General features: G+C 68.5%; 112 protein-coding genes and 3 pseudogenes (2 of these 115 running past the window's edge). 49 read left to right on the top strand and 66 right to left on the bottom strand.

All coding sequences use genetic code 11. The features are described from left to right. The 3 genes in view from MMSR116_RS14220 to MMSR116_RS14210 are tightly spaced (at most 3 nt apart) and all read right to left on the bottom strand, a layout consistent with a single transcriptional unit that may run on beyond the window. On the bottom strand, positions 1 to 74 hold the start of the coding sequence (locus MMSR116_RS14220; RefSeq protein ID WP_010682465.1) for a sulfite exporter TauE/SafE family protein. 736 nt of this gene lie to the left of the window's left edge; only the first 74 of its 810 coding nucleotides appear in the window; the start codon lies at positions 72 to 74; the stop codon falls past the left edge of the window. Further along, the gene (locus MMSR116_RS14215) at positions 71 to 520 is read right to left on the bottom strand and encodes a DUF6691 family protein (protein WP_010682466.1); all 450 of its coding nucleotides are present in this window, start codon (positions 518 to 520) and stop codon (positions 71 to 73) included. The genes MMSR116_RS14220 and MMSR116_RS14215 overlap by 4 nt, the downstream gene beginning before the upstream one ends. A 3-nt stretch (positions 521 to 523) precedes the next feature. After that, on the bottom strand, positions 524 to 949 hold the full coding sequence (locus tag MMSR116_RS14210; RefSeq protein ID WP_010682467.1) for a YeeE/YedE family protein: 426 nt from the start codon (positions 947 to 949) through the stop codon (positions 524 to 526). 164 nt (positions 950 to 1,113) lie between these two features. On the opposite strand from MMSR116_RS14210, the pseudogene MMSR116_RS14205 reads away from it, so the two are divergent. Beyond that, positions 1,114 to 1,577: pseudogene (locus MMSR116_RS14205) on the top strand (hypothetical protein). Between the two features lie 191 nt (positions 1,578 to 1,768). On the opposite strand, the gene MMSR116_RS31885 reads toward MMSR116_RS14205, so the two are convergent. Next, a complete protein-coding gene (locus tag MMSR116_RS31885; RefSeq protein ID WP_083920177.1) occupies positions 1,769 to 1,996 on the bottom strand; it encodes a GDCCVxC domain-containing (seleno)protein in 228 nt (75 codons plus the stop codon). 5 nt (positions 1,997 to 2,001) lie between these two features. Further along, positions 2,002 to 2,436, bottom strand: coding sequence for a mercuric transporter MerT family protein (locus MMSR116_RS32540; RefSeq protein WP_083920195.1), 435 nt, complete (start codon positions 2,434 to 2,436; stop codon positions 2,002 to 2,004). 47 nt (positions 2,437 to 2,483) lie between these two features. Between MMSR116_RS32540 and MMSR116_RS14190 the strand changes: the two are divergent. From MMSR116_RS14190 to MMSR116_RS14165, 6 genes and pseudogenes are all read left to right on the top strand, one after another. After that, a pseudogene (locus MMSR116_RS14190) lies at positions 2,484 to 2,896 on the top strand (MerR family transcriptional regulator). A gap of 404 nt (positions 2,897 to 3,300) precedes the next feature. Further along, complete coding sequence (locus MMSR116_RS14185) at positions 3,301 to 3,684, top strand: COG4315 family predicted lipoprotein (RefSeq protein WP_010682471.1); 384 nt, start codon at positions 3,301 to 3,303, stop codon at positions 3,682 to 3,684. Positions 3,685 to 3,727: 43 nt separating this feature from the next. Beyond that, positions 3,728 to 4,237 (top strand): RNA polymerase sigma factor, encoded by a 510-nt coding sequence (locus tag MMSR116_RS14180; RefSeq protein WP_010682472.1) that lies wholly within the window; start codon positions 3,728 to 3,730, stop codon positions 4,235 to 4,237. After that, positions 4,234 to 5,043: an anti-sigma factor family protein gene (locus MMSR116_RS14175; protein WP_010682473.1), complete on the top strand. Its 810-nt coding sequence runs from the start codon at positions 4,234 to 4,236 to the stop codon at positions 5,041 to 5,043. The genes MMSR116_RS14180 and MMSR116_RS14175 overlap by 4 nt, the downstream gene beginning before the upstream one ends. Next, the gene (locus MMSR116_RS14170; RefSeq protein ID WP_010682474.1) at positions 5,040 to 5,930 is read left to right on the top strand and encodes a LysR family transcriptional regulator; all 891 of its coding nucleotides are present in this window, start codon (positions 5,040 to 5,042) and stop codon (positions 5,928 to 5,930) included. The genes MMSR116_RS14175 and MMSR116_RS14170 overlap by 4 nt, the downstream gene beginning before the upstream one ends. Positions 5,931 to 5,947: 17 nt before the next feature. After that, positions 5,948 to 6,298 (top strand): YidH family protein, encoded by a 351-nt coding sequence (locus tag MMSR116_RS14165; protein WP_010682475.1) that lies wholly within the window; start codon positions 5,948 to 5,950, stop codon positions 6,296 to 6,298. A gap of 3 nt (positions 6,299 to 6,301) precedes the next feature. On the opposite strand, the gene MMSR116_RS14160 is transcribed toward MMSR116_RS14165, so the two are convergent. From MMSR116_RS14160 to dsbD, 12 genes are all read right to left on the bottom strand, one after another. After that, positions 6,302 to 7,387, bottom strand: a complete 1,086-nt coding sequence (locus MMSR116_RS14160; protein WP_010682476.1) for a molybdopterin-dependent oxidoreductase — start codon at positions 7,385 to 7,387, stop codon at positions 6,302 to 6,304. 79 nt (positions 7,388 to 7,466) lie between these two features. Further along, entirely contained in the window at positions 7,467 to 8,450 is a 984-nt protein-coding gene (locus MMSR116_RS14155) for a beta-propeller fold lactonase family protein (protein WP_010682477.1), read from the bottom strand. Between the two features lie 183 nt (positions 8,451 to 8,633). After that, complete coding sequence (locus tag MMSR116_RS14150) at positions 8,634 to 8,972, bottom strand: c-type cytochrome (protein ID WP_010682478.1); 339 nt, start codon at positions 8,970 to 8,972, stop codon at positions 8,634 to 8,636. 11 nt (positions 8,973 to 8,983) lie between these two features. Further along, positions 8,984 to 10,207, bottom strand: coding sequence for a molybdopterin-dependent oxidoreductase (locus MMSR116_RS14145; RefSeq protein WP_010682479.1), 1,224 nt, complete (start codon positions 10,205 to 10,207; stop codon positions 8,984 to 8,986). Between the two features lie 192 nt (positions 10,208 to 10,399). After that, positions 10,400 to 11,602 carry an adenylate/guanylate cyclase domain-containing protein gene (locus tag MMSR116_RS14140; RefSeq protein ID WP_244625664.1) on the bottom strand — a complete coding sequence of 401 codons (1,203 nt, stop codon included), beginning with the start codon at positions 11,600 to 11,602 and terminating at the stop codon, positions 10,400 to 10,402. A gap of 44 nt (positions 11,603 to 11,646) precedes the next feature. Beyond that, complete coding sequence (locus MMSR116_RS14135; RefSeq protein WP_010682481.1) at positions 11,647 to 12,708, bottom strand: YeiH family protein; 1,062 nt, start codon at positions 12,706 to 12,708, stop codon at positions 11,647 to 11,649. A 181-nt stretch (positions 12,709 to 12,889) separates the two neighbouring features. Next, entirely contained in the window at positions 12,890 to 13,474 is a 585-nt protein-coding gene (locus MMSR116_RS14130) for a histidine phosphatase family protein (protein WP_085988006.1), read from the bottom strand. A gap of 289 nt (positions 13,475 to 13,763) precedes the next feature. Continuing rightward, positions 13,764 to 15,200, bottom strand: a complete 1,437-nt coding sequence (locus MMSR116_RS14125; RefSeq protein WP_010682483.1) for an IS1182 family transposase — start codon at positions 15,198 to 15,200, stop codon at positions 13,764 to 13,766. A gap of 107 nt (positions 15,201 to 15,307) precedes the next feature. Next, positions 15,308 to 15,751: a DsrE family protein gene (locus MMSR116_RS14120; RefSeq protein ID WP_010682484.1), complete on the bottom strand. Its 444-nt coding sequence runs from the start codon at positions 15,749 to 15,751 to the stop codon at positions 15,308 to 15,310. Between the two features lie 7 nt (positions 15,752 to 15,758). Continuing rightward, entirely contained in the window at positions 15,759 to 16,565 is an 807-nt protein-coding gene (locus MMSR116_RS14115) for a L,D-transpeptidase (RefSeq protein WP_010682485.1), read from the bottom strand. Then, the gene (locus MMSR116_RS14110; protein ID WP_010682486.1) at positions 16,565 to 17,182 is read right to left on the bottom strand and encodes a DsbA family protein; all 618 of its coding nucleotides are present in this window, start codon (positions 17,180 to 17,182) and stop codon (positions 16,565 to 16,567) included. The genes MMSR116_RS14115 and MMSR116_RS14110 overlap by 1 nt, the downstream gene beginning before the upstream one ends. Before the next feature lie 35 nt (positions 17,183 to 17,217). Then, entirely contained in the window at positions 17,218 to 18,999 is a 1,782-nt protein-coding gene (gene dsbD / locus MMSR116_RS14105) for a protein-disulfide reductase DsbD (protein ID WP_010682487.1), read from the bottom strand. Between the two features lie 99 nt (positions 19,000 to 19,098). Here dsbD and MMSR116_RS14100 point away from each other — a divergent pair, with 99 nt between their 5' ends. Beyond that, the gene (locus MMSR116_RS14100) at positions 19,099 to 19,761 is read left to right on the top strand and encodes a response regulator (RefSeq protein ID WP_010682488.1); all 663 of its coding nucleotides are present in this window, start codon (positions 19,099 to 19,101) and stop codon (positions 19,759 to 19,761) included. Beyond that, positions 19,758 to 21,074 (top strand): ATP-binding protein, encoded by a 1,317-nt coding sequence (locus MMSR116_RS14095; protein WP_010682489.1) that lies wholly within the window; start codon positions 19,758 to 19,760, stop codon positions 21,072 to 21,074. Before MMSR116_RS14100 ends, MMSR116_RS14095 begins: the two co-directional genes overlap by 4 nt. A 5-nt stretch (positions 21,075 to 21,079) precedes the next feature. Here MMSR116_RS14095 and MMSR116_RS14090 read toward each other — a convergent pair whose 3' ends face one another. Next, complete coding sequence (locus MMSR116_RS14090; protein WP_010682490.1) at positions 21,080 to 21,403, bottom strand: ArsR/SmtB family transcription factor; 324 nt, start codon at positions 21,401 to 21,403, stop codon at positions 21,080 to 21,082. A gap of 404 nt (positions 21,404 to 21,807) precedes the next feature. On the opposite strand from MMSR116_RS14090, the pseudogene MMSR116_RS14085 reads away from it, so the two are divergent. The 11 genes and pseudogenes from MMSR116_RS14085 (at position 21,808) to MMSR116_RS14035 (ending at position 33,579) form a co-directional block, all read left to right on the top strand. After that, positions 21,808 to 22,208, top strand: a pseudogene (locus tag MMSR116_RS14085) (EamA family transporter). A 67-nt stretch (positions 22,209 to 22,275) separates the two neighbouring features. Then, a complete protein-coding gene (locus tag MMSR116_RS14080) occupies positions 22,276 to 22,935 on the top strand; it encodes a response regulator transcription factor (RefSeq protein WP_010682491.1) in 660 nt (219 codons plus the stop codon). Then, entirely contained in the window at positions 22,932 to 24,215 is a 1,284-nt protein-coding gene (locus tag MMSR116_RS14075; protein WP_024827717.1) for a sensor histidine kinase, read from the top strand. Before MMSR116_RS14080 ends, MMSR116_RS14075 begins: the two co-directional genes overlap by 4 nt. Positions 24,216 to 24,307: 92 nt before the next feature. Beyond that, on the top strand, positions 24,308 to 25,084 hold the full coding sequence (locus tag MMSR116_RS14070) for a COG4705 family protein (RefSeq protein ID WP_010682493.1): 777 nt from the start codon (positions 24,308 to 24,310) through the stop codon (positions 25,082 to 25,084). Between the two features lie 61 nt (positions 25,085 to 25,145). Further along, on the top strand, positions 25,146 to 25,553 hold the full coding sequence (locus tag MMSR116_RS14065) for a hypothetical protein (protein ID WP_010682494.1): 408 nt from the start codon (positions 25,146 to 25,148) through the stop codon (positions 25,551 to 25,553). Positions 25,554 to 25,582: 29 nt separating this feature from the next. After that, complete coding sequence (locus tag MMSR116_RS14060) at positions 25,583 to 26,365, top strand: COG4705 family protein (RefSeq protein ID WP_010682495.1); 783 nt, start codon at positions 25,583 to 25,585, stop codon at positions 26,363 to 26,365. A gap of 29 nt (positions 26,366 to 26,394) precedes the next feature. After that, the gene (locus tag MMSR116_RS14055; RefSeq protein ID WP_010682496.1) at positions 26,395 to 27,174 is read left to right on the top strand and encodes a COG4705 family protein; all 780 of its coding nucleotides are present in this window, start codon (positions 26,395 to 26,397) and stop codon (positions 27,172 to 27,174) included. Positions 27,175 to 27,456: 282 nt separating this feature from the next. Then, a complete protein-coding gene (locus tag MMSR116_RS14050) occupies positions 27,457 to 29,082 on the top strand; it encodes an anti-phage dCTP deaminase (protein ID WP_244625663.1) in 1,626 nt (541 codons plus the stop codon). Positions 29,083 to 29,210: 128 nt separating this feature from the next. Then, positions 29,211 to 29,621 (top strand): hypothetical protein, encoded by a 411-nt coding sequence (locus tag MMSR116_RS14045; protein WP_010682498.1) that lies wholly within the window; start codon positions 29,211 to 29,213, stop codon positions 29,619 to 29,621. Between the two features lie 413 nt (positions 29,622 to 30,034). Continuing rightward, the gene (locus MMSR116_RS14040) at positions 30,035 to 32,338 is read left to right on the top strand and encodes a hypothetical protein (RefSeq protein ID WP_010682499.1); all 2,304 of its coding nucleotides are present in this window, start codon (positions 30,035 to 30,037) and stop codon (positions 32,336 to 32,338) included. Further along, entirely contained in the window at positions 32,326 to 33,579 is a 1,254-nt protein-coding gene (locus tag MMSR116_RS14035; protein WP_010682500.1) for a hypothetical protein, read from the top strand. The genes MMSR116_RS14040 and MMSR116_RS14035 overlap by 13 nt, the downstream gene beginning before the upstream one ends. Before the next feature lie 241 nt (positions 33,580 to 33,820). Here the strand turns inward: MMSR116_RS14035 and MMSR116_RS14030 are convergent, their stop codons facing one another. The 5 genes from MMSR116_RS14030 to MMSR116_RS14010 all read right to left on the bottom strand — a co-directional run bounded on the left by MMSR116_RS14030 (position 33,821) and on the right by MMSR116_RS14010 (position 42,190). Then, positions 33,821 to 35,770: a TniQ family protein gene (locus MMSR116_RS14030; RefSeq protein WP_083920178.1), complete on the bottom strand. Its 1,950-nt coding sequence runs from the start codon at positions 35,768 to 35,770 to the stop codon at positions 33,821 to 33,823. 285 nt (positions 35,771 to 36,055) lie between these two features. Next, positions 36,056 to 38,500, bottom strand: a complete 2,445-nt coding sequence (gyrB, locus tag MMSR116_RS14025) for a DNA topoisomerase (ATP-hydrolyzing) subunit B (protein WP_010682504.1) — start codon at positions 38,498 to 38,500, stop codon at positions 36,056 to 36,058. 178 nt (positions 38,501 to 38,678) lie between these two features. Continuing rightward, the gene (locus MMSR116_RS14020) at positions 38,679 to 39,641 is read right to left on the bottom strand and encodes an aldo/keto reductase (protein ID WP_010682505.1); all 963 of its coding nucleotides are present in this window, start codon (positions 39,639 to 39,641) and stop codon (positions 38,679 to 38,681) included. A 148-nt stretch (positions 39,642 to 39,789) separates the two neighbouring features. Beyond that, positions 39,790 to 40,434, bottom strand: coding sequence for an MBL fold metallo-hydrolase (locus MMSR116_RS14015; protein WP_010682506.1), 645 nt, complete (start codon positions 40,432 to 40,434; stop codon positions 39,790 to 39,792). An 88-nt stretch (positions 40,435 to 40,522) separates the two neighbouring features. Further along, positions 40,523 to 42,190, bottom strand: coding sequence for an alpha-amylase family protein (locus MMSR116_RS14010; RefSeq protein ID WP_010682507.1), 1,668 nt, complete (start codon positions 42,188 to 42,190; stop codon positions 40,523 to 40,525). A gap of 158 nt (positions 42,191 to 42,348) precedes the next feature. On the opposite strand from MMSR116_RS14010, the gene MMSR116_RS14005 reads away from it, so the two are divergent. Then, the gene (locus tag MMSR116_RS14005; RefSeq protein WP_010682508.1) at positions 42,349 to 45,372 is read left to right on the top strand and encodes a penicillin-binding protein 1A; all 3,024 of its coding nucleotides are present in this window, start codon (positions 42,349 to 42,351) and stop codon (positions 45,370 to 45,372) included. 43 nt (positions 45,373 to 45,415) lie between these two features. Then, complete coding sequence (locus MMSR116_RS14000) at positions 45,416 to 46,468, top strand: hypothetical protein (protein WP_083920179.1); 1,053 nt, start codon at positions 45,416 to 45,418, stop codon at positions 46,466 to 46,468. Between the two features lie 33 nt (positions 46,469 to 46,501). Here the strand turns inward: MMSR116_RS14000 and MMSR116_RS13995 are convergent, their stop codons facing one another. Further along, entirely contained in the window at positions 46,502 to 46,717 is a 216-nt protein-coding gene (locus MMSR116_RS13995; protein ID WP_010682510.1) for a hypothetical protein, read from the bottom strand. A 270-nt stretch (positions 46,718 to 46,987) separates the two neighbouring features. Here MMSR116_RS13995 and MMSR116_RS13990 point away from each other — a divergent pair, with 270 nt between their 5' ends. Further along, positions 46,988 to 47,236, top strand: coding sequence for a hypothetical protein (locus MMSR116_RS13990; protein WP_010682511.1), 249 nt, complete (start codon positions 46,988 to 46,990; stop codon positions 47,234 to 47,236). A gap of 187 nt (positions 47,237 to 47,423) precedes the next feature. Further along, entirely contained in the window at positions 47,424 to 48,059 is a 636-nt protein-coding gene (locus tag MMSR116_RS13985) for a hypothetical protein (RefSeq protein WP_010682512.1), read from the top strand. A 12-nt stretch (positions 48,060 to 48,071) separates the two neighbouring features. On the opposite strand, the gene MMSR116_RS13980 is transcribed toward MMSR116_RS13985, so the two are convergent. Further along, complete coding sequence (locus tag MMSR116_RS13980) at positions 48,072 to 48,650, bottom strand: polysaccharide biosynthesis/export family protein (protein WP_039892574.1); 579 nt, start codon at positions 48,648 to 48,650, stop codon at positions 48,072 to 48,074. A gap of 187 nt (positions 48,651 to 48,837) precedes the next feature. Between MMSR116_RS13980 and MMSR116_RS13975 the strand changes: the two genes are divergently transcribed. After that, the gene (locus MMSR116_RS13975; protein ID WP_010682514.1) at positions 48,838 to 51,072 is read left to right on the top strand and encodes a GumC family protein; all 2,235 of its coding nucleotides are present in this window, start codon (positions 48,838 to 48,840) and stop codon (positions 51,070 to 51,072) included. A 6-nt stretch (positions 51,073 to 51,078) separates the two neighbouring features. Here MMSR116_RS13975 and MMSR116_RS13970 read toward each other — a convergent pair whose 3' ends face one another. Then, positions 51,079 to 52,263: a GNAT family N-acetyltransferase gene (locus MMSR116_RS13970; protein ID WP_010682515.1), complete on the bottom strand. Its 1,185-nt coding sequence runs from the start codon at positions 52,261 to 52,263 to the stop codon at positions 51,079 to 51,081. Between the two features lie 249 nt (positions 52,264 to 52,512). Between MMSR116_RS13970 and MMSR116_RS13965 the strand changes: the two genes are divergently transcribed. Then, positions 52,513 to 53,574: a polysaccharide deacetylase family protein gene (locus MMSR116_RS13965; protein WP_010682516.1), complete on the top strand. Its 1,062-nt coding sequence runs from the start codon at positions 52,513 to 52,515 to the stop codon at positions 53,572 to 53,574. Between the two features lie 15 nt (positions 53,575 to 53,589). Here MMSR116_RS13965 and MMSR116_RS13960 read toward each other — a convergent pair whose 3' ends face one another. Next, positions 53,590 to 53,943 (bottom strand): hypothetical protein, encoded by a 354-nt coding sequence (locus tag MMSR116_RS13960; RefSeq protein ID WP_010682517.1) that lies wholly within the window; start codon positions 53,941 to 53,943, stop codon positions 53,590 to 53,592. A gap of 69 nt (positions 53,944 to 54,012) precedes the next feature. Beyond that, positions 54,013 to 54,219 (bottom strand): DUF2842 domain-containing protein, encoded by a 207-nt coding sequence (locus MMSR116_RS13955; RefSeq protein ID WP_010682518.1) that lies wholly within the window; start codon positions 54,217 to 54,219, stop codon positions 54,013 to 54,015. Between the two features lie 220 nt (positions 54,220 to 54,439). On the opposite strand from MMSR116_RS13955, the gene MMSR116_RS13950 reads away from it, so the two are divergent. The 4 genes from MMSR116_RS13950 (at position 54,440) to MMSR116_RS13935 (ending at position 59,365) form a co-directional block, all read left to right on the top strand. Beyond that, the gene (locus MMSR116_RS13950; RefSeq protein WP_039892300.1) at positions 54,440 to 55,540 is read left to right on the top strand and encodes a COX15/CtaA family protein; all 1,101 of its coding nucleotides are present in this window, start codon (positions 54,440 to 54,442) and stop codon (positions 55,538 to 55,540) included. Between the two features lie 148 nt (positions 55,541 to 55,688). Continuing rightward, positions 55,689 to 56,372, top strand: a complete 684-nt coding sequence (gene trhA, locus MMSR116_RS13945; RefSeq protein WP_010682520.1) for a PAQR family membrane homeostasis protein TrhA — start codon at positions 55,689 to 55,691, stop codon at positions 56,370 to 56,372. 130 nt (positions 56,373 to 56,502) lie between these two features. Next, the gene (locus MMSR116_RS13940) at positions 56,503 to 57,702 is read left to right on the top strand and encodes a glycosyltransferase family 4 protein (RefSeq protein ID WP_010682521.1); all 1,200 of its coding nucleotides are present in this window, start codon (positions 56,503 to 56,505) and stop codon (positions 57,700 to 57,702) included. A 142-nt stretch (positions 57,703 to 57,844) separates the two neighbouring features. Then, positions 57,845 to 59,365, top strand: a complete 1,521-nt coding sequence (locus MMSR116_RS13935; protein ID WP_010682522.1) for an undecaprenyl-phosphate glucose phosphotransferase — start codon at positions 57,845 to 57,847, stop codon at positions 59,363 to 59,365. Positions 59,366 to 59,416: 51 nt separating this feature from the next. Here the strand turns inward: MMSR116_RS13935 and MMSR116_RS13930 are convergent, their stop codons facing one another. From MMSR116_RS13930 to MMSR116_RS13890, 9 genes are all read right to left on the bottom strand, one after another. Further along, complete coding sequence (locus MMSR116_RS13930; RefSeq protein WP_010682523.1) at positions 59,417 to 59,770, bottom strand: hypothetical protein; 354 nt, start codon at positions 59,768 to 59,770, stop codon at positions 59,417 to 59,419. Between the two features lie 210 nt (positions 59,771 to 59,980). After that, entirely contained in the window at positions 59,981 to 62,551 is a 2,571-nt protein-coding gene (locus MMSR116_RS13925; protein ID WP_039892302.1) for a TonB-dependent receptor, read from the bottom strand. Positions 62,552 to 62,809: 258 nt separating this feature from the next. After that, on the bottom strand, positions 62,810 to 63,448 hold the full coding sequence (locus MMSR116_RS13920; RefSeq protein WP_010682525.1) for a hypothetical protein: 639 nt from the start codon (positions 63,446 to 63,448) through the stop codon (positions 62,810 to 62,812). 13 nt (positions 63,449 to 63,461) lie between these two features. Next, entirely contained in the window at positions 63,462 to 64,319 is an 858-nt protein-coding gene (locus tag MMSR116_RS13915) for an ABC transporter permease (RefSeq protein WP_010682526.1), read from the bottom strand. Next, positions 64,316 to 65,065, bottom strand: a complete 750-nt coding sequence (locus MMSR116_RS13910) for an ABC transporter ATP-binding protein (protein WP_010682527.1) — start codon at positions 65,063 to 65,065, stop codon at positions 64,316 to 64,318. The genes MMSR116_RS13915 and MMSR116_RS13910 overlap by 4 nt, the downstream gene beginning before the upstream one ends. After that, on the bottom strand, positions 65,062 to 65,304 hold the full coding sequence (locus tag MMSR116_RS13905) for a hypothetical protein (protein WP_039892304.1): 243 nt from the start codon (positions 65,302 to 65,304) through the stop codon (positions 65,062 to 65,064). The genes MMSR116_RS13910 and MMSR116_RS13905 overlap by 4 nt, the downstream gene beginning before the upstream one ends. Then, complete coding sequence (locus MMSR116_RS13900; protein WP_010682529.1) at positions 65,304 to 65,738, bottom strand: hypothetical protein; 435 nt, start codon at positions 65,736 to 65,738, stop codon at positions 65,304 to 65,306. The genes MMSR116_RS13905 and MMSR116_RS13900 overlap by 1 nt, the downstream gene beginning before the upstream one ends. A 66-nt stretch (positions 65,739 to 65,804) precedes the next feature. Further along, positions 65,805 to 66,788, bottom strand: coding sequence for a YVTN family beta-propeller repeat protein (locus MMSR116_RS13895; RefSeq protein WP_010682530.1), 984 nt, complete (start codon positions 66,786 to 66,788; stop codon positions 65,805 to 65,807). Between the two features lie 121 nt (positions 66,789 to 66,909). Then, complete coding sequence (locus MMSR116_RS13890; protein WP_010682531.1) at positions 66,910 to 68,136, bottom strand: ABC transporter substrate-binding protein; 1,227 nt, start codon at positions 68,134 to 68,136, stop codon at positions 66,910 to 66,912. 184 nt (positions 68,137 to 68,320) lie between these two features. Here MMSR116_RS13890 and MMSR116_RS13885 point away from each other — a divergent pair, with 184 nt between their 5' ends. From MMSR116_RS13885 to MMSR116_RS13855, 7 genes are read left to right on the top strand one after another with little or no spacing between them, the layout of a single operon-like run. Continuing rightward, on the top strand, positions 68,321 to 68,863 hold the full coding sequence (locus tag MMSR116_RS13885) for a DUF3280 domain-containing protein (protein ID WP_010682532.1): 543 nt from the start codon (positions 68,321 to 68,323) through the stop codon (positions 68,861 to 68,863). A gap of 27 nt (positions 68,864 to 68,890) precedes the next feature. After that, positions 68,891 to 69,592, top strand: a complete 702-nt coding sequence (locus tag MMSR116_RS13880; RefSeq protein WP_010682533.1) for a (5-formylfuran-3-yl)methyl phosphate synthase — start codon at positions 68,891 to 68,893, stop codon at positions 69,590 to 69,592. Continuing rightward, positions 69,589 to 70,164, top strand: a complete 576-nt coding sequence (locus MMSR116_RS13875; RefSeq protein WP_010682534.1) for an aspartate/glutamate/uridylate kinase — start codon at positions 69,589 to 69,591, stop codon at positions 70,162 to 70,164. Before MMSR116_RS13880 ends, MMSR116_RS13875 begins: the two co-directional genes overlap by 4 nt. After that, positions 70,161 to 71,723, top strand: a complete 1,563-nt coding sequence (locus MMSR116_RS13870) for a DUF6513 domain-containing protein (RefSeq protein ID WP_010682535.1) — start codon at positions 70,161 to 70,163, stop codon at positions 71,721 to 71,723. The genes MMSR116_RS13875 and MMSR116_RS13870 overlap by 4 nt, the downstream gene beginning before the upstream one ends. Positions 71,724 to 71,727: 4 nt before the next feature. After that, entirely contained in the window at positions 71,728 to 72,318 is a 591-nt protein-coding gene (locus MMSR116_RS13865) for a DUF447 domain-containing protein (protein WP_010682536.1), read from the top strand. Positions 72,319 to 72,339: 21 nt separating this feature from the next. Further along, a complete protein-coding gene (locus MMSR116_RS13860; protein ID WP_010682537.1) occupies positions 72,340 to 72,873 on the top strand; it encodes an SRPBCC family protein in 534 nt (177 codons plus the stop codon). After that, positions 72,870 to 73,826, top strand: coding sequence for a YncE family protein (locus tag MMSR116_RS13855; protein WP_010682538.1), 957 nt, complete (start codon positions 72,870 to 72,872; stop codon positions 73,824 to 73,826). Before MMSR116_RS13860 ends, MMSR116_RS13855 begins: the two co-directional genes overlap by 4 nt. 170 nt (positions 73,827 to 73,996) lie before the next feature. Here MMSR116_RS13855 and MMSR116_RS13850 read toward each other — a convergent pair whose 3' ends face one another. The 8 genes from MMSR116_RS13850 to MMSR116_RS13815 all read right to left on the bottom strand — a co-directional run bounded on the left by MMSR116_RS13850 (position 73,997) and on the right by MMSR116_RS13815 (position 79,216). After that, a complete protein-coding gene (locus MMSR116_RS13850) occupies positions 73,997 to 74,197 on the bottom strand; it encodes a hypothetical protein (protein WP_010682539.1) in 201 nt (66 codons plus the stop codon). 87 nt (positions 74,198 to 74,284) lie between these two features. Further along, positions 74,285 to 75,454 (bottom strand): chlorophyllase/cutinase-like alpha/beta fold protein, encoded by a 1,170-nt coding sequence (locus tag MMSR116_RS13845; protein ID WP_010682540.1) that lies wholly within the window; start codon positions 75,452 to 75,454, stop codon positions 74,285 to 74,287. Positions 75,455 to 75,569: 115 nt separating this feature from the next. Then, positions 75,570 to 75,836: a hypothetical protein gene (locus MMSR116_RS13840; RefSeq protein WP_244625662.1), complete on the bottom strand. Its 267-nt coding sequence runs from the start codon at positions 75,834 to 75,836 to the stop codon at positions 75,570 to 75,572. A gap of 13 nt (positions 75,837 to 75,849) precedes the next feature. After that, complete coding sequence (locus MMSR116_RS13835; protein WP_010682542.1) at positions 75,850 to 76,305, bottom strand: response regulator; 456 nt, start codon at positions 76,303 to 76,305, stop codon at positions 75,850 to 75,852. Between the two features lie 189 nt (positions 76,306 to 76,494). Next, complete coding sequence (locus MMSR116_RS13830; RefSeq protein WP_010682543.1) at positions 76,495 to 77,367, bottom strand: dienelactone hydrolase family protein; 873 nt, start codon at positions 77,365 to 77,367, stop codon at positions 76,495 to 76,497. An 87-nt stretch (positions 77,368 to 77,454) separates the two neighbouring features. Beyond that, on the bottom strand, positions 77,455 to 77,859 hold the full coding sequence (locus MMSR116_RS13825) for a hypothetical protein (RefSeq protein ID WP_010682544.1): 405 nt from the start codon (positions 77,857 to 77,859) through the stop codon (positions 77,455 to 77,457). A gap of 120 nt (positions 77,860 to 77,979) precedes the next feature. Continuing rightward, on the bottom strand, positions 77,980 to 78,447 hold the full coding sequence (locus MMSR116_RS13820; protein ID WP_051072119.1) for a DUF192 domain-containing protein: 468 nt from the start codon (positions 78,445 to 78,447) through the stop codon (positions 77,980 to 77,982). Positions 78,448 to 78,610: 163 nt separating this feature from the next. Then, on the bottom strand, positions 78,611 to 79,216 hold the full coding sequence (locus MMSR116_RS13815; RefSeq protein WP_010682546.1) for a cold-shock protein: 606 nt from the start codon (positions 79,214 to 79,216) through the stop codon (positions 78,611 to 78,613). 348 nt (positions 79,217 to 79,564) lie between these two features. Between MMSR116_RS13815 and MMSR116_RS13810 the strand changes: the two genes are divergently transcribed. After that, positions 79,565 to 80,578 carry a heparan-alpha-glucosaminide N-acetyltransferase gene (locus tag MMSR116_RS13810; protein WP_010682547.1) on the top strand — a complete coding sequence of 338 codons (1,014 nt, stop codon included), beginning with the start codon at positions 79,565 to 79,567 and terminating at the stop codon, positions 80,576 to 80,578. A 104-nt stretch (positions 80,579 to 80,682) separates the two neighbouring features. Here MMSR116_RS13810 and efp read toward each other — a convergent pair whose 3' ends face one another. Further along, positions 80,683 to 81,306, bottom strand: a complete 624-nt coding sequence (gene efp / locus MMSR116_RS13805; protein ID WP_010682548.1) for an elongation factor P — start codon at positions 81,304 to 81,306, stop codon at positions 80,683 to 80,685. A gap of 218 nt (positions 81,307 to 81,524) precedes the next feature. Between efp and epmA the strand changes: the two genes are divergently transcribed. From epmA to MMSR116_RS13780, 5 genes are all read left to right on the top strand, one after another. Next, positions 81,525 to 82,580: an EF-P lysine aminoacylase EpmA gene (gene epmA / locus MMSR116_RS13800; protein WP_010682549.1), complete on the top strand. Its 1,056-nt coding sequence runs from the start codon at positions 81,525 to 81,527 to the stop codon at positions 82,578 to 82,580. Beyond that, a complete protein-coding gene (locus MMSR116_RS13795; protein WP_010682550.1) occupies positions 82,577 to 83,632 on the top strand; it encodes a lysine-2,3-aminomutase-like protein in 1,056 nt (351 codons plus the stop codon). The genes epmA and MMSR116_RS13795 overlap by 4 nt, the downstream gene beginning before the upstream one ends. A 4-nt stretch (positions 83,633 to 83,636) precedes the next feature. Continuing rightward, positions 83,637 to 84,248, top strand: coding sequence for a glutathione S-transferase family protein (locus tag MMSR116_RS13790; RefSeq protein WP_010682551.1), 612 nt, complete (start codon positions 83,637 to 83,639; stop codon positions 84,246 to 84,248). An 85-nt stretch (positions 84,249 to 84,333) separates the two neighbouring features. After that, positions 84,334 to 84,981, top strand: coding sequence for a dimethylmenaquinone methyltransferase (locus MMSR116_RS13785; protein WP_010682552.1), 648 nt, complete (start codon positions 84,334 to 84,336; stop codon positions 84,979 to 84,981). A 4-nt stretch (positions 84,982 to 84,985) separates the two neighbouring features. Then, a complete protein-coding gene (locus MMSR116_RS13780) occupies positions 84,986 to 85,807 on the top strand; it encodes a YdcF family protein (protein ID WP_010682553.1) in 822 nt (273 codons plus the stop codon). Here MMSR116_RS13780 and MMSR116_RS13775 read toward each other — a convergent pair. The 9 genes from MMSR116_RS13775 to MMSR116_RS13740 form a co-directional block, all read right to left on the bottom strand. Further along, positions 85,750 to 86,052 carry a DUF3253 domain-containing protein gene (locus MMSR116_RS13775; RefSeq protein ID WP_010682554.1) on the bottom strand — a complete coding sequence of 101 codons (303 nt, stop codon included), beginning with the start codon at positions 86,050 to 86,052 and terminating at the stop codon, positions 85,750 to 85,752. The genes MMSR116_RS13780 and MMSR116_RS13775 overlap by 58 nt on opposite strands. Then, entirely contained in the window at positions 86,049 to 86,810 is a 762-nt protein-coding gene (locus MMSR116_RS13770; protein ID WP_010682555.1) for a DUF599 domain-containing protein, read from the bottom strand. Before MMSR116_RS13770 ends, MMSR116_RS13775 begins: the two co-directional genes overlap by 4 nt. Before the next feature lie 88 nt (positions 86,811 to 86,898). Beyond that, on the bottom strand, positions 86,899 to 87,183 hold the full coding sequence (locus MMSR116_RS13765; protein WP_010682556.1) for an acylphosphatase: 285 nt from the start codon (positions 87,181 to 87,183) through the stop codon (positions 86,899 to 86,901). 288 nt (positions 87,184 to 87,471) lie between these two features. Continuing rightward, the gene (locus MMSR116_RS13760; protein ID WP_010682557.1) at positions 87,472 to 88,320 is read right to left on the bottom strand and encodes a formate/nitrite transporter family protein; all 849 of its coding nucleotides are present in this window, start codon (positions 88,318 to 88,320) and stop codon (positions 87,472 to 87,474) included. 143 nt (positions 88,321 to 88,463) lie between these two features. Beyond that, positions 88,464 to 88,895, bottom strand: coding sequence for a gamma-glutamylcyclotransferase family protein (locus MMSR116_RS13755; RefSeq protein WP_010682558.1), 432 nt, complete (start codon positions 88,893 to 88,895; stop codon positions 88,464 to 88,466). A 20-nt stretch (positions 88,896 to 88,915) separates the two neighbouring features. Continuing rightward, positions 88,916 to 89,038 (bottom strand): hypothetical protein, encoded by a 123-nt coding sequence (locus MMSR116_RS32245; RefSeq protein ID WP_010682559.1) that lies wholly within the window; start codon positions 89,036 to 89,038, stop codon positions 88,916 to 88,918. A gap of 25 nt (positions 89,039 to 89,063) precedes the next feature. After that, entirely contained in the window at positions 89,064 to 91,067 is a 2,004-nt protein-coding gene (locus MMSR116_RS13750; protein ID WP_010682560.1) for an acetyl-CoA carboxylase biotin carboxylase subunit, read from the bottom strand. Between the two features lie 99 nt (positions 91,068 to 91,166). Further along, positions 91,167 to 91,607 carry a hypothetical protein gene (locus MMSR116_RS13745; RefSeq protein WP_010682561.1) on the bottom strand — a complete coding sequence of 147 codons (441 nt, stop codon included), beginning with the start codon at positions 91,605 to 91,607 and terminating at the stop codon, positions 91,167 to 91,169. Positions 91,608 to 91,768: 161 nt separating this feature from the next. After that, a complete protein-coding gene (locus MMSR116_RS13740) occupies positions 91,769 to 92,347 on the bottom strand; it encodes a L,D-transpeptidase (RefSeq protein ID WP_010682562.1) in 579 nt (192 codons plus the stop codon). A gap of 182 nt (positions 92,348 to 92,529) precedes the next feature. On the opposite strand from MMSR116_RS13740, the gene MMSR116_RS13735 reads away from it, so the two are divergent. Further along, complete coding sequence (locus MMSR116_RS13735) at positions 92,530 to 93,459, top strand: histone deacetylase family protein (RefSeq protein ID WP_039892314.1); 930 nt, start codon at positions 92,530 to 92,532, stop codon at positions 93,457 to 93,459. A gap of 10 nt (positions 93,460 to 93,469) precedes the next feature. On the opposite strand, the gene ribB is transcribed toward MMSR116_RS13735, so the two are convergent. The 4 genes from ribB to MMSR116_RS13715 all read right to left on the bottom strand — a co-directional run bounded on the left by ribB (position 93,470) and on the right by MMSR116_RS13715 (position 97,539). Continuing rightward, positions 93,470 to 94,546 (bottom strand): 3,4-dihydroxy-2-butanone-4-phosphate synthase, encoded by a 1,077-nt coding sequence (ribB, locus tag MMSR116_RS13730; RefSeq protein ID WP_010682564.1) that lies wholly within the window; start codon positions 94,544 to 94,546, stop codon positions 93,470 to 93,472. A 35-nt stretch (positions 94,547 to 94,581) separates the two neighbouring features. After that, on the bottom strand, positions 94,582 to 95,682 hold the full coding sequence (gene aroC, locus MMSR116_RS13725; protein WP_010682565.1) for a chorismate synthase: 1,101 nt from the start codon (positions 95,680 to 95,682) through the stop codon (positions 94,582 to 94,584). Between the two features lie 112 nt (positions 95,683 to 95,794). Then, the gene (locus MMSR116_RS13720; protein ID WP_010682566.1) at positions 95,795 to 96,409 is read right to left on the bottom strand and encodes a DUF3578 domain-containing protein; all 615 of its coding nucleotides are present in this window, start codon (positions 96,407 to 96,409) and stop codon (positions 95,795 to 95,797) included. Then, positions 96,406 to 97,539 (bottom strand): anhydro-N-acetylmuramic acid kinase, encoded by a 1,134-nt coding sequence (locus MMSR116_RS13715; RefSeq protein ID WP_010682567.1) that lies wholly within the window; start codon positions 97,537 to 97,539, stop codon positions 96,406 to 96,408. Before MMSR116_RS13715 ends, MMSR116_RS13720 begins: the two co-directional genes overlap by 4 nt. Before the next feature lie 124 nt (positions 97,540 to 97,663). Between MMSR116_RS13715 and tyrS the strand changes: the two genes are divergently transcribed. Together tyrS and MMSR116_RS13705 are read left to right on the top strand one after the other, a co-directional pair. Then, the gene (tyrS, locus tag MMSR116_RS13710) at positions 97,664 to 98,935 is read left to right on the top strand and encodes a tyrosine--tRNA ligase (RefSeq protein ID WP_010682568.1); all 1,272 of its coding nucleotides are present in this window, start codon (positions 97,664 to 97,666) and stop codon (positions 98,933 to 98,935) included. Between the two features lie 34 nt (positions 98,936 to 98,969). Next, positions 98,970 to 99,656, top strand: a complete 687-nt coding sequence (locus MMSR116_RS13705) for a response regulator (protein ID WP_010682569.1) — start codon at positions 98,970 to 98,972, stop codon at positions 99,654 to 99,656. On the opposite strand, the gene tatC is transcribed toward MMSR116_RS13705, so the two are convergent. The 6 genes from tatC to argS all read right to left on the bottom strand — a co-directional run bounded on the left by tatC (position 99,657) and on the right by argS (position 106,007). Continuing rightward, positions 99,657 to 100,457 (bottom strand): twin-arginine translocase subunit TatC, encoded by an 801-nt coding sequence (gene tatC / locus MMSR116_RS13700; protein WP_010682570.1) that lies wholly within the window; start codon positions 100,455 to 100,457, stop codon positions 99,657 to 99,659. Further along, positions 100,454 to 101,026, bottom strand: a complete 573-nt coding sequence (gene tatB / locus MMSR116_RS13695) for a Sec-independent protein translocase protein TatB (protein ID WP_010682571.1) — start codon at positions 101,024 to 101,026, stop codon at positions 100,454 to 100,456. Before tatB ends, tatC begins: the two co-directional genes overlap by 4 nt. 114 nt (positions 101,027 to 101,140) lie before the next feature. Beyond that, entirely contained in the window at positions 101,141 to 101,413 is a 273-nt protein-coding gene (locus MMSR116_RS13690) for a twin-arginine translocase TatA/TatE family subunit (RefSeq protein ID WP_010682572.1), read from the bottom strand. 146 nt (positions 101,414 to 101,559) lie between these two features. Then, entirely contained in the window at positions 101,560 to 102,564 is a 1,005-nt protein-coding gene (gene nagZ / locus MMSR116_RS13685) for a beta-N-acetylhexosaminidase (protein WP_010682573.1), read from the bottom strand. Positions 102,565 to 102,829: 265 nt separating this feature from the next. Then, positions 102,830 to 104,206, bottom strand: a complete 1,377-nt coding sequence (locus tag MMSR116_RS13680; protein WP_010682574.1) for an SPOR domain-containing protein — start codon at positions 104,204 to 104,206, stop codon at positions 102,830 to 102,832. A 49-nt stretch (positions 104,207 to 104,255) separates the two neighbouring features. Continuing rightward, positions 104,256 to 106,007: an arginine--tRNA ligase gene (gene argS, locus MMSR116_RS13675; RefSeq protein WP_010682575.1), complete on the bottom strand. Its 1,752-nt coding sequence runs from the start codon at positions 106,005 to 106,007 to the stop codon at positions 104,256 to 104,258. 253 nt (positions 106,008 to 106,260) lie between these two features. On the opposite strand from argS, the gene MMSR116_RS13670 reads away from it, so the two are divergent. Continuing rightward, entirely contained in the window at positions 106,261 to 106,668 is a 408-nt protein-coding gene (locus MMSR116_RS13670; protein WP_010682576.1) for a hypothetical protein, read from the top strand. A 66-nt stretch (positions 106,669 to 106,734) separates the two neighbouring features. On the opposite strand, the gene MMSR116_RS13665 is transcribed toward MMSR116_RS13670, so the two are convergent. After that, entirely contained in the window at positions 106,735 to 107,982 is a 1,248-nt protein-coding gene (locus MMSR116_RS13665) for a deoxyguanosinetriphosphate triphosphohydrolase (protein ID WP_010682577.1), read from the bottom strand. Between the two features lie 152 nt (positions 107,983 to 108,134). Here MMSR116_RS13665 and MMSR116_RS13660 point away from each other — a divergent pair, with 152 nt between their 5' ends. Continuing rightward, positions 108,135 to 108,461, top strand: a complete 327-nt coding sequence (locus tag MMSR116_RS13660) for a HesB/IscA family protein (RefSeq protein ID WP_010682579.1) — start codon at positions 108,135 to 108,137, stop codon at positions 108,459 to 108,461. Positions 108,462 to 108,750: 289 nt separating this feature from the next. Beyond that, positions 108,751 to 110,499, top strand: the 5' portion of a protein-coding gene (locus tag MMSR116_RS13655) for a hypothetical protein (protein WP_191991899.1). The gene runs 48 nt beyond the window's last position; only the first 1,749 of its 1,797 coding nucleotides appear in the window; it begins with the start codon at positions 108,751 to 108,753; its stop codon lies beyond the right edge, outside the window.

Raw genomic sequence — 110,499 nt, 5'->3', positions numbered from 1 at the left:
ACGAGGCCGAGGATCACGCCCACGACCCCTCCCGAGCCGGCGGCGAGGCCGGATGTTAGGGGGCCGGGCATCATGCGTCGGCTCCCAGCACGGCCGTCGGCTTCAGGCGGGCCGCCGGCACCAGGCGGAACAGCAGCATGCCTGCGATGATCGCCATCACGAAGGTCACGGCCTCGGCCGGGGCAATCGTCAGGATGGTGAGCGCGGGCCCGGGGCACAGGCCGGCCAGTCCCCAGCCGAGGCCGAAGATCGCGGCCCCGGCGATCAGGCGCGCGTCGAGGTCGCGGCGGGCCGGGACATCGAGCCTGGGCGCGAGAACCGGTCGGCCGCGCCGCCGCGTCAGGTGGTAGCCTGCGGCCGAGACCGCGACGGCGCCCGCCATGACGAGGGCGAGGCTGGGGTCCCAGCGACCGGTCACGTCGAGGAAGGCGAGGACCTTCGCCGGGTCGGCCATGCCCGAGACGAGGAGGCCGAGGCCGAAGAGGAGGCCCACGGCGAAGGCGGAGGCTGTCTTGGCCATGGTTCAGGCTCCGACCAGATGGCGCACGACGAGGACGGTGAGGATGGCGACCGCCATGAAGGTGCCGGTGGCGGCCAGCGAGCGGGGCGAGCCGCGGCCGATGCCGCAGACCCCGTGGCCGCTGGTGCAGCCGGCGCCGAGGCGCGCCCCGAACCCGACCAACAGGCCCGCGAGGATCAGGAGCGGGAACGACGCGCCGATAGTCACCGGCGGAAGGCTGCCCCCCAGGCCGGCGTAGGCGAGAGGCGCCAAGATAAGGCCAGCCACGAAGGCGGCGCGCCAGCCAGTCTCTCGCGAAGGCGGCGCGAGCAGTCCGCCGAGGATGCCGCTGATGCCGGCGATCCTTCCGTTTAGAAGCAGGAACAGAGCCGCGGAGGTACCGATCATGGCACCGCCGACCGTGGCGCTCAGTGGCGTGAAGCCATCCATCGACATCCCTCCGGAGATGCGGCTGAGGTGCGCCTTCGACTTGCGCTCGATCCCCAAGGCGCTTGCCAGGTTGACCTGAGGCCGGACGAATCGCTGCCGGCCGCTTTGAATTAGATAGTTCTAAATTAGACACTTCTAATTTAATTGCAAGAGGGAGGCATTCGATGGTGGCTGGAACTGCGCAGCGGGTTTCGCTTCACACGGGTGCGCGGGACAACCGCCGCATCGCTGCCGAGCTCGATGCGAGCGTTCGCTGGCATGCCGAGCACCCGCAGGCCATCGGCCGTCGGCTGTGCGAGCTCGACGTGGAATGGGACATTGAACGGACGCTGGAGGCCAACGCCGCGACTCTGGCACTCACCGGGACGTTGCTGGGCATGACCACGGACGGCGGTGGCTCGCCTTGCCGCTGGCGGTGACCGCCTTCCTGCTCCAGCACGCCGTCCAGGGCTGGTGCCCGCCGTTGCCGGTGCTCCGACGGCTCGGCTTCCGCACGGCCCGGGAGATCGAGATCGAGCGCAACGCCCTGAAGGCGCTCCGTGGCGATTTCGGCCCCATCGGACCCGGACCGGGCGATCACGACAGCCGGGCCAGCCATGCGCTCATGGCGGCCAGGCTTGAACGATAGACAGGGAGACGGGTTCGTCTCGCCCCGCGCCAGGGGTCGAAACCTTCCGTTTGGTTCCAGCCTTGAGGGTCCGCTCCCGACCCACGCCAGCCGCTCGCAACACGCTTATCGTTTCCCGAAACCAGTCGTTCTTTGGTTGTCCCACAACTTCTGCTAGGGCAAGAATTGGCTATGTTCGGCTGGGCGGGTCGCTATGTTCCCGAACAGCAGGTTGCAGGCTGGCCGCTCTCGCAAGCTTCTTGGATCGGCGGACACGGTACGTCACCGAAGGAGCAGAACACGCAGCAGTCGCCTGCATTCGGACGCAGGAGGGTGCCACAGCCAGTGCACTCGTAGAAGAACTGGCAGGCGTCGGTCGGCATCGTTTCTGTCGCCTGATGGCCGCAGTGTGGACAGGTGAGAGTGGACTGAAGCTGCATCTACTTTACTGCATGGCCCTGAGCACTACGGGCTCAAGGTAGGGTTCCCACACAAGCGCAAGGGTAACCAGCGCCGTCCCGATCCCGAGCGAGGCAGCCGTGCGCCTTGATGGTCCGGTACTTGTACATGGACCAGCCATGTCGCAGGCCGTCGCCCGGCGGCGGAGGAACAGCCCCCAGCCCACGAGGAGGGCCAATGCTGCACCGCCGAGCAGGACCGGCCGGATGCTCGCCAACATCGCCAACCCGCCGAATACGGCCCCCGTTGCGCCGAGACCGGCGAGCGCCACCGGCAGAGCGCAGCAGGACGATGCCGCCAGCGCCCCCAGTCCGGCGACTGCACCCAGCCCGGCTAACCAGCTTCCTGAGGGAGCAGGCAGGCTATCCCGCGGATGTGGGGCAGGCCTCGCAGGAGCCGCTACGGATGGTGTGTCGATCATGGTCATGCCACTCTGCATCCCGTAGCCACTACGGGATCAAGAGAGAAATGGTCACGAGTTCGCGCGGTCTCTCCATCGGGCAAATCGCGGCGGCGGCTGGGGTCAATCTGGAGACGGTCCGCTACTACGAGCGCATCGGGCTCATGCCACCGCCTGCTCGCACTGGGGGGGCCACCGTGCTTACGATCCGGCCCACGTCCAGCGTTTGGCGTTCATCCGTCACGCTCGCGCGTTGGGCTTCGGGATCGAGGACATCCGCACCTTGCTGACGTTGGCCGAGCCCGGTCACCGTTCCTGTGCCGAGGTTCTGGAGATTGCCAGTGCGCATCTGTCCGAGGTTCGCGCCAAACTTGCCCATCTCGCGCGGCTTGAGCGCATCCTGAGCGATACGATCAACCAGTGCAGCGGCGCGCCGACGCCTGCCTGTCCGGTTCTCGACATGCTCGATGCTCCGGTGTGAGAGAGCATCTCCTTTGAAGATCCGAGGACAATCGGAAGCGGGCGCGGAGTGGGTGTCCCCTTCGATGCTTCTCCGATCAAAAGCGGACCGGCTGGAAACCATCCCGAGCGGACTTGCCGCTATCGACCCAACCTCGCCGTAAGAGCAAGCCAACGTATCTCTCGAAAGCAGCCGTTGCAGTCGATCTCGCCTTGCGAGGGCATGATCTCGGATCTACGCCTTTCAAAACGGTGACACCACCGCATTAGTCCTCTGACTGCTCCTAAGTGTCGGCCGTATGCCGTGATTGAGGACGAGTCGACGGTCACGCTGGCGTGACCATTTTTTCGTCTGTCAGCGGAATAGAAGGGCCCGTTCGACATCCCTCCCGATGCGGTAATGCTCGACCGCGGGAGACTTCACCCATGCGCAATCTGCTGATCCGCGCCGCCTTTGCGGCCATCGCCTTCTCCGCCGTGGCCGCTCAGGCCGCCGCGCCAGCCATGACGGCCCAGACCGCCAAGGGGCCGGCCCTGGTCGATGCCAGGAGCATGACCCTCTACACCTTCGACAAGGACATGGGCGGCAAGTCGATGTGCAACGGCCCGTGCGCCGCCAACTGGCCGGCCCTGATGGCCGCCTCCGGCTCGGCCGTCAGCGGTGACTGGACGATAGTGACGCGGGACGACGGCACGATGCAGGGGGCCTACAAGGGCAAGCCGCTTTACACCTTCGCCAAGGACACCAAGCCGGGTGACATCACCGGCGACGGCTTCCTCAACGGCGCTTGGCACATCGCTAAGCCTTGATCGGTGAATGCCTGGATCGGTCCTCTTTAACCGAGAAACGTCGTTGGACGACATCGCCTACCTCATCGAACCGCAGATCCCGGCTTTGCGGCGCTACGCCGTCGCGCTGTTGCGGGACCGCGAGGCGGCCGACGACCTCGTCCAGGACACGCTGGAACGGGCATTGTCCGCCTGGTCCGGATGTCGCCGCGACGGCGACTTCCGGGCGTGGCTGTTCACGATCGAGCGCAACCTGTTCCTCGGCGCCGTCCGGCGCCGGGGCCGGCGCGGCGTCGATGTCGGCGCGGAATCACTGGAGCAGGTGCCCGATCCGGGTATTGACCCGGAAGCCGCGATGGGAGCTCGCGACGTACTCGCCGGGCTCGACACCCTGCCCGAGGAACAGCGCTCGGTGCTGCTCCTCGTGGCGGTGGAGGATCTGTCTTATGCCGAGGCGGCCCAGGTGCTCGGGGTACCGCTGGGCACGGTGATGTCGCGGTTGAGTCGGGCGCGGACGCGGATGCGAAGTTTTCTGGAAACTGGCCGGACTAGCGTCTTGAGGAGGGTGAAATGAGCGGGGATCCACGCCCGGTCGGCGAGGACGACCTGCACGGCCTGATCGACGGCCGCCTCGAACCGGAGCGGCTGGCGCTGGTCGAGGCATGGCTCAAAGGAAACCCCGCGCGTGCGGCCGAGGTCTCGGCGGATCGCGCCCTGCGCGAGCGCCTGCGTGCTCGCCTCGCGCCGACCGCCGAGGAGGCAATCCCAGCGCGGCTCCGGGTTGCCAACATTCGCCCGCGACATCGGTTGGTCGGCGCGGGCTGGTTCCCCATGGCGGCTGCAGCCGTGCTCTGCCTCACGCTCGGCGGTGCCGGCGGCTGGGTCGGCCATGCCCTGCTCGGCGGGCCCGCGACGGCGATGGTGGCGGAGGCACCGGCGACGCAGGACGCGGTCGCGGCCTTTCGCACCTTCGTGGTCGAAGTGGTGCATCCGGTGGAGGTGCGCGCTGACGAGAAGCCCCACCTCGTGACGTGGCTCTCGAAACGCCTCGGTCATGCGGTCGCGGCCCCCGATCTCGCGGCGCAAGGGTTTCGCCTGATGGGCGGGCGGTTGCTGCCGGCCGGCACCGAATCCGCGGCGATGCTGATGTACGACGACGATCGCGGAACCCGCCTGACGCTCTACAGCCGCGTCGGAAACGGCGATGGGAGGACGCTCTTCCGCTTCGCCCGAGAGGGCGACATCGCTGCCTTCTCCTGGGTCGATGGCGGCATGTCCTACGTCGTCACCGGCCGCACCGACGAGGCCCGGCTGCTCACCGTCGCGCAGGCGGTCGATGCGCACGTCCGCGGCCTCGCGCCGGATCGTCGGCAGCCATGACCCTCGACCAGCTCCGCATTTTCGTGGCCGTGGCGGAGCGGCAGCACGTGACCCGGGCTGCCGAGGCGCTGAACCTCGTCCAATCGGCGGTCAGCACGGCGATCGCCAACATCGAGGGGCGGCACGCGGCCAAGCTGTTTCACCGGGTTGGCCGCGGGATCGAGCTGACCGAGGCGGGGCGTGTGTTCCTCGTCGAGGCCCGCGCCGTGCTCGCCCGCGCCGAGGCCGCCGAACTGGTGCTCGCCGACCTCAGCGGCATGCGGCGTGGGACGCTGGCGCTTTTTGCCAGCCAGACCATCGCCAGCGACTGGCTGCCTCGCCACCTCGTCGCCTTCCGCCGGGCCTACCCTGAGATCGCTATCCGCTTGGCGGTGGGCAACACCACCGACGCCGCCGACGCGGTGCGCGCGGGGCAGGCCGAACTCGGCTTTGTCGAGGGGGCGCTGGACGACCCGACGCTCGCAAGCACGACCATCGCCCAGGACAAACTCGTCCTCGTGGTCGCCCCAAACCATCCCTTCGCCGGGGCGACCGCCCTCGCACCCGAAGACCTCGCCGGGGCCGACTGGGTGCTGCGCGAGGCGGGATCGGGAACCCGCTCCGCCTTCGAGGCTGCGCTCACGGAGGCCGGCCTCGCCCTAGGCCAACTCCGGGTCACGCTCGAACTGCCCTCGAACGAGGCTGTACGCGCCGCCGTCGAGGCCGGGGGCGGGGCCGCCGTCCTGTCCGAGACCGTGGTCGCCGCAGCGCTTCGAACCGGGACCCTGGTGCGGGCGGCGTTCGCCCTGCCGAGCCGGCCGTTCCGGGTGCTGCGCCACAAGGAGCGCTACCGCAGCCGGGCCGCCGACGCGTTGCTCGACCTGATCGCGACGGCGGATGCGGGATGAGCGAGGACGCGAAACCCATGCCCCCCAACGCCCCGCGGGTGAGGCTCGCCGAGGACCGGACCGTGCTGGCGGCCGAGCGCACCTTCGTCGCGTGGCTTCGCACCGGGCTCGCGTTCCTCGGCATCGGCCTTGCCGCGCAGCGCTTCCTGCGGGAAGTGCTGGCGGTCTGGCCGCTGAAGGTGCTGTCGCTGACGCTGATCGCCTGCGCGCTCACCTCGTTCGCCGGCGCCGTGTGGCGGGACCGGGCGATCCGGGCGCGACTCGCCCATTCCGAGATCCCGATGATGCCGCGCCTCCTCACCATCGGGATCGCGGCCCTGCTGATCGCGATCGCGGGCCTCGCGGCCACCGCCCTGCTCTGGGCGTGAGGGTCAAGCGACGGTCACCCGCACCCGGTGCCAGGCGGCGCTGAGGTAGCCCTTGTAGTTCCAGGTATCGTCGGGGGCGGCCGGCTGGGTCTGGCCGGCGGAATCCCAGGCCCGCACTGCGAGCTCGTGCTCGCCCGTCGTCAACTCGCGCTCGATCTCCCAGAACGTCCAGGCGTAGGGCGCGTCGGCATCGCGCTCGATCCGGGCCTGCGCCCAGCTACGGCCGCCATCCGTCGAGACGTCGACGCGGGCGACCGCGCGGTCGCTGGCGATGGCGTAGCCGCGGATCGCGTGCCGGCCGGCCGTCAGGGACGCGCCGCGGGCGGGCTCGCAGATCGCGCTGTTGAGCGGCATCGCCTCGATGGTGATGCCGTGGGCCGGGTCGGCGGTCTCGGCCGTCACGTCGGGCGGAAACAGCTTGTAGTCGTCGGCCTGCATGGGGTTGTCGGAGGGCCGGTCCTGCACCGTGATCCGGGCGAGCCATTTCGGGCTGCGGATGCCGGCAAATCCCGGCACCACCACACGCAACGGATGGCCGTGCTCGGGGGCGAGATGCTCGCCGTTCATCGCGAAGGCAAGCAGCGTCTCGGGGGCCAGCGCCTTGGCGAGCGGGATCGAGGCGCCGAAGCGCGTGTCCGTGTCCGCGATCCGGTCGTGGCTCTCGAAAGCGACGTAGCGCTCTTCATCTGCATCGATGCCGGCCGCGCGCAGCACCTCGGCGAGCCGCACGCCGGTCCATTCCGCGTTGCCGATGGCACCAGGCGCCCACGGGTCGCCGGAGACAGGCGCCACCGCCAGCATGTCGGCCCGTCTGTTGCCGGCGCATTGCATCACCGCCGTGACGGTGGCTTGCGCAAAGCGCGCCTTGAGTTCCGCGAGGGAGAGTTCGAGCGGCATGGCGACCATCCCGTCGACGGTCAGGCGGTAGCCGTCGGCGTCGAGGTCCGGGATGTCGCCGTGGCTGCGGACGTAGAAGTCGGCCTGGTCGGTGAGGAACGCCGCCCGCAGGCGATCGAGCGGCGGCTCGGCGTTGTAGGGCGCCTTTCCGTGGACGATGAGGCGGTCCTTGCGCTGGAACAGGCCGAGCATGGGGTCTTTGTCCTGCGTACGTGGCATGTCGACGACGAGAACGCGCCGGGGGTCGATAAGGCCCCCGGCGCGCGTCGCCTCAGGGCTTCATTGTCGAGACCACCGCATTCTTCGCGCGATCGACCACGGCGACGCTGAGATCGCGGTTGAGGACGTAGGCGTAGGCGTTGTCGGCCGAGAACGCGATCGCCTGGCGCGGCTCGTTCAGGCCGGTCACCGTGGCGACGACCTTGAGGGTGCCGGTGTCGATCACCGAGAGTGAGTTGTCCTTGAGGTTGCCGGAATAGACGAAGCGACCGTCCGGTGTCAGCGCGGCTCCGTAGGGGTCCTTGCCCACCTCCACCTCGGAGGTGACCTTGCGGGCGGCGACATCGACCACACCGATAGTATTGCGGCCGCTGTTGGCGGCAAACAGCGTCTTTCCGTCCTTGGTGATCGAAATGGCGCGCAGCTTGTCGAACCCAGCGATCTCGCCGGTGATCTTGTTGGTGGCGGTATCGACCAACGTGATCTTGTCGCCGAGGAAGTTCGTCACGAACACGGTCTTGCCGTCGGGCGACAGCTTCACGCCCTGGCGCGGTTGCGCGAAGCCTGGGATCACGGCCTCCGCGAGCATGGTCTTGGTGTCGAACACGGTCAGCGTGCTCGCGGCCTCGTTGTTGACGTAGAGCTTGCCCCCGTCGGCCGAGAGCACGGTGCCGAAGGCCCCGGGCCCGGCGGCGAGAACGCCGGCTTCCTTGCCGGTGGCGGTCTCGTAGACCGTGATCCGGCCGGTGCCGCTGTCGGAGACGTAGAAGCGGGCGCCGTCCGGTGCGAACACGATGTTACGGAGCGTGACGAAGCCGTCGAGGCGGCGCAGGACCGTGCCTTTAGCGACGTCGTAGACGACGACGGCGCTCTCCTCGCTGTTCGACACCGCGGCGACGGTCCCGGCAGCGTTCAGCGCCAAGGCGTTGTTCTTGATCGCGCCGTCGAAACCGGCGGCGGACCCGGGCTGGCCCTGGGCGAGAAGCAAGGCAGCTCCGGCGAGGAGGGCGCGGAGGCTGGTGCGGATATGGGTCATGGAGCGGGTCTCTCGGGCATGCGCGCTCGTTCAGCGGCCGGGGCCAGCCATGCGGGCGGGTTCGAAATCGAATTGCGTCGTGCAGGACCGGTCCGGCCATGCATCGCCTCAAGGAGATGCCAGCGAGAGCGGTCTATTCCCCGAGGCCGGCGAAAAAACGCGGCGGCCTCGGGTTTCGGGGGTTCAGGGCGTCGGCTTCAACGCCGTGAGGTAGTCGACGATGGTCTGCACGTCGGCCTGATCGACTGGCGCCTTGTAGACGTGGATCATCTTGTTCACGGTCTCGGTCCACTGCGCCTTCGAGAGCTTGGGCTGGGTCAACACCATCCCGGTCGAGTGGCAGGCGAGGCAGTTGTTGTTGACCGCCTCCGCCCCCGGCCCGTCGGGGAAGATCCGGTCGGAGGTCGGCATCTCGATCGATTGCGAGGTGAAGCGCATCGGCTCGGGAGCCGGGGCGGCGACCGCCACCAGGGGAGACAGTATGAGCGCGACGCTGAGTGCCGCAGAGCGGATCGGGGTCATGGCTGTTCTCCTCAAGCGGCCTGGAAGGACACGGTCTCGATACCGTTCTGCATGAAGCCAGCCCCGTTCCAGACCCGGTCCGTGGGCTGCGCGACGCCGTTGGTATTGGTGCAGCGGACCTTCACCGTGTGGGTGCCGGCGGCCAACGCCGGCAGGCTGCCCTCGAAGCGGCGGAAGCTGTAGGGGCCCTCGTCCGCGCCGAGCTGTGCTGGAAGCCACGTCGCCCCGCCGTCTCCGGAGAACTCGACCGCCTTCACCCCGCAATCGCCGCCGAAGGCGATGCCGCGTACGGCCAACGGCGTTCCGGCCGCGACCTTGGCGCCGTCCTGCAGATTGGTGACGAACGAGCGCGGTACCATCTTGTTGATCGGCACCGTCTTGAAGCCGGTCTGGCCGGGCTTGATGTTGGCGCCCGGGACGTCCGGGATACGATAGGCGGTCTTCATCCAGTACTGGTCGTCGGGCTTGTCCAGCACCTCGATGTCCGACAACATCTTGACCCAGTAGGTCGAGTACCAGCCCGGCACCACGAGGCGGAGCGGGAAGCCGTTGAGAAGCGGCAATTGCTCGCCGTTCATCGCGTAGGCGATCATCACCTCGCCATCGTTGGCGTGGTCGAGATCGAGCGACTTCTTGAAGTCCGGCGCGTCGCCCACGACCGGCTCGTCGAGACCGCTGAAGCGCACCTGTACGGCACCGGCCTTCACGCCGGCCTTTTCGAGCACGTCCTTGAGGCGCACCCCGGTCCAGCGGGCGTTGCCCATCGAGCCGTTCGCCCATTGCGCGCCGGGCACCCGCGGCTCGAACAACCCGCGGGAGTTGCCCGAGCATTGGTTGACCGCGGCGATCTCGAAGCGCGGCAGGCCGGCGATGGCATCGAGGGAGAGCGAGAGCTCCTTTTCGACATGACCGTGGACCTTCAGACGGAAGGTGCCGGCATCGACCTCGGTCGGGATCGAGGCCCAGTGCCAGCGCACGTAGAAGCGGTCGTTGGGAGTGAACACGCCCTCGTCGAACACCGAAAACGGCGTTTCCAGTAGCGGAGGATGGGTGCGCTGCAGGATCATCTCGCCCTTGCCAGGAAAGGCGGTGGTCAACGCCCGCTCGTCCGGGCCGCCCGGCAGAGGAAGCCTCACAGTGCCCTTGGCCCAGGCCGGCAGCGCGGCTCCAAGGCTGCCGAGCCCGAGTCCACCCAACACGAGGCGGCGGTTCGTCGGTCTGTCCAGTCCGTGCATGGTCTCTCCCCCCTTGAAGAATGTCGGCGTCGATGCGTTCGAGGGCACCAAGCCCGCCGCGGTACCTCGCGACCAGGGAGATGCTACGGGATGCGATTTATTCCCACTAACGGTCTTTTGTGATGCGAACGATCTCTCAAAGCGATGATTTGGAAATTTTCGATCTCCGCCCCAGTGGTGCTTGATGCTGTTTCAACGTCGGGCCGCCGGTGCTTCAACTGCCGTGGTCCTGCGATGCCCGAACAGGGCGTGACGTTCGGCGAAACCGCGCAGGGCGACGGTGCCGAGCGGTTCGAGGGAATGCGCGAGGCCGTCGAGGAAGGTGTCGGTGGCGATGAGCGGGGTATCATATGTCTTGCACAGGCGCTCGACACGGGCGAGCACATTCAGATCTCGGCCGATCGCCGTGAAATCGACCCGGTCGCCGCCGCCGATATTGCCGTAGGCGACTTCTCCGACATGAAGTGCGACACCGACCTCGAAGGCGGGTCTATGGCCGTCGCGCAAAGTCGCAAGCGCATCGAGTGCGGCCTCGGCGGCACGCAAGGCGGCACGGCGCGCTTCGGCCTCGTCGCGATCGGCATCGAACACGGCCAGTAGCCCGTCGCCGATATACTTCAGCACCTCGCCGCCTTCTTCCTCGACGGCTGGCACGATGGCGTCGAACATCCGGTTGAGGGCGGCCACGACACGATCGGGGCTTTGCCGGTCGGATAGTTCGCCGAACCCACGCAGGTCGGTCAGCATCATCGCGGCCCGCATGAGGCGTACGTCGCCGCGCCGAACTGTGCCGGCCAGGATTTGCCGCGCCGGGTCGCGCCCGACATAGGCGCTCAGGACCGCGCCGAGCATGTCGTCGAGCGCCTTGATCTCGAACAGCAGCGAGAACGGCTCGATAAGCGCCAGCAACGTGTCGATCTCGATCGGCGTCAACCCGCCCGGTCTCACTGTCGCCCAGGAGGCGGCACCCATGCGTCCACGCGCGGCGCGCAGCGGCGCGATGAGGTAGTCGGTCAGACCCTCGTTGCGAAGCTCGCCAAGCACGGGAAACGGCAGCGGCCCATCTCCGTCGAGACGGCATTGGAATGGGGTCCGCGTCTCGACCACGTGCTCGACGGTGTTGCCGTGAAAGATCGGCGTTGTCTCGATGCCGTGGCGACGGCGCACAGCTAGGCTCGACGCTCCTGGATGCCAGACGCGCATCACCCACCGGAACGACGGATGCAGGGTCGGCGCGTGGGTGGTGGCGCGGGCTAGCGGCAGGCCGAGCCCCGAGAGGCACGCACTGAACCCATCGAGAAGGGCAGCCGCGTCGGCCGTTTCGCGCCCCGGACCCATCAACCATGCCGTCGCCTGCGCGACTGCCTCGGATGAAGATTGGGACGAACGTGCCACGGCAGTACTTCCATCAAGGGGTCGGATCGATGCCATAGCGCGGATCAGACGAGGCCGAGCACATGGATCAGGCCGAGGCTGACGGCGCCGAGGGCAAGGAGCGAGGCGACCACAGCGAGGGTCACCCGCGCCCCGGCCTTGGCGACGCTGCGCACGTCGACCCCGAGGCCGAGCGCCGCCATCGAGACCACGGTCAGCACGTTGGCGGTCTCCGACATCGGCGCGAGGGCGATCTGCGGGATCAGCCCGGCCGAGCGAAGTCCCGCGAGCGCCAGGAAGGCGAGGATGAACCACGGCACCAGGCGCTGGATCGCGAGGCCACCGCGGGCCGGGCGGTCGCCGGCGGTGACGGCAGGCGCGGCCTCGTCGGTCTCCTCGCGCAGCGAGCTCGCACCGAGCGAGAGCATCAGAACGACCGGCCCGAGCATCAGCACCCGGACGAGCTTCACCAGGGTTCCGACCTGGACGCTGAGCGCCGCGACCGGCGCGGTGGCGGCGAGGACCTGCGGCACGGCGTAGACGGTGAGGCCGGCAAGCACGCCGTACTGCATCGGCGACAGGCCGAGCAGCGGCACCAGCAGCGGCAGGCCGAGCACCACCAGCACGCCCAGGACCGCGGTGAAGGCGATGGAGGCGGCGACGTCCTCGCCGTCGGCGCCGATCACCGGGGCGGTGGCGGCGATCGCCGAGTTGCCGCAGATCGAGTTGCCGCAGGCGACGAGGATTGCCATTCGCGAATGCAGCCCGAGCGCCCGGCCGATGCCGTAGCTCGACAGGATCGCGACCACGACGACGCCCGCGATGCCGAAGAGCAGGCCCGGGCCGGCGGCGAGGATCGTCGCGAGGCTGAGCGACGCGCCGAGCAGTACGACCGCGATCTCCAGCACGGTCTTGGCCCCGAAGGCGATGCCGGGAAAGAAACGCTGCGACGGGGTCCAGGCGGTGCGGATCGCGCTCCCGAGTAGGATCGCCAGCACCAGGGCTTCGAGCCAAGCGCGACCGAACAAATGCGTCTCGACGGCCTCGAAGCCGACCGCTGCGGCGGTTACCGCCACGCAGAGGCTCAGTCCCGGAAGGATAGCTCTCGTGCCGGCCAGAGCACGCATCGATCGAGGGTGGGAGACAAGTCTGGGGGCGGACATGGATGGCTCCGATGTGATGCCGGAGAGTCCCATTGCCCTTTCATTCAATCCAACGGAATGATTAGATGCTTATCATCAATGAAATAGATGAATGAGGCTCCTTTCGCGGCCCGCGGAGATCCATTTTGGGGGCCGACAGGCGCATTCAGCCGTCGATGCAGCGGGCCTTGATCGTCATGTCCGCGGCAAACTCATAGATCCTGACGGAGCCCGTCGCGAGTTCGAGGTGCTCGACCTCCGCCGGGCTGAGGTCTTCGAGCGCCATAACGAGGGCCCGTAGGCAATTACCATGGGCGACGACGAGCACGTCCCTGCCCATGATCGCGGGTAGGATGGATCGGAGGTAGCATGGCACGATGCGGGCGACGGTATCGCGCAGGATCTCACCGTTCGGCGGCGTCTCGGCGTATGAGCAGCGCCAGGTCTTGATCCGCTCCGCCCCCCAGCGCGCATCGGCGGTGGTCTTGTCGGTCGTCTTAGTCCCGCTCGTCGAGCGCGGCGAAGCGTTGGGGATTAAGCCGGGTTGCCCGAGCGCATCGATGATAAGCCAGCCGCTCACGACGGCCCGCGTCAGCGTCGAGGTGAAGGCATCGGAAAAGCGCCAGCTGCGCTTGGCCAAACGCCGTCTGGCTGCCTCGGCTTCCATCAGGCCCTCCTCGGTCAAGGGCGAGTCCAGCAATTCCGTGAATAGACCGAATTGGTTGGCTACGCTCTGGCCATGCCGGACCAGTACGAGACGTCGCGTGATTGGGGCTTTGCGATCGTGAATCCCGCTGTCCCCGAGACAAAGCGCTTCCGCGCCGGTCGCATCGCCTCTGATGAAGTCGGCATCCGGCTTTAACGAACTTCGACCCTGAGATGGGTTGGACCGTCCATCCGGAGACGGCGGTTCATCCTAGGTCCGCTTTAGAACGTTTTGCGACTGAAAGCAGCCAAGCTGCTTCCCAGCGAGGCTGTGTGAGAACGTGTTTCTGCGTGCCGGTTCGGAGCGGTGATGGCGCGCGCTGTGCCGCGTGCTGTCACGCCCGGAGGGCGCTTAGAAGTGGTCCGGTGCCGAGGATCGCCATCACCCGCTTCAGATTGTAGGCCAGGACCTGCAGGCTCATCTCGGTCGCCACGTTCCGCAACCGCCGCATCCGGAAGTGGGTCGCTCCCATCCAGCCCTTGAGCGTCCTGAACACGTGCTCGACCGTCTGGCGGCGCGTACGCATCGCGTGGGGATCCTTGTCGAGCCGGCGCTGCACGGCTTCCAGCACCGCCTCGTGCTCCCACCGCGTCACCCGCCGCTCCTCGGCCGGCGTGCAATGCGCCTTGATCGCGCAGCCCTGACAGGCCGTCGTCCAGTAGCGGCGTAGCGTCAGTCCACCCTCCACGTTGGTGTAGCGATAGGAAAGCCGCTCGCCGGCTGGACACCGGTAGGCATCCGCCTCCGGCTCGTAGACGAAGTCCTGCTTGCCGAAGCGCCCCTCCGCCTTGGCGCCCGAGGTCAGCGGCCTGGGCAGCGTCACCGAGATGCCGACCTGCTCACAGGCCAGGATCTCCTCGCCCGAGAAGTAGCCGCGGTCCGCCAGCACGCTGAGCGCTCCATGCCCGGTTGCTGCCTGCCCCTGGCGGCTCATGTGCGCCAGCTGGGTGCGGTCGTGCCCGATGTTTGTCACCTCGTGCGCGACGATCAGATGATGCTCGGTGTCGACGACCGCCTGAACGTTGTAGCCAACCATCCCTGTGCCCTTGCCGCTCGTGGCCATCGCCCGCGCGTCCGGATCGGCCAGCGAGATCTGCCGATCAGGCGCAGCTTCGACGAGCCTCTCCATCGCCTGCAGTTCGCGCATTCGCGTCCGCAAAGCATCCAGACGCTCCGCGATGCGCACCTTGCGTGCGCATGCGACCTCGTCCTCCTGGCGGTCGGCGGTGTCGAGGGCGGCGAGATAGCGCGCGATGCTCGCTTCGACCTGCTCGATGCGGCGCCGGACCGCCGCCGGGGTGAAGTTGCGATCGCGCGTGTTCACCGCTTTGAAGCGGCTGCCGTCGAGAGCCACGACACCGCCGGCCAGGAGGCCGAGTTGGCGGCACAGGATCACGAACTGGCGGCAGGCAGCCTGTATCGCTGGGCCGTTGTCGCGTCGGAAGCCGGCGATGGTCTTGAAGTCGGGGGCGAGCCGGCCGGTCAGCCACATCACCTCGACGTTGCGGCCGGCCTCACGCTCCAGGCGGCGGCTGGAGGCGACTTGATTGAGGTAGCCGTAGAGGTAGAGCTTCAGCAGTGTCGCGGGATGATAGCCGGGCCTGCCCGTCGCGGCCGGCATCACACCAGCAAAACCAAGGCCCGCAAGATCGAGTTCATCCACGAACGCATCGACGACGCGAACAGAATTGTCCTCAGACACGTAATCGTCCAGGCGATGCGGCAGAAGTGCGATCTGGTGACGATCCGAACCACGCACGAACCGCGTCATACAAGCCTCCACCGTCACGCGGAGACTATCAGAACCGCAGCGTTTTCACACAGCCTCCACCCTGAGCGGGCCCCGCGCACAGGTTCCAAGCATCAGTTTTTTGACCGTTACGGATGGATGTAGGCGAACCCTATGCCCTGCAGGCGTGCCAGTTCGGCGACGCCGCTTGGCACGAGGTCGTCCTCGCCGACGCCGTACAGGGTGGTGCGGTCGATCTTTCGCTCGCGCAGTGTGTTGGCGCAGACCAGGAACCGGACGCCCATTCCCTTGAGGGCGTCGACGCGGCCGGCGAGTTCCTTGTCGTTCGCGGCCGACTGGAAGAGGCCGATCCCGTCGCCGAGGCTTACCACGCGGATCTCGACATGCGCCTTGCCCACGGCCTCGACGTGGTTGCGCAGGTTGGCCAGCAGGCGCTTGAAGTAGGCTGCTCCGTCCGGGCCGCCTCCGCCGTTATGGTAGACCACCTTCTGGTCCGCGTAGTAGCCGGCCGGCGCCTCCGAGCCGGCACGGACCGTCCCGATGCCCATCATCGCGAGGACGACCGCAAGCATCAGGCTCCTAAAGACCGTCGTCATTCGCCACTCCGTCGTCCGTCAGGGGTTCGGGCGCCTCCGGGGCGCCGCGGGTAAGGTCGTCGAGGCGCGCACGGTCGAGGCTGCCGGTCGTCTCCGGCGCTGCCGGCCGCGCGGCCTGGGCGGTGCCGTGCGACCCGAGCACGACGACCTTCGTGCCCGTGGGTACGCGGCGGTGCAGGTCGATCACGTCCTGGTTCAGCATGCGGATGCATCCCGATGACACCGCCTCGCCGATGCTCCACGGCTCGGTGGTGCCGTGGATGCGGTAGAGCGTGTCCTTGCCGTCCTTGAACAGGTAGAGCGCGCGGGCCCCGAGGGGATTGCGCGCGCCGCCCGGCATACCGCCGGCCCAGCGCCCGTTCCGCTCAGGGTCCCGGCGAAGCATGTCGGGGGTCGGCGTCCAGCGCGGCCAGGACGCCTTGCGGGCGACCGTCGCCTCCCCGGTGAACTCGAAGCCGGCCTTGCCCACCCCGACCCCGTAGCGCATCGCCTTGCCGCCCTCCATGACGAGGTAGAGGAAGCGCCGGTAGGGATCGACCACCAGGGTGCCGGGCGGCTGCCTGGTCGGATAGTCGACGACTTGGCGGACATTGCGGGCCTTCAGGTCGCGTGGCTCGACAGCATCGACCGGGAACGGCTCGTCGGTGATGGCCGCGTAGCGACGGACGGCATCGGCCGGAAGGCGCAGTCCCGCCTCTGCAACCGGGCCTGGGGCGCCCATCGATGCCGAGCAAGCACCTAGCGCCGCGGCGAGCGAGAGAAGCGCCGGGAGGCGCAAGACCGGCCGCATCACGAGCGGCCTCTGGCGCGCGCCTGGGCGACCGCCTGCTTGAAGCCTTCGTAGTCGAGGGCGGCCGCGACCTTCAGCGGGCCGATCAGGAAGACCGGCGTCCCCTGCAGGCCGAGTGCGTCGGCCTGGTCGAGGTTGCGCTGGAGCAGGGCGGCGATCTCACCCTGGTGGGACGTCCGGTCCGCCTCCAGGCTGGCCATGTCGACGCCCGAGGCGGACACCGCCTCCAGCATCCGCTTCTTCGGGATCTTGAGGCCAGGGATGCCCATCAGCGCGCGATGCACGTCGTCGTAGCGGCCCTGGTACCGCGCCGCGAGGGCGAGCTGGGCGCCGTAGACGGAGGCGTCGCTGAGGATCGGCCAGTCCTTGTGGACCAGGCGGATGCGACCGTCCGACTTGACCAGCCGGAGCAGGTCGGGCTCGGCCTTCTTGCAGAAGGGGCAGTTGTAATCGAGGAAGGCGACGATGGTCAGGTCGCCCTTCGGGTTGCCCGAGACCGGCGCCTCCGGGTCGTTGAGGATGGCGTTCGGGTCGATGCCCTCGGCGCGGGCGGGGCCGACGGCCAGCCGTGCGAGGGCTGCGGCGGGCAGAAGGGCGAGCAGGGTCCTGCGGTCCATGACGGTCTCCTTGGATGTGTCGGAAGGGGGATGGCTCAGGCGCCGACGAGGGCGAGGCGGCGCTTCAGGTCCTCGACCGTCAGCTCGCCCTCGGTGCGGGCCTCGCCGACCTCGGCGCCGTCGGGACGCATCAGGATGAGGGTCGGCGGGCCGACCACCTCGAAGCGGCGCATCAGGGCGCGGGTGGCGTCGTCGTCGCGCGTGATGTCGGCCCGGATGACCGAGACGGCCTTGAGCCGCTCCCGGATGCCGGCGTCCGCCAGGACGGTCCGCTCGTTGGTCCTGCAGACGGTGCACCAGTCGGCAGCGAACTCGACCAGCACCGGTTTGCCTTTGGCTCGGGCTGCAAGGAGGGCGGCCTCGAAATCCGGAACGGAGGTGACCGTGCGGGTGTCGGCGATGTGGTCAGGTCGTGACGAGCCGAGGCCGGCAAGCGGCCGCAGCGGGTCGTCCGCGCCGGTGGCGGCGCCCAGCAGGAGGAACCCCCCATAGGCGACGGCCACCGAGCCTGCCACACGACCGGCAAGTGACGGGCGACCGTTCGCGGTGATCACTGCGAGCGCCAGTCCGAGGCCGATGGCCAATGCCGCCCAGAGGAGAAGCGACAGCCCGTCCGGAAGGAGGCGCGTCACGAGCGAGGCCGCGAGAGCGAGGAAGACGAAGCCGAAAGCCTGCTTCGCCCGCACCAGCCACGGGCCGGACCGGGGCAGGATGCCGGCGCCGAACGTGCCGACGAGCATTAGCGGCGCGCCCATCCCGAGGCCGAGGGCGAAGAGGGCTAGCGCCCCGCGCAGGACGTTGCCCGTCTGGGCGACGTAGAGCAGGGCGGCCGCGAGGGGCGGCGTCACGCAGGGCCCGACGACGAGGGCCGAGCTGAAGCCGAGGAACGCGGCCCCGGCGACCGATCCCCCCTGCGCCGCCGGGGCGCCGAAGCGGTCCCGCCACCAGCGCGGCGGCTGCAGGTCGAACAGGCCGAACATCGACATGGCCAGCGCAATGAAGGCGGAGGCCATCAGGCCGAGGGCGAGCGGGGTCTGGAGGGCGACCTGCAGGTTGCGGCCGAGCCACGCCGCCGCGACGCCGAGGCTGGCATAGGCCGCCGCCATGGCGAGGACGTAGCTTCCGGACAGCGCCAGGCCCCGCCCCGGCGTGAGGCCCTGGCCCGAGCGGACGATCATGCCCGACAGGATCGGCACCATCGGCAGGACGCAGGGGGTGAACGCCAGCAGGAGGCCGAGCCCGAACATGCCCGCCAGGACGCCGACTAGGTTGCCGACGAGGAGGGCGGCCGGTCCGGCGGGGAAGACTTCCTGGCGGGGGGCGTCGGCGACCGTCGCGTCTGCCGGCTCGGCGGCGGGGGCGGCTCCGCCGGCCGGTGATGCGCCGGCGCTCGCCAGGGAGGCGAGGTCCAGCCGCTTCGTGACCGGCGGGTAGCAGATGCCCCGCTCGGCGCAGCCCTGGTAGATGACCCGAACCTCCCGCAGGCTGGCCAGCGCCGCGCCAGGCACGATGGCCTCCACTGAGTCGTGGTAGACCTCGGTCGGCCCGAAGTTCGGGTCGTCCTTGGTTTCCGCGGGCGGCGTGCTGACGGGAAGCTCCGCGCCGGCACCGGCCTCGGCGCGGATTCTGTCGCGGTAGAGATAGGTGCCGGGCGCGATGCTCCAGCGCAGGTGCAAGGCGAGATCCGCGTCGCGGGTCGCGACGAGGGTGAAAGACGTCTGCCGCGCGGCGCCCTCCTGGGACCATCCCGGCGACCAGGGCGCGGCGCCAGCCCAGACCAGGGCGGCGAGGATGAGGTGTGCGAGGGGCTTCGGCATGGGAGGGGGTCCGGATCGGCCCGCCGCGGGTCCGAAACGCAGCTTAAGCCAGGCTTAAGGCAGGCCCGCAGGGTGAGGGACGGTCAGGGGGAGACACGCATGCGCATCCTCGTCGTCGAGGACGATCACATCCTCTCGGACGGGCTTAGGGCGGGGCTCGGCCTCGGCGGGGCGACGGTCGATTGCGTCGGCACCTGCGCCGATGCCGAGGCGGCGCTGGACACGAGCGCGTTCTCGGCCATCGTGCTCGACCTGATGCTCCCCGACGGCTCCGGCCTCGACGTGCTGCGCGGCCTGCGCCGGCGGAAGGACCGGACGCCCGTCGTCCTGCTCACGGCCCTCGACGCGGTGGCCGACCGGATCGCCGGCCTCGACGGCGGCGCCGACGACTATCTCGGCAAGCCCTTCGACCTCGACGAACTCTCGGCCCGCATCCGCGCGGTCGTCCGCCGCGCCTCGGGGCGGGCCGCCGCCGCCCTAGAACATGGGGGCATCCATCTCGATCCCGGCAGCCTTGCCGTCACGGTCGATGGCGTGCCGGTCGGCCTGTCCCGGCGCGAGGTCATGGTGCTGGCGGCCCTCATGGAACGCCCGGACGTGCTCCGCTCCAAGGCCGAGTTGGAGGAACGCCTCTACGGCTGGCAGGAGGAGGTCGAGAGCAACGCCGTCGAGGTCCACGTGCACAACCTGCGCGCCAAGATCGGCAAGCAGGCCATCGAGACCGTGCGCGGCCTCGGCTACCGGATGAGGGCGCCGGCATGACATCCCTGCGCGTCAGGCTCTTCGCGATCCTGCTCCTCGCGACCGGGCTGATCTGGCTCAGCGCGGTCGCCTGGATCTACCTCGGCTCGAAGCGCCAAGTGGAGCAGGTCCTCGACAATCGCCTGCAGGAAGCCGCGCGCATGGTCGGCTCCCTCGTGGGCGCGGTGGGCGGTACGGCCCCCGACGGAACACCGTCCACCTTCCCGGCGCCGACGGCCTACGAGCGACAGCTCTCCTGCCAGATCTGGTCCCTCGACGGGCGCATGGTCGCGCGGTCGAGCGGGGCCCCGGAGCGGCGCCTGACCGATGCGCCAGCCGGCTTCTCCGAGCGCGAGGTCGACGGCGAGACCTGGCGGGTATTCACGGTCGAGGATGCCGAGAAGGGCGTGCGCGTGATGGTCGGCGACCGCCTGGGCCTGCGTGAGCGCCTCGTCACGGACCTCATCATGGGCCTCGTCACGCCCGCGCTCCTCGTCGTGCCGTTCCTCGGGATGCTGATCTGGGCGAGCCTCGGGCGGGGCCTGCGCCCCCTGCGCCGGATGGCCCGCGACCTCGCGGGCCGCGACGCGGACGACATGAGCGCCATCGACGCCGGGCGGGCGCCCGCGGAGGTCCGGCCGCTGGCCGACGCCCTGAACGGCCTGTTCCTCAAGGTCGAGGCGGCGCGCCGGCACGAACGAGAGGTGACGGCCTTCGCCGCGCACGAGCTGCGCACACCGCTGGCCGGGCTGAAGACCCAGGCCCAGGTCGCGATGGCTACCACCGACCCGGACGTGGCCAAGGCGGCTTTGCGCCAGATCCTTGCGGCCGTGGACCGCACCACCCGCCTCGTCCGGCAATTGCTGGACGCGGCCCGGCTCGACGCGGCCGGAGAGATGCCGGCCCTGGTCGAGGTCGATGTTGGGGCGCTTGTGGCCGAGACCGTCGACGGGATGCGGGTGTCGCCGGGGGTCCGCACCCTGATCGACCCGGTGCTGCGCGGCTACACCCTGCGGGCCGATCCCGAAAGCCTGCGCTTGGCGGTGCGAAACCTGCACGAGAACGCCGTGCAGCACATGGAGGCCGGCACTGTGGAATGGCTGGCGCGTCCCGGTGGAGAGGGCGTCCTCGTGCGCGATGAGGGGCCCGGGATTCCAGCCGAGGAACTGCCCCACGTCACGACGCGCTTCTTCCGCGGGCGCCACAAGAGCGCGACTGGGAGCGGTCTCGGCCTCGCCATCGCCGAGATGGCGTCCCGCCGGAGCGGGCTGAGCCTCAGGCTGCGCAACCGGCAGGACCGCCCGGGGCTTGAGGCGGAGATCGTCCGCGCCTGACGCGGTCAGCCGAGTTCCGGGCAGAAGATGTCCTTGAGCGTCGCAAGCACGCGAGCGGCGCGGGGATCCTCAAGCCGGTAGTGGAGCGTCTGGCTCTCGCGGCGGTAGGCGACCAACCCGTCCTCGCGGAGCTTGGCGAGATGCTGCGACAGGGCCGATTGGCTGAGCTCGACCGCTTCGGCGAGGCTCGTCACGTCCATCTCGCCACGAGCGACCAGCAGGCACAGGATCATCAGGCGTTTCTCGTTGGCGAGGAGGCGAAGCAGGCGCGCCGCGTCGGCCGCTTTGTCCTGCAGGTGTATCAGGTCGGTAGGCGTAGCGGCGTCCATCAGTCCGTGTCTCAGAATGCCACGCCTATCTAATTAGGCGATCCTAATATAAAGTCACTGGAGGAGCCGAGGTTGGTCTGAACGCGTCTTCGCTAACAACCGACCCGGACGTCGTCGCACATGCCCACGCGGACCTCGACACGTCTCATTCCGATGTGTGGGGGGATCGCTTGCGGCAGGCACGAGCGTGCCTTCGTCATCGACGCCCCGTTTTGGCAATGGCCTTTCAGGGCGGGTTGGGAACTACACGTCGAGCGATGGAAAATTCATCTCCATTAGTTGATCGATTGCTGTACATCCACTTTAGATGATCTGCCAGCGGTCAATATAACTGCTTCGCGCCAAATCATTCCAAATTAAAATGCGGTGTGATATGGTTGTTGTGGCCCTGGCGGTTGTGGGCGATGCTTTCGGCCACCTTTGCGGATCTAATTGTGATCTTCGCCAAGTTGGCATCGAGAGCATCAATTCCGACTTCGCCACCTTCTTCCGCGCGGCCGTCATACTCCTCGCCCTCAGTGCCATCCTGATGGGCACGGGCCAGTGGCAACCGGTCGGGTCGGTCTCGGCTAGGACCTAACTGTTCCTGGTGCTGTCGGGCCTCGCGACCGGTGGCTCATGGATCTGCTACTTCCGCGCCCTCAAACCCGGCGAGGCCAGTCGCATCGCCCCGGTCGATAAGCTCAGCGTCGTGCTGGTGGCCATCTTCGGGGTCGTCCTCCTCGGCGAATGTCTATTTGCGCCGAATTGGCTCGGTGTTGCCTTGATTGCCGCCGGGGCGGCGTTGGTAGCCTATCGAGGATGATGCCTGGGGGCGAGTAGGCGTTGTCGCGCCTCTTGGTGCAACGGCTCGAACCGGGACGAACCGACCGATGCGCGTGCTGTTGATCGAGGACGACCGGATGATCGGCGAAGGGCTGTCGCGGGGCCTCGCGGCCGAGGGCTATTCCGTCGATTGGGTGCGCGACGGCGCCGCCGCCGAGACCGCCTTGCTCAACGGTGGCCATACGCTCGCACTGCTCGACCTCGGCCTGCCGGGCAGGGACGGACTCCGGGTCCTTCGATCCGCCCGGGCGGCCGGGATAGACACCTCGGTCCTTATCATCACGGCGCGGGATGGCCTCGAAAGCCGCGTCGCCGGGCTCGACCTGGGGGCGGACGACTACTTGGTGAAGCCGTTCGAGATGCGCGAGCTGCTCGCCCGGATGCGGGCCATCCTGCGCCGCCAAGCCGGGCGGGCGAGCGCGCGGCTCGTGGCCGCCGAGACCGAACTCGACCCGGAGAGCCACGTCCTGTCCCACGCCGGTACCGTCGCGGTCCTGTCGGCGCGCGAATACGCCCTCATGTACGCGCTCATGGAGCGACCGGGGCGCATCCTCTCGCGGGCGCAGATCGAGGAGCGCATCTACGGGTGGGGCGAGGAGGTCGAGAGCAACGCCGTGGACGCGATCATCCTCACGATCCGCCGCAAGGTCGGAAAGGGCGTGATCCTCAACGTCCGCGGCGCAGGTTGGATGGTGCCCAAGCCATGAGGGCCGCCTCCTTGCGCCGCACGACGCTCGGCTGGATGACCGCCCTGCTCGCCGGAATCGGCTTAGCCGCGATGGTCGCGGCCTATGCCCTCGCGCGGATCGAGGCGGCCGATTTCCTCGACGGGCAGTTGCGGCAGGTCGCCCTCAACGCGGGTCCCGGGCTCCCGGACGCGGACGCGCCGCCCGCCGCCGACCGGGACCCGGAGGACCAACTCGCCGTCACCATCTGGAAGGACGGGCAAGTCCTGCGCGGCGACCGCGGCGTCGACGTCCGCCACCCCGGCCGCACGGGATACGCGAACATCGTCATGGGCGGCGAGCTCTGGCGCACCTACACGACCGCCAACGGCACCACGACGGTCCGGGTCGCCCAGCGCGACGTCGTGAGGGCCGAATTCGCGCGCAATGCGGCGCTCGGCGCCGTGGCCCCCTTGCTGCTCCTCGTCCCGCTGTCGTGGATCGTCGTCGGCTGGGCGATGAACCGGGCGCTCGGGCGGCTCGACGGCTTGGTGCATGACCTCGCCGGTCGCGGCGCCGCAGCCCAAGGGCCCCTGCCGACGCGCGGCGTGCCGACGGAACTCGTGCCGCTGGTCGAGGCCATGAACGGGCTCATCCTGCGCCTGCAGGCCGCCCTCGCCGCCCAGAAGCGGTTCGTCGCCGACGCCGCGCACGAGCTGCGTACGCCTCTGGCAGCGATGCAAATCCAGATCGACTCCCTCCAAGGGGAGCGTGACGACCGAGGCGAAGCGCTCGCAGGTGGCGTCCGGCGGGCGAACCGGCTCGTGGAACAGCTGCTCCGTCTAGCCCGGCTCGACGACGGTGCCGAGGCCCGTCCTGCATCCGTGGACCTCGGCCAACTCCTGCTCGACTGCGTCGCCGATTACGTCGTGCTCGCCCAGCGTAAGGACATCGACCTGGGTGTGCATGTCGAGGCGCCCGCGACGCTCCGCGGGTCGGAGGACGAGGTCCGCGTCCTGTTCGCAAACTTGGTCGACAACGCCTTGCGCTACACGCCGCCGGGCGGGCAGGTCGACGTCCGCTTGATGAACCGGGACGGTGCGTGCGTCGTCACGGTTCTGGACACCGGCTGCGGGCTGCCACCCGGAAGCGAGGGCCGCCTCTTCGACCGCTTCTTTCGGGCCGCGCCGCCGGACATCGAAGGCACGGGGCTCGGGCTCGCCATCGCCCGCCGCATCGCGGAGCGTAACGGCCTCGGCCTGACGGTCGAAAACCGGCGGGACGGGCGGGGAACCCTCGCAACGGTCAGACTGCCTGTCTAAGGCCGAGCCCGCGGCTCCTCCGGACGAAGCTCATTCTGTCCTCATTCTGGCTCGCTATCACCGAGCCCGACCACGACGGACGGGAGACGGGAATGAGCGAGATCCAGCGCCAGATCCTGAACAAGGTACCGGAAGTCACCGCGGCCTTCTGGGTGATCAAGATACTCTCCACGACCGTCGGCGAGACCGGCGCGGACTATCTCGCGATGAACGTCGGCCTGGGTGCCGCCGTCACCGCAATCCTCACGGCCGGCCTCCTCGCGGCCGTCCTCGCCCTGCAGGTGCGCGAGCGGCGCTACGTGCCCTGGACCTATTGGTCGACCGTCGTCCTCGTCAGCGTGGTCGGCACGCAGGTCACCGACATCCTGACCGACAAGCTCGGCGTGAGCCTCTTCGTCGGCACCGGCGTGTTCGCGGCCGCCCTCGCCGCCGTGTTCGCCCTCTGGTACGCGACCGAGCGGACGCTCTCGATCCACGCCATCGCGACCCGGCGCCGCGAGGCGTTCTACTGGCTCGCCATACTCCTGACCTTCGCGCTCGGCACGGCCGCGGGCGACTTGGCCACGGAGGCGCTCGGGCTCGGCTTCAATCTCGGCGTCGCCGTCTTCGGCACGATCCTGGCCGCCCTCGCCCTCGCCTGGCGCCTCGGCGCGAACCCGGTGACGACCTTCTGGCTCGCCTACATCGTCACGCGCCCCCTCGGCGCATCGCTGGGCGATCTGTTGTCGCAGGCACGGGAATACGGCGGCCTCGGCTTCGGCACGGCCTCCACCAGCCTCGTCTTCCTCGTCGTCATCGTCGTCCTGGTGACGTCCCTGAGCCTTGTCCCCGTTTGCCCGGGCGAGCTGGCCGGACAGCGGCGGGCCTGACCGTCCGCCGCCTCCCCATCCTCCAGTCCTTCCAACGCCGCGCGACACGGAACCACCGGCCATGCGAAAAATCCTCCTCGCCGCCATCGCCGCGACGGTCATCGGCGCCACGGCCGCCCCCCTGGGCCTGCTGGCGATGCAGGATGCCGCCGTAGGAGCGACGCCCACCATGATGGCGGCTTCGAAGCTCGGCGACCTCTCCAAGTTCCGGACCATCGTCGTCGACGTGAAGGCGATGACCGACCGGGGCGACCTCGCCGCCGCCAAGACGCGCATCAAGGACCTGGAACTGTCCTGGGACGCGTCCGAGGCCGGACTGAAGCCGCGAGCCGCCGCCGACTGGCACGTGGTGGACAAGGCCATCGACCGCGCCCTCGACGCGCTGCGAGCGTCGAACCCCGATCCGGCCGCCTGCCGTCGCGCGGTCGACGACCTGCTCGCCATCATCGACCAGGCCCACACCGCTTGAAGCAGCCCTCGCTTTCCCACGGCAGCCCGATGCAGCAGACCGAGCGACCCGGACACGTCGAACCCGCCAAGGTGCCCGAAGCCACAGCCGGGTTCTGGGCCATCAAGATCGTGGCCACGACCCTGGGCGAGGTCGGCGGCAACGCCGTCACGTTGACGCTCGGCCTCGGCTATCTCGCCGGCACGGCGATCTTCGGGGCCGCCCTGGCGGTGCTGCTCGCCGCACAGGTCAGGGCGGACCGCTTCCAGCCGCTCCTGTACTGGGCCGTGGTCACCGCGACGACGCTCGCAGGCACGACCCTCGCCGACTTCTGCGACAGGTCCCTCGGCATCGGCTACGCGGGCGGGTCCCTGGTGCTGCTCGGATCGGTCGTCGCGACCCTGATTCTGTGGAAGCGCACGCTCGGCACGGTCGCCGTGGAGACGGTGCGATCCCCGCGGGCCGAAGGTTTCTACTGGGCCACGGTCATGTTCTCCCAGACGCTCGGCACCGCGTTGGGCGACTGGATGGCCGACGGCAGCGGGCTCGGGTACAACGGGAGCGCGCTCCTCATCCTCGCCGCGCTGGCCGTGGTCACGGCCCTCCATCTGCGAACGCGCGTTCCCAGGCCGATGCTGTTCTGGACGGCGTTCGTCCTGACGCGGCCGCTCGGCGCAACCCTTGCCAACTCCCTCGACAAGCCGGTCGCTTCCGGTGGTCTGGGCATCGACGACATCACGATCTCCGGCGTGCTCGCGCTCGTCATGGTTGGGCTCGTCCTCCTCATCCCGCAGCGTGCCGGTCGCCGGGCGGCCTGCGCCGACGCGCCGTGAGGTTTCCCCTCGAAGAAGGAGCAGGTCCGATGGACGACCGTCACGAACGCACTTTGAGCAAGGTACCCGAGGTCACGCTGGGCTTCTGGACCATCAAGATCCTGGCCACCACGCTCGGGGAGACCGGCGGCGACACCGTGACCATGACCCTCGATTGGGGCTACCTCGCCGGCACCGCCCTGTTCGCCGTGCTGCTGGTCGGGCTCGTGGTCGCCCAGATCATGTCGAGGCGGTTCCACCCGGCCCTGTACTGGGCGACCATCGTCGCCTCGACCACCTTCGGTACGACGATGGCGGACTTCGCCGACCGGTCGCTCGGCATCGGGTACACCGGCGGATCGACCCTCCTACTCGCCTGCCTCGCGGCCGTGCTCGGGCTCTGGTACGCGACCGAGGGGACCGTGTCGGTGGACACGGTGTCGACCCCGCGGGTCGAGGCGTTCTATTGGGGGGCGATCACCTTCTCGCAGACGTTGGGCACCGCGCTCGGCGACTGGCTCGCGGACACCGGCGGCCTCGGCTACGAGGGCGGGGCCCTCGTCTTCGCTGCGGCCCTGGCGGTCGTCGTCTTCCTCTACTACCGGACGCGGGTCTCGCGGGTCGGCCTGTTCTGGGCCGCGTTCATCCTCACCCGCCCCCTGGGCGCGACGGTCGGCGACTTCCTGGACAAGCCGGCCAGCGCCGGCGGCATGCACCTCAGCCGGCCCCTGGCCTCTGCGGTGATCGCGGCTTTCATCGTCGCGCTGATCGTCCTCCTTCCCCAGAGGGCGGGGCGGCATCCGGGAGAGGGCGTACAGGCGTCGCGATGACCCGAAAATTTCCGTGTGGGCGCCGAACGGCCGGGGATCTCTGCGACCGCCAGCGCGCCCGTGGGGTCGGCTCCACGAAACACCTCCGTGATTCAGCGCAGGACCGCCCGTTCGGAAAGGTGAAACACGCTCCAAACCGTCGGCGCGGCGGGAGACAACCTGAGATGGCTACTTCACAGGCCTGCGCCGCCGTGTCATCTCCGCGGCGTTCCAGCAGTTCGACCGTGACCACGGCATTCCAAGAGTCGACCCCCAATGCCCGATGCAGCGACGACCGGACGTTTGCCAACCGCGGCCGGCCCGCGCCCGGGCGAGACGAGCCAGAGCCTGCTCCGGAGCTTTCGCGCGAACGAGCTCTTCATCGCGGTCGTCGGACCGGGAGGTTCCGGGGCAGGCCGGGCCGCCCAGATCGTCAAGGAATTCCTCGAAACGCAGTCGGTCGGGGACGGCGGATACGAGGTCCGCATCGTCAAGGCGAGCGCTGAGATCAAGGCTTGGGCCAGGAACAACGGCCGCGACCTCGGTCCGGCCGGCGGTCGCAAGACGCTCGCCGGCGTGGTTCACATGCAGGACCTGGGCGACGCGATGCGGCTCGCGTTCGGCGACAACGCCGCGGTCGCACGCGCCGTCGTCGCGCGCATCCGGGCCCTCCGCGCCGAGGCGAGCGGCAGGCCGGAGGGCGAGATCGACGGCAAGCCCCGTGCCTACATCATCGATTCCCTGCGCCACCCCGCGGAGGCGCACCTCCTCCGCAGGATCTACCAGGACGCCTTCACGCTCGTCGGCGTCGTGTGCGACGACGATGCCCGCCACGGCCGGCTGACCCGTGAGCTGTTCGACTTCAATGACAGGGGCCGGCAGGAGACGCGCCGCGCCGTCACGGCCTTCATGGATCGCGACGGCGATGCGCCGGAGAGCCACGGCCAGCACGTGGTCGACACCTTCCACGAGGCGGATTTCTTCGTCGACAACTCGAAGGATGCCGGCGACGATCCGAAGAACACCGGGATGAACGAGCCGCTGCGGCGCTTGGTGCGGATCCTGACGGCGTCGGACGTCATCCGACCGAACGTCGCCGAGACGGCGATGCATCAGGCACATTCGGCCCAGCTGAGGAGCGCGTGCCTGTCGCGGCAGGTCGGGGCGGCGCTCGTGGACGCGAAGGGGAACATCGTCGCGACCGGCACCAACGACGTGCCCAGGGCGGGCGGGGGGCTTTACGGGACCGATCTCGACGGGGAGGCCTCCGACCATCGCTGCGCGTTCCGGCCGGACAAGTTCTGCAGCAGCAACCGCGAGCAGAACGAGATCATCGGCGAACTCATCGACAAGTACCCCGCCCTGGCCGAGGGTCGGGAGAAGAGCCAAGCGGTGGCCGAGCTTCGGCGCACGAAGATCGGCGGCCTGATCGAGTTCAGCCGGGCGGTCCACGCGGAGATGGACGCGATCCTGACCGCCGCCCGGACCGGCACCTCGCCGAGGGGGTGCCGGCTCTATGTCAGCACGTTCCCCTGCCATTACTGCGCCCGACATATCGTCGCCGCCGGTATCGACGAGGTCCAGTACATCGAGCCCTACCCAAAGAGCCGTGCGATCAGCCTTCATTGCGACGCCATCACGACGGGTGTGGACGGCTGGGAACCGCCCTCGGGCGTACAGGGTTCGGGATCTGTCGGCCCAGCACGGCCCGGTGTCGCGGCCCCCGCGGCCAATGCCAAGGTCCTGTTCCACCCGTTCGTCGGGGTCGCACCGAGGATGTATGCCCGCGCGTTCCTGAAGGACCGTGACTACAAGGACAAGCTGACCGGGGATTATCGGGTCGGCGAGCCGGTTTGGGGTGGTCACTCAGAAGCGCTGCGGGTACATTATCTGGATCTCGAATCGGGCTTGGGAGCGCTGCAAGCGTGAGCAAACCACTCCTCCGCCTCGTCGAGACAACGTCCTGGGAAACCGAGGGTTTTCCCGGGCCGTCCGCGCCGGTGCGGCAGCTCTCGCTCTTCGACCATCGTCCCGTTCGCCGGATCTCGTGCCTGCCCATGGCCGACGTCCACGGCGTGACGTTCACGCGCGCGGTTTCCATGAGCCGGCACGCGCTTGTGGTCGACGCCCGGCTCTACCCTTACTTCGACCTTCCCGGGCTGAGCAGGCCGTCGGTCTTCCGCCTTTTCGACGATCTGTCGTGCCTTTACGTGCACGCGCCGATCGACCTGCGTCCGCCCAGGGACCAGTCGGCCCGGTGGCATCGGCGGCAATCCGTGCGGGAGGCGATGGCGCGCGTCGTCGGCCAGGACGGCGCCCCGGGTCGGTCGTCGACCATCGTGTTGGTCAACCGCATCCCCGAGGTCGATGTCCTCGACGAGACCCTGCGCGGCGTTGTCGGCGACGGGGAACATGTCTGGAAGGTCCAGCCTCACGACGCGCTCGTCCTCACCGGAAACGGCGGATGAGCTGACCCAGGCGCCCCGAAACGCGCCGGACGGATCGTCGAGGCGATGCCGGTGCCGTCGCCCGGTCCGCCGACTTTCGACGCCCTCATGTGGGTGACGACCGGGAGCGGTACCGCAGCCCTGCCGCCCCATCGACGCAGCCATGGTTGGGACGGGACTGGGCGGGGCCAGCGGTTCGGCACATCCCGACCAACTCGCGACGCGGTCGCCTTTTCAAGCAATAAGTCGGGCTTGACCGGGACCCGCCAGGGCCGAATTGCGAGTTCCCTCAACGCCCACTCAATGAGCCAAAGGTCCACGTAAAAGATCCTTCGACTTTGTTCGCTCAGCGATTTAGACGGCATAGGGTGTGGACGGCCGCGTGGCAGGACGGATGCGGCTCGTCTCGACGCGGCGACCGCGTATAGTGCGACATGGCTTTCCGTCCCGGCGAAAGGGTTCGTCCGCAGCTCGCCCTGAACGCGATCCGCGTCCTCACGCCTCCGGGAACGATCCCGGCTTCGGTGGTCCAGTTCGACCGCGCGCTGCTCCACGCCTATCTCGACCGGCCGGAGAACGACGTGTTCGCGACGCGGCACGGCGAGACGGACATGGCTGTGGTGCCCCTTACCTCCGGGGCGAACCTCCCGACGGACAGGATGGGACTGCCCGCGGCCGAGCACCTGCGGCTCGTGTCGGCGCTGACCCGCGAGGCGGTCTTCCGTTTGCTCGCGGCTTCCCCGGAGGCAGACCTCCTGATCCGCAGGAGGCCGCCGACCGTCGCCGGCAAGCGGGAGAACGTCCTCGCGGAGGACATCGGCCTGCCCGATTGGCTGAAGAAGCGGCTCGTCCTGGAGTTCGACACGCGCATCCTGCAGCCGCCCCGGGGCGACGCATACGTCGTCCTGACCTGCTCGAAGCGGCTGCGCACGACCATCGACGCGTCTTGCCGGACGCTTCTCGAACTCGGCGTGCCGCTGACCGGTGCGGCGGTCTCGTCCTGGCGCGAGGATCCCGACCCGAAGGTATCGCGGCGGCTCGCATACGCCGGCCGTGTCGTCGAGGTCGGGCAGGATACGCTGACGCTGGACGATCACGGGGCGGGCCCCTCGGTGGTGTCGAGCGAAGACGTCTTCCTCGAACCCACGCGAGCCAACTTCAACAAGGTGGTCGAGGTGATCACGCAGGGGAACTCCGAGCGTGCTTTCAAGGCAGTCCAGAAGGCCGAGGCGGAGTGGCATGGCGGCCGGCGGACCATCGAGATCGTTCACGGGGTGCTCAACCAGCTTGGGAACCGGTCGATGGTTTTGGCCGACGGCGTCCCGCTCCGCCTCGGAGGACTGATCGACCAGGCCGTCGACTCGGACGCCTTCCCGCCCGCCGAGGCCGTCTGGAGGCCGAAGCTGTCGTTCGACCCGGTCCATTCGCCAGAGACCTCGAACAGCTGGAAACAGCAGAGCCTGGACCGTACCGGACCGTTCGACCGGCAGACGTTCGAGACGAAGCGGCCGCGCATCGCGGTCGTTCACCAGGCCGGCCGTCGCGAAGAGGTCGCCGCGGCCATGCGGGATTTCCTGCACGGCAGGCCCGACATCGCGAGCGACACGGGCCTCGTCCCCCACGGCAGCGGGCTGCTCGGCCGGTTCAGGCTGCACGAGCCCGAGGTCCGTTACTTCGAGGCCGCCGGCCGTGGCGGCCCGGCCTATGCCGACGCCGCGCGGTCCGCCCTCAGGGACGCGGCGTCGCGCGACGAGCCTTGGGACCTCGCCATGGTGCAGGTGGAGCGGGCCTGGCAAGACCGGCCGCACGCCGATAGCCCGTACTGGATGAGCAAGGCGACGTTCCTCAAGCGGGACGTGCCCGTCCAGGCGCTCTCGACCGAGATGCTGGGCCTCGACGCGTTCGGCTACGCGAACGCGCTGGCCAACATGAGCCTGGCGACCTACGCGAAGCTCGGCGGAGCCCCCTGGCTGCTATTCGCGCGGTCGCCGACCGATCACGAACTCGTCGTTGGGCTCGGGTCGCACACGGTCAAGGAAGGCCGTCGCGGAGCGGGCGAGCGGTTCGTCGGCATCGCGACGGTCTTCTCCAGCCAAGGCCACTACTTCTTGGACGCCCGGACCGCGGCCGTGCCGTTCGAGGCCTACCCGGCCGCGTTGAGCGACAGCATCGTCGACGCCATCAAGCGCATCGGCCGGGAGGAGGCGTGGCGTCCGGGCGAAGCGGTCAGGCTCGTCTTCCACGCGTTCACGCAACTCAGCCGAGAGACGGTCCAGGCCGTCGAGAGGGCGGTCGCCGGGATCGGCGCGACAAACGTGAGCTTCGCGTTCCTGCACGTCGTCGAAGATCATCCGTTCACGATGTTCGACCGCGCCTGGCCCGACGGAAAGGCGACGTTCGCCCCGGAGCGGGGGCAAGCGCTGCGGTTGAGCGAGAGGGAATGGCTCCTGACGCTGACGGGGCGTAGGGAGGTGAAGTCGGCCTCGCACGGCCTGCCCGGCCCGGTGCTCCTCCGCCTCCACGACAGCTCGACCTATCGGGACATGCCGGTCCTCGTGCGCCAGGCGTCGGATTTCGCGTTCCATTCCTGGCGCTCGTTCGGGCCGTCCGGCCTGCCCATCCCGCTCGTCTACGCCGACGAGATCGCCAAGCAGCTGTCGGGCCTGGAGCGGACCCCCGGTTGGGACACGGATGCCGCCGAGGGCGGCCGCGTCATGAGGAAGCCGTGGTTCCTCTGAGCGACGGGCCCGGTATCGCCGACATCCGAGCCGGCCTCGCCTCCGCCGCCCGCGGAGCCGACGCGTCCCCCCTCGCGCAAGCCTTTCGGGCCTGGGTCCTCGGGGTTGCGGGTCCGATGGGGGATCTCGCCGCAAAAGCCGCGATGGCGTTCGAGTTGCCCGGCGGTCGCTCCGCCTGGCACGTCGCGATCGTCGGCTACGCCGCGACCGACCCACGCTTTGCCGAAGCGTTCTCCGAGATGTTTCGCGAAGGGGTCGGGTGGCTCGGCAACCGGACCTGGTTCAGGCCGCACCTGCCGCCGACCCTGGAGGCCGACGGCCTGTCCGCCCTCGGCCTCGCGCTGGGCGTGCACCGCTTGCTCGACCGCCGAGAGGCCGAATGGCTCGGCGTGCTGGTCGTGCGAGGCGCCTCGGCCGCGGGGCTCTCGGAATTCAACCGTTCTTTGATGGTCGCGGCGGCGCACATCCTCGAAGCGCCGGCCCGCCGCGACCTCGCGGCGATGCTCCCGGAGGCGAGGGTCGCGCTCGCGGACCTCGGCGTCGTTCCGGCCGACCCGGAATGCGGGCAGCCAGCTTGGCGCAATGCGTTGCGCTACGAACTCGGCGCGGGCGACCAAGCGCAGGCTTCGCTGACGCTCCGGGCATTCGATGCCCTGTGCGAGACCAACATGCCGGCCCGCCTCGGGCGTCTCGAACCGGAGGACGTCCTGCGTGTGCTTCAGGGCGTCGAGCGGTCGCTGAGGCTCTGGACCTTTGAGGAGCGACCGCGCACGCCCCGGTCGCCGATGGTCCGGTGGGACATCGAGAACGAATACCACGTCCAGAACTTGCTTTGGGCAACCCTGGCGCCGCTCTTCCCGGATCTGAACGCGGAGGAATATACGCCCCCGGTGGGACACAAGAACCCACGTATGGACCTGACGGTGCCGAGCCTGGGCTTGGTGATCGAGGTGAAGTTCGTCCGCCCCGGCGTGTCATTCGCGAAGATCGTCGAGGAAATCGCGGCCGACGAGGCGCTCTACCGCGTCGATCCGAAATGGCGTGTCCTGATCCCGTTCGTATGGGACGATTCGTTCCGCACGGAGGAGCACCCGAAGCTGATCGAGGGTCTCCGCAAACTGGAGATGGTCCACGACGCGGTCGTTGTCCCGCGCCCAGGCAAGATGGCGAGGGAAGCCCCGACCCGCGCGCGTTCCGGGAAGACGGGAGCCGGTCGGTCTCCGCATTCGGAAGCCTCCTAGACCGCGCGCGCCCATTCGCCATTGGTTCCGGATGAGGTCGACTCACTCAGTGAGACCCGGGAAACGGAATAGGGGTGCCACATGGTCTTGTGGTGAGAGGCCCGGATCGCGTCGAACGGCGCGGCTGCGACCGTTGTCGGGCGGGTCACACGAAGGGCTCCCTTCGAGCGCGTTGCAACGCCCGAAGGAGTGACATGGGACGGTCGGGCCTCAGATCGATCTCGCTACGCATGCCCCGATGTCAACCTTCGTCGTCGATGGCCAACCGCCTCCTCTCGAACCGTCCCTGCAATCGTCTCGTATCGTTTCGACGCCAAAACGATGTGCTGATCCGCGGATCGGTCACAGGCAATACTGGCTCAACGTCCATCTCGCGGAGAAGTCGATCCAGCCTACCTGTCGTGATGCCATACTCCCTTGCGAAGGCACGTCCCGAAACGTGCTTGGTCTGGAAGCTCCGGATGCTTTTGGCATCAACGTCGATACTTGTTTCGCCATGTCGAAGGAGATTGGACGCTATCAAGCGTCGAATATCGATATTGTAACAATCCAACTGGCGGGCGGCGTCAGAGATGTGTACATTCCCGTTCGATTTCCGATGATCCCGTTCAAATCGTGCTACCTCGGTACGCAAAAAGCCTATCCGCCGCAATCCGACACCATCGATCAAGATATCAACTGGACGTAGTGTTCCTGCCAGCACCGCGCGAAGGATGAATGCCATGCCATGGCCCCGCACGCGTTGGACGACTTCACATGTGTCGTAGATCAACCGTCGGTCAGCGTGACTGCCGCAACCGGGCACGTTGGCCTCCAACTTCTCCAGTAGTCGGACGGCCGACGCCCGGTCGACGAAGCGCCCCGACGTTCCGCTGATCGCGCTCAAGAGCCCGTCTTCCAACAAGGGCGCAACCTTGTTGGGCCTGATGCCCAGTAATCGGCTCGCAGTTCCGTGAGAAAGGGCTTCGCCATTGCGGCGAAGGTTCGCGAGCGTCTTACCTGATCCGGTTGCCTTTAGTCGGCGCTCGATCTCGTGACGATCCACGAACGTGAACGTCTTGTCGTTTTGGACGAAACGTATGCCAACGAGCGACCCATCACGAGCCATACGAGCCAGAGTTCTCCGGTCGATCCCAAGCGCTTTAGCCGCCTGAGGGAGCGACATCCAACGGTCGGAGGACCCTTCGCCCGCCAGGGCCTGTCGCAGGGCAGGCGCGCGACCATCTCCCGTGATGTCCAAGAAGTTCTGGAACTCCTTTGCGAAGATGAACCTGGCTTCGGAGGGCAAGAGGAACTCACCGTTCCAGGTTTTAGCTCGGAGTAGGAACGTGATCTCGGGATCCCGCGCCGCCCCGCCCGTCGTCGAGCCGTCCGCGAGAACTCTTTGTGACCTGATGAAGTCGTGAAAGCCCGTCGGCCAGTTAGACAACAGCCGGGCCGCTTTGATCGCGGCTTCCGCGATGTCGGACGAGTCAGCGCTTCCGCGATACGTCTCGCGCATGCGTCTGAAGCCGAGCCGGCTTGCCATGGTCACGATGTCCTGGGGCGACAACTCGCCGAACACGCTGGTGAGGGCCGGAAGGCGCGAAAGCGTTTCGGAACCGAGTGCTTGACCCAGCAGGAGGGCAAGCTCTACTTCCTCCTCGCCGGCCCTTTGGATCTCCGAGCTGGAATAACGGCCACCGCAGTTGGGATTAGGACAAAGGTCGACGTGTCGACGCCTCCATGTGATCGGCGAGCCGCAGCGCGGACACACGTTCACGAGCCTACACTCATGGTCCGGGCAGCAGGTCCATATGCGTAGACCCCAAGCCGCTTGGACGAAGCCTTTCTCAGCCAAGCAGACGGGGCAGACCTTCGGCTTTCGTGCGTCGAACAGGGCTACCGAGATGTCCATCCCCGGTATTTCCGCCCACCGCCAACCAGCGGTATCCAACCGTGGCACGAGCGTCTGCAGGTCATGCACCGCCACCTGTGTCATCAGGCGCAGACGCTCTATGACGCCCTCACGCGAGAGAAGGTCCGGGGCTCTCATGCCCGCCGAACGTAAGATCCATTCAGAAAATTCGTAGCCGTTGATCTGGGTCAGCCGCAGCACCCAGCCTAGAAAGCCCTCGCCCTTTTCCGGCGATGTTCGAACGACCAGACGCGGATGGTAGCCCTGTATCGATGCGTACCTTCGTCTGGTCATGAGATTTTGCTATCAGCGGCGAGACACCCGAACATCATGCAGCGGGGAGCCCTGCGACTGCCAGCGTAGTTGAAGCATGCCAGCTGACGTCGCCGACCCATGGGCTGCGCCCCAATATCGGGTTTTGAAGAGCGAGAGGGCCCATCGCACACGGTTACTACGCAAAATATGGAGTGATTCCAGTATCTTAACCTAGCCCTTCGTTTTTCGAGAAGTAGTCAGAAAACCGCGCATTATTTCCTGACACTCTCGCAGTTTCGGACCGACAGACCACTGTCGTCCGCGCTACACGTCCAGATTCGCGACGCTGAGCGCGTTCTCCTGGATAAACTCCCGCCGCGGCTCGACGACGTCGCCCATCAGCTTGACGAAGAGATCGTCGGCGTCGGTGACGTCCTTGACCTTCACCTGCAGCAGCGAACGCACGTCCCGGTCGAGGGTGGTCTCCCACAACTGCTGGGCGGTCATCTCGCCGAGGCCCTTGTAACGCTGGAGCTGCAGGCCCTTGCGGCCGAAAGCCATGACCGCCTCGAACAGGGCGACCGGGCCGTGCAGCACCGTCTCGTCGGCCTTCCGCATCAGCGTCGCGGGCTCGCCGTAGATCTCCCGGAACGCGTCGGCCCGTTCGGCGAGGCGGCGGGCCTCTTGCGACGTGATGAGCCCGGCATCGAGCGTCGCCACCTGGCGCACGCCACGCAGTGTCCGGCTCAGGCGATAGCCGCCCTCGAAGGCCTCGCCTGACCAGCCCTGTTCGATCTCGTCCGCGATGGCATCGAGCCGGCGGGCTGTCATGTCGGCGAGAACCTCCGCCTCACCTGGGCGGGAGGCGGCTTCGGGATCGAACGCTCCGGCCAGGACCGCCTGCTCGACGACGGTGCGGTCGTAGCGGGTGTGCAGACCCTGCAGGATGCTCCGGAAGGTGCGAGCCTCCTCGACAAGGCTCTTGAGTTGCGGCCCGGTGAACTCGGCGCCCGTTGAGAGGCGCAGAACTGCGCCCTCCGTGCCCTGGTCGATGAGGTAATCCTCGAGAGCGCGCTCGTCCTTGAGGTAGATCGCCCGGCGGCCCCGCTCGGCCTTGTAGAGAGGCGGCTGCGCGATGAAGAGGTGGCCGCGCTCGATCAATTCCGGCATTTGGCGGAAGAAGAAGGTCAGCAGCAACGTCCGGATGTGCGACCCATCCACGTCCGCGTCGGTCATGATGATGATGCGGTGGTACCGCAGCTTCTCGGGATTGAAGCCTTCCCGGTCCGTCGACGAACGACCGATCCCGGCGCCCAGTGCCGTGATCAGCGTGCCGATCTCGGCCGAGGACAGCATCCGGTCTGCGCGCACACGTTCGACGTTGAGGATTTTGCCGCGCAGCGGCAGCACCGCCTGGAACGTCCGGTCGCGGCCCTGCTTGGCCGAGCCGCCGGCGGAATCACCCTCCACCAGAAGGATCTCGCACTTGCTCGGGTCGCGCTCCTGGCAGTCGGCGAGCTTGCCGGGCAGCGAGGCGATGTCGAGCGCGCCCTTGCGGGTCACGGTCTCGCGGGCCTTGCGGGCCGCCTCGCGGGCCGAAGCGGCGAGCACCACTTTGCCCATGACGGAACGGGCCTGCGAGGGATTCTCCTCAAGCCACGTGGAGAGACCCTCGTTGAGGACGTTCTCCACCGCCGGCCGCACCTCGGACGAGACGAGCTTGTCCTTGGTCTGCGAGGAGAATTTCGGGTCCGGCACCTGCACGGAGATCACCGCGGTCAGCCCCTCGCGACAATCCTCGCCCGTGAGCGAGACCTTCTCCTTCTTGGAGATGCCCGAGGAGTCTGCGTAGCCGGTGATCTGCCGGGTCAGGGCGGCGCGGAAGCCCGCCATGTGCGTGCCGCCGTCGCGCTGCGGGATGTTGTTGGTGAACGGCAGGACCGTCTCGTTGAACGAGTCGTTCCACCAGAAAGCCACCTCGACGCGAATGCCGTCGCGCTCCGACCGGACGACCACCGGGCTCACCATGCCGTCGATCGGCTTGCGCGAGCGATCGAGGTAGCGGACGAAGGCCTCGATCCCGCCCTCGTAGTAGAGTTCCTCGCGCTTTTTCTCGGCGTGGCGCGCGTCGGTCAGGACGATGCGCACACCCGAATTCAGGAAGGCGAGTTCGCGCAGGCGCTTCTCCAGCGTCGCGTAGTCGAACTCGATCATCGTGAAGGTGTCGGTGGAGGGCAGGAAGGTCACTTCCGTGCCGCGCCGGCCGCTGCCGGGCCCGACGATGGTGAGGGGCGCCACGGCGTCGCCGTGGCGGAACTCCATGGCGTGCTCCGTGTCATTGCGCCAGATGCGCAGGCGCAGCCACGACGACAGAGCGTTCACCACCGACACGCCGACGCCGTGGAGGCCGCCGGAGACCTTGTAGGAGTTCTGGTCGAATTTTCCGCCCGCGTGCAGCTGGGTCATGATGACCTCGGCCGCCGAGACGCCCTCCTCTTTGTGGATGTCCACCGGGATGCCGCGACCGTTGTCGGTGACGGTGCAGGAGCCGTCGGTGTTGAGGGTCACCGTCACGAGATCGGCGTGGCCGGCCAGGGCCTCGTCGATGGCGTTGTCCACGACCTCGTACACCATGTGGTGGAGGCCGGAGCCGTCGTCCGTATCGCCGATATACATGCCGGGCCGCTTCCGGACGGCGTCGAGGCCCTTCAGTACGCGGATCGATTCCGCGCCGTAGTCGGCGTGCTCGCTCTGGGGGGTATCGGACATGAACTTCCTCGGGCAGACGGGTCTGTACGCGACGGAGGGACTCGCGCCGTCGGGCGCCCACGCCTGCGCTCTCGCTTGGTCCGCCTGATATAGGGGTTCCGCGTTGAGAATGCACGATTTTACGGGCTCGCGCCCGGCCCGAGCCTCGCTTTTCTGCAGCGGCCGGCTTAACGCCGCGTTAGTCCTGGATCCCGCCCGCGCTGGCCGCATCCAGCCGAGCGATCGCGTCCGCCGGGAGCATCAGCCGCGCCGCGCCGAGCAGCTCGTCGAGCTGGGCCACCGAGGTGGCGCTGGCGATGGGGGCGGTGATGCCCGGGCGGGCGATGATCCAGGCGAGCGCCACCTGCGCGGGGCTCGCGCCCGCGGCCGCGGCGACAGAATCCAGCACGTCGAGCAGCGCGAGGCCGCGCGGGGTGATGTATTTGGCGACGCGGTTCTCCCTGGGCCGGCCCGCAGCGTCCTCCGTCGACCGGTACTTGCCGGTCAGGAAGCCCGCGGCGAGCGAGAAGTAGCCGATCACGCCGAGCTCCTCGGCCCGGCACAGCGGCGCCAACTCGGTCTCGAAGCCGCGCTCAGCGAGGCTGTAGTCGGGCTGAAGACACGCGTAGCGCGGGAGACCGGCCGAGGTTGATACCTCGAGCGCCTCAGCCAGCCGCGCCGCGCTGTAGTTCGACGCGCCGATGAACCGGACCTTCCCGGCAGCAATCAGCCGCTCGTGGGCCCGCAGGGTCTCTTCCAGCGGAACCTCGGGGTCGTCGAGGTGCGACTGGTACAGATCGATCCTGTCGGTCTGCAGCCTCCGCAGCGAAGCCTCGCAGGCCCGCTCGATATGCCGCGCCGACAGGCCCTTTCCAGCCTCGCCCAGGTCCATGCCGACCTTGGTGGCGAGCACGATCTTCTCGCGTGCGCCCGGCCTGGCCGCGAACCAGCGGCCGATGACCGCCTCGGACTCGCCTCCGGCGTGCCCTGGGGCCCAGCGCGAGTACACGTCGGCGGTGTCGATAAAATCGAAGCCGCGCTCAATGAACCGGTCGAGGATCGCGAAGGAGGTGGCTTCGTCGGCGGTCCAGCCGAAGACGTTGCCGCCGAGGCAGAAGGGCGCGACCGTGAGATCGGAGCGGCCGACGCGGCGCTTGTCCATGGGGCAATCCTTTCGGGGCGTGTGGCGGAACGAAGGGTGCCATCCCCGTCCCGAAGACTTGGTCCCGGATCGCCCGACACGGGGTTCCGGGCTTCAAGATGCGCGGCATTCCGTGCGTGCGGCACGCACGAGGGTCAGCCTGCGGGGCTCAATCCTGCAGGAAGGGGTTCGACACGCGCTCCTCGCCGAGCGTGCCGATCGGGCCGTGGCCCGGGATGAAGGCGATGTCGTCGCCGAGCGGCAGGACCTTCTCCTTGATGGCCCGGATCAGCTGATCGTGGTTACCGCCCGGCAGGTCGGTGCGGCCGACCGAACCCTTGAACACCACGTCGCCCACCAGCGCGAACCGCGCGTCACGGCTCACGAAGACCACGCTGCCGGGCGAGTGCCCCGGGCAGTGGAGGATGTCGAAGCCAAGCCCCCCCACCGTTACGGCATCGCCCTCGTCGAGCCAGCGGTCGGGTGTCACCGGACGGGCTTCGCCGAGGCCGTAATTCGCCGCCGTCTCCGGAAGAGAGTCGAGGAGGAACTTGTCGGCCTGGTGCGGCCCCTCGATCGGCACGCCGAGGCGTTCCCGCAATTCGTCGGCGCCCGCGGCGTGGTCGACATGGCCGTGAGTCAGCAGGATCTTCTCCACCTGGACGCCCTGCTCGCGGATCGCGGCCTCGATCCGGTCGAGGTCTCCGCCCGGATCGACCACGGCGCCGACCTTGGTGGCATCGTCCCAGATCAGGGTGCAGTTCTGCTGGAAGGGCGTGACCGGGATGATCCCGGCGCGGGGCGTTCCTGGCATAGCTTACTCGGTGTGGCGGGCGCCCGGCAGGCGCGGATCCCCCTCGTTTAGCGCGATCGGCGGCACTGCACACCCGTGGCGGTGGCGTTCACGCGGGGCGGCGCTTCAGGAGCGCGTCCAGGCCGCCGATGCGGAACCAGTGGTAGCCGTAGCCCTCCACGAACAGGCAGTGTGTCCCGTCGTCTCCGGCCTCGCTGTGCGCGCCGGTGAGGAGATCGACCAGCATATCGCCCTCCGGCGCGGGAAGGCCCGTGTCGAGGGCGACCTCCACCGGCTCGGGCGCCAGGTTGTGAAGGCAAAGCACCGCGTTGCCGCGCCACTCGTAGCGCAGCGCCAGGACCGACGGCCGGCCCGTGTCCAACGCCACGACGTCGCCCCAGCCGATTTCCGGGGCCTCCTTCCGCTGCCGGATCATCCCCTGCATCCAGTTGAGCAGCGAACCCTGGTCGTGGCGCTGGTCGGCGACGTTGACGTGCGCGTAGCCGTAGGGACCGTGATCGATGAGCGGCAGGACGGTCTTGTTCGCCTTCGAGAAGCCGGCCTGGTGCTCGCTGGTCCACTGCATCGGCGTGCGGGCGCAATCGCGCTCCTTGAGCGTCAGGTCGTCGCCCATACCGATCTCGTCGCCGTAGCGCAGAACCGGCGTGCCCGGGAGGGTGAACATCAGCGAGTAGGCGAGCCTGATGCGGCGTGGATCGCCCGCGAGCATCGGGGCGAAGCGGCGCCGGATCCCGCGCTCGTAGAGCTGCATCCCCTTCTCTGGCCCGAACGCGGAAAAGACCGCCTGACGCTGCGTCTCGCTGAGGCGGCCGAGATCCAGTTCGTCGTGATTGCGCAGGAAGATGCCCCACTGGCACGAGAGCGGTCGCGGCTTCGTCCGCTCGATCGCCTTCACGAGGGGTCGGGCGTCGTGGGCCGCCAGCGCGTAGAACGTCGCCTGATTGACCTGGAAGTTGAACATCATGTGCATGCGGTCGGCGTCGTCGCCGAAATAGTCGAGATCCTGCTTGGGCAGGATGTTGGCTTCGGCCAGGATGATGCTGTCGCCCTGGCGCCATTGCAGGAATTCGCGCAGGTCGCGCAGCATCTCGAACTGTTCGCGCGGCTTGCCGCCGACGTCGGCGCCCTTCTCGGCGATCACGAAGGGCACGGCATCCATCCGGAAGCCCGACACACCGAGTTCGATCCAGAACCCCATGATCTTGAGGATCTCGGCGAGCACCTCCGGATTGGCCGTGTTGAGATCCGGCTGGAAGTTGAAGAATCGGTGGAAGTACCAGGCCTTGGCCTTCGTATCGTACGTCCAGGTGGTGTCCTGTACGCCGGGGAAGACCATGCCCTCGTCGGCGGTGGCCGGTCTCTCCTTCGACCAGACGTACCAGTCGCGATAGGGCGAATCCGGGCTGGACCGGGCCGACTGGAACCAGGGATGCTTGTCCGAGGTGTGGTTGACCACGAGGTCGATCAGCACCCGCAGGCCGCGCTGCTTGGCGGCGTGGGTGAAAGCCACGAAGTCGCCGAGCGAGCCGTAATCCGGGTCGACGCCGTAATAGTCGGCGATGTCGTAGCCGCCGTCCTTCTTGGGCGAGGGCTGGAACGGCATCAGCCAGACCGCGGTGGCGCCCAGGCCCTGGATGTAGTCGAGCCGACGCTCCAGTCCGGCGAAGTCGCCGATGCCGTCACCGTTGGCATCCATGTAAGTGCCGACGGACAGGCAGTAGATGATGGCGTTCTTGTACCACAGGTCGGTGATCATGCGGCCCCCCGGCGTCGTCGCGAAGCACGAACGCCGCGTCGGGCAAAAGCGTTGCCGTTGCCCGATGTCCTTAAAACAGCCGCGTTGTGCACGCCCTGTTCAGGCGCGCGCCCGGACTGTCCGCGGCCGCCCTGTCGCGTCCCGCAAATCCGGCCCGCATGAACGCCATCCTGATCAAGCTGTTCGCGACCGCCCTCACCCTGAGCCAGGTCACGACCCGGCCGGACGCGGTCCGCACGCGGTTCGATCCTGTCACGGATGGACCCGAGGTCGTGCGCCTGCTGCGCGACGGCTGCGCCCATATGCGGAAATCGTTCGACATCGAGGACATCAACCTCGACGAGCTGATCTCCACCGCCATGGAGGATCCGTCGAGCGTCGCCGGCCCCGCCGCGCCGAAGATCCTGCATGGGCTCGACATCAACGAATTGAACACGAGCTACAAGCAGTTCTGCAAGGGTGAGGACCCGCCGAACTCCCCCTTCGACGCGAAGGCGGTGATCGAGTTCTACGACAACGCCACCAAGGACCTGCCGAGCGCAGAGGCCCTGCGCGACAAGGCGCTGCCCGGCCTGACCCGCATCCTCGATGGCGCCGGTAAACCCTTCGCGGAGGCGGCCGAGCCGAACGGGCGGCGCATCACTGTGCCCATCACTGCGGTGCCGACGCTGGTGCAGAAGGCCTTCATCGCCGCGGAGGACAAGCGCTTCGAGAGCCATCACGGCATCGACGAGCGCGGTGTGATCCGCGCCTTCATCGGCAACCTCGCCGCGCCGGGCCGGCCCGCGGGCGGCTCGACCATCACGCAGCAGGTGGTGAAGAACCTCTCGGTCGGCGACGACGTCACCTACGAGCGCAAGATCCGCGAGATGATCGTGGCGTCGCGCCTCGAGCGGATCCTCACCAAGCCGCAGATCCTCGGCCTCTATCTGAACGGGATCTATCTCGGCCGCGGCGCCTACGGAATCGAGATGGCGGCGGAGAGCTATTTCGGGAAGCCTGTCGGTCAGCTCACCCTGCCGGAGGCGGCGCTGCTCGCCGGAATGCCGAAGGGGCCGAACTTCTACAGCCCGGACAAATATCCGGACCGGGCGCGGGAGCGCCGCGCCTACGTGCTGGCCCGCCTCAAGGAAGAGGGCACCATCACGGAGGCCGAGATGGCCGCCGCCATCAAGGCCGACCTCGGCCTGAAGCCGATCGAGACCACCCGCCGCGACTCCGGTTTCTACGTGGTGGATTTCCTGAACCGCGAGGCGCGCACCTTCGCGGGCGTGGAGTCGCTGACGTCCGGCTCGCTGACCGTGCGTTCCACGATCAACGCCGGGTTGCAGCGCGCCGTCGAAGAAGCCTTGCAGGATGGCCTTTCGAATTACGAGCGCGCGACGGGCCGGCAGACCTTCACCGGTGCGGAACTCAACCTCGCCGACAGCGTCCGCCGCATCCAGGCCGCGACACCGGCCCCGGAAGGATCCCCGCAGGCTGCGCCGGGCGTGACCGGCGCGCGCGCGGACGCGGTCAAGCCGGACGCAAAGACGCTCAAGGCTGAGAAGGCTGCCGCGGCGACGCCGACGCGGAAGCCGGCTTGGCTGCTCGCCCTGGAAAGCGCCCGTCCCGTTCTCTACGACGTCCGTTGGCCGATGGCCGTGGTGCTGGAGGCCGGCAGGGCCGGCACGAAGGTCGGACTTGCCGACGGCCGGACGGCCAGCCTCGATCCCGGCATCGCCCGGGGCAAGCTGCAGCCCTACGACGTGGTGCGGGTGAAACTCACCGGCGGCAAGGGCGGCCTGCGCGCGCAGATCCGGGTCAAGCCGACCGTCCAGGGCGCGGCGCTTGTGATGGAGAACCAGACCGGGCGCATCCTGGCGATGGCCGGTGGCTTCTCCTACCCGCTGAGCCAGCTCAACCGCGTCACCCAGACCGTGCGCCAGCCGGGCTCGACCCTGAAGCCCCTCACCTATCTCGCGGCGCTCAATGCCGGCCTCCAGCCGAACACCCTGGTGATGGACTCGCCCGTCACCCTTCCGCCGATCAACGGCACCGGTGATTCCTGGTCGCCGAAGAATTACGAGGGTGGCGGTTCCGGGCCGACGACCCTGCGGCGCGGGCTCGAATTCTCCAAGAACCTGGTCACCGCCCGCCTCCTGCAGGGCGGAATCGCCCCGAAGGCCCCCGCGAGCCTCAAGCGCGTCTGCGACATCGCGCTGGAGGCGCAGATCTACGCGGAGTGCGAGCCTTATTACCCCTTCGTCCTCGGCGCCCAGCCGGTTCGGATGCTCGACCTCGCGGGCTTCTACGCGGCGGTGGCCAACGAAGGAGCGCGGCCTGCGCCCTACGCCCTCGAATCGGTGGAGCGGGACGGCAAGCCGCTCTACACGCACGCCGCCCGGGAGCCGACCCGGATCGGATCGGCGGACCGGATCGCGTTTTACCAGCTCAAGACCATGCTGCAGGGGGTGACTCAGCATGGCACCGCGGCCGCCCTGTCAAAGTTCTCGACCTACGTGGCCGGCAAAACCGGAACTTCGGAGAACGAGAACGACGCGTGGTTCGCCGGTCTCACCAACGAGATCACCGTGGTGGTGTGGGTCGGCTACGACAACGCCGACGGCAGCCGGAAGACGCTCGGCCGCGGCCAGACCGGCGGACACGTCTCGGTCCCGATCGCGTCCGCCATCGTCCAGGCGGCCTGGGCGAACGGCGTGGCGAAGACGCCGCTCCGGGGCCCCTCGTCCGAGGCGCGGCCGTTCATCGCCGACCTCGCCATAGATCCGCGCAGCGGCGTGCGCGTTGCGGGCGGCGGCTTCCTCGAGCATTTCCGCACGAGCGGCGACGGGCGCATGGCCGACACGCAGTACCGCCTCGTCCCGCGGGAGACTCTGTACGCCATGCGGCCCGACGCGGAGGATGGCGACCTGGCCGGGACCGACGACGGAGCCAGCGTCGCAGGCGACTTCTACGGAAACATGACCGGCGAGCGTCCGCGGCCCGATCCGCTCGATCCGTTCGGCGAGCGTCCGGCCCCGCGCAGCCGCCGTGCGCAGGGGGACCTGGATCCGAGCGGCCAGGATCCCTACAGCCCCTGGCCGGGCCAAGCCGGCCGTTCGCCCTATGGGGACGACGGCGTGCGCCGGCCGCGCCGCCGCGATCCCGACTACCTGTTCGGCGAAGATCCCGGTTTCTGACCGCTTCACCGACCGCCCTCCCCCCGAAAGCGTGAGACGTCCGTTGCGACCGCAGATTCCTGCCGCCCTCGCCCTCGCCCTTACGGCTGCCAGCCCGCTCTGCGCCCAGACGCCGGCCGCCGACACGGCACCGCCGCCGGGACCGGATCGGATCAAGGAAGTGCCGTCGGTGTCGGCTCTCGATCCGGCGACGATCAAGCCCGGCCAGATCCTGTTCACGGACCACCGCGACAACCCGTCGGCGCCGGAGAACGGCCTGATCCCTTATCTCGACTGGCAGAAGGCGCGGCCCGCCGAGGCCGCGGTGCTGGCGCCCTATCCCGGCTACAAGGAGCCGGATTACACGGTCACGGTGAACGGCGTCACCAAGCCGCGTCACGAGACGCTGAAGATCTACGTGGCCGAGGGCCGCTTCGTGGTACCGCGGCCGGCGGACTCGATCGACCTCGCCTCCTACGCGAACCTCGCCTTCGTCCAGAAGATGGACCCGGCGATCAAGCACCGCGCCGTCTCCGCCGCCGACGTGACCCCCAACAAGGATCCTGCCGCCGCCTTCGCGAAGCGGCCCGACCGCCCCTGGTGCGAGGGCGCGGGCGCCTGCATCGAGTCCCGCTACGATCTCGAGGGGAAGCTCCCCCTGGGCGTGAAGCTCGCCAACAAGCTTGAGGAAGGCTCGGCGAAGAAGATCGCCGAATACGTGTCGTTCCAGAGCGAGCTGCGCATTCTCGGCCCCGACCAGGGCGCGCCGCTGAAGGCGTTGACGAAAATCGACACGCCGGTGACGGGCGGGCTGGAGCAGACGATCTTCTGGGTCAACCAGATCCTGCGCTTCGGCAAGTTCCTGGCGGTGTTCCAGCCACTGCCGAACGACACCGGCAAGACGGTCGTGACAACCTACATGGCGCTCGCGATCAAGGGCGACGTCCTCGACCGCAAGGCCGAGTATGCCCGCGTGCCGGTGCTCAAGAACCTGCTCCCCGCGCAGGTCCTGATGGGCAATTCGAGCTTCAACACCGGCAATTCGATCAGCGCCGGCCTGCCCGTCTACGCCCGGAACCGGATCACCACCTTCGCGGACGCGATCGCCAAGCGCTGATCCGGCTCGAACAGAGGCCCGTGAGTCAGGGTCTCACATCCCGCGGTTGCCGATCGTCGGCAGGGTCGGCTGCGTGTAGGCGCGGTTCACGTCGCGGCGGGTCTGCGTGCCGTTCGTGTTGCTGGACGCCCGGTAGTTGTCGAGATTGAAGGTCTCGGCGAGGCCGCTGCGCGAGTCCGGGCCGTCGGTGGTGCAGGCGCACAGGCCGCCGGCCGCCAGCACGGACAGGGCGAGAAGGGTCACACGCATATCGGATCCTGACAGGTGTCGAATCGATCGGTGAATTGGTATCGACCGATCCGGTAGCGGTTGGAGGGGCTCCCGCGGCATGGTCAGCGCCGAGGACGATCCGTCAAGGTCGACGGCAGGGCGTAAATCCGATCTGCCGCCTCCGATGCGCGCCGGCCACGGAAAATCCACCACACCCCCGCTTTGCTCAGGACACGGGCCGCCAATCGTGTTGAGTGAGGCCGCCGACCCCTGGCAAACGCGGGGTCTTTCAGGCGACACTCTCCTCCGATGACCAACGTCCTGCCTTTCCGTCCACGCCCCACAGTTGCCCGCCTCGCCCGCTGCGAGGTCGTGACCGTGGCGGGCGACCTGCTCGCCCTCCTGGAGCAGCTCGAGGACGTGAGCGCCCGCGCCGCCGCGATGGGGCGCCCCGCCCTCGAAGTGGAGCGCACGGTTCAGCACCTCCTCGATGCCGTCGGCGCCGTGGAGCGGGCCCTGGACTGTATCGGCGAGGGTGAGCAGTCCGCGCCCGGCTGACCGAAGCAATCGCAATCGCTCCAGATCGCTTTTGCACAATCTATTGATCGACTGATTCGTCGAATACCCACCATACCTTGCGTTGTTCTGAAGTTTGCGCAGCGATCGACCCTGCGCCGGAACCCGTACCCTCGACCTGCAGTTGAAGCATGGATGCTCGCGTCGGGCGTCGTTTCCGGAGGACGACATGAGGCTTCGCACGGGCGGCACGCTGGCGATCATCGCCGGCGCGCTTCTGGCCGGGACCGCGTTCCGCGCCGAGGCGGCGGAGTTGGGCTTCCTCGAGATGCTGTTCGGCGGCAGGCCGGCCCCGCAGCAGGCCGCCCCGGCGCCCACGGCCGCGCCCGACTTGTCATCCTACGCCTACGGTCGCCGCTCGACCCCGCGCCTCGGCGCCGGTCGCAGGCACTTCCAGACGCGTTATGCCGCGCTTCCGATCAAGATCCGCGTGAAGGAGCCGGAGATCAGCCAGCGGCAGGTGGCGATCGACATGAAGGGCGGTGCCGCGGCGGCGTTCATGAAGGACGAGACGCTGCGGCCGGGCGATATCGTCGTGTTGAATTCGGGAGCCAAGGTTTTCGCGGGCGATCCCGACAGGCGGCACGCGATGCGCGACTTCGAGCCGGTTCAGAACTCGCGCTTGGTGAGCAAGGGGACGCGGAAGGTACTGGCCGGCTTGTTCACACCGGTCGGCGCGCTGCCGGCCCAGGAGGCTCGCCGCATGGTTGCGCGCGCGGCCAAGACGGAGGCGCCGATCGCCACGCCGATTCCGGAGCAGAAGACGGCGATGCGAGTCATCAATCCCTGGCAGAGCAACCAGTAGGGTGCGCCGCTCTCAGAAGAACCGCTCCTTGATGACAATCGTGTCGCCGGGCCGGACCGAGTAGGTCATCGGCACGATCCCGGATACCAGGGTGCCGCCGGTGTCACGGGTCAGGACGGCGTAGTCGCGCGCGGCCCGAGGGCCGAAGCCTGCGGCGATCGCAACGGCGGTCTCGACCGTCATGCCGTTGACGAACGGGTACTGGCCCGAGGTCGTAACTTCGCCCAGGATGTAGAACGGCCGGTAGGCGTCGACTTCGACCGTCACATGCGGCTCGCGCACGAAGCCCGAGGCGAGCTTGGCCTCGACCGCCCGGGCCGCCTGCCCGGTGGTCTGGCCGCCCACCTGCACGGTGCCAATCAGCGGCATCGCGATCCGACCCGCCCCGTCGACCGCGTAGATGTTGGACAGGTTGTCCTGACCGAACACGATGACCCGAAGCTTGTCGCCGGCCGCGAGTGTGTACCGCGCGGCGATCGACCCGGTGCCGGTGGCGTCGAGCTCGCCGGTGCGGAATGTCGGGCGCAGACACCCGCCGAGCGCCAGGGTCGAGCCGAGGGAGAGGAGGAGAGCGCGCCGGTTCATCACCATCGCCGTCATGGATGCGGTTGCGGCGGGTTTAGGCTGTTAAGGTTAACGAAACTTGATCACGCGCCCGGCCGAAGGCGGCTTTGTCGGTCGAGGCCCGCTTTAACTCTTAAGCAACCTTAACATCCACTAATGGCCGCCGGGCGGCACCGTGCGCTGCCCGGTCTGCCTCCGCCGCCAGAGCGTCCGAATGTCCCGAATCCGTCAACGCTCGACCTACGCCGAACCGGGGCTACAGCCGCAGGCGGAAGGTCTCGGCCTCGCTCAAGTCCCGCGTGTGCTCCGTCGCTCGATCGGCTGGATCGTCGGCCCGACACTTGTGGTCGCCCTCGGGGCGAGCGTCTTCGTCAACGTGGTTAGCCCCCGCTACACGGGTGAGTCGAAGCTGATCCTCGAGAGTCGCGACGCCGCCTTCGCGCGCAACGCCCAGGAGCGTGCCGACCAGCAGGTGCCCATCGACGAGCAGGCCGTGGCGAGCCAAGTGCAGGTCGTCATGTCGCGCGACCTCGCCCGGGAGGCGATCCGCCGGCTCAAGCTCGTCGGCAACGCGGAGTTCGATCCCGGCGCCGGCAGCATCGGTCCGGTGCAGCGCGTGCTGATGATGCTCGGCATCGGCGCCAATCCCCTCGATCGCCCGGCCGAGGACCGGGTGCTCGACGCCTATTTCGACCATCTGCTGGTCTATCCCGCAGGCAAGTCCCGCATCCTGACCATCGAGTTCCGCTCGAAGGACGCGAAGCTCGCCGCCGAGGGCGCGAACACCATCGCGCAGCTCTACATCTCGTCGCTCGAAGCCGACAAGGTCGATACGGCGCGCTACGCCTCCACCTGGCTCGGCGGCAACATCGACGGCCTGCGCAAGCGCGTGGCCGAAGCGGAGGCGAAAGTCGAGGCGTTCCGCGCCAAGAACGGACTCGTCGGCAGCGCCGGCGCCGCGGGCCGGCCGCTCACGGCCCAGCAGCTCGGCGAGTTGTCGAGCCAGCTCTCGGCCACCCGGATCCTCAAGGCGGATCTGACCGGTAAGGTGAAGGCCATCAACGACCTGATCAAGGACGGGCGCGCCTTCGAGATCCCGGACGTCGCCAACAACGAGGTGATCCGCCGCATCGTGGAGAACCGGATCGCCGTCCGCGCACAGCTCGCTCTCGAGTCGCGCACGCTGCTGCCGGCCCATCCGCGGATCAAGGAGCTGAACGCGCAGCTTCAGGACCTCGACGCGCAGATCAAGGCCTCGGCCGAGCGCGTCGTGCGGACGATGGAGAACGACGCCAAGATCGCGGGCGCCCGGGTCGAGAGCTTGCAGGCCGCCGTCGACGGCCAGCAGGACGTGGTCGTCAAGGGCAACGCCAGCGAGGTCCAGCTCCGGGCGCTGGAGCGCGAAGCCAAGGTTCAGCGGGAGCAGCTCGAATCCTATCTGTCCCGCTACCGCGAGGCGGCTGCGCGCGACGGCGAGGCCGCGACCCCGGCGGATGCCCGCGTCGTCTCCCGCGCGGTCACGCCGGAGGTACCGTCCTTCCCGAAAAAGCTGCCGATCGTCGGCTTCGCGACGCTGCTCACGCTGATGCTCTCCGCTGGCGCCGTGATCGCCCGTGCCCTCCTGGCCGAAGGCGCCCGGATCGGGGCCGTTCGCGGCGGCCACTTCGATCCGGCGGAGGATCGTGAGCGCCGCGAGCCGGTCCTGGAGCGTCCGGTCTTCGCCTTCCCGGAGGCGATGCCGCCGGCACGATGGTCCGAGTCTGACGAGCCCGGAGAAGCGGCTGCCGTCGACGCGCATCCGGCACCGGCAGCGGACGGCGCGGCGGCGTTCGACCTCGGCCCACTGGTCGAACGGATCACCTCCGCGCCGCGCGGCGAGGCAGCGCGGACCGGACGCTGCGTCCTGATCGTGGAGACCGAGGCTGCGCAGGGCACGCCGTCGCTTTTCGAGGCCCTCTCGGGCGCCTTGAGCGGCCGGGGCTCCCTCGTGGCCGTGGAGCTCAACGCGCCTTCCGGGCAGGCCTCAAGCCTCGGTTTCACCGATCTTGTCGCCGGCGAAGCCGCGTTCCTCGATGCGATCCAGGCCGACCGCGACAGCAAACTGCACCGCATCGCCGCCGGAGAACTCGACGAGACGGTCCTGTTCGAAGAGCCGGATGCTCTGGTGCTGACCTTCGAGGCGATGGCGGAGGCCTACGATTGGGTCGTGTGCCGGATCCACGCCGTTCCGGGCGCCGTGGACGTGCTGGATCTCGTCGCCGGCCACATGGACAGCGTCGTGATCGCCTCCAACGCCCCGGCCGAGGATCCGGCGCTGGCCGATCTCTACGCCATCGCGGAGGATGCGGGTGCCGGCCAGATCCTCGTCGCTCAGGACCGCGCCGTCACGGACGCAGACATCAAGACAGCCGACGGTGCCGCGACCGACTTGCGTCTGAACGCCGCGTGATTGCGTTCAGCCCCGGCGCAGCGTCCGCAGCCGCTGGAGGGCCACGTACAAGCGTGGGTCGCGCTTGATCCGCCGCTTCGTGCGCGTGAGGCCCCGCCGCAGGAATCCGTAGGCGCGGCCCTTCGCGGTGACCGGCACGAGGGTCTCCACCAGGCCGATGGTCTCGTCGCAGATGCTGGCCTTGTAACGCGCCTCGCCGACCCCGAGGTCGAAACCCTGACGGCCCCGCGCAGTCTGATCGTGGATGAGGTGCTGCAGCAGGAGATCGCCGGGGCTGAACTTGGCGACTTCCGGATCGGCATCGAAGGCAGTCATCATTCCGCTGAATCGACGGTCGCTGACGGCCCCCCCGAAGGTGGCGAGCACGCGCCCGCTCTCGGCGAGGCAGAGGGCGTACAGCTCCACCGCCGGGGCCGGACCTGACGCGGCAGTCTCCAGGAATGCGCGGATCGCCGGGTCGGCATACGGATCGGCAATGCCCATTCCCGCGAAGCGGGCGGCCTTCTGTGTGTAGAAGGCGCCGAGGAAACGCGTGACCTCCTCGGGCGTCTCGGCGCGGCGATAGGCGACGGCCCCCTTCGCCTCGATGAGCCGCTTCTCCTTCGAGCGCAGCTTCTTGCGGGCATCGGCGCTGAAGACGCGCCGCACCGTGGTCTCGGGATCCGGTCCCAGCATCAGGCCGTAGGCGTCGCTGGGCTCAGGCTCGCCGGTCGAGGCCAGAGGATTCGCCGCACCCTCCCACATCAGCGGCTGGTGCTGCAGCGCGTAGAGGTCGATGCCGGCCGATCGCCCGGCCCGGACCAGGGCGGCCCGAATTTCGGCAGCGGGGATCGCGGCCGCATCGCGCGTCGCGAAGAGCGGCATGTGATAGTTCGCGTGCGTGTCGCCCACGGCCCGGGCGATGCAGAGCCCGTACTCACGTCGCACCGTCAGCGGCAGGATCAGACGCACGCGCCCCTCGCCGTCCCGCACGAGCGCGACCCGCGCATCGTCAAGGCTCCCGGTCGACCGGAGATAGGCCATCGACCAGTCGAAACGCTGGTAGGGCGTCTGCAGGCTGGCCGGATCCGCCTCGATCCGACGCCAGCATCCCTCGGCTGCCGCCAAGCCGGACACGATCTCGGCGACCAGCGCACCGTCAGCCCGCGTGTCGACCATGCCCGTTCCCGTGATGTGGACACCGACCGCCATGGCCCCGAACTCCCCCGAACCGCATATGATCCATCAGCCGGCCCACAACCTGCGCGGCATCGACTGAACAGCCCATCACTCGAGGTGGAAACCAACCGCCGGCACTGCAGCAATTCCCCGGCAAAGCTCCGTCTTGGCTAATAGACCGTTCGCGAATGACTGGTCTTGCCAGGGGTCTTTCGGCTTTCTTTACCGCGCGATGCGCACGCTGCGCGGATCCGGGCCGTGCGGCTCGATCGGTTCAGGGCCATGCTGTCGTCGCGCACCAAGCACCGGATCTTCGCATCCGGTTTCCGCGCCATCCAGGCGGTCGGCGCGGATCGATGGCTGGCGCCGGCCGCGCGTGGCCTCGGTGTGATCCTCACCTTCCACCATGTCAGCCCCGACCCCGTGCCGGCCTTCGCGCCGAACCGGCTGCTGTCCATCACGCCCGATTTCCTCGACCTGACCCTGCGCGAGCTTGACGCCCGCGGCTTCGAGGTGATCGGGCTCGATGAGGTACCGAGGCGCCTCGCCGCCCCGGATTACGGCCCACCCTTCGCGGCCCTGACCTTCGATGACGGCTATCGCGACAACGTCGTGCACGCGCGGCCCGTCTTGGCCCGCCATGGCGTTCCCTGGACGCTGTTCGTCACCAGCGCCTTCGCAGATCAGCGGGGGCGGCTCTGGTGGCTCGAGCTCGAGCGCGCGATCGTGCGGCTCGACCGAGTGCGGATCACCATCGGGTCGCGCAGCCTCGACCTGCCGGCCCGCAGTCCGCAGGAGAAGGCGATCGCCTTCGATGTCATCTACCGTGACCTGCGCGGCGGCGACGAGGAACTTCTCCTCGCGCGGATCGCGGACCTCTGCCGGCAGGCGGGCTTCACGCCAGGCGCGCTGGCCGCCGACCTGTGCCTGTCCTGGGATGAGATGCGCGCGCTGGCCCGCGACCCCGCGGTGACCTTCGGCGCCCACACGGTCAGCCATCCGATGCTCGCCAAGCACGAAGCCGCTGTGGCGGCCCGCGAGATCGCCGAGGGACGCGACCGGATCGAGGCGGAACTCGGACGTCCGGTCCGCCACCTGTCCTACCCGGTCGGAGATCCCGGTTCGGCGGGACCGCGGGAATTCGCCTTGGCCAGCGCCATGGGCTTCGACACGGCGGTGACCACACGGCCTGGTCATCTCTTCGCCGACCACGCCGGCCACCTCCACGCGTTGCCGCGGGTTTCGGTGAACGGTTGCCACCAGTCGCGCGCGGCGCTGGCGGGCCTGCTCTCGGGGGTGCCGTTCCTGGCCTGGAACCGCGGCCGCCGCCTCAACGTCGCCTGACCCGAGCCCTCGGCCTCAGTGACGCCGCCGGTGGCGATAGCCGGTGGAGAAGGAGGCATATTGCCGGCCGCGGCTCGCGCGGTAGCGGCGCCGGCGGCTCGTGGTGGCTTCGGCAGTTTCCTCGACCTGCGGGATCGGCTCCGCCATGGCCGCCGCCGGTGTCGAGGCGATGTCGGCCGAGGCGTAGCCGCCGGCCACGTTCTTGGCCGCCGGGCCGAACATCGCCAGGCACTGATTGTAGGCGAGATCGTTCTTGAGCCGCTCGCACTCGCCGATGGAGCGCGGCGTCCCCTGCGCCGGAGCCGGCAGCGGGGCCAGCAGCACGACAAGGGCGGCCAGGGGCGTCAGGCGCAGGAAGGAAGAGGACACGGAGGCTTGATCTCAGCGGCGGACGCGAACGCTTGTGGCGCCCGAGTGCGGCGAAATCGAGGGTCCGCGTCAGCGATCCGGGCGCTCCATCCACCGGATCAGCGGCATGAGCGGGAAGATCCAGGCGATCCCCAGGATCGAGTAGAGCACGGCCTGGACCGCCGCGGGCGTTTCGGAGATCCGGCTGTCGGCCAGCGCCATCGCGAGAGGCCCGTAGACGCACACGAAGGCGAGGATCGCCAGGGTACCGATCAGGGTGCGTGTGCGGCGGCGCATGGTGGATTCCGAAGCTCTGCGACCGGCGCGGCGGCGCTGACGGCGACCGCTACCGACCGGCGCCGCGCTTGGCAACGCGCGCAAGGCCGCGGGCAAGGTTGCGGGCCACGCAGCAGGTAAGGCCGCCGGCTGCGGCGCCGCCGACGTTGCTGGCGCGGCGCGCTTCGCCTAACCCGGGCGCCGCGGCCGAGACGTTGCGGCCGGCGCGGAAGGGGTACGGATGGTCATGGACGGCACGGACGACCGGCGATCGGGGGTGCGGGCGTGGCTGTACGTGGTCGCGGCTCTGGTCGTGGCCATGGTGGCGGTCGGTGGCGCGACCCGGCTCACCGGATCGGGCCTGTCGATCACCGAGTGGCGACCGGTCACCGGTGCCCTGCCGCCGCTCTCCGAGGCCGACTGGGCCGCCGAGTTCGCCAAGTACAAGGACACGCCGCAATACAACATCCTGAACCAGGGCATGGGCCTGTCCGCGTTCAAGGTCCTGTACGGTTGGGAATGGGGGCACCGCCTACTCGGGCGGATCATCGGTCTCGCCTTCTTCCTGCCGCTCATCGTGTTCTGGTGGCAGGGGCGGATCAGCCGCCGCCTCGGGCTCGGCCTGCTCGCCCTGGGCGTGCTTGGCGGCCTGCAGGGCGCCATCGGCTGGATCATGGTCGCCTCCGGGCTTCAACCCGGCATGACCGCGGTGGCGCCAATCAAGCTCGCCCTGCATCTCACCACGGCCAGTCTGATTTTGGCCGGCCTCGTCTGGCTCGCGGCCGGTGAGCGGAGCGGCGTCTCGGCGCCTGCGCCGACGCGCCTGCGCGTCACCGCCACCCTTCTGCCGGCCCTCGTGCTCGTGCAGATCTTCCTCGGCGGCCTCGTCGCGGGATCGCACGCCGGTCTCGTCTACAACACGTGGCCGACCATGGACGGTCACCTCGTGCCGCCGGCGGACACGCTGTTCGCGATCCGCCCGTGGATCGAGAATTTCGTCGACAACCACGCCCTGGTTCAGTTCGACCATCGCGTCACGGCCTACCTGGTGGTGGCCGTGGCAATCCTGCACGCCGCCGACGCGCATCTCCAGGGCCACGCCGGCGCGACCGCACGGGCCCGCGGCGTCGCGGTGCTGGTGCTCCTCCAGGTCGCGCTCGGTATCGCCACCCTCGTTCTCGGCGTGCCGCTCTGGGCCGCGCTGGCGCATCAGATCCTGGCGATGGCCGTGCTGACGATGGCGACCGTCCACGCGCGCCTGAGCCGCGGTACCGGTCGGGTACGGGCCACCGCCGAGACGCTGCCTCTAGGGTTCGAAGGCTTGGCCGGCCGCGGCGCATAGCTTTTCGGCGCCGCACCAAGGTTGCGGCAGCGCACGGGAGCTATACCAAGCCGTCAGAAACTTTGGGATAACTCCGCTCAGCATTCTTCACAGGGAACGATAAAGACTTCCCAAGCTTTAAGCTGCACGCGTTGCAGGAGGCTTGAAGATGTCTCTCGCGGAGGATGGTCGTCCTCTCTCCCTGTCCTGGCACTACACGCCGCGGGAGATCATGGCTGACGGCGTGGTCCACGGCCTCGGCGTCGTGCTGGGGTTCGTCGGCGCGCTGGCGCTCGTGGTGACGGCGGTCACGGCCCATCTCGGCTTCGGCGAGCGGGCGGCGGTCGTAGTCTACGCCACCGCGCTGGTCCTGATGCTCGGCGTCTCAGCCCTTTACAACATGCACCCGGTCAGCCCGCGGAAATGGCTGCTGCGGCGAGCCGACCACGCGCTGATCTACCTGATGATCGCCGGGACCTACACGCCGCTCGTCGCCCTCGTCGGCTCCGGCGGCCGGGCCTACGGCCTCCTCACGGTGATCTGGGTGGTGGCCCTCATCGGCATCGCCGTGAAGCTGTTCCTCCCGGGACGCTTCGACCGTCTCTCCATCGTGCTGTATCTGATGCTCGGCTGGAGCGGGCTCTTCGCCTACGAGTCGGTCATCGCGACACTTCAGCCCACGGCCCTCTGGCTGCTGGCCATCGGCGGCGCGCTGTACTCGATCGGGGTGGTGTTCCACATCTGGCGGACGCTGCCGTTCCAGAATGCGATCTGGCACGGCTTCGTCCTGGTAGCCACCGCCTGCCACTACGGCACCATCTGGGCTAGCCTTAACGGATTGACGACGGCGTAGGTCGAATCCGCGCCAGTAGAATTCCGGTTACCCTCTTGACCAAAAGGCCCGATCCGTCCGGCTGTCTTTAAATTCGTTGCGACCACTGGTGCATCAGAACTTCCGGGACTGATCTTCCCGGAGCGATACCGTGATCGCCAAGACGAACGACACACGAAGCGTTCAGCGTTACAGGATCCTGCACGTCTTTCGCGCTCCGGTCGGCGGCCTGTTCCGCCACGTAATGGATCTGGCGCGCCTTCAGGCCGCGGCCGGACATGCGGTCGGCATTGTCTGCGATTCCACGACCGGCGGCGAGCGCGGGGAGCGAGCCCTCGCGGAACTGTTGCCCGGCCTCGAACTCGGCCTCATTCGCGTTCCGATGAAACGCAATCCGCATGTGTCGGACTGGTCATGTCTGCGCACCGTGAGCCGGCGGGCCGCCATGGTGGGTGCCGATGTCCTTCATGGGCACGGGGCAAAGGGTGGGGTCTACGCGCGTCTCGCGGCGGCCGGACCGGCTATCCGGGCCTACACGCCGCACGGTGGCAGCTACAACTATCGTCCCGGCAGCCCGCTCCACCGCCTCTACATGGGCGCGGAAGCCGTGCTCGCCCGCCGGACCAACGCCTTCCTGTTCGAGAGTGAGTATGTCGCTGGCCGGCATCGGTCCTTCGTGGGCGGACCCGAGCGGGTGACGCGGATCGTCCACAACGGCATCGCGGAGGCGGAATTCGCCCCGGTGCAGCGGAGCGAGGACCCGTTCGACCTCCTCTACGTCGGCGAGTTGCGGGAGGCGAAAGGCCTGCCCTACCTGCTCGAAGCCCTGGTCCAGCTTCGCGCCGAGGGCCGGGCGCTGCGGCTCCTGATGGTCGGATCGGGGCCGGACGCCGAGATCCTGCGCCAGACCGTCGAGCGGCTCGGGCTCGCCGATGCGGTGGCCTTCGAGCCGCCGCAGGCGATCCGGTCGGTTCTGGCCCGTGGCCGGATCCTCGTGGTCCCCTCTTTGGCGGAGTCGTTGCCCTACGTGGTTCTGGAGGCGGCGGCCGCCGCCCAGCCTCTGGTTGCAACGCGCGTCGGTGGCATTCCCGAGATCTTCGGTCCGGCCGCGGGCGACCTCGTCCCGGCCCGGGAGCCCGAGGCGCTGGCCTCCGGGATCCGGCGGATCCTGGACGATGCGCCAGAGGTGCTCGCCGCCCGGGTGCGCGCACTCAGCGAATCCATCCGCCAGCGCTTTTCCCTGGACCGCATGGGGAGCGAGGTCATCGCCGGCTACACGGCCGCCTTCCAGGCTCGCGAACTGCCGCGCGCCGTCGAGGCGCCCGGCGTCGCCGGTTCCAGGACGGCGTGAGCGCCGCCACGGGAATGTGAAGGGTAAGCACCCGACGCGGCGGCGCAGATCGCCGCGGCCGGCGTGTCCTTAAGTCTTCCGACAATGCCGCGTGCCACTCTGCGGTCGTTCAGCCGCTAGGTGCCGCGGGAGGGGCCGACCGATGAGCGCGTTCGATATCCGCGATCTCCTGGAAGCGACCGGGCCCTCCGAAGGCCAGCCGGTTGCTGTCCGTCCGGAGCCGGTGCCCCTTGCAGAAACCACGGTCGCGCGGCCGGGTGCGATCTCCCCGGTGGTGGTGGCCGGCTTGGTCCGGGCGCTTGAGGGCGTCTTGATCTTCGGTCTCGGATCGCTCCTTCACCTGCTGATGCTGCACGATCGGGTTCCGTTCGGCCTCACCTATGTCGGCGCGATCGGAGTCATCACGCTCACGACGATCGCACTGATCCAGGTCTCCGGGGGATACCGGATCGGTGCCTTCCGTGCCTTCTTCAAGACCGCGATCCGGCTGATCGCCGCATGGTCGATGACCTTCCTGATGATCGCCACAGGCCTGGTCCTCGCCAAGGTCGCCGATCATTACTCACGCCTCTGGCTCGGCGTGTTCTTCGCCACGGGTCTCGCAGCGCTCATGGCGGGACGCTTTGTGCTCTACCGGATCATCGACGCGCAGACCCGCGCCGGCCGTTTCGACCGGCGCACGGCGATCGTCGGCGGCGGGAAGCCGGCGGAAGACCTCATCGCGGCGCTGGAGACGCAGAGCGAGAGCGGCATCCGCATCGTCGGCGTGTTCGATGACCGCAACACCGACCGGTCGTCGGACGTCGTGGCCGGCCATCCCAAGCTCGGCAACGTCGACGACCTCGTGGCCTATGCCCGGCATGCGCGCCTCGACCTGATCGTCTTCACCATCCCGATCACCGCCGAGGGACGCATCCTCCAGATGCTCGCCAAGCTCTGGGTGCTGCCGATCGACATCCGCCTGTCGGCCCATGCTGCCAAGCTCCGGCTGCGGCCGCGCAGCTACTCGTATCTCGGTTCGGTGCCGGTCCTCGACGTGTTCGACAAGCCGATCGCCGACTGGGACGTCGTGGTGAAGGCGCTCTTCGACCGCTGCGTCGGGCTGGTGATGCTGGTCGCCCTGTCGCCGGTGATGCTGGCCATCGCCCTGGCGGTGCGGTTCACCTCGCGAGGGCCGATCCTGTTCCGGCAGAAGCGCCACGGCTTCAACAACGAGCTGATCGAGGTCTACAAGTTCCGCTCGATGTACGTCGATCAGTGCGACGCCGGTGCGGCGAAGATGGTCACACGCGGCGATCCGCGCGTCACGCCGGTAGGCCGCTTCATTCGCAAGACCTCGCTCGACGAGCTGCCGCAATTGTTGAACGTCCTGAAGGGAGACCTCTCGCTGGTCGGCCCGCGTCCCCATGCGCTCCAGGCGAAAGCCGCCAACACGCTGTACGATCAGGTGGTGGACGGATACTTCGCCCGCCACAAGGTCAAGCCCGGCATCACCGGCTGGGCGCAGGTGAATGGCTGGCGCGGGGAGACCGACACATCCGAAAAGCTGCAGCGGCGCGTCGAGCACGATCTCTATTACATCGAGAACTGGTCGGTGCTTCTCGACCTGCAGATCTTGCTGACCACGCCCTTCGCACTGCTGAAGACTGAAAACGCGTACTGAGCATCCTTCAAAGCGCGGCCGGCCCATGGCCGGCCGCTGGATGACGGCGATCTACGGCAGCGCGCCGGCCTTCTCCTTGGCCTTCATGATCGTGTCCCGGCAGCCCTGAGCGTCACCGGACTTGTCCTGCTGACGGGCTTGAGCGACCAGCTTCTTCGCCTCTTCGACACCCGAGGCCGTCGGCTTCACGTCGGCGTCCGACTTGGTGAGCGTCGGCGGCTTGTCGAGCGCCTTCGGGGAGTTTGACGAGGTCGGACCGTTGGCGGGGGTCGAGCCCGTGACCGAGGCTGCACCGGCGCTATCGAGACGCCGCTGCAGCGTGTCCACCTCGTCTGAGCACGGGGTCGCCAGTGCTGGCGTCGCTGCGGCGAGGGCCAGGGCTGCGATGGCGAATCGGAACATCATCGAGGGATATCTCCAGGGGGTCCGGTCGCGCGGTCGGCATCTCGGTGAGCCGGATCGCGCGGCTCGAAGCAGAGCGACTACGGTGGAGACGCCGGGCGCTCGGTGCCGTTCCCGAGACAGGAGGCCGCACCGCCGCGGCCTGCAAACGCGACGGGCGCCCGCCACGGTCCGAAGACCGCGGGGGGCGCCCGCATTTCGAGCCTGCCTGGATCAGTACTTCCGGATGATCGGTTCCGGCGCCATCGGCACCGGATCGGCGCCGAAAGCGTAGCGGACGCCGGCGTAGATCGAGAAGGGCTGCGCCAGGGTCGTGGTCCGCGGGTCGCTGATCCGCAAGTTGCCGGCGACCGGACCCGGTTCGGCGAAGGTGCCGAATGTCGCGTAGCGATTATTGGTCAAGTTCGTGATGAGACCGAAGATCTCGAGGTTCTTCGTGACCTGATACTTCGTCTGCAGGTTCAGCGTGTAGTAAGCTGGCAGTTTGCGGTTCAGGTTCGACTCGTCGCCGCGGAAGTAGGACGATGAGAAGGCCTGGAGATAGAGGCCGAGCTGCCAAGCGGGGGTGATGAAGTAGTCGAAGCCGGCCTTGATCTGGTGCGCCGGCACCAGAGGCACGATGTTGCCCTTGCGGACCTGGATCGCGCCGTCATCGGCGAGCGGGTTGTTGGGCGACGACAAGGTTCCGTTGAACTGGAAGGTCGCATCGACCAGCGCGTAGTTGGCATAGACCCGCAGATAATCGGCCGCGTACTCGCCGCCGACCTCGATGCCCTGCCGTTGCGTCGACGGCACGTTCACGAAGTAGGCGCGGGCGGTGTTGCCGGGGGTGGCGAGCGACAGGATGTCGTTGGCGAGATCGGTGCGGAAGGCGCCGATCTTGTAGGTGATGATGCCGCCGTCATAGGTGTTCGGCAGTTGGCCGCGGAAGCCGACCTCGTAGGTCCGCCCGGTCACCTGCTTCAGCGGCGGGTCGGCCACAAGGGAGTTCGGCAGCAGGCACGGACGGTCCGGATTGGCGCAGGCCAGCTCCAGCGGGGTCGGCGCCCGGTTCGACTCCGAGTAGCTGCCGTAAAGGTTCAGCGCGTCGAAGAAGCGATAGGTCAGGCCCGCCACCGGGTTGATCTTGTTGTAGTAGTGCGTGCCGGTCACGTCCGGCGAGAAGCCGGTGAGATCCGCGCTCTCGATGCGCGCGAAATTCAGTCGCGCGCCGGCCGTCAGCGACAGCCGGTCGGTCACGTCCAGCGTGTCGAGGGTGTAGAGGCCCATATAGAGGTTGGAGCCGTTGACCGAGCTCGGCGCGATACCCAGTGCTCCGGCGGTTCGCAATTGCGGGGTGCCGAGACCGGGAATGTTCCCGTAGTAGAAATTGTTCGGATTGGTGGTGATCGACAGGTCGGGGTTGATCACGCCGAGGGTGCTGGACGATTTGAACGAGTAGTTCGCCGTGTCGATGCTACCGCCGACCACGAAGGTGTTGGGCAAGCCGAACACGCGGTCGCGGTTCGAGGCCTGCAGCGAGCCGCCGAAGCCTGTCGCCTCGGTCCGCGTCGTATCCAGTGTGCCGTACGGGATACCGGCGCGGAACGGGACGCGCTGGTTCTGCTGGCCGAGGATCAGGAACTGGTTGCGGAAGGCGAGCTGCGACTGGCCCGGAGCGCGGGTGAATCCGTCATCCTCGAAGCAGAGATTGCCGCGGAAACTCGACTGCGTGCTGCAATTCTCGAAGTTGCCGTCGTTGCCGTCGACATAGGTCTGGCTGAAGCGGCGGAAATAGGCGTTGCCCGCGAGATCCCAGGTCGGCGAGATGTCCACCCGGCCGGTGAGCTGCAGCGTGCCCACTTCGGTGGTGGTGGTTTGCGGGAAGGTGAAGATCGCCCGCGGATCGCGATGGGTGAAGTCCACCGGGGTGGCGGCGGCTGCGCCGTAGAAGCTGCGGGCGGCGAGCCCGATCAGGTGGAACTCCGAATCCTGTGAACGGTAGCCGATGTCGCCGTAGAGGCGTCCGATCGTGCTCGGGCTCTCGTATCGCCAGCCGCGGTCGTTCAGCCCGTCGCCCGTGAAGTACACGCTCCAGGGGCCGGAGACCTTGCCGTATTCGAGGTAGCCGGCGGTGCGCGCGTCCGAGCCGCCCCAGGCGGCGATCTCGGTGCCCTGCCAGGTGAAGCCGTTCTTCATCTGGATGTTGACCGCGCCGCCGAGCGCGTTGAGGCCGAAGACCGGATTGCCGGTGACCACGTCGATCCGCTGGATCGCCTGCGGCGGGATCAGGTCGAAGTTGACGATGTCGCCGAAGGCCTCGTTGATGCGCACGCCGTTCTGATAGACGGCCAGGCCCTGCGGCACGCCCTGCACCGGCGAGGCGGTGAAGCCGCGGTAGGTCACGTCGACCCGGTTGTTGTTGCCCTGCGAGTCCGAGATGTTGATGCCGGGCGTGCGCCGCGCCAGCGTCGTGACGAGGTTGTTGCTCGCCTGATCGATGGTGAGGTCGCTCGCCGTGACGGATTCGACCGTGCTGGGGATCTTGTAGAGGGGCTGCTCGCTGCCGCGCAGGCGGGTTATCCCGGTCGGGCCGACCGAGCCGATCGGCGGAACAGGGCCGGGACCGTTGAAGGTCTGAGCTTGGCTCGAGTTTCCGCCGCCTGAACCCACCGGCGTCGTCGAGACCACGCTGATCTCGCCCAGCGTCACCGATTGTTGGGCCTGCGCGGCGCCCGGCAGGACGGTCCCGGCGAGGATCGATGAAGACGCGACCAAAGTGCTCCGCAACGCGCGAAGTGACATTCCTGCCCCCGTACCGTGAGACCCATGCCCGTTAATGACGGGCTTGTGATCACTCTTGGCCGGTGGCGACATGGCACACAATTGTTCGTGAACCACGTACGCGCTGTTTCCGCCGCATTTCGGGCATCGCGAGCCTCATCGAGGCGCGACGTGACGAAACGGCAACAGTTTTTCCAACGCGTTCAAAGACTTAGGGAGAGTTAGGCAAACGAGCCGGGGAAATTCGGCAATTGTCGCGCCTCTCCTTCGAAGGCCCGCTCAGAGGCGGGCCTGGATCAGCCGTGCGATGTCGCCGAGTCGCTGCTCCAGCAGTTGCGGCACCTCGCAGACATAGGTCAGCGATTGGCTGCGCTCTTGGAAGATCCGCCGGTCCCAGGCGAACTTCGTCTCAAGCTCGGACTGATCCTTGGGCAGCTCGGTGGCGTCAGAGGCGCTGGGTGCATCCTTCACCTGACTGATTTTGTCGGCCTCGTCGCGGATGCGCTCCGCCATCCGGCGCTGTCCCTGCGCGTAGCGGCCGATGCCGGACATCACCTTGTCGCGCTCGCCGTTGAGCACCTCGAAGACGCCCGCGTAGACGCGGGTCAGCGCCTTGTCCTTGGCGTCCTTGTCCGTTCCGAACTTGCCGGCGAAGTCGTCGAGCATGGGGCCGACCTGCGTCAGCTCCGTGCGCCGGGACGCGATCTTTTGTGCGAGAACCGCGGCGTCATTGTCGCTGCCCCAGTCACCCGCGGCGGCGATGTCAGGCCCCGTCCAGAACTGGCCCGGGCTCAAGGATGCGACCTTGCGCTGGACGCAGGGCCAGTCCGGATCCTGCCGGGGCTGCGCCAGCGCCGGGCCGGCCAAGCCGGTGAGCCCGAACGCCAGGCCGAGGATGCAGTGAGCGGAACGGTTCATCGGACGGACTCCATCAGGTGGTCTCGCCGGCCGGGCCGCCCCGGCGGGCCATGATGCCGCGGCCGGGATCGTAGGCGACCACCGCCATGCCGAAGAAGGCGAGCGTCACGCCCACCACCACGGCACAGGCGACCGGCTCGAACTGGACGTAGAGGGCGTAGCGGACGAGCTGAACCGCGTGGCTGAACGGGTTGAGCTCGCAGATCCAGTACAAAGTCTCGGAGGATTCCCGGATCCGCCACAGCGGGTAGAGCGCCGAGGAGGCGAAGAACATCGGGAAGATCACGAAGTTCATCACACTGGCGAAATTCTCGAGCTGACGCACCAGCGACGAGAGGAACAGGCCGATCGCGCCCAGCATCAGCCCCGTGGCCAGGAAGGCCGGAAGCGCCGTCAGGTAGCCCAGCGGGGGGATATCGGTCTCCCAGAAATAGGCCACAGCCAGGAAGGCGTAGGCTTGGACGACGGAGACCGCGACGCCAGCGATCAGCTTGGCGAGCAGCAGCAGCCAGCGCGGATAGGGCGAGGTCAGCAGCACCTTCATCGAGCCGACCTCGCGGTCGTAGACCATCGACAGGGACGACTGCATGCCGTTGAACAGCTGGATCATCACGGCGAGGCCGGGGACCACGTAGACCTCGTACAGCACGTAGGTCTGGTAGGGCGGCTCGATGGAGACGCCCAGCGTGTTGCGGAAGCCCGCCGCGAAGATGAAAAGCCACACCAGGGGCCGGACCAGGGCCGAGAAGAACCGCTCCTTCTGATTGAAGAAGCGCAACAGTTCACGGCGTACGATTCCGCCGAGGCATATCAGGTAACCGACGGCATCGAGGCGGCCGATGCGGCCGTGCGGAACTGAACCGGCCCTCATGCCGCCGCCCTCCCCGGCTCGGCCACGATTCGGCGGAACGCCTCCGCCAAGCCTTCTCCGGGCGCGCCGATGTCGCCTGCCCGGCCGCGGGCGACGATCCGGCCGCGGTGGAGCACGACCGCGTCGTCCTCGGGCGCGATCTCCTCGAAGATGTGGGTCGCCCACAGGACCGACAGGCCTTCCTCGCGCACCAGCGCACGCACGATCGCCACGATGTCGGCCCGCGATTCCAGATCGAGACCGACGGTCGGCTCGTCGAGCAGCAGAAGGTCCGGCCGGTGGATCAGCGAGCGGGCGATCTCGATCCGGCGCGACTGGCCGCCGGAGAGCGTCCGCACCTTGTCGTGGCGCCGGTCCGCGAGGCCGACCCGGTCGAGCAGCACGCCGACGCGGGCCTTCCCGGCGCCGCGGGCGATGCCGTGGAGGCTCGCGTGATACAGGAGATTCTGCTCGACGGTGAGGTCGGTGTCGAGCGTCCGGGCCTGGAACACCACGCCGAGGCGTGCGAGCGCGCGGGAGGGTTCGCGGTCCAGGGCGTGCCCGAAGATCGACACCCGCCCGGTCTGGTTGTTGTAGAGGCGGGTGATCACCGAGAATAGCGTTGTCTTGCCCGCGCCGTTCGGCCCGAGAAGCGCCGCGAAGCGCCCGCGCTCAACAGTGAGCGACACGTCGTCGAGGGCGGCGCGGCTGCCGAAGCGGTGGCCGACGTGATCGACTTTGAGCGCCGCCGCGTCCCCGCCGCTCATCGGCCCAGGACCTTCCGGGCATCGGCGACGGCGTCGAGGCACTCGTCGAACTCGCCCTCCTTCTGCTCGCGCTCGGCCACGCGCAGGGCCTTCTTAAGCTTCGGGATCGCGGCCTCGGGCGGGTTCAGAGCCAGAGCGTCACGGATCATCGTGATGCCCTCGGCGCAGGAAGAGGCGTCGTCGGCGGCCAGGGCCGGGGTCGCGAGGACGAGGCACGCGGCCAGCAAGATCACGCGCATCACTTCACCGTCAGCGTGCCAGTCATGCCCTTCGCCTCCAAGCCGCGCGCCTCCCACGTGTAGGTGCCGGGCTTGATGGCGACGAACTCGATGGCGATCTCGCCCGGATCATCGAACTCGAGGTGATCGGGCGGTCCGCCGCCGTGAATCTCCTTGTGCTCGATCACGATCTGATTGAACCAGATGTACCGGAAGAACTCCGGCGCGTAGAATTTGTATTCCTGGCGCCCCTTCGCGACGATGCGCAGGCGATAGGCCTTGCCGGACTCGAGCGTGATGTCCTTGTTCTCCACCACGAAATCGTTGCCCTGATCGTCGCCCAGCACGAGATCCGGCAGGTTCTCCCGCTTCTTGGTCAGGTCGAGGGCATTGGCCGCCCCGGCCGCGAGCAGCCCCGCCAGAGCCAGGGCCGCCGTCTGAAACATACGCGTCATGTCGTTCCCTAACCTTCGGTCGCGGCTTCCGCGGCCTGTCCGTTGCGGCGTCCGTGTCAGCCGGGATCAATTCGGCGAGATCGCCACGCCCCAGGGCAGCAGGCCGACCGGGATACTCTTGACCACCTTCTCGGCGGCCACGTCGATCACCGAGACGTCGTTGGAGGTGCCGTTCGTGGTGAACAGCATCTTCTGGTCCGGCGTGAAGGCGAGCTGCCAGACGCGCTGGCCCACCGGCAGGTACTTCTCGACCTCATAGGACTTGGCGTCGATCACCGCGACCCGGTTGGCTGGACCGAGCGCCACGAAGGCCTTGGTTCCGTCCTTGGTGATCCGGATGCCGACCGGCTGGATCGCCTCGTCGTTCACGCTCGGAATCTTGAAGGTGATCTTCTTGACGACCCGGCGCTGGGCCACGTCGATCACGCTCACTGTGCCGCCCACCTCAGCGGACACCCAGAGGAACTTTCCGTCCGCGGTGAACTCGGCGAAGCGCGGCCTGGCATCCACCAGCACGTTGTCGATGACCTGGAAGGTCTTCGTGTCGATGAAGTGGGCCATGTTGGTCGTCTCGGAGGTGTTGACGAGGATCTTCCCGTCCGGCGACAGGCCCATCCCCTCCGGCTCGACGCCCACCGGCACCTCGGCCAGCACCTTGTTCTTCTCGATGTCGATGATGGTGACCTGGCTGTCGTCCTCGTTGGCCACGTAGAGGGGATTGCCCGAGGCATCGAGGATGAACTGCTCCGGATCCGGCCCGGAGCGCAGCGAGCGCACGACCTTGCCGGAACTCGTGTCGAGCACGTCGATACGGTCGTCGTCGCTGGCGCAGACGAACAGCTCTTTACCGTCCTTCGACACGGTCACCCCGCGCGGGCGGCGGCCCACCTTCCAGGTCGCGGTCACGGCCATCGTATTGGTGTCGATGACGCTGACGGAATTGCCCTTCTCGTTGGTGATGTAGGCCGTGTAGGCGGCGGCCGGCCCGCAGAGGGCGAACCACGCACCGAGGGCGAACACGCTCAGACCTGCCTCGACGCGGCGGCTCATGCCATTCCCTTCCCTTGCGACTTCCCGACGTCCTCGCGGGACGTTCTCGTCAGCCAATTGTAGTGCGATTTCCGCGCGTTGCGAGGGTCGGTGCCGCTCGACATCGCCGCAGGCGGGGGTGTCATTTGAATTTGCAGGTCGTCTCCGGGAGGTCCACGCCCAGCGTGTCGAGGGGCGTGCGCTGGTGCAGGAAGCCCTGCTCCGGCGCCACCGAGACCAGCGCTTTCGGCTGAACCACGATGATCGCTTGGCGCAGCTGGTGGTCCCAGGGGCGGAAGCTCAGCGGCACGCCCTTGTAGGCCGGCAGCGTGAAGTCCGGCTCGACGAGGTAGGGCCCGATGACCGCCGGGTCGTTGGTCTTCTTGGCGGTGACGGCCTCGCCGACCGTGCGCACCGCCGCCCAGACCTGATAGTCGAGCGGCCGCATCAGCCGACCGGCGAGCCGGCGGAAGCGATTCTGGGCCTGCGCGGCGCCCCAGGTTTCCAGCACGGGCGACCACGTGGTCGGCGTCAGCGCCTGCGTGCCGCCCACCGGCCGGGGATCGACCGTGCGGTAAGGGACGTAATCGCCCCAGTCGCCCTCTTCATCGGCGACGATCGCCATGTCGTAGTCGAGGCCGCGAGTGAAGACCATGGCCTCCGCGCGGGTGGGCGTGTCGCCCCGCGCCTTGGCCAGGGGACCGAAGGTCCAGGGCTTCTCGGCGGTGATCTTCAGCGCGAATTTCCGCGCCGAATTGCGCACCGCGTCGGCATAGGCCTTGTCGGCCTCCGTCGGACCGACGATCAGGAAAAGCTTCCGCCAGCGCATGACGGTGAGGTACTGCGCCAGGGCATCGGTCAGCATGGCCCGCGACGGCAGGATGTGGAACACGTTGGCCCGGCAATCGGCCCCGCGCAGGCGGTCGTCGGGCGCGCCGGCATTGAGCACCACGGCGCCCGAATCCTTCACCGCGTCCGCGACGGCCAGGACGGCGTCTGCGGGCAGCGCCAGAACGAGGTAGCGCACGCCCTTGGCAACGAGATCCTTTGCGGCCGCCACCGGATCGGCCTTGTCGTCGGTCAATGCCACGTCGTCGAGGGCGTAGGTCTGCTTGGTGAATCGGCCGGTGGTGTTGTTGTCGTTGATGCCCATCTTGGCGCCGGCGAGCCCCTCGTCCTCCGGCGCCGCCTCGGCATCGTAGGAGGATGGTGCGGGCTGCGGCCGGTAGATCAGGCCGACATGGGTATCGATCGGCTGGGGTGCGGGCTGCTGCGCCCAGGCGGGGATCGGCGCCAGCGCGAGCACGGCGAGCGCTGCGCGCCGCCATGTCGGACGCCGGACGGTGGTCTCGAGTGCAGGATCGTGCATAGGCGCGGCCTCTATCAGCTTCCGCTCCGGTCGCTCAACCGCGGCCGGTGGTCCCCACGTTCACGTTCCCGTCCTGGGTCAGCGAAGGCCCGAAGTACATTGCCAAATTGACCCTTCGCCCGACCTATGCCGGAATTGATGCCGCCGAACCGGGTGGCAGGACTGCGAGAGGAAGGCACCGCCCATGCGTCTCCTGACCATGCGTCACCTGACCCTCCGGGTGGCGGCCGCGTGCGGGCTCGTCGCGCTCGGAGCCGCGCTGCCCGGCGCCGCGCAGGCGGCCGACAAGGCGGCCGTCTTCCCCGTGGAGCTGTTCGATCCCGGCGCCTCATATGGCGCCCGGGCGCGACCAGCCGACACCAAGAAGCTCGCGCTCGTCACCGACGAGCTGCGCAAGGCTCTCCACGATCAGGCCGGCCTGGAGATCGTCGACACGGCGCCCAAGGCCGATGTCGTGGCCAAGGAAGGACCGCTCTACAAGTGCAACGGCTGCGCGACGGATATCGGCAAGAGCCTGGGTGCGGACCTCGTCGTGACGGGTTATGTGGAGAAAGGGTCCGGTCAGATCTTCAACCTGAACGTCTCCATCGCCGAGGCCGGCACCGGCAAGGTGGTGCGGGGCGGACAGGTGACGATCAGGGCCGACACCGACGATACCTGGGCTCACGCCATGCGCTGGGTGGTGAAGAACCGCCTTCTCGCCGAGCCGCTGCCCGGAAGATCGTGAGGCGTTCCGTCACAAGTTGAGTCCACCGTGCCCGCGTCCCACGTCAAAGTCGATTCCCACCCGCGCCTCCTGGTCAGCGTCCGCGATCCGGCCGAGGCCGAGGTCGCGCGGCTCGCTGGCGCCGACCTGATCGACGCCAAGGATCCCGAACGGGGGGCCCTTGGCGCCCTCGACCCGAATATCGTCCGCGAGATCGTCGGCCGGGTCGCCGGCGCGAGCGAGACGAGCGCCGTGGCCGACCCGACGCCGCCGGCCGTCGCCGCCATGGCGGCGACCGGGGTCGACTGGGTGAAGGCTGGCCTCGATGCGCCCCGCCGACGGGACAAGTCGGCGTTCGCCGGTTTGGCCGCTGCGGCGCCGGGACGGCTCATTGCCGTGCTCTTCGCGGAGGACGGACCCGCCGCCACGCTGGTGCCCGCCCTGGCGGAAGCGGGCTTCGCGGGTGCCATGATCGACACGGCCGGCAAGGGCGGCGTCCGTCTGCCCGACCTGACCGCGCCGGAGGATCTGGCGGCCTTCACCGCCGCCTGCCGTCGCCACCACTTGATGAGCGGTCTCGCGGGCTCGCTGCGGGCTATCGATATTCCGATCCTGGCGGGACACGGATCGGACTACCTCGGATTCCGCGGCGGCCTGTGCCGCGACTTCGACCGGCGCAACGGCATCGATCCCCTACGGATCGCCGAGGCTCTGCGTGCCCTGCGGCCCAGCCGGCGGGACGCCGCGTGACGGTGATCGTCAAGGTCGGCGGGAGCCTGGAAGCGGATCCCCACCGCCGGCGCGCGCTGCTGGCTCGGCTCGCGGACGGCACGCATGGGCGCTGCATCATCGTGCCGGGGGGCGGCACATTCGCGGGTGCCGTGCGGGCCGCGCAGATGCGGGAGGGTTTCAGCGACGCCGAAGCCCACCGCCGGGCGCTGGACGCGATGAGTGACGCGGCCGGCATCTTCCGCGGGATCGAGCCGCGACTCGTCCAGACCTTCGAGCCCTGGGCCGAGGCCGGATCGGCCACCGCGCGCGTGTGGAACCCGCGCCGGCTGCGGGCCGGCCATCCCGATATCCCCGAGACCTGGGACGTGACCTCCGACAGCCTCGCGCTCTGGCTCGCGGGCCGGATCGACGCGGAAAGCTGCGTGCTGGTGAAGTCCCGCGACGCGGCACCGGCGCAGGATGCCGCGGCGCTCGCTCAGGATGGGCTGGTGGACGCCGCCTTCCCGAGTTTCGCGGCGCGTTATGCAGGGCGGATCGAGATCTGGGGACCTAGCGGCCCGGTTCCGGTCACCGCGAGGGCCGCGGCGTGAGCGCATCCGAGCACATCGTCTTCGTCACGGGCCGCCTCGCCCGCGCGCGCCTGGAGAAAGTGGCGGCCGGCCTGCCGGACCGGTTCCGCTGGAGCATCGCGGATGCCGGCGTGAAGGTCGCGGCGCTGATGACCGAGGAGATCATCCGCCGCCGCGTCGCGCTGCCGGAAGGGGCCACCCGGGTCATCCTGCCCGGACGCTGCCGGGCCAACCCGGAGCATCTCGCCGCGCATTTCGGCGTGCCGGTGGAGCGGGGCCCCGACGAGGTGGTCGACCTCCCGGCCTGGCTCGGGCTCACCGCCCGCAAGGTCGACCTCTCCCGCCACGATCTGCGGATCTTCTCCGAGATCGTCGATGCCTCGAAGATGAGCGTCGCGGAGATCCTGGCGAAGGGGCTCGACCTCGCCCGGCGCGGCGCGGACGTCATCGATCTCGGCGGCCTGCCCGACACGCCGTTCCCGCACCTCGAGGAATCCGTCCGTGCACTGAAGAAAGCCGGCCTCAAGGTCAGCGTGGATTCCTTCTCGCGGGACGAACTCGCCCGCGGTGCGGGCGCCGGGGCCGACTATCTGCTGAGCCTGAACGAGGAGACCCTGGATCTCGCCTTCGAGACCGATGCGGTGCCGATCCTCGTTCCCACGCGGCCGGACGACCTTCCCTCCCTCGATCGCGCCATCGCGCGGATGCTGGAGGCCGGTCGGCCGTTCCTGGCGGATCCGATCCTCGAGCCGATCCATCACGGCTTCGTCGATTCCATCGCCCGCTACCGCGAGACTCGCGCCCGCTGGCCCGACATCGCCATGATGATGGGCACCGGCAATCTCACCGAGCTGACCGAGGCGGATTCGCTTGGCGTGACCGCGCTGCTCGTCGGCATGTGCTCGGAGTTGTCGATCGGCAACGTGCTGATCGTCCAGGTCTCCAACCACACCCGCCGCACCATCGAGGAGCACGATGCGGCCCGGCGGGTGATGTACGCGGCGAAGGCGGACTCGGCGCTGCCCAAGGGTTACGGGCGGGCGCTTCTCGCCGTGCACGACAAGCGCCCCTTCGTGCAAACTGCGGAAGAGGTCGTTCAAGCCGCTGCGGAGGTGCGCGACCCGAATTACCGGATCGCGGTCGCGAAAGACGGGATCCACGTCTACAACCGCGACATCCATAGGGTCGGCACCGACGCGATGGCTTTCTTCCCCGATCTCGATGTGGCCAGCGACGGCGCCCATGCATTCTATCTCGGCGCGGAACTCGCCAAGGCCGAGACAGCCTGGCGGCTGGGCAAGCGCTACGTGCAGGACGAGCCCCTCGACTGGGGTTGCGCCGCCGACGCCGAGGTCGAAGATGCCACCGCCTTCAAGAAGGCCGGACACACCCGGCATTCCGGGCCGGACGCGCCGCCGCCCGGGACTCGGGATGCCCGGCTCGTGAAGCCCGAGGCCGACGCCCGGCCGCCCGAGACCGTGACGGAGATCCAAGCGCGCGACGAGACCGGCCCGGATGGTTCCCAGGACCGGCCCGCGAAGCTGGTCTGCGGGCGGCTTGTGCCGGCGGACAGGGCATGAGCCGATGCCGCTGATCTTAGAGACTATCGTCACGACGCTCTCGCCTTCGGGCGAACTGCACCTCGTTCCCTTCGGACTGATCGGTGAGGCGGACGGCTACGTGCTGGCGCCGTTCCGGCCGTCACCGACCATCACCAATCTTGAGGCGAATCCGTGCTTCGCCGCCTCCAGCCCGCGCGACATCCGGGTCATTGCCGGCGCGGTCACCGGGCGACGCGAGTGGCCGACGGAGGCCTGTGACGCCATCCCGGGCCGCCGCGTCGCCGACAGCTTCGGCCACGCCGAGTTCGAGGTTGCGACCGTGGAGGAGCACGAGACCCGGCCGCGCTTCCGCGGACGCATGGTCCACAGCGCCGCGCATGCGCCGTTCATCGGCTATAACCGGGCTCAGGCCGCCGTCCTGGAGGCCGCCATACTTTCGACCCGGCTCCACATGCTGGAGCCCGGGAAGGTGTTGACGGAGATGGCCTATCTCGCCATCGCCATCGGCAAGACCGCGGGACCCCGCGAGCGCGAGGCCTGGGGTTGGATCGAGGACAAGGTCGCGGCGGCGCTCGGCCCCGAGGCGCGCATCCTCGGTCGCGACGACCGCTGAAGGCGGGAGGAGAAGGACAAGATGAAGAAAATTACCCTGGCCCTGGCGGCCACGGCGGCGCTGGTGGCGGCGACCGCGCAGGCCCACGGCCCGACCCGGCGCAAGATCACCGAGTCCATCGAGATCAACGCTCCGGCCGACAAGGTCTGGGCGGTCGTCGGCGACGTGAAGAACGCCGATTGGGTCCAGAACGTCACCAAGACCGAGCTGAATGGCGACCCGGCGGGCAAGTTCAAGCGGACTCTGACGCTCAAGAACGGCGACCAGATCTCGGAGACGAGCAACAAGTACAAGCCGGACGAAAAGATGTACTCTTACTACATCGACAAGGTCGATGTGAAGGACTTGCCGGCCAACGACTACTCGGCCACGATCACGGTCGAGCCGGCCGGCGACGCCAAGTCCAAGGTCGAGTGGAAGGCCGCCTTCTACCGCGGCTACATGAACAACGATCCGCCGCCCGAGCTGAACGACGAGGCCTCCGAGAAGGGCGTCGGCGACTGGATCAAGGCAAGCCTCGCCAACCTGAAGGCGAAGGTCGAGAAGGGCTCGTGAGGCGCGGCCCGGGCCGCGCGGCGCTCGCCGCCGGCCTCGCGCTGATCGCGTCGGGCGCCCTCGCGGCGCCGGCGCGGGAGGCGGTCGTCACGGCCCAGCTCGGCGGCGCGGTCGAGATCGTCGACCTCGTCGCCGGCACGGTGGTGCGTCGGATTCCCGTCGACGGAGCGCCCGCTGGGATCGCGCTGTCGGCGGATCGCAAGCGGGCCTATGTCACGCGGCCCGAAGGCCACGGGGTCGCGGTGGTCGACCTCGACGCGGGCCGCGTCCTCGCGGAGGTTCCGTTGCCGGGCGGTCCCCTGGGCATCGCGGCCGATCCGCGCGGCGGCCGGGTCTACGTGGCCGACTGGTACGGGCACCGCCTGTTCGTCATGGCCGAGCGGGACGGCACTCTGGTTCCGGACGGCGAGATCACCGTGGGCGCCTCGCCCTCGGGAATCGCCGTCACGCCGGACGGCTCGAAGCTCTACGTGGCGAACCGCGAGGCCGACACGGTGTCGGTGGTGGACGTGGCGACGCGCCGCGAGGCGACGGTCATCCCGGTGGGGCAGCATCCGTTCGGCATCACCCTCGATGCCGCCGCGGGGCGTGCCTACACGGCGAACGTCACGGGCGACGACGTTTCGGTGATCGACGTCGCCGCGGGCCGCGAGATCGGCCGGATCCCGACCGGGCGTCGCCCCTACGTCATCGCCCTCGTCGGCGGACGCGGCTTCGTCACCGATCAGTATGCCGGCAGCGTCACGGCGTTCGACCTCGCGACGCTCAAGCCGATCACCGACATCGACGTGGGCGACCATCCGGAAGGGATCGAAGCCGACGAAACCGGACGGGTCTACGTCGCCAACTGGGGTGACAATACCCTCAGCGTTCTCGACGCCCAGACGCTGAAGGTGGTCAGGACCATCCCGACCGGGAACGGGCCTCGATCCTTCGGGACCTTCCTGCGCTGAGAGCCCCCTCGGTCGCTTGCGTCGTCATCGCGAGCGCAGCGCAGCGACCCATGGCTGCGCCACCTCGGCAGGCAAAGCGCTGCTTGGCCACATCGTTCGACTCGCGGCGATAGCGGACCGGAAGGCATCGACCGAAACCGGGATTGATGTATCAAGTCGTGGGCGCGTCGTCAGAACGTCCGCCGATGCGGCGCTTGGCGATAGGCCACGCGGGCCATCAACAAGGCGCCACCGATCTGCAGAAAGCCGCTCTCGCCGAGAACGGTCGGGGCGAGGTGCGCCTGGATGAGCAGGCGGGTCAGAGTGTTGAGGGCGAGCAGCGTCAGGCAGAAGGCCGCTGCGGCGAGCAGGCTGGCGACGAACTCGGGCATGGTTGGACCCCGTTTCGGACGGGATCAGCTTAGCAAGCCCTGCGCCAAGACCAAGCTTGAAGAGGCCAAGCTCGAAGCTGCGGCCGATCAGCGCTTGCGGGCTGCCGGTGCCGGCGTTCCGGCCTGTGCGGCCGGCGTGGGCCGCGGTGTCTCGACGGCGAGCCGCTTCACCGGCCAGCCGTCGCTCCAGCGCTCCATGTCGGCGAGCCTCGGATTGTTTTTGAGGACGGTGGCATCTGAGCCGCCGAAGGCCGCCGCCGCCGCGAGATCGAAGGTCTTCCAGAAGCCGAGATAATCCAGGGCGTCCACCCGCGCGAGATTGATCTGCGCGACCAAGGTCTGTTGCTCGCCCGTGAGCGCCATGTCGGCGGACCACCGGAACGGTGGCGGCTTCGGCGCATCCTTGCCGGCGTCTTTGGGCTCCGGACCAGGCTTGATGGCGCCGCCATCGTAGGCCGTGTCGACGCCCGCCGGAGCCGCCAGCGTCGCCGTAAGGGCGGGAAAGCCGTGATCGTCCGAGAGGGCGCGCACGAAGAGCTTGCGCTCCAGAGGCACCGCGGTCGCCTCGCGGAGAAGGCGCTTGGCGGCGAGATCGGCCGCCCGCGTGTCCTTGTCGCCGACCATCGTGACGATGAGCGTTCCTGGATCGATCGTTGAGAGGTCGCCGAGGGCAATCCCTCGCGATTTTGGTCCGCTGGCGATCCCGCCGGGCGTCACCGCGAAGATCAACTTCGGGCTCGGCAGGCCCCGCGTCTTGGCGTCGGCGGCCAGATCCATGGCCAGTGGCGCACCGGCGAGATGGCCAATCATCGCCACCCGGCCGAGATCGGGCTTGGCCGCGCTGTCCGATGCCAGATCGGCGAGTGCCGCCTTGACGAGATTCTCCGCGATCCCGGGCGCATCGGCCGGTCGCGTCCGGTTCACCTCCTGGAACCGCGGGACCAGCACGAGCCAGCCCTGACGCGCGAGGTGGTCGATCCAGCCCCCATAGCTCTGCGGGTTCACCACGCCCCAGCCGTGCAGCAGGATCGCCACCGGCCGGCCCGCCTCAGGGGCATCCCCGGACGCGTAGAATGCGAAGGTCGTCGCGTTGCCGCGGCCCAGCAAGCGCTTCGTCACCGTCGCCTTGCGGTCGCCGGCGCCGCCCGGTCCCTCGGCCGGCTGAGGCGGCGGCGCGGCGGCCTGGGCTGCCGTAAGGCCGGCGAGGGTCAGGATCGCGACCGCGGCGAGCGGTCCGCGAAGGGTTGGGAGACGCATAGAGGGCTCGACTGAGAGACGCGACGCGTCGGCAGATCAGAAACCGGTCAATAGCAGATTCTCAGGTCTTGGCGACCCGTTGCTCCGCCTCTCGCCGCAAGGGCAGACGGTCAGCTTAGGCGGACACACCTCGGCTCGTCTCAGAACAGTCGATCCGCTGCGCCAGGACGGTCAGTTCCGTTGGCAGGTCGTGATCCGCCTCGCCATAGAACCCTCGCAACTCCTCTCGTACCGTATCCAGCACGGCGATTTCGGGGGTCTCGGGGGTGCCGGGGCGGCGCAAAGTATCTGCGAAATTGGAAGCGACGATTTTCATGACGGCAAGCGGGTTCGACTGTTTTGCAGAGGCGCGGGGACGCTGCGTCCCGGGAGTGGCGTACAACTTCGTCCGCGCGTCAGGTTTCCAGTCCAGGGGTGATTATTTTTCCGCCCGGTCCGATGACGGACGGACCGGCCGCCCCCGAAGGCCGGCCGGCCGCCTGCTCCACCCAGGCGAGGATGTCCTCTGCGCGCCAGGGCTTCGGGATGAACGTCGCCGATACGCGCAGGTCGCTCGGCTGATCACCCGCGTCGCCCGAAGTGAGAAGCACCCGCACGCGCGGCCACGTCACGCCGATGATCCGCGCCAGCTCGAAGCCGCCGATGGGACCGGGGGTCCGCACGTCCGAGAAGACGACGCTGACCTCGTCCGCACGATCGTTGAGGATTGCCAGCGCCCGATCGGCGGTCTCGGCCTCGATCACGGTGAAGCCGGTATCTTCCAGTAACGTGGCCGCGAGAAAACGCTCGTCGGGTTGGTCTTCCACGACGAGGATCACAGGCTTCTGGCCGGGCTGTACCGAATCGCTCATGGGCCAGGACACTCTACAGGGGCTGAACGGCGGCCGCCGCGAACGGTTCAACGAACTCATCGCGGCGGAGTGCCGGACCCGCGCAGGCACAGATCCTCCTTGGATCCTTGCATAATCGAGAAGTTGTGGCCGTGTCCCAAGTAACACAGGCCGTCAGGAACGCTCTGGCGATGTCCGAAGCGGACCGATTCAGCCGACGCCGTGAGCCTTAAGAAATGCGAGCGCGCGTTTCCACCCGTCCTCGGCGGCTTCTCGACGGTAGCTGGGTCTGTAATCGGCGTGGAATCCGTGGGGAGCTTCAGGATAGACGACCAGTTCGACGCTCTTGCCTGCGGCCTTCGCCCGATCGCGAGCTTCCTCGACGGCGGCGACCGGAATGCCGGTATCGGCACCGCCATAGAGGCCGAGGAGCGGTGGGTTGATCTCTGCGGCCACGTCGCCGGCCGTGCGTGGCTGGATGTCGGTGCGTTCCCCGCCGACCGGCCCGTACCACGCCACCGCCGCCTTCAGGTCGCGGCGATGCGCCGCGTAGAGCCACGCGTCGCGACCGCCTCGGCACCAGCCCATGACGCCGAGCCGGTTCAGATCGCCCTTCGAGGCTGACGCGGCCCAGGCGGTCGCGGCGTCGAGATCACCGATCCACTGCGCGTCCGGTGTCTTCGAGATGACGTCGCGGATGATCACCTTGGCGTCGGTCATGGTCGAGAGGTCGCCCTGCCGGGCGTAGAGTTCCGGCGCCACGGCGCAGTAGCCGGCCTTCGCCAATCGGCGGCAGATGTCCCTGATGTAATCGTGGACGCCGAAGATCTCCTCGATCACCAGGACGATCGGGAACGGACCTGCGCCCTCCGGAACGGCCCGATAGGCCGGCATCGGCCCATCGGCCGCCGGAATCTTCACCTCGCCCGCCTCGATGCCGGCGGCGTCGGTGTGGATCACCTGTGCCTCGACCCGAGTGGTCGCCAGGGTCAGACCGCTCATCAGGCTGGTCATCACGAAGCCTCGGCGCGAGAGCGGTGGCGTGATCAGTCCTTCGAGCCCTGCATGATCGCGATCGGCCATATGATCCCTCTCCGACTTCGACACGGAGGGCTATCCGGCCGCACCCGGCTTGGTCAAATCAGCGGAACGATACCTGTCGATATCTCGTCACGCCCCGGCGGCGATCAGCGCGCGCGCCGGCTGTCTGGCCGCTGCCCGGACCGCGTCGCGATCCTCGCGAAGCTGCAGCACGTCGCCGAGGGTGACGAACGCCTCCGCTGCCGGAGACACCACAGCGCGGATCCCGTAGCCAAGCGCGAAGGAACGGAGCAGATCCGCATCGCGCCCGATCCCGAAGCGATCCAGGGCGGCGAGAAACGCTTCACGGAACAGGCTCGGACGGCACCAGCGCTTTTCAGCCATCTGCAACGGCCAGTCCCACAGGCCCTCGGCGCGCCTAGCCGACAGAACTTCGCGGGCGATGAAGTACCCGGTGCCGCGATGCTCGATCCCGTCCGCCTGCACGGACCAGTCGTCGTTACCGAACAGTTCGACCTCGGCCGCGTTGCTCATCGGGATCTCCGCCCTGCGCCGGCATTCCGGCGCACCGGAACATTGCCGGAACACTGACGCGGATACCGTGGGTGGTCAAGGCAATTGTTCCCGCTGCGTTCACCGATCGTGCCGCTTCCGTTACCGCACTTTGAACATAGGATGCTCGATCCGGTCACCAGCCTGAATTCCCAGCTTGGCCGCCGTACCGGCGTTGAGTTCCAGGACCGCCAGGACCGGGCTGCCCGACGGGATGATCGCCGTCGAGAGCGGCTCCGTATCGGCAGCGATCCGGCTGATCGTGCCGTCGGACCGGATGAAGACCATGTCGAGCGGCAGGTATGTGTTCTTCATCCACATCGTGACCGGCTCGTCCCGCTCGAAGTCGAACAGCATCCCGTGGTCGGGCGCCATGGTCCTACGGAACATCAGCCCCCGAGACCGCCCGGCATCGTCGCGCATCACCTCGACTTCGAAGCGCTTCGGACCGGATTTTGTGACGATGGTCAGGGGTTCGCCCTTTACGCTCGCCGCACGCGCGGCTGCCTGGGCGTGAACGCTCGCTACCGGGGCGAGGACGACAAGGCAGGCCAGACCGGCCGCTATCATGACGCGGGACAGGACTCTCACAGGCTCGGGCCTCTCGTGGGACGGTGCCTCGGCTCTCCGGCCGGAGGCACAGACATAGACCAGGATACGAACCAGGGAAATGCGGGCCGAGAAAAGGTCAGGCGCAGCAAGGCCTTGGGCAACAACGCGAAGCTGCAGGGGCCTAATGGGAGGCTGGCAGCGCCCCGTCGATCAGCCGTACCTCGGCCGCCATGACGCCCTTCGAGCCGTCGCCGTATCGCACCAGGACGGCCTCACCGGGTTTCAGCTCGGCGATGCCGTAGCGGCGCAGGGTTTCCATATGGACGAAGATGTCGGGCGTCCCGTCGCCGCGGGTCAGGAAGCCGAAGCCGCGCAGCCGGTTGAACCATTTCACCACGGCGGTCTCCAGCCCGCTGGTCGGCGTTACCGTGACGTGGGTGCGCGGCATCGGCATCTCGGAGGGATGCAGCGCCGTCGCCTGATCGAGGGAGATCACACGAAAGGCCTGCCAGCCCCTCGGCCGTTCCACAGCCTCGACAACGATACGCGCGCCCTCGCTGGCCGCCTGGAAGCCGTCGCGCCGCAGGCAGGTAACGTGGAGCAGGATGTCCGGGGCGCCGTCGTCTGGAACGATGAAGCCGAAGCCCTTGGAGACGTCGAACCATTTGATACGGCCCGCCACCTCGACGAGGTCGAGCGCCTCCTCCTCGTGCGGGCTCGTCTCGCTGGTCCGGAGACCACCGGTCCGGTCTGGGTTTCCGGCCCCGGTTCCCTGTTCGTCAGACATGGCCGAGCAACCTACACCGAATCACGCCGCGCGCTCTCCAGGCAAGATTAACGAAGTCCTGATGGCCGGGAAGCCCATTTGGCCAGCACAACAGCCCGGCCAAGACGCAATCTCGGACCTGGGAGGCGGCGCAGCAACAGTCGATCGTTTGCAGCCTCCGCCGAAAACGGCGGTCAAGCGGCGGGCCTCGTGAGCGGATTTGCCCGTCAGCCCCATGTCGCCCCTCTGCCGCTTTGTGGCTGCACGGGTCTTCACGTTTTCGAGAGCGGTTCTGGCTCGGCCACGCTTGTCGGACTGTCGATCCCGGAGCGCTGGCGTCCTGTGCGTCGACATGCTTGGGATCGCCCCATGTCCAACGACGCCGCTCTCGATCACGCCACTGCCGCGCGGGCGACCGCCGTGCAGGGCCTTCGCCTGCCGATCATCGATGCGGCCCGCGCCGCCGCGCTTGTCGCGATGGCCGCCTATCACACGCTCTGGGATCTCGGACACCTCCGGCTGACCGAGGAGAACTATGCCGGGACGCCCGCGGGTCGGTCGGCAGCCGAGGTGATCGCCGGCAGCTTCCTCATTCTCGTCGGCGTCGGGCTCGTGCTGATGAATGGCCGTGGCGTCCGGATGCGACCCACGCTTCTGCGGCTGGCGCGGATCGGCGCGGCCGCGCTCGCGGTGACCGTCGGAACCTGGTTCACATTCCCGGACGCTTTCGTGTTCTTCGGTGTCCTGCACTGCATCGCGCTATCGAGCGTGCTCGGCCTGCCGTTCCTGTATTTGCCGATCCCCGTCACAGCCCTGGCGGCGACGGCCGTCCTCGCGGCACCGCATTTCGCGCAGGCCCCGATCTTCGACGCCCCGCCGCTCCTCTTCCTGGGGCTCGGGACTGTGACTCCTCGAACGAACGACTATGTGCCGCTCTTTCCATGGTTCGGGCTCGTGCTCGTCGGGATCGTGCTCGGTCGGGCGGCCCTGCCGGCTCTAGCTGGCTCGCGGCTCGGCGCTTGGTTGCCGCGTTCGGGCATCGGCCGCGCCGCGACCTTCGCGGGACGTCACAGCCTCGCGATCTATCTCATTCACCAGCCGGTGCTGCTGGCACTGCTCGCCGGTTTGGTCACGGTGACGGGGCCCAACCCGCGGGCTGGGCTCCGCGCCTTCCGGGCCGATTACGCGGCGATCTGCACACGCACCGGCGGTGAGCCCCCTCTGTGCCGGATCGCCGCCCGCTGCACGTCCGAGGCGTTGCAGAAGGAGGATCTGTTCCGCGAGGATGGCCGTCCGTTCACCGGCTCTGAGCGCCTGCGGGCTCAGGCGCTCTCGCAGGGCTGCTACGCGGCCGTTGAGAGCGCCGGCCGAGGGAAGCCCTGATCGGGCGCTGCAGCATTCGGCGACGGCCCATAAGCTGGTCGACCAGGGCGCATCACCGGCCTGCCGGCGATCCAGTCGTCAGGAAACAGAGCGCCGACGCGCCCTCAGTCCTTCGCGCGCTCCACGTACGAGCCGTCCGCCGTCATGACGACGACGCGGGTGCCGGCGGCGATGTGGGGCGGCACCGTCGTGCGCACACCGTTCGAGAGCGTGGCGGGCTTGTAGGAGGACGAGGCCGTCTGGCCCTTCAGGACCGGCTCGGTCTCGGAGACCTCCAGCGTCACGCGCTGCGGCAGCTCGATGGTCAGCGGGACGCCGTTATGGCTCGAGAGCATCACCGCCATGCCCTCCTGAAGATACGGTGCCGAGTCGCCGACCACGTCCCCCGGTACGGCGACCTGCTCGTAGTTCTCGGGGTTCATGAAGTGGAACCCCTCGCCGTCATTGTACAGGAAGGTGTGCTCGCGATCCTCCACGAAGGCGCGCTCGACCTGCTCGGTGGTCCGGTAGCGTTCCGACACCTTCACGCCGTCCGTGATGCGGCGCATGTCGAGCTGGGTGACCGGGGTGCCCTTGCCGGGGTGGATGTTCTCGGCGAACAGGATCACGTAGAGCTTGCCATCCTTCTCGACGACGTTGCCCTTACGGAGCGTTGAAGCGATCACCTTCACGGAATGGCGTCCTGCATTGACATGGGGGGCGGCACGCGCCAAGCGCGGGCTCTGCATCTCGGACCCCGCCACTATCGCATCTGCGGCCCGGTTGCCAGCGTGCGGGTGCGAAGCTGAGGGCGCGTCGACTTCTGCGATGAGGCCGGCAGCGTCGGCTGACGAGCGGGGCCAAGGATTGAGCGTGCAGTGAGCGCCCCTGGGAACCAGCGATCTGCACTAGGCCAGTCGGGCCCGCGCGGTCATGCATGGGCGGTGCCTGGATCAGGGGACCGGCGATGAATGCGCCGGCTGCGCCTTGGTGGGCGCCGGATCGCCACGCCGACCGGCGCCCGGCGCTGCTCCTGCGCAACCGGATCCTGGCCGCATTCCGAGCCTGGTTCGAGGCCCGCGACTTCGTCGAGGCCGAGGCCGCCTGCCTGCAGGTCTCGCCGGGCAACGAGGCCCACCTCGCGGCGTTCGCGACCGAGGCCCTAGGCGCGAGCGGCGCGCGGACGCCGCTCTACCTGCACACGTCGCCGGAATTCGCCTGCAAGAAGCTGCTGGCGGCGGGCGAGCCGCGGCTGTTCAGCGTGGCGCGGGTATTCCGCAACCGGGAACGCGGGCCGCTGCATCATCCCGAATTCACCATGCTGGAATGGTACAGGTCCGGTGCGCCCTACACGGAGTTGATGACGGATTGCGCCGCACTGCTGGGGCTCGCCGCCGAGATCGCCGGCATCCACCGGTTCGTTTTCCGCGGACGCGAGGCGGATCCGCGCGCTGAGCCGGAACGGCTGACCGTGGCGGAGGCCTTCGACCGCCTCGCCGGCATCGACCTGCTGGCGACCGTCGTGGCGACCGGTGAGACGGATCGCGATGCCCTGGCCGCGGCCGTCGCCGGCGCGGATCTGCGGGTCGCGCCCGACGACACATGGGCGGACCTGTTCTCGCGGGTGCTGGTCGCGCGGGTCGAGCCGTGTCTCGGGATCGGCCGCCCGACGATCCTGTGCGAGTATCCGGTGAGCGAGGCAGCCCTGGCGCGGCCGGCAGCGCATGACCCGCGCGTGGCCGAGCGCTTCGAGCTCTACGCCTGCGGGGTGGAACTGGCCAACGCCTTCGGCGAGCTGACCGATGCCGACGAGCAGCGCCGCCGCTTCGAGGCCGAGATGGCGGAGAAATTCCGGGTCTACGGCGAACGATACCCGATCGACGAGGAATTTCTCCAGGCTTTGGCCCGGATGCCCGAGGCCTCGGGGATTGCCCTCGGCTTCGACCGGCTCGCCATGCTGGCCTGCGGCGCCGGCCGCATCGAGGACGTGATCTGGACGCCGGTCGTGGGGACCGCACCGTGAACCGTATCCTGCGCAGCGCCGACGATCTGCTCGCGGCCGGGCTCGTCTCCGACGCGGAGGCCGAGGCCCTCCAGGCGGTGCTCACCCGCTACGCCGTCTCGGTCACGCCCGACATGGCCGAGCTGATCGATCCCGAGGCCGCCGACGACCCGATTGCCCGCCAGTTCCTGCCGAGTCCGCAGGAATGCGTCACGGAACCGGAGGAGCGGGCCGACCCGATCGGCGACGGTGCCCATTCGCCGGTCACCGGGATCGTCCATCGCTATCCCGACCGCGTGCTCCTCAAGCCCCTTCACGTCTGCCCGGTCTATTGCCGTTTCTGCTTCCGCCGGGAAATGGTCGGCCCGAACGGCCTCGGAACATTGAGCGACGCCGACCTCGAGGAGGCCCTGGCCTACATCGCCCGGGATGCGCGGATCTGGGAGGTGGTGCTCACCGGCGGCGATCCGTTCGCCCTCTCCAGCCGGCGGCTTGGCAGCATTGCGGCGCGCCTGGCTTCTATCGAGCATGTTCGGGTGATGCGGATCCACACCCGCGTGCCCGTGGTGAAGCCCGACCTCGTCGGCGCCGACCTCGTGGAGGCGCTGAGACGTTTTCGCGGCGCGGTCTTCGTGGCGCTCCACGCCAACCATCCCCGCGAGTTCACGCCGGACGCCCGGGCGGCCTGCGCCCGACTGGTCGATGCCGGGATCCCCCTCGTCAGCCAATCGGTGCTGCTGCGCGGGATCAACGACGACCCGGCGACCCTCGAGGCGCTGATGCGCGCCTTCGTCGAGAACCGGATCAAGCCCTATTACCTGCACCAGGGCGACCTCGCGCCGGGGACCGGACACCTGCGCACGAGCGTCGCGGACGGGCAGGCGCTGATGCGGTCGCTGCGCGGCCGGCTCTCAGGCCTCGCGCAGCCAACCTACGTGCTCGACATCCCCGGCGGCCATGGCAAGGTCCCGATCGGACCCGGCTACTTGCACGAGGTCGAGGACGGCTTGCGGGTGACCGATCCGAACGGATGCGAGCATCGCTATCCGCCGAAGCGTGACGGAGATCGTTGAGGCCATGCGCAGGCTCTGGGGACGGCTCACCTCGGTGAACGTGCAGAAGGCGGTCTGGGGCCTGGACGAGGCCGGTCTCGCCTACGAGCGGATCGAGGCGGGCGGCGCGCACGGCGTCGTCAACGATCCGGCCTACCGCGCCCTCAACCCGAACGGCCTTGTCCCGACCCTTGAGGAGGACGGCTTCGTACTCTGGGAATCGAACGCGATCCTGCGCCATCTTGCGGCAAACAGCCCGGCCCTGGCGCTGCCCCAGGACCCGCACCGGCGGGCCCATGTCGAGCAATGGGTCGATTGGCAGGCGACGAGCTTCACGCCGGCGATGCGCGACGCCTTCTGGCAGCTCTTCCGGTCGGCGGATCCGGATCGAAACCTGATCGCGGCCTCGCTCACGAAGAGCGAGGCCATGGCGGCGATCCTCGACCGGCATCTCACCGACCGGGACTACGTCGTGGGCGATTGCTTCGGCATCGCCGATATCGCCCTCGGCTGCGCGGCGCATCGCTGGCTCAACCTGCCAGCGGAGCGTGTGGAACGCTCGGCCCTGCGATGCTGGTACGATCGCATCGCCGCCCGCCCCGGCGCCGCGCAGGCCTTGGGCGAGCCGGTCGGCTGAGACCGCCCACGGGCTTGCCTCCGGCCCGACGCGATACACCTTGGCAAGGCGCGCCGCCCCTGCGGACGCCCTTACGGAGCCCCTGATGGCGATCGACCCGACGCTGCGCGACGCGCTCTCCGCCGTGACGCCGGCAAGTCTCACCCGTGCCCTGATGCGGGCCGGCGTGCGCGCGTTCAGTCCGCGCGGGCTCTCCGGTCGGGGCGGCAGCGCGATCGGCGTGGCCTACACGCTGCGGATGATCCCGGCCCGCGACGATGGGGCGGGCGACGTTGCCGCCGCGATCGATGGCGTCCCGGAGGGCGCGATCGTGGTCATCGACGCCGCCGGCTCAGGTCTCCCCCTGCCCTTCGGATCGATCCTGGCGGCGCGGCTTGCGCAGGGCGGCGTCGTCGGGCTCGTCACCGATGCCGCTCTGCCGGACGAAGTCGGCCTGCCGGTCTGGTCCGCACCGGAAGCCACCAGCGGCGCCTTGGCGCTCGTCGCCACGCAGGAACCCGTGACGTGCGGCGGCGCAGCGTTCCATCCGGGCGATATCGTGGTCTGCGCGGAAGGCGGCATCGTCACCCTGCCTGTCAGTCTTGCCGAACGGATCGCGCTGGAGGCGGTGGAGCAGCAGCGGCTCGATCTCTGGATCCAGCGCGAGGTCGAGAAGGGTGAGACGCTCGCGAGCCTTCTGCCGCCGGATGCGGCGGCCCTCGCCCGTTTCGAGGCTGAGACCAAACCGGCCTGACGCCGTGTTCTTCCCGCTCTCGAAGGGGATCTACTTCCTCATCACACCATCGAACTTCCTGATCTTCGCGAGCCTCGCCGGGCTGTCTCTCGCCGCGGTGACACGGCTGCGGCGAATCGGGATCGGACTCGCGTTCCTGGGCGCGCTCGGCCTCGGGCTGGGCGGGCTATCACCGCTGTCGGAGATGGTGCTGCTGCCGCTGGAGCAGCGCTTTCCGCCCTACCCGGCGGACGGGCCTGCGCCGACCGGGATCATCGTGCTCGGCGGCGGGATCGAGGCAGGCCTGTCGGAGGCGCGGGCCCAGGTCGTCGTCAACGATGCCGGCGAACGTCCGATCTATCTTGCCGATCTGGCCCGGCGCTTTCCCGGCACGCGCCTCGTCTTCTCGGGCGGCAGCGGCTTCATTGGCGGCGGTATCGCCGAGGCCGACATCGTGAGCCGTCAGGCGGACGTCATTGGCGTTCCGCGCACGCGCCTCATCCTGGAGAACCGGTCGCGCAACACGCATGAGAACGCCGCGTTCTCGGCCGCCCTGGTCCAGCCGAAGCCGGAGGAACGCTGGCTGCTCGTGACCTCGGCCTGGCACATGCCCCGAGCCGTCGGCTGTTTTCGGCAGGCCGGCTTCACGGTCGACGCCTTTCCGGTGGATTACCGGACCCGTGGGTGGGGGGATATCACCCGCTTCAACGGCTTCGCCTCGGACGGATTGCTCCAGCTCGACCTCGCCGTGAAGGAATGGATCGGCCTCCTGGCCTATCGCTGGTCGGGCTACACGCCGGACTGGCTTCCCGGCCCGGAGGCGCCGGCCGGCCAGCCGAGCCGATAGATCCCGCGGAAATCGTCCGGGTCGACCCGCTTCCCCTTCCGCAGGATCGCGATCCGACCCGCATGGGCGAGGCGCACGGCCACCCGGCGGACGGGCTGCATCAGCGGTCCCCAGCCGTCCGGATGCGGCCCGCCGAGGGCCCGCGCCACCTCGGAGGGGCACACGGTCTTGTCGGCGCCGCGTTCGGCCACCAGGCCGAGCATCGCAGCCTCGATCGCCGCATCGTCCGGCCTGCCGTCGGTCATGACCAAGTCTCCTCCGCCGCCACGGGAAGCGGTCCCTCGTGAGGACCCTCGCCCGCCTCCAGCAGCGCCTTCCGGATCTCGGAAGCGAATTGCCGCCGCCACATGATGATCACCACCGCGGTCGTCGAAACGAAGAGCACGTAGGGGCTCACGAACCAGCCCAGATAGGCCAACGCGAAGAAGAAGGCCCGCTGTCCCCGGGCGAAATGCCGGCCTGCGCTCACGTTCATCGCCGCGAGTCGGCGCACCGCCCGCAGCATCTCGGTCTCGCTCGCCCCAGAACCCTTCGACGGCACGGCTCCAAGCAGGATCGCCGCGTAGTTGAAGAGGCGATAGGCCCAGGCGAACTTGAAGAAGGCGTAGACGAAGACCACAGCCAGCCCGGCGACTTTCAGCTCCCAGGTCAGGCGATTGGCGACCGTGCCGAAGGGCAGTGTCGCGAACAGGTTCAGGACATCGTCGCCGGAGCGCGACAGGGTCAGCACCGATCCGAGGGCGATGAGGGAGGTCGAGGCGAAGAACGCGGTGCCGTTCTGCAGGGAGGCGTTGATCTGGGTATCGACCACCCGGTTCTCGCGGCCGATGATCTGCCGCGCCCAGTTGTAGCGATGGCCATTCATGACCTGGCTGAGCGACACCATGCGCCCGCGAAGCCGGCCCACGGAGAGCCCGTACGCCATCCAGGCGAGGATGAAGTAGAGTAGTGCCCCGAGGTCCAGGGGCGAGAAGGCAGTGCTGCCGACGGACAGGTCGTTCATGATCTCCGGACGGCGGTTTCGCGAGGGGCCGCAGTGCCATATCAGCCTGCAGGCCGGTTCAGAACCCGTCCGGCGCGCCTCCTGGGACTCAACCGCGCAGGATCTCAAAGCCCTCCGGCGGTGTGACGTCGCTGCGCTCACGGATCTCGACGTCGGAGACACGCGCCCCGGGCGGGCCGGACCGGCAGAGGTCTTCCATCTGCGCGACGGCGTCTGGGGATCCGCTGAACTGCGCCTCGACCGAACCGTCGTCGCGGTTGCGCACGAAGCCGCGGAGCCCGCGGGCCAGGGCCTCGGACTGGGTCCAGACGCGGTAGGACACGCCCTGAACGCGGCCCCTGATGATGACCGAGACGGTCCGCGTGTCGCTCATCCGGAGCCCCTCCCCTTTCGCATCTGGCCTGCGACGACGGTCGCCCGCGATAGGGGGTTTCGATGCTCTCTCCAACCCGCATCATCGCGAAGGCTTGGCGCGGGAGCGACAGTGCTCAATGGACAGGCCGGAGATCGGCGTGCAGGCGCGCAGCGCGTGTACGCTCGTGAACGCCTACGCCTGGGGTCCGGGCGCGCTTGCCGCGTCCAGCGATGACAACATGGGTAGCACGGAGATGTCGGCGCCGCGCGGTGAGCGGCCCGCGCGGCGCGCGGGCCTTCTCGGAGCTTACTCGGCCGCCATCGGATGGCGCAGGCCCGACGACACCGCCGCCGGACGGCTGGCGCCGGTCCGCACGTGCGTCGAGTAGAGCATCAGCCCGGTGAAGGCGAGGCCGCCGACGATGTTGCCGAGCAGGGTCGGTATCTCGTTCCAAAGCAGGTAGTCCATGACGGTGAGGTGGCCGCCCATGAGGATCGCCGACGGGAACAGGAACATGTTCACGACGGAGTGCTCGAAGGTCATGAAGAAGAACACCGTGATGGGCATCCACATGGCAATCACCTTGCCGGGCACCGAGGTCGACAGCATGGCGCCGATGACGCCGGTGGAGACCATCCAATTGCACATCATGGCACGGACGAAGAGCGTCAGCATGCCGGAGGCGCCGTACTTCTCGTAGCCGAGCGTCCGGGCCTCGCCGATCCCGGCGATCAGCTTGCCGACGGCGTTCGGCTCCGTGGCGAAGCCGAACGTGAAGACGATCGACATCATCACGGCCGTGGTCAGCGCGCCCGCGAAGTTGCCGAAGAACACCAACGTCCAGTTGCGGGCGATGCCGGCCACCGTGACGCCCGGGCGCTTGTCGATCAGCGCGAGGGGCGTCAGCACGCAGACGCCCGTGAAGAGGTCGTAGCCCAGCAGGTACAGCATCGAGAAGCCGACCGGGAACAGCAGGGCGGCGACGAGCGGCTGACCGGTGGTCTGGTTGATGGTGACCGCGAAAGCGGCGGCGAGCGCCAGGATCGCGCCGGCCATGTAGGCCCGGATGAAGGTGTCCTTGGTCGCCATGAAAACCTTCGCCTCACCGGAGTCGACGGCCTTCTTCACGAAATCGGCGGGCGCCAGATACGACATGCACAATGCTCCCTCGCAGGCGCAGGCCGGTCGCCATTGACCGACGGGCGCGCCGCGCATCACGGATCGCTGGGCGGGCGCGGCGCTGCCGCTCGTCCTCCAGCCGATCTGGAGAAGCATGTCGCGTACCAGTTCTCCGCAGCTCAGCCCGGCAGACCCCGCGCCCAACTGCTGAGTTCGCGGATGTAGGCCGGCGGCAGCTGCGCCGCGCGTGCCGCGGCGACGACCGCTTCGAGGTAGCCCGGCCGCGGACGGCCCGGTGCGGTGGAGCAACCCAGATAGATCAGCGCCCGCCTGACGCCGTCGGGCGTCCGGATCGGCAGCGCGGCCTTCGTGTAGAGGCCGCCCGCGACGCCCTCGTAGCGGTCGAGAGCCGGGATGTCCGCGCTGGCGAGTTCCCACAGAACGCCCCAGACGGTGCGCCGGGGATCGCGAACCACCGAGGCGTAGCCCTCCCGCATGATGATGAAGCGATAGCCCGGCCGATGCGCGCCGCCGATCAGCCGCGAAACCGGGCAGCGCAGGGCCATCGCGGCGGCATCCATGTTGGCGCCGTAAGCGAAGTAAAGGGGCATGCGGCCCGGGCTCGGGTTGCTTACTCGCCCGCGGGAGGATCGAGGTGTCTGGCGACGCGATCCTTCCCACGCGCAGCCGGATCGGCGAGCGCCGGAGTGACCGCCGGAATGCCGAACGTGACGAACAGCCAACCGTAGGTCACGGCTTTACACTCCGGCGGGCAGGCCTCAGGCAAATTCCAGGATCACCGCGTCGACCGCGAGGCTGTCGCCCTCCTTGGCGTGGATTTTCTCCACCTTCGCGTCGCGTTCGGCCCGGAGGACGTTCTCCATCTTCATAGCCTCGACGACGGCGATCGGCTCGCCATTCTTCACTTCCTGGCCCTCGGCGACCAGAATCTGCTTGACGAGGCCCGGCATCGGACAGAGCACCTGCTTGCCGGAGCCCGCCTGCTCCTTCACCGGCATGAGCGCGGCCAGCTCGGCCTCACGGCGGGTGTAGACACGCGCTTCGGCGGCGGCGCCCGCATGCTGCAGGAACACGCCGTTCAACAGGGCGCGCACCTGGATGGCGACGCGCTCGGAGCCGATCGTGCCGATCCAGACGGGCTCGCCCGGCCGCCAGGCGCTCGCCACCGTCAGCGCCGTGCCGTCGTCGCGGGTGACCAGGAGATCCTCGCCCTCGGGCTCGACGGTGACCGGATAGGACTGACCGGCCAGGATCACCACCCGATCGCGCTCGAAGGCGAACAGGCCCGGCGCGCGCATCTGCCCGGAGATGCCGCGCTTGCGCTGATTGAGCTTGTGGTCGATCGCCGCCGCCGCAGCCATCATGCGGACGGCGATCTCGCCGGCCGGCTCGGGCGCCGAGAACCCCTCGGGAAATTCCTCGGCGATAAAGCCGGTGGAGAGGCGGCCTTCCTGCCATCGCGGATGCGCCATCAGCGCCGACAGGAACGGGATGTTGTGGCGGATGCCATCGATCGCGAAAGCATCCAGCGCCTCGGCCTGGGCGGCGATCGCCTCGCCGCGCGTCGGCGCCCAGGTGACAAGCTTGGCGATCATCGGATCGTAGTGGATGGCGATCTCGCCGCCCTCCTCCACGCCGGTATCGTTGCGGACGACCGCCTTGCCCTGCTGCCCCTCCTCCGGCGGCCGGTAGGTCGTCAGCCGGCCGATAGACGGCAGGAAGTTGCGGGTCGGATCCTCTGCGTAGACGCGGCTCTCCACCGCCCAGCCATTGAGCTTCACGTCGTCCTGGGTGATCGGCAGCTTCTCGCCGGCCGCGACCCGGATCATCAGCTCGACGAGGTCGAGCCCGGTGATCATCTCGGTCACCGGATGCTCCACCTGCAGCCGGGTGTTCATCTCCAGGAAGTAGAACGACTTGTCCTGGCCGGCGACGAACTCGACGGTACCGGCGGAATCGTAGTTCACCGCCTTCGCCAGCGCGACGGCCTGCTCGCCCATCTTCCGGCGGGTCTTCTTGTCGAGGAGCGGCGACGGCGCCTCCTCGATCACTTTCTGGTTACGGCGCTGAATCGAGCACTCGCGCTCGCCGAGGTACACGACGTTCCCGTGCTTATCGCCGATCAGCTGGATCTCGATGTGGCGCGGGTCGGTGATGAACTTCTCGATGAAGACGCGGTCGTCGCCGAACGACGATGCCGCCTCCGACTTGGCGCGGGCGAAGCCCTCCGCCACCTCGTCGCCCGAGAAGGCGATGCGCATGCCCTTGCCGCCGCCGCCCGCGGAGGCCTTGATCATCACCGGGTAGCCGATCTCGTCGGCGATCGTCTTGGCGTGCTCGGGCGATTCGATCACCCCGAGGAATCCCGGCACGGTCGACACCTCGGCCGAGGCGGCGGCCTTCTTCGACTCGATCTTGTCGCCCATGGCGGCGATGGCGCCGGGATTGGGACCGATGAACACGATGCCGGCGGCCTCAAGCGCCTTCGGGAAGGCTTCGCGCTCGGAGAGGAAGCCGTAGCCAGGATGCACGGCCTGGGCGCCGGTCTTCTTGCAGGCCTCGACGATCTTATCGATCACGAGGTACGATTCGGAGGCTGCGGCCGGTCCGATATGAACCGCCTCGTCGGCCATCGCGACGTGCACCGCGTCGCGGTCGGCATCCGAGTAGACCGCTACGGTCCTGATGCCCATCTTCCGGGCCGTCTTGATCACCCGGCAGGCGATCTCGCCCCGGTTGGCAATCAGGATCTTGTCGAACATCGCTGGCGCACTGCTTTCGAGATCGCCGGATTGCGACCGGCTTGACTGTCCCGATAGATCAGTTGCGCGACAGACGGAAGCTGCGCCTTTGTCGAAGGCTCAAGCCGCGAGGGCGAAGGCGATGCGCGCGGGCTGGGTCGTATCGCGGACCCAACGATTCGCCTCCATGGCAAACGCGACCAGTGATTCGGCGCTGCCCTGCGCCTCGCGGACGATCTCCATCGCAATGCGGGCGCCGACCGGGCTCGGGCCGTCGCGGCCGGAGAGCGAGGCGGCGAGCCAAGCGGCGACGTCGCGGTCGATGTAGCCGGTCGGACGGGTGCCCCACACGGCGAAGTCGACCACCGCGGCCACCAGGTAATCGGCGAAGGCATCGGTGCCGATGACTGCCCGTTCCAGGGCGATCAGCAGGTCGGCGTCTTCGCGGGTCAGGAGGCCGTCCGGCAGCACCTCACGCTTCAGGACCAGCAGGTCCTCGTCGCTGATCGTGCCGGTCGAGACCGCATGGTTGCAGAATTGTTGCACGGAAATCATGGTCATGGTCGCCTGCTCCTCCGGCTATTCTGCGGCCGGTGCTTGTCCCTGTGTGTTTTCAACTTACGGGGCAGCTTCCCTTCCAGAGGTTAATGGCGAGATCTGAACGGAAGTTCAGGTAAACACGCCCCGATCAAGCAGGCTTATTGGGACGTTGATCGGTTGCGTTACCGGACGATGACCGTGGCTCCAACCGGCACACGGTTATAGAGATCCACGACGTCGATGTTGCGCATGCGGATGCAGCCCGACGAGACCGCCTGTCCGATCTTCTCCGGCTCATTGGTGCCGTGGATCCGGTAGAGCGTGTCCTTGCCGTGATCCGAGAGATACAGGGCGCGGGCGCCGAGCGGACTCATCGGGCCGCCCTGCATGGCGTGGACGTGTGGCCAGCGCTTGATCATCTCGGCCGGCGGGTTCCAGGCCGGCCATTCGGCCTTCCGGTCGACCCTTGCGGTGCCAGTCCAGCCATAGGCCTCGTCACCGACCGAGACGCCGTAACGGATCGCCTTGCCGTCCGCCTGGACGAGGTAGAGCTGCCGCTCCCGGGTCTCCACCACGATGGTGCCGGGCGGCTCGTGGGTCGGGTCGCTCACCTGATAGCGGGCGAAGTGCGGGTCGAACTCCGCCTCCGGGACCAGAGCCATGAACTCCGCGTCGCGCGCCGACAGAGCGGGGTCGGGGACACCTTTGAAGCTGCAGCCTGCCAGAAGCAGGATGCTGGCGAGCGCTGACACGATGCGCATGATCCCGCCCCCGGAGACCGTTTCAAAGTCCGACCGGCCCGAAATCGCGAGCCCGTCCCACGAAAGAATCGGCTGAGCATAGGGGCGACGGGCACCCGCCCGTAGTCCGCGCGTTGCGCCCGTGTCACATTGGCGGCTCCTGTTGCAGGTGCGCGACAGGATCGCATCCGGGAGCGACCGTCTTGACCACCCTGTACGTGAGCCATCCCGCCAGCTTCGACCACGAGGTTCCGGAGGGTCACCCCGAACGGCCGGCCCGGATGCGCGCCGTCGAGCGCGCCCTGGAAGACGAGCGCTTCGCCGGTCTGGTCCGGGCTTCGGCGCCGCGCGCGGACTTGGATACGGCTGCCCTCGCCCATCCCCGGTCGTACGTCGACGCGCTCGCCGCCGCAGTGCCGGAACACGGCATGGTGTCGATCGACTCCGACACCATCCTGTCCCCCGGCAGCCTCGAGGCCACCCTGCGCGCCATCGGCGGGGCCAATCATGCCGTGGATGCCGTCATCGCCGGCGAGTGCCGCAACGCCTTCGTGGCCATGCGCCCGCCGGGCCATCACGCCGAGCGGACCCGCTCGATGGGGTTCTGCCTGTTCAATCACGCCGCCGTCGCCGCGCGGTATGCCCAGAAGCGGCACGGCGCCGAGCGCGTCGCCCTGGTCGACTGGGACGTCCATCACGGCAATGGCAGCCAGGACATCTTCTGGGACGATGCGTCGGTGCTCTACTGCTCGACGCATCAGATGCCGCTCTACCCGGGCACCGGGTCGCCGTCCGAGCGGGGCGAGAAGGACACGATCGTCAACGTGCCGCTTCGGCCGAACGACGACGGCGCGGTGTTTCGCGAGGCCTTCGAGGCCGGCATCCTGACACGCCTGGACGCATTCCGGCCCGATCTCGTCGTGATCTCGGCGGGGTTCGACGCCCATCGGCTCGATCCCTTGGCCAATCTCCGCCTGGAGGCCGAGGACTTCGCCTGGGCGACGCGCAGATTGATGGATCTGGCGGACCGCTGCGCCGGCGGGCGGATCGTTTCGGTCCTCGAGGGCGGCTACAGCCTTGAAGGCCTGGCCAAGTCGGCCGCGGCGCATGTGGACGCATTGATGGGGCGCTGAAGCGTCCCGCTCAGCCGTCGAGTGGCTCGTCGCCCAGGTGCTCGATGCCGAAGCCCGACAGTCCGACATAGGCCCGCGACGTCGTCGCAAGGTTGCGAAACGAGACCACGCCGAGGTCGCGCAGGATCTGCGCCCCGAGGCCGACCTCGCGCCACTGCCGGGCGCGAAGAGCTTCCGTGCCCTCATCGGTGACGGCCTGGACCGGCACCCCGGCTGCACCGTCGCGCAGGTAGACCAGCACGCCGCGTCCGGCTGCCGCGAAGCGCTTCAAGACGTCATCGATCTGCTTGCCGCCGCCGATGACGTCCGCCGCGACGTTGGAGCGGTGGAGACGCACCAGAACGTCGCGGCCATCGCCGATCTCGCCCATCACGAAGGCAAATTGCTGGATCGACTCGAACGGCGTCGAGAACACGTAGGCGTTCATGTCGCCGTGATTCGACCGGACAGGAAAGTGCCCGATCCGCTCCACGAGCCGGTCGCGCGCCTGCCGGTAGGCGATAAGATCGGCCACCGAGACCTGCTTGAGCCCATGCTTCTCGGCGAAGGCCTCGATCTGCGGTCCCTTCATGACGGTGCCGTCGTCATTGGCGAGTTCGCAGATCACACCGACGGTCGGCAACTCGGCGAGACGGCAGAGATCGACCGCGGCCTCGGTGTGCCCTGAGCGCATGAGCACGCCGCCGTCCCGGGCGATCAGCGGGAAGACGTGGCCGGGTCGCACGAAGTCGCCCGCGCCCATGTTGCCGTTGGCCAGCGCCCGCACCGTGTTGCAGCGCTGCTCGGCCGAGATGCCGGTCGTCAGGCCGTGCTTCACGTCGACCGTGACGGTGAAGGCCGTGCCGAGCGGCGCGTCGTTCGAGGCCACCATCGGCGCGAGATGCAGGCGCCGGGCCTCGTTCTGCGTGATCGGCGCGCAGACGATGCCACAGGTGTTGCGGATGATGAACGCCATCTTCTCCGGCGTGCAGAGCGAGGCCGCGACGACGAGGTCGCCCTCGTTCTCGCGATCGTCGTCGTCTGTCACGACCACGATCTCGCCCTTGGCGAAGGCCGCGATGGCCTCGGTGACGGTGCAGTGGGGCACGGGCAATCTCGAAACGGTTAAGACCGGGGCCGGGATCAGGGCTGTTGCCCGACCTGCCCGCGGTGACGCAGATAGTGATCGGCGAGCACGCAGGCCATCATGGCTTCGGCCACCGGAACGGCCCGGATTCCGACGCAGGGATCGTGGCGGCCTTTGGTGACAAGGTCGACCTCGTCACCGTCGCGGGTCACCGAGCGGCGGGGTGTCAATATCGAGGAGGTGGGCTTCACGGCGAAGCGGACCACGACCGGCTCGCCATTGGAGATCCCGCCGAGGATCCCGCCCGCGTGGTTGGCGAGGAAGCGCGGCCGGCCGCCGTTGCCGGCGCGCATCTCGTCGGCATTGTCCTCGCCGCGCAGGGCGGCCGCCGCGAAGCCGTCCCCGATTTCGACCCCCTTGACGGCGTTGATCGACATCATCGCGGCGGCGAGCTCGGCGTCGAGTTTGCCGTAGACCGGGGCGCCGAGGCCGGGCGGCACGCCCTCGGCCACGACCTCGATGACCGCGCCCACCGAGGAGCCATCCTTCCGGATCTCGTCGAGATAGGTCTCGTAGAAGGCCGCTGTCTCGGCGTCGGGACAAAAGAAAGGATTGTTGCCAACCGCCGCCCAGTCCCACCGCGACCGGTCGATCGCGTGGGGTCCCATCTGCACGAGGGCCGCCCGAATGGTCACGCCCGGAAGGACCTTGCGCGCCACTGCCCCGGCCGCGACACGCGCGGCGGTCTCGCGGGCGGAAGAGCGGCCACCGCCGCGATAGTCGCGGATCCCGTACTTCGCGTCGTACGTGTAGTCGGCGTGCCCGGGTCGGTAGCTGTCGCGGATCTCGGAATAATCCTTCGAGCGCTGATCGGTGTTCTCGATCATCAGCGCGATCGGCGTGCCCGTAGTGAGCTGGCGCCCGCCGGTGCGATCGTCCGAGAATACGCCGGACAGGATCCGAACCTGATCCGGCTCCCGGCGCTGCGTCGTGAAGCGCGACTGGCCGGGTTTACGGCGGTCGAGTTCGGCCTGGATCTCCTCGGCCTCGAGGGCGAGTCCGGGCGGACATCCGTCGACCACGCAGCCGAGCGCGACCCCGTGGCTCTCGCCGAAGGTCGTGACGCGGAACAGGTGGCCGAACGTGTTGTGCGACATGGCGCGGCTGCCTTAGCGCGGGAGCGGCGGGGGCACAAACGCGGACCTCACAGAAGGGCCGGGCTTCTGGGGTCGACCGCTGGCCAAGACCGGGCGCAGCGACCGTCAAATTCTACGCGCGAAGGCCGTTACCTGGCAGATCGAGGCCGCCCCGCGCCTTCAGCGCCCGGTAGGCCGCCACTGCGATGGCGAGGTCTCGAAGGAGCCGGCGCTCGTTGCCGAGGTCGGCGATGTCGTAGGTTCGTCCGAGGATGTGCGCGGCTTCATAGCCTTCCGGCAATTCGCCTGCAGTGCCGAGGGAGATCGTCGTGTTCGGCAGCGCGCCGACGAATTCGGCCAACCGTTCCCGGAGCAATGCGCCGCTCGTGCGCAGATGGTGGCCGGCCGCCGGGCCATGGTTTCGGAGCGCCGCGATGGTGCCCTGCGCCAGCGACAGGTGGACCTCCTCGCGATGCGACGGAAAGAGGTAGACCAAGTAGTAGCCCCGGGTGGCGCTGGTCGTAACGGCCGGGTCGAAGACTGCGAGCCATGGCACGGCCGCCCACTTGCTGCCGCGCCCCGGGCTGCCCTTGACGAGGAACGGCCCGTCAATGCCGACGAGGGCGGCCCGAAGCTCGTCTGGCGCAGATTTCCGAATGACCGCCGCGAGCGGGTGCCCCGCCGGCGGGTCGAGCCGGGCCAGCGGGTATTCCTCGATGATGCGGCGCAGGGCGTAGCCGAGGCTCAAGGTCGGGCGAGGATGCCGCCGGTCATCGCCTCGCGAACGCCGGTGGTCGAGGGAAAGGTGATCGGCAGCCCCTGGAGCGAGCGCACGGCGAGGAAAGCGAAAGCTTGCGCCTCCAGATAGGCGGAGGACCAGCCGATCGCGTCGGCGGTCGTGATCTCGGCACGGAGATGGTAGTTCAGCAGCCGAACCAACTCGCCGTTGCGCGCGCCGCCCCCGGCTACGATCCAGCGGGTCGGGATCTCGGGGGCGTGATCGAGCGCCCGTGCCACCGCCCGCGCCGTGAACGCGGTGAGGGTCGCCGCGCCGTCTTCGGTCGAGAGCTGTCCCGCGAGCTTGTGCGAGAACCAGTTCCGATCCAGCGACTTTGGCGGCCTCCGAAAGAAGAAGGGGTGCGTCAGCAACCAAGCGAGGAGCTGTTCGTCCGGTCGGCCGCGGGCGGCGGTGCGGCCGCCATCGTCGAGGTTCTTGCCCTCCCGCTCCTGCATCCACTCGTCAATCAGGGCGTTGCCGGGTCCCGTATCGAAGGCGATGACGCCGCCTTTGGAATCGATCAGTGTCGCGTTGGCAACGCCACCGATGTTCAGGATTCCGAAGGGTCCGTCGAAGCCGGACGCCTCGGCCAGCGCCTTGTGGAACACCGGCACGAGCGGCGCGCCCTGCCCGCCTGCTTCGATGTCAGCCCGACGCAGATCGGACACTACCGGTATGCCGAGCCGGGTCGCGAGGGCCTGACCGTCACCGATCTGGATCGAGATGCGCTGGTCGGGCCGGTGGATCACGGTCTGACCGTGGAAGCCGATCACGTCGATCGCATCCGCGGCGAGGCCGTTCTCCTCGAGAAAGCGCTCCACAGCCTGCGCGTGCGCCTGCGTGACGAACGCCTCCGCCTCGGGCAGCCGCCCAGGCCTGTCGGCCGGGTGCTGGACCGCCTCGGCATCCTTGGTGGCGGCGCGCAGCAGCGCCTTCTCGTCATCCGCATAGCCGCGATAGCCGGTGGGGCCGAGCGGCTCCAGGAAGTTGTTGTGGCCCTTGACCACGTGGACAAGTTCGCCGTCGGTCTCGATCAGGGCGATGTCGACGCCGTCCAGCGAGGTGCCGCTCATCAACCCGATCGCGCGCATCATCGCCATGCCGCCCTGCCCCGTGCCTTTCGGCCAACGCCCTGCTAAGAGCCCGCCGTATCCTGAACCCAGCGCGAGCTAGCACACGAGGCCTTGGCCTGTCGCGCGACGCAAGCGGCCCGAGATCGTAATCATGACCGCCGAGAGCTTTGCGCCGAAATCCGACTTCCTGCGGATCCTGACCGAGCGCGGCTATATTCACCAGACCTCCGACCTCGCGGGGATCGATATGGCGGCCGTGGAGGGCCGTCTGACCACCTACGTCGGCTACGACTGCACGGCCCCCTCGCTCCACGTCGGGCATTTGCTGTCGATCATGATGCTGCACTGGCTGCAGGCCACCGGCGGCAAGCCGATCGCCCTGATGGGCGGGGGCACCACCCGCGTCGGCGACCCGTCCGGCCGCGACGAGACCCGCAAGATCCTTAACGTCGAGCAGATCGACGCCAACAAGGCCGAGATCCGCAAGACCTTCGACCGGTTCCTGCGCTTCGGCGCGGGTGCCGGCGATGCCGTGATGGTCGACAACGCCGAGTGGCTGACCAAGCTCAACTACATCGAGATGCTGCGCGACGTGGGTCGCCATTTCTCCGTAAATCGCATGCTGTCGATGGACAGCGTGCGCCTGCGCTTGGAGCGCGACCAGGAACTCTCGTTCCTGGAATTCAACTACATGATCCTCCAATCCTACGACTTCGTGGAGCTGAATCGCCGCTACGGCTGCGTGATGCAGATGGGCGGGTCCGACCAGTGGGGAAACATCGTCAACGGCATCGATCTGGGCCGGCGCATGGGCACGCCACAGCTCTACGCCCTGACCTGCCCGCTCCTGACCACGGCGTCGGGGGCCAAGATGGGTAAGACGGCCGCAGGGGCGGTCTGGCTCAACCCAGACATGCTGAAGCCCTACGATTACTGGCAGTTCTGGCGGAACACCGAGGATGCGGATGTCGCCCGCTTCCTGAAGCTGTTCACGCTGCTGCCCATCGAGGAAGTCGCGCGGCTCTCGGCTCTCGCGGGGTCCGAGATCAACGCCGCCAAAACGGTATTGGCGACCGAAGCCACGGCTCTGTTGCACGGCCGCGAGGCTGCTGAGGCGGCCGCGGAGACCGCGCGCAAAACCTTCGTGGAAGGGACACTCGCCGCAGACCTGCCGAGCGTGACCGTCCCGCTGGCGACGTTGGAGGCCGGGCTCGGTGTCCTCACGGCTTTCGGCCCGGCGATTGCCAAGCTCGTGCCCTCGACGAGCGAGGCGCGCCGGCAGATCAAGGGCGGCGGCCTGCGGGTCAACGACGTCCCGGTCGCGGACGAGAAGGCGCTGCTTGGCACGAGTGATCTCACGCAGGACGGCGTGATCAAGCTGTCCTTCGGCAAGAAGCGGCACGTCCTGCTGCGGACGAAATGATCGACCGCACCGGAGCTGACCGAGGGATTGCCGCGTGAGCGCCGTTGCCCGCATTCTGGTCATCGACGACGAGCCGCCGATCCGCCGACTGCTGCGGACCGGCCTTGGCACACAGGCCTACGGCGTCGTCGAGGCGGCCGACGGGTCGGCGGCCCTGGCCGCCCTCGGGGCCGGTGGAGTCGACCTCGTGATCCTCGACCTTGGCCTACCCGACATGCCGGGCCATGCCCTGCTCGCCCAGATCCGCGAGGGCTGGCCGAACCTGCCCGTGGTGGTCCTATCCAGCCGGGACGACGAGCGCGGCAAGGTCGAGGCCCTGGATCTCGGGGCCGACGATTACGTCACCAAACCGTTCGGCATGAATGAACTGCTCGCCCGCATCCGCGCTGCCCTTCGACACCGGCTGGCGATGCAGGGCGAGCGTCCGGTGTTCCGGATCGATGACCTGTCGGTCGATCTCGTCCGCCGCGTCGTGCGGGTAGGCGAGCGGGAGGTGAAGCTGTCGCCGCGGGAGTACGATTTCCTGCGGGTGCTGGTTCAGCATGCCGGAAAGGTGCTGACGCACGCGCAGCTCATGCGCCACGCGCCGTCTTCATCGGATCCGCAATACCTGCGCGTCTACATGCGACAGCTTCGCCAGAAGCTGGAGCCGGACCCGGAGCGTCCGCGCTACCTGCTCACCGAGACCGGCGTGGGCTACCGTCTCCGCGCACCGGACTGATCACGGATCCAGCCCGTCCTCGACCCGCCGCGCCGCGCGCAGCTTCTCGACCCGCGCCACCGAAAACACCGACGCCTCGTAGAGGAGCAGCATCGGCAGGGCCAGGGAGAGCTGTGAGATCACGTCGGGCGGCGTGAGCACGGCGGCGGCGACGAAGACCAGCACGATCGCGTAGCGCCGCTTCTCCCGCAGAAACTTCGCATCGATGATTCCGACCTGACCCAGCAGCGTCAGGATCACCGGGAGCTGGAACGCGATGCCGAACGCGAAGATGAGCGTCATGATCAGCGAGAGATACTCGTCGACCTTGGGCAGAAGCTTGATCGTCGGCTCTCCGGCCACGCCCACCTGCTGGAGCGAAACCGAGAACTTGATCAACAGCGGCATCGCCAGGAAGAACACCACCAGCGCGCCGAGCACGAAGAAGATCGGCGTCGCCACGAGGTAGGGCAGAAACGCCTTCCGCTCGTTGCGATAGAGACCCGGCGCCACGAAGGCGTAGATCTGCGTGGCGATCACCGGAAAAGCGAGGAAGGCCGCTCCGAAGACGCTGAGCTTGATGTTGGTGAAGACCTGCTCGAGGAAGTGGGTCGCAATCAGCTCGGCGTTCTGGGTGCCAACCACCGACGTGTAGGGATAAACGAGAATATTGTAGATATCGCGCGAGAAGAAGAAGCACGCGAAGAACATCACCACGAACGCGATGAGCGATTTGATCAACCGCGCGCGCAGCTCGATCAAATGCTCAAGCAACGGCGCTCGGGAGGCCTCGATCTCGGCCTCGTCTGCCTCGGTGATCATCGGACAGCGGCGCCGTTCTTCGGGTCCTCGGGGGGCTGGTGCGTCGCGGAGGGTTCGGGCGGCGGCCCGAAAGGATCATCGACGGATCCGGGAACCGGCAGCGGCACCTCGGGTGCCGCCTGGGGTATCGGATGCGCCGGCTCGGCGGCCGGTTGCTCCGTCGCCTGCACAGGTGCCGCGGCCTCCTGTTCGGCCTTCAGCTGCGCAGTCGCGTCGGCGAGGGACCGAGCCTCCGGCGCGGGCATCTCGGGACCGAGCTTTTCGGGCCCGATCTTGGTCCGCCCCTCCACGGCACCCTTCAGCTCGTCGCGGATCGTCTGAACGGGATTGAAGGTCGAGCCGGCCGTCCGGACGGTATTGCGAATCCCGTCGACCTCGCGCCGCACCTCGTCGAGCTCGGCCTCGCGGATCGCCTCATTGAATTGCATCTGGAACTCGCCGGCCATGCGGCGCAGCTTCGACGTGATCTGGCCGACGGTGCGGAGCGCCTTCGGCAGATCCTTCGGCCCGATGACGATGAGGGCGACGCCGCCGATCAGCATCACCTCGCCCCAACTCATGTCCAGCATGTCGTCGACGGTCCTGCTGCCTTTCGGTCCGAACCCCCGCTCGGACCCCGTCAGGCTCTACACGAGCACGCGCCCCCTGACAGTCCCCGAGCCCGGGATTAGACCCGTCCGCTGTCAGACCGGCTTGCGCTCGCCGCCAGGGAGATGGCTGGCCGGGATAGCCGTGCCCGGGCTGGTCTCGGTGGCGTGCGGGATCGTGCGCACGGGCTCGCTGGGCGGAGCCACGGTCTGGCTGGCCTGCGGGGTCTCGTCCTCGGCCATACCCTTCTTGAACGCCTTGATGCCCTTGGCCACGTCGCCCATCAGGTCCGAAACCTTGCCGCGTCCGAAGAGCAGCATCACGATGACCGCGACGACGACCCAGTGCCAGATACTCATGCTGCCCATGGCAACCTCCTGCGTGCGCCCCCGGGAAGCGAGAGCGTGACGCCACGTCCGGTTGAGGAATTCCGGGCGAACCTAGGGATCGTGCCGCTCGAACACAAGCAGAGGCGACGCCGGGGACGGTGGAAGGCCGCGGATTGAACGGTCGATCAGGCGGCCGCGAGAGCGGCCGCGAAGCGCGCCCGGGCCTCCGGAACGTCCAGCGTCTCACCGGCGGGATCGAGGCGACCCAGCGCTGCGGCGGCCCGCTCAGCGGAACGGCCCTCCAGAGCGGGAGCGGCCTCCGCAACGCCCCGCATCTCCTCCATCGAGCCGTTGCAGTGGAGGCCGACGTCGATGCCGGCCGCGAAGGCCCGCTGCGTCCGCTCGCGAAACGTGCCGGTGAGCGCGTGCATCGACAGGTCGTCGGTCATCAGCAGCCCGTCGAACCCGATCGCCGTCCGGATCACGTCCTGGATGACGGTGGCCGACTGGGTCGCGGGTCGGTCGGGGTCGAGCGCCGTGAAAACGACATGGGCGCTCATCGCCATCGGCAGATCGGCCAGCGCGCGGAACGGGCCAAAATCCTGAGCCGCGAGGGCGTCACGTGGGACATCGACGACAGGCAGGCCGTGGTGGCTGTCGCAGGCGGCGCGGCCGTGCCCGGGGATGTGCTTCATCACCGGCAGGACGCCGCCAGCCATGAGGCCCTCTGCGATGGCTCGGCCGATCTCCGCGACGGCCGCCGGGTTGGTCCCGTAAGCTCTGTCACCGATGATGTCGTGCGAGCCGGGTGCGGGGACGTCGAGGACTGGGGCACAATCGACATTGATGCCGACCTCCGCGAGATCGTGCGCCATGAGGCGTGCACCGAGTCGGGCGATCGTCGCGGCGCTGCCGTTCAGGCGACCGTAGCGGCCACCGGCCGGATAGGCCGGCCAGTGCGGCGGACCCATGCGCTGCACCCGGCCGCCCTCCTGATCGATCAGGATCGGCGCCTTGTCGGAGCCGACGCACGCACGAAGCGCGTCGGTCAGGACCCGCACCTCCGCGGGCGTCCCGATGTTGCGCTTGAAGAGGATGAAACCCCAGGGCCGCACGTCGCGGAAGAAAGCCGCTTCCTCGGCGGAGAGCGACTTGCCGGCGCAGCCGAGGATCAGGGCACGGGATGTCATCGGCACGTCTCGGAAACTCGTCGGGAGCGGCACAGAGTGGAAGCGAATACGCCGGGCGGACCGAATCGGTGACGGTAGAGTCGGGCGGGAACGCGGACGCGACAAGACGAAAGCGCGATCCCGGCACCGTAACCGGTCCGACGGTCGATTCCTGTTGCTCGAGAGACTCGCCTCCTGTCGGAGGCGCATCCCGGCCCTGCCCCGCGCGGGGCACAAGCCCGCAGTGGGACTCGGCCGCCACGCTCGATTCAGAGCGCGAAGCGCCTCAGTTCTTGGCCACGAAGCACTGGCCGCCGGCACCCTGCAGGGCGCTGCACAGGCTGGACGCCTCGGCCTTGTCGAGCGGCCCGACGCGGACGCGGAAGATGGTCTTGCCGTTCACGTCCGCCTGCCGGATCAGCTCGGGCTTTCCGGCCAGCTGCGCGAACTTGCTTTGCATCTGCCGGAAGGCGGCCTTGGCCTCGGCGGCGGAATTGCGCACGCCGAGCTGCACCGAGAAGCCACTCACCGGGCCGGAATGGACGGCCGCGTCGTCGGAGGTCGCGGTGCTCGACGTGGTGTCGGGCGCGGCCGCCGAGGCCGGAGCCACGGTCGCGACCCGCTGCGCCGCCTTCGGCGGGGGCTTCACCGCGACGGGCTTCGGTGCGGGCGACTCAGTCTGGGCCAACGCCGGCGGCGGCGCGACCGAAGCGGGCGTTGCCGTCGCCAGACCCGCCGCAGCCTGCCGGGTCGGCGCCCTGGACGGCGCCGGCTGGGCCGGCTCATCGCCCGGCAGCACCATGGTGGGGATCGGGGCAGGTCCCGCATCCGCCTGGGCCTCGCGGGCCGGCGCCGGGGGCGGAGCATCGGGCTTCACGGCCACGGTGCGTACCCGGCGGGGCTCGCCGAACGCCTCGAAGGGGCCGTTGCCCGGGGTCGTGCCGCCCTGCGCGCTGCCGGCGGGCGACGGACCCTGGGCGGCGCGCGCGGCCTCGGCCACGTCGAGGGGCTGCTCCTCGCGGTTGACGATCTTGATCTGACCGTCCTTCTTGCCCTTCGGGTCGTAAATCTGCCGGTTCTGGTCCGGGATCTCGACGCCGTCGGCGACCTTCGGGGCCACCTTGAGCGGTGTGGAATCGGCCTGCACCACGGGCACGCCGCCGTGGCTCGAACCGCTGAGCCCTTTGTAGGTCAGCGCGCCTGTGACCGCGACGGCCACCACGGCGATGCCCGCCCCGACCGAGACGAGCCGGCGGCGCGGATCGACGCGCCGAAGCGGCCGGTCGGCTTCGTAGTCGCCTGCCGGCGGAGCCGGCTCCGCCGCGGGCTCACCGCCATAGGCCACGCTTTCCTGATGCGTGTCGCGCTCCACCGAAGCGAGGTACTGATCGAAGGCGTCGGCCGGGGTCGGCTTGACGGCATCTTGGGCGAAGCTCGGCTCGACACGCCCCGACCAGCCGGCCTGAGGGGACGCTTCGGAGGCGGCGCGCATCTCCTCTCGGGCCGCCAGAAGGGCGCGGAACGGGTCGTCCTGGCCAACGATGCGGGCGAGTTCCGCCAGGGGATCGGCCTTGGATCCGGATTGCGGCGCGCGGGATCCTTCCGGACGCAGATCGCGCGCGAGGGCGTCGAGATCGACCTGAGCGCGCGAAGCGTTCGTCATGCCTGAATCCTCACATCAGCGCCGGACACCAGCCCGATGCGTACGGGCCCTATCGCATCTCGTCCGGCGCGGTCACACCGAGCACCGCGAGGCCAGCGGCGAGCGTGCTCCGAAGAGCTTCGACGAGCGCCAGCCGGGCCCACGTCGACTTTCGATCGGTTGCATTAACAAACCGTAATTGCGGCAAGTCTTTGCCCTTGTTCCAGAAACTATGAAGCGCCGAGGCCAGCTCGTACAGATGGAAGGCGATCCGATGCGGTTCGTGTGCCACGGCGGCTGATTCGAGAACCCGCGGATACTGGGCGATGAGGCGCATCATCTCGATCTCGCCCGCATCCGTCAGGAGCCCGAGATCGGCCTCGCGCAGGAGGGCCGCGGGGGACAGATCCGTATCGGGAAATGCCTCGCGCGCCTGCCGCTGCACCGAACGCACCCGGGCGTGCGCGTACTGGACGTAGAAGACCGGGTTGTCCTTCGACTGCTCGACCACTTTGGCGAGGTCGAAATCCAGGGTCGCGTCGTTCTTGCGATACAGCATCATGAAGCGGATCGCGTCGCGCCCGACCTCGTCGATCACGTCGCGCAAGGTCACGAACTCGCCGGACCGTTTCGACATCTTAACCGGCTCGCCTGCGCGCAACAGCCGCACCAGCTGGCAGAGCTTGACGTCGAGCGTCGCCCTGCCGTCGCTCACAGCCTTCACGGCCGCCTGCATGCGCTTCACGTAGCCGCCGTGGTCGGCACCAAGGACGTCGATCAGCTCGGTGGCGCCCGCCAGATACTTCGCCCGGTGATACGCGATGTCGGAGGCGAAATACGTGTACGACCCGTCAGACTTCAAAAGCGGCCGATCGCTATCGTCGCCAAACTCCCGGGTGCGGAACAGCGTCTGCTCGCGATCCTCCCAATCTTCGGGGAGCTGCCCCTTGGGCGGCGGCAGGCGGCCCTCGTAGACGAGCCCCCGCTGGCGCAGTTCTTCGAGCAGCGTCTTCACGGCCCCGCTGTCCTGCAGCGTCCGCTCAGAGAAGAACACGTCGTGCCGGATCCCGATCGCGGCCAGGTCGGCACGGATCATGTCCATCATCATGGCGAGGGCAGTCTCGCGGACCACCGGCAGCCACTCCGCCTCGGACCTGTCGAGAAGCGCGCGTCCGTGCGTCTCCGCCAGCCGGGCACCGACGGGCTTGAGGTAATCCCCCGGATAGAGCCCTTCGGCGATGGCAAAGGGCTCGCCCAATGCCTCGCGGTAGCGCTGGAAGGCGGAGCGGGCGAGCACGTCGACCTGAACGCCCGCATCGTTGATGTAGTACTCGCGCGTCACCTGCCGCCCCGCCGCGACCAGCAGGTTGCACAGGGCGTCGCCGAACACAGCCCCGCGGCCATGGCCCACATGCATGGGACCGGTCGGATTGGCCGAGACATACTCGACGTTGATCGGTCCGCCGGAAAGGCGCGCGCGTCCGAACGCCTCGGGTTCGGCGAGAGCGCTGCGCAGCACGTCGTGGAGAATCTTCGGGTCGAGCCGGAGGTTGATGAAGCCGGGTCCTGCGACACGCGCCTCGGCGATGCGCGGATCGGTGCCCAGCTCCGCCGCCAGGGCCTCGCCGAGGGCCTTCGGGTTCGTCCGCGCCTCCTTGGCGAGAACGAGGGCCGCGTTGGTGGCGAGGTCGCCGTGCGAGGGGTCGCGCGGCGGCTCGACGACGACGCGGCCGAGGTCGAGGCCCCCGGGCAACTGGCCGGCGCGCGTCAGGGCCTCCACGGCCTCGCGCACACGCGCCTCGAACAGGGCGAAGATGTTCATCGGTCTCGGTCTCGCTCGCGCGGGGGTCTCGTCGCCTGGCCTGTCCGACCTGCGCCCGCCCGGGCCGTCTAGCAAGGCGCCGAAGGGGTGTCACGACGCCGGTGGGACGGCTTCGTCTCCGGACTGGGCGGATCGTGCGCGCCCCGTCATCCAGGGCGGCGAGTACCGATTCGGCAGAGCGCGCCTTGCCTCCCGACGGTCAAGACGATGTCCTCGCCCAAGATCGCGGCATTCCCGATCGTGGAGGAGACCGATGAGAGCTTTGACGATGGCCGGCACGGCGCTCTGTGCCCTGATGATCGCGGCTCCGACCGCGGAGGCCCGCGGCTTCCGCGGCGGCGGGTTCCACGGCGGCGGCTTCCACGGCGGCGGCTTCCACGGCGGCGGCTTCCACGGCGGTTTCCGTGGCGGCGGCTTCGGCTATCGGGGCGGATATTACGGCCGCGGTTTCGGCTACCGTTACGGCTACGGGCGGGGCTTCGGCTATGGACTCGCGGGAGCGGGGATCGGGCTGGGCCTCGGCCTGGCGGCGAGCAGCCTCTACGGCGGATACGGCTACGGCGGCTACGGGTATGGCTACGGCTACCCGGCGGCATACGGCTCCTACGGATACGGCTATCCCGCCTACTACGGTGGCTACACCTACGGCTGCGGCTGCTGATCGCCGCGTCCCCTCGCCGATCCGACATGTGCGGCGAGGGGCTACGGGCAGACGGCACCTCCGTGCTTACGGCTCCGTAAGCGGCAGGCCGCGGCTGGGCAGCTCCCAGTGCAGGTCCGGCGTCGCCGCGTACAGCTTGCGGTGCGCCAGGACCGCGTAGGTGTCGGTCATGCCGGCGATATAGTCGGCGACCCTGCGGGCCAATCGTGCCTGCGAGGCGTCGTCGAGGCCGGCGCTCCACTCCTCCGGCATCCGCGTCGGGTCGGCGGTGAAGGCGGCGAACAGGTCGTTGACGATCGACTCGGCCTTCTTGCGCACGGCCACCACGCCCGGATGCCGGTACATCCGCTTCCATAGGAAGCCCATGATCTCCGCGTCGGCGGCCGCGATGGCCGGCGAGAATGCGATGACCGGCGCCTCCGCGTGGCGAATGTCCTCGACGTTCGCAGGATCGAGAGCCGCGATCCGGCGGCTGCCCTCGCGAATGACGTCCTCGACGAAGCGCGTGATCACACGCCGCGCCAGCTCGTGAACCACACGGGACGCTTCGAGGCCCGGGTGGAGCCGGTCGATCTCGTCCAGGAGTTCGGCCAAAAACGGCACGGCGCGCAACTCGGGGATGTCGAACAGGCCGGCCCGAAGGCCATCGTCCAGGTCGTGCGCGGCGTACGCGATGTCGTCGGCGAGAGAGGCCGCCTGAGCTTCGGGGCCGGCTTGGCTCCAGAGGTCCAGCGGGTTGAGCGCGTCGTACTCGAGGATCGCGGCCGGGATGCCGCGGGCGGCGTAGCGCGGCGTCGGCTGCCCGCCGGACGTCAGCAGCGGTCCGTTGTGCTTGACCAGCCCTTCCAGGGTCTCCCAGGCGAGATTCAATCCGTCGAAGCCGGCGTAACGCCGCTCCAGACGTGTCACGATCCGCAGGGCCTGCGCGTTGTGGTCGAAGCCGCCGTGGCCCGCCATGCAGGCGTCCAGCGCGTCCTCGCCGGTATGGCCGAAGCAGGTGTGTCCGAGGTCGTGGCTGAGGGCCAGCGCCTCGGCGAGATCCTCATCGAGGCCCAGAGCCCGGGCCAGCGCCCGGCCGATCTGACTGACTTCGAGGGTGTGGGTGAGGCGCGTGCGGTAGTGATCGCCCTCGTGATGCACGAAGACCTGGGTCTTGTGCTTCAGCCTCCGGAACGCCGTCGAGTGGATGATGCGGTCCCGGTCGCGCTGGAAGTCGCTGCGCGTCGGCGAGCCCGCCTCGGCGATCAGCCGCCCGCGAGTGCGGCCCGGATCCGTGGCGTAGGGTGCGCGCCAGCGCTCGCCGTTAGGCCGCACGAAGTCCGACCGTCATCGCCTGCACCCCGTACATGAGTCCTCCTCGCCCGGCGCGTTGCAGCGCGGGCTCGCGCCCCATATCTTGTGGGCCGTAGCGCCCGGGACAACGGCCGGGCTGCGCCGTCCACCGAACACTGCGTGGCCAGAGACCCATGGCTGACATCACCCTCACCGACCGCGCGGCCAAGCGCATCAACGAGATCATGGTGTCCGAGCCGCCGGGCTCGTCCCTGCGCATCAGCGTCAACGGCGGCGGCTGCTCCGGCTTCTCATACGCGTTCGACATCACCCGCAGCCGGGAGGCTCAGGACATCGCGATCGAGCGCAACGGCGCGACGGTGATCGTCGATCCCGTCTCGCTGGAATACATGAGCGGCTCGACCATCGATTTCGTGAACGACCTGATCGGGCAGTCCTTCAAGATCGAGAACCCGCTGGCCACGGCCTCCTGCGGCTGCGGCACCTCCTTCTCGCTCTGACGGAAGCGACGGGGCCGGTTTCCGGCGTGGCGCCGTTGCCGCCGTACGACACACGATCCCGCTCGGAGGCTCAACCCTCCGCGCGCGATTGCCTCTCCGATGAAAACGCGGCACGCCTACCGGGTTTCCTCGAGAGCCCTGGTCCGGACCCCGCCATGATCCATCCGAAGGCCCGCTTCCGCCTCCGGCCGGCCCTGGCGGCGACGGGTTTGCTCGCGTTGCTCGGCCTCGCCGCGGCCCCGCCCCCCTCGCCGCGCAGGAGGGCGCCGCCGCCGTCCAGGACGTCACGGTGACGGATGTGGTCGTGCCGCTCGGTGGCACGCTGCTCAAGGCGCCGAAGCTGACCGCGAGCGGCACCCGCCTCTCCAAGGACGATCTCGCCGCGATCCTCCGCCCCGACTCCGCCGTGCCGTGGGAAGCGCGCCTGGCACGGCTCGACGCCGGGAGCCTGACGATCCCGGTCCTCACCTCCGAGAATGTCGGATCCGGCGACAATCGCCAGATCGTCACCTATCGCGACGTGGTCGCCCGCGATGTCCGGGCCGGACGCGTAGGCGAACTCACGGCGGCGGGCGCGACCGTCAGTGCCGTCGCGGGACCGAACCGCGGCTCCGGGACGTACGGTCAGGTGCGGGCGACCGATCTCGACCTCGCGGCGCTGAGCCGCCTCTACACGGTCCCGGGCGACGGGAAGGGCCCGGTCCAGCGGGTCTACGGGACGATCCAGGTCTCGGATGTCACCTACGCGGACGCGCGGGGAACCACCGTCAAGATCGCGCGGCTGAACGGCCGTGACCTCGGCGGCCGTCAGGTGCCCGATGGCTGGAACGGCGCCTTCGAGATCGTCGCCGCAGGCTTCCAGGACGGGACGGACCGGCGGCCCTTCGCCGCGGCCGCCGCCGACCTGATCGAGGCGACCTCGTTGGGAAGCCTGGAGATGCAGGGCTTCAGCGTGAGCGATTCCGATCCGAAGGGCCCCGTGCTGTTCGAGATCGGCCGCGCCGCCTACACGTCGTCGGGATCGGAGGCCGGCACGACGCTGGACGACCTGTCGCTGTCGCGCGGAAGTCTGCGCGCCCATATCGGGCGGCTGGCGCTGGTCGGGACGTCGCTGGCTCCTACGGTCGCGGGTTTGCAGGCCATCGCCAGTGAGCCCACTCCGGGTGCTGGCCTCTCCGACGTGGACATGCGCCGGCTGGCGCCGAAGCTCGGCAATTTCACCCTCAGCGACCTGTCGGTCGAGCTACCGCCGGACTCGGAGCCGGCAGCATCCGCGCCCCGGGAGGGACGGGCCCCGATCCGCGCTCCGGGGGTGGAAGGAAGCCGGCCCGGTGCGGGGAAGTCGACGGACGGGAAGCCGGCCGAGGTCAAGGCCGGCGATCCCCTCGCCGTCACGGTCGCGCCGCATCAGCCGCGCCGGATCGCCCTGCGCGAGGCCGCGCTCGCCTTCGGTCCGCTCACCGACGGCGTTCCGAGCACGAGCCATCTCAGCCTTTCCGGCCTTCGCATGCCCGCGGATCTGCTGGCCGGCGCACCGATCGTCGGCGCCCTGCCGGCCTACGGCTACAGGGATCTGGACTTCGATGTCGTGGCAGACGCCACGCTGGACGAGAAGGCGCGCGACCTATCGCTGCGGGAGATCACCGTCACGGGACGTGATATCGGCACGGTCCGGCTGGCGGGCACCCTGGGCGGGATCGGCCCCGAGCTGTTCTCCGGCACGCTCCCGGCGGCGACGATGCTGATGTTCTCGGGCAGCGCCAAGACAGTCGACCTGACCGTGGAGAATGCCGGCTTGTTCGAGCGCTTCCTCGCCGCGCAGGCGAAGGATCTCAGCCTCAAGCCGGACGAGTTGCGCAAGGAGTACGTCACCGCGAGCCTGCTCGGCGTTCCGATCATCCTCGGCAACAGCGCCGCCGCCAAGGGGATCGGGGCGGCGATGGGTCAGTTCGTGATGAAACCCGGCAAGCTGATGGTCCACGCCAAGGCCAAGGAGCCCGCCGGTATCGGCTTCATCGATCTCGGCGCATCACGCTCG

The organism is Methylobacterium mesophilicum SR1.6/6, from assembly GCF_000364445.2.
Lineage (GTDB): Bacteria > Pseudomonadota > Alphaproteobacteria > Rhizobiales > Beijerinckiaceae > Methylobacterium > Methylobacterium mesophilicum_A.
The sequence above is the reverse complement of the archived record's forward strand: the minus strand, read 5'-3'. Positions and strand labels throughout refer to the sequence as shown.

Bases quoted from the DNA above. Each gene is read 5' to 3' on its own strand.
- MMSR116_RS14215 (WP_010682466.1), bottom strand. From the start codon at position 520: ATGGCCAAGACAGCCTCCGCCTTCGCCGTGGGCCTCCTCTTCGGCCTC.
- tyrS (WP_010682568.1), top strand. From the start codon at position 97,664: ATGACCGCCGAGAGCTTTGCGCCGAAATCCGACTTCCTGCGGATCCTG.
- MMSR116_RS14060 (WP_010682495.1), top strand. From the start codon at position 25,583: ATGCAGCAGACCGAGCGACCCGGACACGTCGAACCCGCCAAGGTGCCC.
- MMSR116_RS13965 (WP_010682516.1), top strand. From the start codon at position 52,513: ATGCTGTCGTCGCGCACCAAGCACCGGATCTTCGCATCCGGTTTCCGC.
- MMSR116_RS14115 (WP_010682485.1), bottom strand. From the start codon at position 16,565: ATGCGGCCGGTCTTGCGCCTCCCGGCGCTTCTCTCGCTCGCCGCGGCG.
- MMSR116_RS13775 (WP_010682554.1), bottom strand. From the start codon at position 86,052: ATGACCGACGGCAGGCCGGACGATGCGGCGATCGAGGCTGCGATGCTC.
- MMSR116_RS14100 (WP_010682488.1), top strand. From the start codon at position 19,099: ATGCGCATCCTCGTCGTCGAGGACGATCACATCCTCTCGGACGGGCTT.
- MMSR116_RS32540 (WP_083920195.1), bottom strand. From the start codon at position 2,436: ATGATCGACACACCATCCGTAGCGGCTCCTGCGAGGCCTGCCCCACAT.
- MMSR116_RS13670 (WP_010682576.1), top strand. From the start codon at position 106,261: ATGAGAGCTTTGACGATGGCCGGCACGGCGCTCTGTGCCCTGATGATC.
- tatB (WP_010682571.1), bottom strand. From the start codon at position 101,026: ATGCTGGACATGAGTTGGGGCGAGGTGATGCTGATCGGCGGCGTCGCC.
- MMSR116_RS13930 (WP_010682523.1), bottom strand. From the start codon at position 59,770: ATGATGTTCCGATTCGCCATCGCAGCCCTGGCCCTCGCCGCAGCGACG.
- MMSR116_RS13905 (WP_039892304.1), bottom strand. From the start codon at position 65,304: ATGCGCGTGATCTTGCTGGCCGCGTGCCTCGTCCTCGCGACCCCGGCC.
- MMSR116_RS13820 (WP_051072119.1), bottom strand. From the start codon at position 78,447: ATGATAGCGGCCGGTCTGGCCTGCCTTGTCGTCCTCGCCCCGGTAGCG.
- MMSR116_RS14145 (WP_010682479.1), bottom strand. From the start codon at position 10,207: ATGCACGGACTGGACAGACCGACGAACCGCCGCCTCGTGTTGGGTGGA.
- MMSR116_RS14125 (WP_010682483.1), bottom strand. From the start codon at position 15,200: ATGACGCGGTTCGTGCGTGGTTCGGATCGTCACCAGATCGCACTTCTG.
- MMSR116_RS13900 (WP_010682529.1), bottom strand. From the start codon at position 65,738: ATGACGCGTATGTTTCAGACGGCGGCCCTGGCTCTGGCGGGGCTGCTC.
- MMSR116_RS13680 (WP_010682574.1), bottom strand. From the start codon at position 104,206: ATGACGAACGCTTCGCGCGCTCAGGTCGATCTCGACGCCCTCGCGCGC.
- MMSR116_RS14015 (WP_010682506.1), bottom strand. From the start codon at position 40,434: ATGCCAGGAACGCCCCGCGCCGGGATCATCCCGGTCACGCCCTTCCAG.
- MMSR116_RS13770 (WP_010682555.1), bottom strand. From the start codon at position 86,810: ATGAACGACCTGTCCGTCGGCAGCACTGCCTTCTCGCCCCTGGACCTC.
- MMSR116_RS14070 (WP_010682493.1), top strand. From the start codon at position 24,308: ATGAGCGAGATCCAGCGCCAGATCCTGAACAAGGTACCGGAAGTCACC.
- MMSR116_RS14175 (WP_010682473.1), top strand. From the start codon at position 4,234: ATGAGCGGGGATCCACGCCCGGTCGGCGAGGACGACCTGCACGGCCTG.
- tatC (WP_010682570.1), bottom strand. From the start codon at position 100,457: ATGATCACCGAGGCAGACGAGGCCGAGATCGAGGCCTCCCGAGCGCCG.
- MMSR116_RS13745 (WP_010682561.1), bottom strand. From the start codon at position 91,607: ATGACCATGATTTCCGTGCAACAATTCTGCAACCATGCGGTCTCGACC.
- MMSR116_RS13910 (WP_010682527.1), bottom strand. From the start codon at position 65,065: ATGAGCGGCGGGGACGCGGCGGCGCTCAAAGTCGATCACGTCGGCCAC.
- MMSR116_RS13925 (WP_039892302.1), bottom strand. From the start codon at position 62,551: ATGTCACTTCGCGCGTTGCGGAGCACTTTGGTCGCGTCTTCATCGATC.
- MMSR116_RS13980 (WP_039892574.1), bottom strand. From the start codon at position 48,650: ATGGTGATGAACCGGCGCGCTCTCCTCCTCTCCCTCGGCTCGACCCTG.
- MMSR116_RS13785 (WP_010682552.1), top strand. From the start codon at position 84,334: ATGGCGATCGACCCGACGCTGCGCGACGCGCTCTCCGCCGTGACGCCG.
- MMSR116_RS14160 (WP_010682476.1), bottom strand. From the start codon at position 7,387: ATGCTCGGCCTGTTCCAGCGCAAGGACCGCCTCATCGTCCACGGAAAG.
- MMSR116_RS13690 (WP_010682572.1), bottom strand. From the start codon at position 101,413: ATGGGCAGCATGAGTATCTGGCACTGGGTCGTCGTCGCGGTCATCGTG.
- MMSR116_RS14120 (WP_010682484.1), bottom strand. From the start codon at position 15,751: ATGCTTGCGGTCGTCCTCGCGATGATGGGCATCGGGACGGTCCGTGCC.
- nagZ (WP_010682573.1), bottom strand. From the start codon at position 102,564: ATGACATCCCGTGCCCTGATCCTCGGCTGCGCCGGCAAGTCGCTCTCC.
- MMSR116_RS14110 (WP_010682486.1), bottom strand. From the start codon at position 17,182: ATGGACCGCAGGACCCTGCTCGCCCTTCTGCCCGCCGCAGCCCTCGCA.
- MMSR116_RS13765 (WP_010682556.1), bottom strand. From the start codon at position 87,183: ATGAGCGACACGCGGACCGTCTCGGTCATCATCAGGGGCCGCGTTCAG.
- epmA (WP_010682549.1), top strand. From the start codon at position 81,525: ATGAATGCGCCGGCTGCGCCTTGGTGGGCGCCGGATCGCCACGCCGAC.
- MMSR116_RS13970 (WP_010682515.1), bottom strand. From the start codon at position 52,263: ATGGCGGTCGGTGTCCACATCACGGGAACGGGCATGGTCGACACGCGG.
- MMSR116_RS13935 (WP_010682522.1), top strand. From the start codon at position 57,845: ATGAGCGCGTTCGATATCCGCGATCTCCTGGAAGCGACCGGGCCCTCC.
- MMSR116_RS13915 (WP_010682526.1), bottom strand. From the start codon at position 64,319: ATGAGGGCCGGTTCAGTTCCGCACGGCCGCATCGGCCGCCTCGATGCC.
- argS (WP_010682575.1), bottom strand. From the start codon at position 106,007: ATGAACATCTTCGCCCTGTTCGAGGCGCGTGTGCGCGAGGCCGTGGAG.
- MMSR116_RS14170 (WP_010682474.1), top strand. From the start codon at position 5,040: ATGACCCTCGACCAGCTCCGCATTTTCGTGGCCGTGGCGGAGCGGCAG.
- MMSR116_RS13810 (WP_010682547.1), top strand. From the start codon at position 79,565: ATGTCCAACGACGCCGCTCTCGATCACGCCACTGCCGCGCGGGCGACC.
- MMSR116_RS13850 (WP_010682539.1), bottom strand. From the start codon at position 74,197: ATGCCCGAGTTCGTCGCCAGCCTGCTCGCCGCAGCGGCCTTCTGCCTG.
- MMSR116_RS13660 (WP_010682579.1), top strand. From the start codon at position 108,135: ATGGCTGACATCACCCTCACCGACCGCGCGGCCAAGCGCATCAACGAG.
- MMSR116_RS14150 (WP_010682478.1), bottom strand. From the start codon at position 8,972: ATGACCCCGATCCGCTCTGCGGCACTCAGCGTCGCGCTCATACTGTCT.
- MMSR116_RS13790 (WP_010682551.1), top strand. From the start codon at position 83,637: ATGCGCAGGCTCTGGGGACGGCTCACCTCGGTGAACGTGCAGAAGGCG.
- MMSR116_RS13815 (WP_010682546.1), bottom strand. From the start codon at position 79,216: ATGTCTGACGAACAGGGAACCGGGGCCGGAAACCCAGACCGGACCGGT.
- MMSR116_RS13835 (WP_010682542.1), bottom strand. From the start codon at position 76,305: ATGAGCGATTCGGTACAGCCCGGCCAGAAGCCTGTGATCCTCGTCGTG.
- dsbD (WP_010682487.1), bottom strand. From the start codon at position 18,999: ATGCCGAAGCCCCTCGCACACCTCATCCTCGCCGCCCTGGTCTGGGCT.
- MMSR116_RS14065 (WP_010682494.1), top strand. From the start codon at position 25,146: ATGCGAAAAATCCTCCTCGCCGCCATCGCCGCGACGGTCATCGGCGCC.
- gyrB (WP_010682504.1), bottom strand. From the start codon at position 38,500: ATGTCCGATACCCCCCAGAGCGAGCACGCCGACTACGGCGCGGAATCG.
- MMSR116_RS13860 (WP_010682537.1), top strand. From the start codon at position 72,340: ATGAAGAAAATTACCCTGGCCCTGGCGGCCACGGCGGCGCTGGTGGCG.
- MMSR116_RS14210 (WP_010682467.1), bottom strand. From the start codon at position 949: ATGGATGGCTTCACGCCACTGAGCGCCACGGTCGGCGGTGCCATGATC.
- efp (WP_010682548.1), bottom strand. From the start codon at position 81,306: ATGCAGAGCCCGCGCTTGGCGCGTGCCGCCCCCCATGTCAATGCAGGA.
- MMSR116_RS13985 (WP_010682512.1), top strand. From the start codon at position 47,424: ATGAGGCTTCGCACGGGCGGCACGCTGGCGATCATCGCCGGCGCGCTT.
- MMSR116_RS14075 (WP_024827717.1), top strand. From the start codon at position 22,932: ATGAGGGCCGCCTCCTTGCGCCGCACGACGCTCGGCTGGATGACCGCC.
- MMSR116_RS13890 (WP_010682531.1), bottom strand. From the start codon at position 68,136: ATGCACGATCCTGCACTCGAGACCACCGTCCGGCGTCCGACATGGCGG.
- MMSR116_RS14045 (WP_010682498.1), top strand. From the start codon at position 29,211: ATGGCCGACGTCCACGGCGTGACGTTCACGCGCGCGGTTTCCATGAGC.
- aroC (WP_010682565.1), bottom strand. From the start codon at position 95,682: ATGTCGCACAACACGTTCGGCCACCTGTTCCGCGTCACGACCTTCGGC.
- MMSR116_RS14030 (WP_083920178.1), bottom strand. From the start codon at position 35,770: ATGACCAGACGAAGGTACGCATCGATACAGGGCTACCATCCGCGTCTG.
- MMSR116_RS13750 (WP_010682560.1), bottom strand. From the start codon at position 91,067: ATGTTCGACAAGATCCTGATTGCCAACCGGGGCGAGATCGCCTGCCGG.
- MMSR116_RS14040 (WP_010682499.1), top strand. From the start codon at position 30,035: ATGGCTTTCCGTCCCGGCGAAAGGGTTCGTCCGCAGCTCGCCCTGAAC.
- MMSR116_RS13995 (WP_010682510.1), bottom strand. From the start codon at position 46,717: ATGCGTGTGACCCTTCTCGCCCTGTCCGTGCTGGCGGCCGGCGGCCTG.
- MMSR116_RS13975 (WP_010682514.1), top strand. From the start codon at position 48,838: ATGTCCCGAATCCGTCAACGCTCGACCTACGCCGAACCGGGGCTACAG.
- MMSR116_RS13920 (WP_010682525.1), bottom strand. From the start codon at position 63,448: ATGAACCGTTCCGCTCACTGCATCCTCGGCCTGGCGTTCGGGCTCACC.
- MMSR116_RS13715 (WP_010682567.1), bottom strand. From the start codon at position 97,539: ATGGCGATGATGCGCGCGATCGGGTTGATGAGCGGCACCTCGCTGGAC.
- MMSR116_RS14155 (WP_010682477.1), bottom strand. From the start codon at position 8,450: ATGACCCATATCCGCACCAGCCTCCGCGCCCTCCTCGCCGGAGCTGCC.
- MMSR116_RS13950 (WP_039892300.1), top strand. From the start codon at position 54,440: ATGGTCATGGACGGCACGGACGACCGGCGATCGGGGGTGCGGGCGTGG.
- MMSR116_RS13955 (WP_010682518.1), bottom strand. From the start codon at position 54,219: ATGCGCCGCCGCACACGCACCCTGATCGGTACCCTGGCGATCCTCGCC.
- MMSR116_RS13760 (WP_010682557.1), bottom strand. From the start codon at position 88,320: ATGTCGTATCTGGCGCCCGCCGATTTCGTGAAGAAGGCCGTCGACTCC.
- MMSR116_RS14020 (WP_010682505.1), bottom strand. From the start codon at position 39,641: ATGGACAAGCGCCGCGTCGGCCGCTCCGATCTCACGGTCGCGCCCTTC.
- MMSR116_RS14090 (WP_010682490.1), bottom strand. From the start codon at position 21,403: ATGGACGCCGCTACGCCTACCGACCTGATACACCTGCAGGACAAAGCG.
- MMSR116_RS13755 (WP_010682558.1), bottom strand. From the start codon at position 88,895: ATGCCCCTTTACTTCGCTTACGGCGCCAACATGGATGCCGCCGCGATG.
- MMSR116_RS14185 (WP_010682471.1), top strand. From the start codon at position 3,301: ATGCGCAATCTGCTGATCCGCGCCGCCTTTGCGGCCATCGCCTTCTCC.
- MMSR116_RS13895 (WP_010682530.1), bottom strand. From the start codon at position 66,788: ATGAGCCGCCGCGTCGAGGCAGGTCTGAGCGTGTTCGCCCTCGGTGCG.
- trhA (WP_010682520.1), top strand. From the start codon at position 55,689: ATGTCTCTCGCGGAGGATGGTCGTCCTCTCTCCCTGTCCTGGCACTAC.
- MMSR116_RS13885 (WP_010682532.1), top strand. From the start codon at position 68,321: ATGCGTCTCCTGACCATGCGTCACCTGACCCTCCGGGTGGCGGCCGCG.
- MMSR116_RS14135 (WP_010682481.1), bottom strand. From the start codon at position 12,708: ATGCGTGCTCTGGCCGGCACGAGAGCTATCCTTCCGGGACTGAGCCTC.
- MMSR116_RS13825 (WP_010682544.1), bottom strand. From the start codon at position 77,859: ATGAGCAACGCGGCCGAGGTCGAACTGTTCGGTAACGACGACTGGTCC.
- MMSR116_RS14165 (WP_010682475.1), top strand. From the start codon at position 5,948: ATGCCCCCCAACGCCCCGCGGGTGAGGCTCGCCGAGGACCGGACCGTG.
- MMSR116_RS13740 (WP_010682562.1), bottom strand. From the start codon at position 92,347: ATGCGCATCGTGTCAGCGCTCGCCAGCATCCTGCTTCTGGCAGGCTGC.
- MMSR116_RS14080 (WP_010682491.1), top strand. From the start codon at position 22,276: ATGCGCGTGCTGTTGATCGAGGACGACCGGATGATCGGCGAAGGGCTG.
- MMSR116_RS14055 (WP_010682496.1), top strand. From the start codon at position 26,395: ATGGACGACCGTCACGAACGCACTTTGAGCAAGGTACCCGAGGTCACG.
- MMSR116_RS31885 (WP_083920177.1), bottom strand. From the start codon at position 1,996: ATGCAGCTTCAGTCCACTCTCACCTGTCCACACTGCGGCCATCAGGCG.
- MMSR116_RS14095 (WP_010682489.1), top strand. From the start codon at position 19,758: ATGACATCCCTGCGCGTCAGGCTCTTCGCGATCCTGCTCCTCGCGACC.
- MMSR116_RS14010 (WP_010682507.1), bottom strand. From the start codon at position 42,190: ATGATCACCGACCTGTGGTACAAGAACGCCATCATCTACTGCCTGTCC.
- MMSR116_RS14005 (WP_010682508.1), top strand. From the start codon at position 42,349: ATGAACGCCATCCTGATCAAGCTGTTCGCGACCGCCCTCACCCTGAGC.
- MMSR116_RS13845 (WP_010682540.1), bottom strand. From the start codon at position 75,454: ATGCGTCTCCCAACCCTTCGCGGACCGCTCGCCGCGGTCGCGATCCTG.
- MMSR116_RS13865 (WP_010682536.1), top strand. From the start codon at position 71,728: ATGCCGCTGATCTTAGAGACTATCGTCACGACGCTCTCGCCTTCGGGC.
- MMSR116_RS13830 (WP_010682543.1), bottom strand. From the start codon at position 77,367: ATGGCCGATCGCGATCATGCAGGGCTCGAAGGACTGATCACGCCACCG.
- MMSR116_RS13990 (WP_010682511.1), top strand. From the start codon at position 46,988: ATGACCAACGTCCTGCCTTTCCGTCCACGCCCCACAGTTGCCCGCCTC.